Source organism: Micromonospora sp. CNZ295, assembly GCF_004217535.1.
Window position 1 is genome coordinate 925001 of the sequence record NZ_SHKZ01000001.1, and the last position, 110770, is coordinate 1035770.

Sequence of the window (110770 nt, forward strand, 5' to 3'; positions counted from 1 at the left end):
GTTATCCCAAAGCCTAGGGCAGGTTGCTCACGTGTTACTCACCCGTTCGCCGCTCGAGTACCCCGAAGGGCCTTTCCGCTCGACTTGCATGTGTTAAGCACGCCGCCAGCGTTCGTCCTGAGCCAGGATCAAACTCTCCAACAAAAAATTGAAGAAAATCCCGACAACAACAAAAGTTGCCAAAGGAATCCAAAACCAGCCAAGACCAAAAAGGCCCGACCAGTCCAGGGTATAAAACAATTGGCACTGGCTTATCAAGCACCCTGTTGAGTTCTCAAAGAACAACCACACACCATCAAGACACCCACAAACCGCAGGCACCCATCCGGGGCAACCGTCCCACCCGACACGCGGCCGGGCACTTTTACTACGTTACCTCACCGTCTCTGCCGTGTCAAACCGTGTGTCCCGGTCTGTCATGCTTCGTACGGCTCGGCTCCGGTGAGCGCGCGCAGCGATAATCCACCGCACGTGATCATCGGATTCGGCAGAACCGGCCGCCGCGGTCTCCCGCTGGCTCGCCCGGTGCCCTGCCGGTCGTTAACCATACCCGGTCGGTTTCGCCGCGCCAAATCGGCCTCGTGGCAGATCTGGCGGGGCCCCGCCCGGCCCGGCGGAACAGGGGTGGAACCCGCTGCCCGTCGGTGCCGATCCGTTCCCGGGCTCCTGGGCTTTCGCCCTGTTTGCCCCGTTCCCGACCGGCAGAGAGAAAGTTACGCGGCTGTGGGTTTGAACGTCAAATCGGGGGGTAGCGACGCCCGTCACACGCCCTCCGAAGGTTGCGTCAGCCGACGCCGGCGACGATTCCGGCCGGTACCGGAAGGCGACTCGCGGCGCAGCTGACGCCTTCCGCTCGATAGCCCGTGGCCCCGGAGGCCGCCCCGGTGGCCCCTGACTCGGGACGGCGCCGCCGACGGCTACAACGTGCCGCGCGCCGGCTCGGGAGCCCGCCCGCCTCAGCCGGCCGAGGAACGCCGGGCGGCGAGGACGCCGCGGACGCCGAGCACTCCGACGGTGGTGCCGATGGCCAGGGAGGCTCCGATCAGGAGGGCGTGGACCCACAGGAAGCCGGTCGCCGGGAAGTCCCCGACCACCCCGCTCGTCCAGGACCGGGGGTCCTGCCAGATGGCGACGGCGAAGCGGGGCCAGATCACCCAGGTCCAGACGCCCACGGCGACGAGGAAGAGCGCCCAGCCACGCGACAACACCATGGCGCCCGAGTATGCCACCGGGTCGCGGCCCGGCCGACGCCTGCAACCGCGACGGTGCGCGCGAAGCTCTTCCGGCCCGGCCCGGCCCGGCCCGGCCCGGCCCAGGCCCCGGCGGACCGGCCCGCGCCGAGTGGCACGGGCCGGGCCTCGGGCGTCAGAAGCAGGTGCCGATGCCGCCGATCGCCGGGTTCGCGCGGTCGTGGTAGTGGATCGTGCCGGCGGCATCGGCCATGAAGCCGCCCCAGATCGCGCAGCCACCCAGGACGTACGCCCGGGCCGGGCCGGCGGCGTAGAGCCGGTTCCCGTCGTCGGAGTGGGTGGGCAGGTACTGGGCGGCCAGGTAGACCTGGGTGCGGGTCAGCGCGCCGACGTACGCGGACTTGACGGTGACCGTGCAGGCGTAGCCGACGAGCGGGTTGTACATCAGGTAGACGGTGCCAAGGCGCTCGCCGGTCTGCGTGTGGTGGATCGGGTCCTGGTCGCGCAGGACGTAGCCCAGGCCGCACAGCGACTGGGGAGTGGCGGGGTTGACGGCGGCCTGTGCGGCGGCACCCGTCCCGGCGAGCAGCCCCACCGTGAGCGCGAGCACCATTGCGGCTCGACGAATGGCACGGAACATTTTTCACCCTTCTCCGGTCCGGCTGATTCGCGACCAGAATGGTGTTCGGGCGGGGTCGGCCGAATGTGCCGTGGAGCCACTACCGATTACCGCTCGATGTGCCGATCGCCAATCCGCCCCCCGTTGACCTGGGACGACGGCCGCAGACGCATGAGGCAGCTCGAATATGACGAAATTCGCAGCCGTATGTTCCGGAGCGCCATAAACAGCGGCCCACCTCCGCCGCTATTTGAGCGGGCCGGCGTGCTGGGACACGCCGGGCCGGCCGAGGAGTGCGGTGCGGCCCCGGCGCCGGTCCGACCGACCTGCCGGCGTACCCCTGGGCCCGGGCCGTCAGCCGCGGGCCGCGAGGGCCGCCGAGAGCCGGCCCAGGAACTCGCGGATGGTCTCCTCGCTGTGCGGGGCCTCGACCTGGTCGTTGAGCGGCCCCGGGTAGCGCAGTGCCTGGGTGAGCGCGTCCAGGGTCTCGGCGCGGTCGCCCGGGTAGTTCCCGCCGACCACCCCGTCGGCGACCCGCGCGACGACGGCGTCGTCGAGTGCCCGGTCGAACTGGATGCCGTAGAGGATCCCGTTGACGTGGCCCTTCCAGCTGTCGCTGCTCATGCTCCGCTGTCTCCCTAGAAGATCCGGCTGCCGTCCCAGCTGTGGATCGGGACGTTGCCGAGGCCGTTGCGCTTGAACTCGGCGTCGAGGTTCGCCATGTGGCCCGGGTCGGGCTGGTAGTGGCCGCTCCGGGCGGTCGCGAGCTGCACCCTACCGTCCTTGACCACCAGCTCACCGGCGGCGGCGACCGGCTGTCCGTTGCCCAGAGTGGAGTGGTGGAAGTCGCCGACCTTCTGGTACGTGGACGCGTAGATGTTGCCGTTGCGGTCCATCACGAAGATGGCCTGACCGTCGCCGCTGAACACGGTGCTGGAGGCGGACGTGTCGTAGGGCCGACCGTCCTTGGCGCTGCGCAGGATGCCGTCGCCGTCGAAGAAGACCCGGTGCTCCTCCAGTTGTTCAGGGGTGAGCCGGCGCACCGGTGTCGGGAAGAAGCCGCCGGGTAGGTGCTCGTTCCGGTACTTGTCGAGCATCGGCTTCGTGTTGTGGTAGCGCGGCGTGGTGTGCGGGCCCGGGATGCCGGGCCGTGGGCCACGGCCGGGACCCCGGCCGCCCCGGCGGCTGAACCGGCGGAGCAGCGTCTTGGCCCGTTTCAGCAGCCGGGGGATGATCTCCTTGACGACCCGCTCGACTACCTCCTTGACGATCCGCTGGATGGCCATCCGGGCGACGCCGATCGAGACCGGGATCTGGGCGAGCGAGGCGCCGAGGCTGGGTGCGGCGGCGGCCAGCGCCATCGCCACCTGAACGACGAGGATCACCAGCTGGATGATCACGAGGATCTTCTGCGTGAGGGTGATGATCGCCATCACGAGCAGGGCCATGCCGATCAGCTCGGCGGCCTGCGCGCCGTCCTCCATCCGGCGCGGCGGACCCTCCTCACCGCGCCACACCTGCTCGAACGCCCGGACGTCGTCGCCGCGGTTGGTTCCCCAGACCTGGGCGGCGCCCTTCTCCGCGTCCCCGACGGCGGCACGCAGCCGACCGGCGAACGCGAACCACATCTGCGACGCCTGGAACAGCAGTTCCTCGTCCGCGGTCGGCCAGGTGAAACCGACCCAGCCCAGGGCCTCCGCGAGCTCAGGAGGCAGCTGCATACCCACCGGGCAGCTCCATCCGGTTGAAGAGTTCGGCGTTGCTGGTCTCGATCGCCTCGTAGGCGTCGGCGCTGCCGGTGAGGTTCTCGGTGACCTCCAGCAACTGGTCGGCCATCGACCGGTAGACGTCCAGGGCGTGCGTCAGCACCTCGACGTAGACGGCGCCGAAGAGCGAGCCCGCCTCGTCGGAGCCCCACGGGCTGCCCGAGCCGGTCACCGTGCCCTCGAGGCCGGTGACCTCCCCGCCGAGCTGCTGGCCCGTCGTGCCGAGCGAACCCGCGGCGGCACGCAACGCCGCGACGTCGACCTCGATCCCGTCGGACACGCCGTCACCGCCGTTCGATCCGGCGGGTGGCGGCGTCGAGGTCGCTGATCATGCGGTCGAAGCCCCGGAAGGCGTCCTCCGAGACGCGTTCGAGCTGCCGGGTCAGGGCTCCGGTGTCGGGCACCGCACCGCCGAGCGTCTCCGCGCGCCGGGCACGCTCGTCGTCCTGCGCGGCCCGGACGGCCGCCAGGACGTACTCGGCGATGGCCGACGTGCCGGCCCGCAGCAGGCCCGGGTCGATCACCAGCGACTCGAGGCGACCGAAGGCGGACACCTCCGCCTCGACCAGCCCGTCACCCCCGCTGCCGCGCCCGACCAGCCCGTCGACGTCCGGTGTGTCCGGTCGGTCGTCCGGTTGGGCCGTGCCCTCGCCGGTGGCCTGGCGCAACAGCCGCATCGCTTCCTCCAGCGATCGGCTGAGGCCAGACGGATCGATGCCCCCCATTGCCACCACCTCACGGTCCGGTTCTTCGTCCTCCCCCGGGACGGGCGAGACTACCAATGGCAGGTGGCGCCCGGATACCGGCGGTCGCCTGTGGACCCGCGTTCGCCCCTGCAGGGAGGAAACCGTCCGTGACGCACATCGAGAAGATCGCCACCGAGCTGCGTACCCTCGGTGCCGGCGTCGAGCGGGCGCGGGCCCTCGCCGCGACCGCCGACCACCAGGCCCAGGAGGTCGCGCTCCGCGCCGCCGGCGCCGGCTTCGCGGCGGTCGCGGCGGGCCTGACCCGGGTACGCGGTGCGGTCGCCGCGGTGCAGGGCCGGCTGGGGGGTCTCGCCACCTCGGTCGGTGAGACGACGACGGCGACGGCAGCGGTCCCCCGGGAGGCGACGCCGGAGGAGACCGTCGCCGGGCTGGGCCCGGTACGGGCGGGCATCGCGGGCCTCCGCACCGCGTCCGCCGCCACCATCGTCCAGGTCAGCGAGGCACAGCAGCTCGTCACGGTCGTCCTGCAGGGCGGCCAGCCGGGGGCGCTGCTGCAGACTCTGGAGAGCGTCAAGCAGGTGCTCCTGCAGGTGGTGCAGCGCACCAGCACGGCGGAGCGGCGGGTCGACGAGGCGACCGCCGAGGCACGGCGACTGGGATCGTCCGGCGCCTGACCGGCTCGCCCGCGGGATGGTCCGGCTAGCCGGGTGGCCCGGGCGGGCTCGGCCGTGCGCCGAGCCCGCCCGCTCCGGCTCCATCCGAGCCGGAGGTGCGGCACGCCACTAGCGTTGCAGCGTCAGCAGACCCGGCCGGTAGGGCAGGAGCCCGTAGTCGCCGCCGGAGTTGGGGGAACGTCCCTGGTAGAGCAACCGCAGGTTGCAGGGGTCAACGGTCATGGTCTGATCGGCGTTGGTGCGGATCAGCTCGCCGTGACTGATGTCGTTGGTCCAGGTGGCGCCACTGTTGGCCTTGCCGGCGAACGGATTGCTCTCGGTCGCGGCCTGCGGCGTCCACGAACCGCCCAGGCTGGTGGCGGTGAACGACCGGAAGTAGCGACCCTGCGACCCGATCGCCTCGACGAGCATGAGGTACCGGTTCTGGCCCTGGAGCTTGTAGACCTGGACCCCTTCGAACAGGTTGTTGGTCGTGTCGGTCATGATCGTCGTGTAGTTCGAGCCGAAGCTGCCCGGGAAGTTCCCGATCGGCATGCTGGCCCGGTAGATCCTGCCGTTGTCCCCGGCGAAGAACAGGTACATGTTCTGGTCGTCACCGATGAGCGCCTGGTCGATGGGCCCGGTGGAGGAGTTGGAGATGCTGCCGGTGAAGAGCGTCTGGTGGGCCGACCAGCTGTTCACGTTGGTCGGGTCGGTCGACGTCCGGTAGGAGAACGCCGGTCCACCCCACTGGTAGGCGAGCACCCAGATGTTCCGCGGCGCGAAGTAGAACAGCGAGGGTGCGACAGCCGCGAACGGCATCTGGTTCTGGCTGGCCGAGCCCATGTCCGACCAGTTCGTGAAGAGGCCGAAGTTCATCGAGCCCCAGGTCGTTCCGGTGTCGTGCGTGGTCGCGTAGACGAGCTGCCTGCCGTTGTAGGGGGCGTGGGTGAAGTCCTTGAGCGAAACCCACCCCGACCTCGGTTGCGCCAGCGCACCGGTCGACGACCAGCGGTACGTCGACGGGAGCGAGCAGGTGCCGGGCGGCGGCGTGGTCGGCGGCGGCGTCGTCGGGGTGCCCCCGCCGTCGACACGGACGAGCTGCCACTGCTGGTTGGCACCGTTCCAGTCGTCGTACTGCACGATGTTTCCACCGTCGGCGGTCGACGCGCCCTGCACCTCCACCACCTTGTTGCTGTGCCGGCTGATCAACCGGACGTAGCCGCCGTCGGAGTCGGCCAACCGGAACTGCTGGTTGTTCCCGTTGTGATCGGACCACTGCACGATGCTGGCACCGTTGGCGGTCGACCAGTTGTAGACGTCCAGGACCTTGCCGGACAGCCGCGACCGCAGCCGGTAGTAGCCACCGCCGGAGTCCACGAACTGCCACTGCTGCTGGTTGCCGTTGTTCCGCGTCCACTGCACGATGCGGGCGCCGTCGTTGGTGGCCAGGTTGTACACGTCCAGGGCCTTGCCGCTGTTGCGGTTGAGCAGCACGTACCACGCGCTCGTGTCGACCGTCGCCGCGGCGGCGGGCGTCGAGGCGACCACCGCGGCCGCGCCACCGACCACCAACGCCGTCACGCCGGCGGCGACGACCCGTAGCAGTCGCCCGCGCCGCCGCGACGGCGGCGCTGTCGATGGGGATCTACCAAAGGCGAACATGATCCTCCTCCACCAACCACGAGCCGGCCCGACCCTCTCAAGCTGGGCGCTGCACGACTCATGGCTGGATTCTCGGGTATGGATTGTTAGCGTTAACAGACTTCCGGTTGCTCTGGCGCACGCCTGATCCAGGGGCCGGCGCGGCAGGGCTTGCCCGGTAAGCCGACGGCCTTGCCGCCCCTGACCATCGACTGTGGGCGATAACAATCCGTTCGTCAAGTCGCAATCTTCGCCGAGTGGCGGAGTCAGCGGGCCGCGATCCGTGGCGCAACCACTCCCGACCCACTCCCGGCAGGCGTCATGTCACTCCGACCCAAACGAGTGCCTGCGCGATCATCATGTTGGCGATAACATCGATGCCCGTCGTGGGGGGTACGCGATCAGCGGCATCAGCAGGCCCGGCACCACCGCGGCCGCGACGGGCGCGTCACCAGTTGGCTGGCGGATCGCTGGCGGGGAACGACTGCCTCCCCCACTCATCGACGAGGTCACCGGTGTCGGCGGCGGCGGTGCCCGTACGCGACTCGAAGTCCGTGGCTGCCGTGCTCTGCTCCGCCGGCAGCGACGGCTTTGGCGCAACGGGCGAGTGCGCGGCACCTGAAGTTGGCTGGATCATCGCTGGAGCTCCGATCTGCTCGCCTTGGGCTGGTCAGGTAGCCGCGGCGCTGGCAGTCATCCGTGCCAGCGAGAACGTGGACTGAGGCAGGTCCCGAACCAGCGCGAGCCTGAACGTACGGGACCCCGACACGTTCCCGGCCATGCCGCGAGCCTACGACGCCCGGCACGCTTCCGCCCGGCGCGCACGGTGGTTTGATCGACTGCCGCGAATCACCTACTGAGTTGCCCTACGCAGCCGCCTGCGCTCAGCCCGATCCGCGCGGAACGTGGCCAGGACGCCGGCCGCCTCGTCCAGCTTCCGGCAGCCTTCGTCCGTGCAGTGCGGACAGGTGGCCTTCTCGTGCAGCGCGACGCAGTATGAGGCCTGCTCGACGTAGAAGGGGATGCGGCTCACGATCTCCGGCACGCCCAACGTTCGCTCCCCTCCGAGGTTTACCGACGCCCTCCAAAGGTAGTCCAACTCGTTCAACTCGTCTAGGACGTCTAGCCCGTACCCAACAGCCTAGTCCTCTTAGCCATCCATAAGGTCCCGGTCATGGTTGACGAGATGTCCCCGGTGGCGCTCTACATCCAGCTCGCAGACCTCCTCGCCAAACAGATCGAGGAGGGAAAGCTGAAGCCGCGTCAGCCGCTCCCGAGCGAAGCCACCCTTCAGCAGGAGTACGGCGTGGCACGGGGCACGGTCCGGGCGGCGGTTCGGCTGCTCCGGGAGCGGGGCTTGGTCGTGACACTGCCGGCCCGAGGGACGTACGTCGCGGAGAAGTCCTGACCCGCCGGAACCACCGCGCTTTCCCGGAGCGGGACCCGGCTCACCCGGCGATCGTGGCCCTCCGGGCGGCATGGAGCTGGTGCGCCCGAATCTCGCCCTGAGACGGCAGTGGGTCAGGAGGTTGTGGCTGGCTTCCGGGTGGGATCGGGTGAGCTGGCGTCCTGCGTGGGGCGGCGGGTCAGCACCTGGGGGCCGGCAGCCGTGACGGCGACCGTGTGCTCGGAGTGGGCGGTGCGGGAGCCGTCGGCGGAGCGGATCGTCCAGCCGTCGCTGTCGAACTTGATTTTGTCGGTGGACCGGCAGAACCAGGGCTCGATGGCGATGGTGAGGCCGGGCTCGAGCCGCAGGCCGCGGCGAGCGCGGCCCTTGTTGGCGACGTGCGGGGCCTCGTGCATGGTGCGGCCGATGCCGTGGCCGCCGAACTCGCCGTTGACGCCGTAACCGTAGGAGTGGGCGACCTCGCCGATGGCGGCGGAGACGTCTCCGAGGCGGCCGCCGGGCTGTGCGGCGGCGATACCGGCCTCGAGTGCGACCTCGGTGGCCTCGATCAGCCTCAGGTCGGCCGGGTCGGGGGTGCCGACGATGACGGAGAGCGCGGAGTCGGCGACCCAGCCGTCGATGCCGACCGCCATGTCGATGCTGAGCAGGTCGCCGTCCCGCAGGACGTAGTCGTGCGGCAAACCGTGCAGCACCGCGTCGTTGACCGACAGGCACAGGACGTTGCGGAACGGGCCCCGGCCGAACGAAGGTGCGTAGTCCCAGTAGCACGATTCGGCGCCGCGTTCCTTGATCCGGCGGCGGGCGTGGTGTTCGAGGTCCATCAGGTTGACGCCGGCCGCGGCGACAGCGCTCAGCTCGGCGAGCAGCTCGCCGACGAACTGGCCGGTCACCGCCATCCGGCCGATCTCCTCGGCGGACTTTAGCTCGATCACTAAGGTCTCCCTCCCCGGTTGCGGTATTTTTATACCACGGCGGATCGGAGATGCTCGGCGGGATATCCTGCTGGCATGGTTCGCCAACCGCTCACCGCCGAACAGATCGCAGCAGGTCAACGGCTCGGAGCCGCCCTCCGGGCCGCGCGGGCGGGCCGCAGCCTCGGCGAGGTGGCCCTGGCAGCCGGCATCTCCCCGGAGACGCTGCGCAAGATCGAGTCGGGTCGCCTCCCCGCGCCGGCGTTCGGCACCGTGGTCTGCCTCAGCCAGGCCCTCGGCGTACCGCTCAGCGACCTGGCCGACGTCTGGTCGGCCGACATGCCCGTCCGCCAGGCCTGCTAGACCGTTCGACTCCGGCCGCCAACCCTGGCCGGGAAGCGTGAGCCCTACCTTCGTCCAGGCTGGCTACCCCGGTCCCTCCGATCCGTAGGGCCGGCGACCGGGTCGCACCAGGCCGCTCTCGTAGGCGAGCACGACTGCCTGCGCCCGGCTGGTCAGACCGAGCTTCGTCATGGTCCGGTTCAGGTGGGTCTTCACGGTTGCCTCGGAGATGACGAGGCCTTCCGCGATCTCCAGGTTCGACATGCCGCGGCCGACCAGTTGCAGCACTTCCCGTTCCCGGGTGGTCAGGGCGTGCAGTTCCGTCGGCGTCGCCGGCACCGGCTCGGACCCGGAGCGCGGCCGTGCCACGTACGCCTCGACCAGACGTCTCAGGACGCTTGGCGCGAACAGCGTGGTTCCGGCCGCGACCGTGGTCACGGCGTGCAGCAACTGCTCCGGCGGAGTGTCCTTCAGCAGGAACCCGGAGGCGCCGGCCCGCAACGCGTCGTAGACGTATTCGTCCAGGTCGAAGGTGGTCAAGATGATGACCTTCGGAGCCGGGTCACCGGCTGTGGCGACGATCCGCTCCGTGGCGGCGATGCCGCCCATCCCGGGCATCCGTACGTCCATCAGGACGACGTCCGCCGCGGTGGCGGCGGCCAGCTCCACGGCCCGTTCGCCGCTGTCGGCCTCGCCCACCACGTCGATCCCGGGTGCCGCCCCCAACAGGGCCGCGAGCCCGCTGCGGATGAGGACCTGGTCGTCCACCACGAGCACCCGAGTCATCCCGTCATTGTGGACAACCGCTCCGGCCGGTGGAGCACCGGTGCGAGCGGCGGCGCGGCAGCGGCTGGTGGGCACGGGTAGCGCCATGTCACGAGGCTTGCGCCGGCCGCTCCGCTGACGGCGTCGGCAGGACGAGCGTGACGGTGAAGCCGTCGTCGCGTACCACCGTGACGGCGCCGTCGTACTGTCGGGCACGTTCGGCCATCCCGGTCAGGCCCCGCCCACCGCCGGTCGTCGGCCGGGGCAGCTGCCGGACCGGGTGCATGGGGCCCTCGTCGGCAACGGTGGCGACGAACCGCTCGGGCTGGTAGTCGAGGGTGACGGTGGTCGCGCTACCGGCATGGTTCAGCACATTGGTCAGGGCCTCCTGGAGGAACCGGAAGGCACACACGTCCGGCCCCGGCGGCAGCGGCCGGGGCACGCCGGTTGTCACGGTACGGACCGGCAGGCCGGTGGCCCGGATTCGGCACAGCAGGTCGTCGAGCCCGGCCAGCCCCGGCGCGGAACACTCGGGAGGCTCCAGATGGGTGGGCCCGGGCTGCCCCGGCCGGAGCACCCCGAGCATTCCGCGCATCTCGGTGAGCGCCTCGCCGACGGTGTCCAGGACGGTCCGTAGGGCCGAACGGGCGGCGGGCGGGTCGGAGGCCAGCACATACCAGGCGAGTCCCGCCTGAATCGAGACCACCGACAGGTGGTGGGCGACCACGTCATGCAGGTCCCGGGCGATGCGGAGGCGCTCGTCGCTGACCGCCCGCCGAGCCAGCTCCTGCCGATCCCGGCGCAACAGCTCGGTGAGCTCCGCGAGCTGCTCACCACGCTCGTGGAGCCGGCGGGCGGCGCTACCGAGGTAACACACGACCGCCGGCCACACCAGACTCTGGGTCGATGCGGCGACGAGTGAGCCGTGCCGGTCGACCGCGCCCCCGTAGAGCCACACCACCGCGGGCACCGACGCCGCAGCCACGGTCGGGCCGATCGGACGGGTCGCGGCGACCGTGTAGAGGGCCAGCAACGAGCCCGAGCTGTTCACCACCGGGTGGTAGCCCAGGGCTATGGACACCGCCCAGATCGCGCAGAAGAGCAACAGCACGATCACCGGGGCTCGGCGTCGAGCCACCAACATCAGGGCCGCCAGGCAGGTCAACCCCCACCCGACCGCGTCGAATTCCCGATAGAGGCCGGTGGAGTCGCCGGTACCGATAGCGAGGCTCACGGCGGCGGTCGCCGCCGCTAGCGTGCCGTCCAGCAACCATCGATACCGGCTGCTCAGCCGTCGGTAGCTCGACGCGGCCGGCTTCACCGGGTCAGCTGACCTGCACGGCGGCGGCGCGTAGCGCCCAGAAGTTCGACCGGTACTGATCGTGGATGGTCGCCGACTCGATCCGCAGGAGCGCCTCGTCGTTCTCGCGCAGGGCGGCGTTGGAGTAGTTGTGGCTACCGGTCACCACCCACTTGGTGTCCTTTCTCCCGGCGTAGGTGCCCTCGATCAGCATGTACTTCGAGTGCACGATGTAGGTGCCGCTGATCCGGTAGAGCCTGATCCGGCTGTGCCCGGAGAGGATGTTGGGCACGTCGGCGTCGGAGTCGGTGTAGACGACCTCCACCCAGCACTTGCGGTCGGCCAACTCGCGCAGCTTGTTGGCGATCGGGTTACGGCTGAAGTACCACATTCCGATCCGGATGATCGTCCGCCCGGTCTCGGTGCCCGTCGAGCTGTTGCCCTCGCAGGAGACGTTCTCGTTCAGCATGTTGTAGATCGTGTCGGTGGCCTGGGTGGTGCCGGCCCGGGGGAAGAAGTACGACTTGGCGTTGCCGCTGGACTCGGTCCGGTAGTAGTCGTTGTTCTTCACCTGTGCCGCCAGGTCGCGGTGATAGGCGACATAGGAGTTGTAGACGGCAGTGTTGCCCACCAGCGTCACCGCGTTGTTCCAGTAGCGCTCGGCATTGGCGTTGGTCAGGTTGGCCGAGGACTGCACCAGCACATTCGTCGACCCGAGCGTGTTGGAGAACAGGAAGAACTTGTTGTGCATGATCGGTGTGCCGAGGTTGCCGATGCAGGCGCGCCCGGTGGTGCAGACCGTCACCCAGGACCCGCTGGCCCGATTCGTCCCCAACTTGTCGATCAGGCCGGTCACGGCCGGGTAGGCGCGGGACTCTCCGTCGACCACGACCTGCACGTTCACGCCGCGGTCGTACGCCGCCGCCAGGTCGTTCGCCACCCGAGTCAGCGAGAAGTGATAGATCGCCACCCGGATCGTGGAGTCCTGGGCTGCTCCCTGGATCAGTCGCTGTAGGTGTTCGACGATGGCGTACTGCTGACTCGACACGGTCGGATTGTTGAACACCGCGCCGGACGTGACCGCCGCAGCTGCCGGGGCGGTCGGGGTCAGGATCGCGGTGGCGGCCAGGCTGCTGGTGACGACCAGGCCGGCGATGCGACGCAGAAACATGGGCTTTCCTTCGGGGTTGGTTCGGTCGGAAGGCCCGACCTGCCATCCTGGCGTACGCAGGGCCGGCCGACGACCTCGAAGATGAGCATCGATCCCGCGCACGCGCTGGTGAGCGTGAATTTATGCCCGCGGTCGGCGGAGCGCATCAAACCGGCGATTGATGTTCATCTACCACGCTGGTAGCAGCGGGCGCACCGATCTGAACCTGGTGGAGACGCGGACGTTCCCGGCGGCGTGATCCTGACCAGGTACGAGACGAAGCGCTGAGCGCGCCGCCGTGGACAACACGGCGAGCAGCGCCTTTGGAACTGAACCGTTTGGGACATCAACGCGGTCCCCGTTCGCGCCCGCAGCTTGGTCCTCGCGCTCATCGGGCTGCAACGGACGGAGCGGGACGCGGCCGGTAACCGCTGGCAGGAACACGGTTTGCTGTCCACGACGAAGATCGGCACACCGGGCGAGAGAGACGATCCGGGGCCGGTGGTCATCGGGTTTCGAGGCCCTGAGGACGGGCAAGGACATGGCGGGATGTACGAGCCAGGAGCCGGCCTTGAACCGCCGGTAATTGGCACCGGCCAGGAGAGGAAAGCGGCGATGAACCAGCCGGTGGACGACACGACGGCATATGGGCACGATCAGGACCGTCAACCGCCGAAGCGTCGCAGCGCCGCGCAGCAGGCGGCGGATCGTATCCCCGACGACTACGGCCCGGGTGCCGAGGACGGGGCCGCCGTCAACCCGACCTCCGGGATCGAGTACGGCGAGGTCGACAACGGCCCTGATCCCCGGCCTCGTTGACCGTCGGCTCGAAGCCCGCGTCCCCTGGCCTTCTGATGCGTAGGGTGACTTGAACCTTCAGCGGACGTCGGGCGCGGCGGATGCGGGCGCGAGTTCGAATCGGGTCCGTTGGTCGGTGGGCACGAGGTCGAGGTATTCCGGGTGACGTTGGATGTAGCCGCGGATGAATGGGCAGAACGGCAGGACCGCAGATCCCTCTTCGCGGACGGCGTCCAGCGCACCGCGGGCCAGCCTAGAGCCCAGGCCGCGGCCCTCGAAGTTCGACTCGATCACGGTATGGGTGAAGGAGACGGTGTCGTTCCTGCGCCGGTACTCCGCGAAACCGGCTACCTGTGCGTCTACCATGATCTCGAACCGGCCGGCCGATGGGTTGTCCACAACTGTTGGCTCCATGTGGTCCATCCTCACTCGGCGGCGGGGCCGGTGCAGCGGACGTCAGCGTCCATTTGCCCAGACCTCGACGGGCGATACTCCAACGCACGTCGATCGCGATCGATTCAGTCGTCGCGGTCGCGGTCACCACGAGCGCGTGCGTCCTGGCGTAGGTCCAGGCCGTCCTCACCCGCCGGGCTCATGATCAACAGGTCCCGACCCGCTCGGGACCTGTTGACCGTTACCCGATCTGCCCGGCTTCGAACGACATACAGGAGGCCGATCGAGGGGTGGGCGCTTAGCGGCTTTACCGCCGAACTTCGAGTGCCAGCCGTCGGATCAGGCGAAGATGACGAGCATGGGTGCGGGCGCGACGACCAGGCACGAAGCGCAACCGACCCGGGGCGTGGCCCCGGCTGCGATTGGCGGACTGGACCGATACGCGGGAAACACTGCACCAGTGGCTGCAGATCGTGGGCAAGATCCGTATGGCGCACGCACCAATGGTCAACCACTTCCAGGCCCCATACTTCGCGCCCGCCGTCGGCGTTGACCCCGACCGCGATCAGCGCGTGGACGTTGACCGTCCGCCCGTGCTCACGGACCTTCATCGTCAGCGCGTCGGTCCACACAAACGTGTAATGCCCGCTGTCGAGGGGCCGGTTGCGGAACGCCTCGACCTGCGCGTCCAAGTGCGCGGCCATCTCCGAGACCTGCGACTTCGACAACTGCCGGATCCCGAGCTGCTCAACCAGCTTCTCCACCCGCCGCGTCGACACCCCGAGCAGATACGACGTCGCCACCACCGACACCAACGCCTGTTCGGCCCGCCGCCGGTGAGTCAGCAACCAGTCCGGAAAGTACGAACCCTGGCGCAGCTTCGGCACCGCCAGATCGATCGTCCCAGCACGGGTGTCCCACTCCCGATGCCGGTAGCCATTGCGGGAATTCACCCGCTCCGCACTGCGCTGCCCGTAACCCGCGCCGCAGATCGCGTCCGCCTCGGCGGACATCAACGCCTGCGCGAACGTCTTGACCATCGCCTGCAACACATCCGGCGACGCGCCCTCGATCTGCTCGCACAGCAGCTCAACGGGGTTCACACTCTCTGATGCGGCCATCGCGTACCTCTTCCTTCTCTGACTTGGTCGTCTTGAAGGATCGACGCGATGGCCGTCTCTCATCTACGCAACACGCCCATCACAAGTCGTACACCACTTCCGTGGACGCAACCTCGAGAAACCCCGGTCGGGATCCACAAATGCGGCGACGGCGGACGGAGCCCGGCCGAACGCAAGGCGATAACCCATCACACCGAAGGGTCGGCGCTGCCCCGCTCCGCCGTGCCGGTCGCAAGGGTGGAATCAGATGCGTGACCTTCCGACCGTCACCGCCGATACTCGCCCTGACCCGACGTCCCGCCCCGCGCTCCTCACCGTGCGCCAGCCCAGGTCAACGGCGGCCGACCGTCCGGGCAGCCACCCAGCAGAGAAGATCCACGACACCGACCGGTCGCCGCCCACGCGCCGGCATTCCGACCATGATCCAGACCAGGCGACATACAGACGCACTGGTCAGCACCCACCGGCACGAACCCCCGCCACTACAGCACGTGACAACGGAGCACCATCGGAGCACCAGATTCCAGATCTTGGGAAGATCCGTCCCAATCCCTAGAAGCAGTCAAGGCCGTGACCGACGTTTCCGCTGGTCACAGCCTCGATCGTTTGCGCGCCCGAAGGGACTCGAACCCCTAACCTTCTGATCCGTAGTCAGATGCTCTATCCGTTGAGCTACGGGCGCTGGTGCTCAGCCAGCCTACACGACCGGCTTTCGCGCGGAGACTCCGGGATTCGAACCCGGGAGGGGCTTTAAGACCCCAACCGCATTAGCAGTGCGGCGCCATAGACCAGACTAGGCGAAGTCTCCCCGGCGGCCCTCGCAGGCCACCGGGCCCGAGGATACAGGGCCCCACCCACCGGGAGCAAAGCGACTTCCTCCCGTACGCCGGACCGGCTCCGCAGCCCATCGGGATTCCCCCGCTGTGCCGGAACGTGATCAAGGCTACGCTCCATCGATATGCACGAGCAGTCGCCGAGCGAGTCACCCCGTCGAGAGCCCGCGGAGAAGCAGCGACGCTCGCCGCGGGCGATGTTCACCCCGCCGCCGACCCCGGTGGAGCCCAAGCCGGTCGACGGCGAGGGCGAACAGCGGCGGCCGGGGCGGGCGAAGCCGGCACCCGACGTGCTCTTCCAGCCACCGGCGGTCGAGCCACCGGCACCCCGGCAGCCGGCACCGCGGACCGCCGCGGAGTCGCCGGCGGCGGAGACCTCAGCGGGCGGCGGTCCGGGGAAGGGCCGGATTTCTCCGAGATCCACGGATACGCCGACAGCGACGGCGGCCGAGGGCGGCAACGAGGCGGCAGCGGGCGGCGACGGCGCCGGGGCCGGTGTGACCGATCGCACGGGGCGTACGCCGCCGTCCGGGCCGGCAGCGGCAGCGACCTCGGCCGCGGCGGAGCCCGCCGCCGCGCCGGCGGCACGGGTCCGGCGGGCGGCGGTGAAGAAGGCCCCGGCCGGCCGTACCCCGTCAACCGTCGGTGCCGGCTCTGCCGACGGTGCCGCTGCCTCGGCCAGCGCCGAGCCGACACCGGTCCCCAGCGAGGCGCCCACGCCCACGAAGCAGACCCGGGCCACCAAGCAGGCCGAGGCCCCCAAGCAGACCGCAGCCACCAAGCAGGCCAAGGTGCCCACGCAGACCGCAGCCACCAAGCGGACCGCAGCCAAGCGGACCACGGCGGCAATCGAACCGACCGCGACGGCCGCCGAGGGGGCGGCGCCGGCCACGACGCCGGCTGCTGACCAGGCGAAGTCGGCTCCAGCCCGGCCAGCCGCCAAGCGGGCCACCGCCGCGAAGGCCACGAAGGCCGCCGCGCGGAAGACCGCCACAGCCCGCACGGCCGCCCCGGAGAAGACCCTGACGACGGCGGAGACCCGAACCGCAGCTGAGAGCCCTATCGCGGCCAAGAGCACCACCGAGAAGGGTCCCGTCACGAACACCGCCGGCGCCGCCCCCGAGGTCGAGGAGCCTCCCGCCACCACGGGCGTTGGGGCGCCCGCCGCGCCGCGTACCCCCGAGCTGGTGGCCCGGAGGATGTTCGACCATCCGGGCTTCGCGCCGGAGCTGCTCGCTCTGGCCGCCGTCGAGGGCATCGGGCCGCGCGCTCAGGAGTGGGCCGCGGGCCTGCGGTCGGCGTACCCGGGGGTGCGGGGCGACGGGTTGGCCCGGCTGGCGACCCGGCGCTACGTCCGGCAGGCCGGGGCGGGCGGCGCGGCTGCCGCGCTCGCCGGCCTGTTCGCGCCGGTCGCCGAGCTGGCGGCGGTGCTCTGGACCCAGGCGAGCCTGGTGCTGCACCTGGCGGCGGCGTACGACCGCGATCCAGCGCACCCGGACCGGGCGGTGGAGTTGCTGGTCCTGACCCAGGTCCACCCGGACGCGGACAGCGCCCGGGCGGCGCTCGCGGCGGCGCGGGCGCTGGACGGGCCCGGCGCGGGGCCCTGGCCGCGGGCGGCGGAGGCGGCGTGGCGGTTGGCCGCACCACTCGCCGCGCAGGCGGGCGGGTGGCTGGCGCTGCGGCTGGCGTCCCGGCTGTTGCCCGGCGCGGCGGCGCTCGCGGCCGCGGCCGGCGACGCGGCGGCGACCGAGCGCCTGGCGGCCCGTGCCGTCGCCGCCTACCGGCCGTCGCGCGCCGCCCGTCTCGGCTGAGGCGATCCGCTCGTCAGAGCCAGTCGAACCATTCCTTGGGCAGCAGGCTGTAGCCGACGAAGGCCACGATGTCGAGCAGCGTGTGCGCCACCACCAGCGCCAGCACCCGCCGGGTCCGCAGGTAGAACAGGCTGAACACCACGCCCATGATCGCGTTGCCGAGGAACGCGCCGAAGCCCTGGTACAGGTGGTACGAGCCGCGCAGCAGCGCACTCGTCGCGACGACCGCGACGAGCCGCCACTGGAGCTGCCGGAGCCGGGTGACCAGGTAACCGACCACGATCACCTCTTCCAGCACGGCGTTCTGCACGGCGGCGAGGATCAGCACGGGGACCGCCCACCACAGGTCGGGCAGCGCGGCCGGCACGAGCGTGGCGTTGAGGCCGAGCTGGGCCGCCGCCCAGAACAGGGCGAGGCCGGGCAGCCCGATCAGCGCGGCCAGGCCGGCGCCGCGAGCGAGGTCCTGACCGGGTCGCCGGGCGTCCAGGCCGAGGGTCCGGGCCGGGTCGCCGGGGTCCCGCGCCAGCAGGTGTACGGCGAGCAGCACCGGCAGCAGCGCGAACGCGATGCCGAGCAGCTGGTACGTGAGGTCGAGGTACGGCCGCGCGGATCGGGAGGTGTTCAGCGCGGCCGTCTGCGCGGACAGCGGGCCGTCGGCGGTGAGCTTGGCGACGATCGACACGAGGGCGTAGACGGCCGACTGGCCGAGGGACAGGCCGAGCACCAGCAGCGTCTCGGTGCCCAGGGTCCGGCGGGCGACCGGGCGGTCCAGCTCGAGGGTCACCGCACCACTGTGCCTGACCGAACGCCCGACCGTGGCGGCGAGGAGGCCTCACGAGCCGGTCGCACATTCTGTGCGACCGGTCGACACTCTCCGTGGACATTCTATGGGTGCCCGATCCCCGTACGGAGAAGGAGCACGCCCCCGTGGATGACGTCGCGCGGCTGCTGAAGGAGAGCTGGACCCTGGTCGAGGAGCACCGGGACCGGTTGAGCGGTCACTTCTACGCCCGGCTCTTCCTCCTGGACCCGGAGCTGCGGTCGCTCTTCCCGGTGCAGATGACCGGCCAGGGTGACCGCCTGCTGGAGGCGATCATCACCGCCATCCACACGGTCGACGACCCGGAGAGCTTCGACGAGTTCCTCCGGGCTCTCGGCCGGGACCACCGGAAGTACCGGGTCGAGGCGGGGAACTACGAGACCATGGGCGTCGCGCTGCTGGACGCGCTGCGCAGCACCGCCGGCGACGGCTGGAACCTGGAGTACGACCAGGCCTGGCGGGACGCGTACGCGGCGATCTCGGAGAAGATGCTCGCCGGGGCGGCGGCGGACGAGAACCCGCCGTTCTGGCACGCCGAGGTGCTGACCCACGAGCGGTACGGATCGGACACCGCGGTGCTGACCGTCCGCGCCCTGCAGCACCCGCTGCCCTGGCGGGCGGGCCAGTACGTGAGCGTCGAGGTGCCCCGCTACCACCCGCGGGTGTGGCGCACGTACTCGGTGGCGAACGCGCCGAACGACGACAACGTGCTGGAGTTCCACGTCCGGACGCCGCCGGGCGCGGGTTGGGTGTCGGGCGCGCTGGTGCGCCGGGTGCGGCCGGGTGACCTGCTGCGGGTGGCCGCCCCGATGGGCTCGATGACGCTGGACCGCACGTCGGAGCGGGATCTCCTCTGCGTCGCCGGCGGGGTCGGGCTGGCCCCGATCAAGGCCCTCGTCGAGGAGCTGGCGAGCTACAACCGGACGCGCTGGGTGCACGTCTTCTACGGGGCGCGGACGCGCGACGACCTGTACGGCCTCCCCGGGCTCCGGGAACTGGTCGCCCGGCATCCGTGGCTGTCGGTGACGCCGGCGTGCAGTGCGGACGAGGGCTTCGACGGCGAGCTGGGCGACATCTCGGACGTGCTCGCGCGGTACGGCCCGTGGACGAGTCACGACTGCTACGTCTCCGGTTCGGCACCGATGGTCCGGGCGACGCTGCGCGTACTGGCCGGGGACGACGTTCCGCCGGAGCGAACCCGGTACGACACCTTCGGCGGGCTCTGAGAAGCGTTTCTCCCCCCAGGACCGGGGCGCGTGCCTCCGCCCGCTCGGGCACGCGTCCCGGTCCCCCCGAACGGGCGGTCCGGCACCGCCCCGCACGACCACGTCCGCCCCGCCGTCCTTCCCACCTGGGCGGACGTGGTCGTGCCGCCCGGCACCAGCAGCGCCTGGCCGGGCCGCCCGGCACAGCGGCGACTGGCCGGCAAAGCCGGGTTCGGCGTCAGTACCGCCAGGGCTGGCCGGAGTAGCCGTACTCCTCGATGGGCACCAGCGGTACGCCGGGAGCCATCCGGTCGGTGTAGAGGTGCCCCTCCAGGTGGTCGATCTCGTGGGCGACGAGGCGGGCCATCCCGTACTCGAACGAGGTGATGATCCGGCCGCCGTCGAGGTGGGCGTGCTCGACGTCGATCCGGAGCGGGCGGGGCACCAGGCCGCGGTGGTCGAAGAAGGAGAGACACCCCTCGTACTGCTCGTCGGCGTCCGGTGACGCGTCGACGACCCGCGGGTTGAGCAGGACGACCGGCTCGGCGGCCCGGTCCGGGGGCCGGACGAGCGCGGCGGCCCGGCCGATGCCGAGTTGCGGGGCGGCGATCCCGACGCCCTTGCTGAACGGGTGCAGCTCGTCGAGGCGGAGCAGCGCCGCGGCGAGCCGGTCGACGAGGTCCCGGGCCGCCTGCTCCTCGCTCGGCAGGTCGAACGGCTGGGCGGGCTGCCGCAGCAGGTCGGCGCCGCGCTGGAGGATGCCGAGGCCGCGCATCCGGTCGCTGGGCCGGACCCGACCCGGTTCCTCCGGCTCGACGTCGGGCCGGGCCCGGAACCGCCACTGCAGCCGGTAGCGGGCGTTCAGCGGCGGCTCGTCGGTCGCCCAGTCGAACAGCACCCGGTCGTCCTCCGTCCGGCGGGCGACCGGGGTGCGCAGCGGGCCCTCCTCCGCCGAGAGCGAGGTCTCCGCGCCCCAGACCTGCGGGTCGAGGGCCGCCGGCAGGTCGAGGCGTACGGCGAGGTGCCGGGTGGGCACGCGGACCGCCCGCTGGAACCACGGCCCCCACTTGTCCGCGCCGACGTGGTACGCGTATTCGATGGTGGCGCGGTCGCCGGGGTAGAGCGGAAAGCGACGGTCTCCGTTCTCGAAGAGCAGCCAGATCTCCTTGAACGCGTCCCGGTCGTGTTTGGCCCGCCAGTGCATGGCCTCGCGTTCGTCCCCGTCCAGCCGGTGCGCGCGCAGTTGCAGCTCGGCGAAGGTGAGCGGATGTTCGCGGTGGTGGCGGTTGGAGCGGCCCGGGTCGCTGGGGTAGCGGTCGACGGCCACGCGCACGAGGTAGCGGGTGACCGGTTCGGTGCCCGCGTTGTAGAGCTCCCGGCGGATGACGCACCGGTACGCCTCGTCGAGGTAGGTGAGGGTGGCCTGTTCGCGTTCGACGATGAGGCCGGTGCCGGGCGGGAGCCACTGCCCGGGGCCCGGCGGTTCCCGGTGGTGGGCCTTGTCGCCGCGGGCGTGGCGCAGCTCGTCGTACTCCCGGAAGCGCTGCCAGATCGCTCCGCTGGCCTCCAGGACGGCCTCCGCCCGGCGGGCGAAGTCCTCGGTGGGGCGGTGTCGGCGCCCCTCGACGTGGCTGACGTACGAGGGGTCGAACCCCATCAGCGTCGCCAGCTGTTTCTTGGACAGCCCCCGCCCGGTCCGGTGCCGGGCGAGTTCGGCGGCGAAGGAGTCGGCAGCCCGATCGAGCGGTGAGGTCGTCATCAGCTTCCTCGTGGCCGGGAGTATTCAGTTTCACGTTCTGTCGCCAATCGTGCACAGAACTGCCACCTTGTCGACAGGACCCTTGACTCGGCAACGATGTGCGTCGATACTCCAGCGGTCGTTTCCCGGGCCCGGCGGCGGGTAGTACGCCGAGGCGAGTGGGCGAGGCCCCAAAATCAGGTGAGGCTTCCCTTAGACCGACGGCGCTGGTTAGGCTAGCCTTAGCTCAGACAGTCGGCGCTTCGGACGGGGGACGAGCAGGTGACAGCGGTCATGCCGGGGCGGGAAGCCGCCACCACGCTGGCCCCGGTCACCACCGCCCTCCGCCAGATGTTCGGCACCGACGACATCCCCGGGCTGGCCCGCGGCCTGGTGGTGGGCGACGAGTTCGGCTGGTCGCCGGCCACCGGCCTGGTGGACGGCAGCCGGCTCCCCGAGTTCCTGCGCGCGGCCGGCACCCGATGGGGTGGCACGCCGCACGCCTGCGCGGCGCTCGCATGGAAGTCGTACAGCTACTGGACGGCACTGCCGGCGGTACTGGGCTGGGCGTCGGCCCGACGGGTCCCCCTGCTGCACCCGTCGGACGTGCTGGTCCACTTCGAGGACCACCGGCCGCTGCTCACCCTGGGCCTGCGCCGGTCGACCACCGTCGCCGTCCTGCCCGGCGACCCACTGGCGCTGGCCGGCCTGCCCGAGGTGCGGGTGGTCGCCGGCGAGGCGGAACTCCTCGCGGCCCTGCGTGCCTCGCTGCTCGACGCCCACCTCGCCCCGATGATCTCGGCGATCCAGGCCGAGGTGCGGATCGGCACCCGCACGCTGCTGGGTTCGGTGGCCTCCGGGATCGCGCACGGCATCCTGCGCGCCGCCGACGGCCTGCCGGGCTCCTCGGTCGCCGCGATCGACGCGCTGCTCGGCGCGCTCGACCTGGCCGACCTGGTGGAGCTGGTCCCCGGCCCGGGCGGCGAGCCGACCGTCCAGCGCCGCACGTGCTGCCTCGCCTTCACCCTCCCGAAGCCCAAGATCTGCCAGGGCTGCTGCGTCCGACCGGCCTGACCGGTCCGCCCACGGCGGGCTGCCCCGGGCGTCCGACACCACCGTCAGTCGGTGATCTCCCGCACGTCCCAGAGCCAGGCCCCACCGGTGTACGTCGGCCGCACACCGGTCAGCTCGGTCATGCCCCGGCGTAGCGCGTCGGCGTGCCGGTGCGGGCCCAGCACGACGGCGCCGGCGCGCCAGTACCGCAGGTCGTCGATGGCCGCCACCCGGGACTGCGGGGTGATCGGCGGCACGGCGCCGGTACGGCGGATCTCGCCGAAGAAGTCGCTGGTCGGCCGGGGTGGCGCGGTGAACAGGGCCACCCGGTGCCGGCCGGGGCGGGTGTCCGGGCCGAGGAAGTAGCCCCGGGCGATCGGCATCTCCAGCCGGGTCTCCGCCGACCAGCGCAGCGGGTCGGCGTAGTGGGTGTCGGGCAGCGGCAGGGTGACGATGCTGCGCCCGCCCGTCACGTAGGGGCGCCACGCGCCGGAGGTGACGAACGTGGGGGTGGGTTCGAGCCGTACCGCCGGCAACGGGGTGGGCAGGAGCGGCACCAGGGCCATCGCCAGGACGGTGACCGTGGCGAACCGGATCTGCGGGCGGGCCGACGGGTGTCGGGCGGCGAGCGACCGGGCCCGCTCCGCACCGTACGCGAGCAGCAGCCCGAGGACCGGGGTGATGGCCAACGCCCAGCGGGTCGGCACCACCGAGTGCAGGACCGGCAGGTGCTCCAGCACGGCCCAGGGTGCGGGCACGCCGGTGTCCCGGCCGTTGAACCGGATCTCCCGGCCGAGCGACAGCACCGCGAAGAGCGCCGCGAGCACCGCCAGGCCCTTGACGACGACATCGCGGCGCAGCCACCAGACGAGCGCGCCGACGAGCAACAGCAGCGGCCACCCGAAGAACGAGTTCTCCTCGGTCGGGTTCCTCGCCAGCCCTCTCGCGCCGCGCTCGTCGCCGGCCAGCGACTCCCGTGAGTACGCCACGAAGGAGGCCAGGTCGGTGGAGTAGCCCCGGATGAGCGGGGACAGACCCCGGTACGCGCCAGGCCCGAAGAACTGCACGTAGAGGGGGTAGGCCAGCGCGGCGAACGCGACCACGGCGGCGACCCCCAGCCCGGCGAGGAAGGGGCGTGCCCGCTGACGCAGGTCGGGCCGGCTGAGGGCGAGCGCGGCCACGATGACGCCGAGGCCGATCGCGGTCATCAGCAGGATCTCGAGGTTGAGGAAGGCCTGCCAGACGATCACCAGGGCGAGCAGGAGTCCGTTTCGCAGCCAGCGGCCCGGTTCGGCGAGGCGCAGGGTGCGCCAGATGATCAGCGGCACCACGAACTGGGAGACGATGTTGGGATGAGCGTTGGCGTGCGAGATCATCGCCGGGGCGTACGCGCAGAACACCGCTCCGAGCCAGGCCGGACCGCGGGACCGGACCAGCACCCGGGAGAGGAGGAAATACCAGGACGTCGCGGTCGCGGCCATACCCAGGGTGAGAAAGAGCAGAACGGAGGTCCGGGGTCCGGACAGGAGAGTGACCGGCGTCATTGGTATAGATACGGATAATACGGACGTGTTGGCCATCAAATTGACCGACTCCGGCACGTTCATCCGGTCGGACGTGAACGGATAAACAAAATCGGTCACCACCCGAGCACCGTGCGCCATCATCCATTCGAACTGGGACTGGTCGGTGCGGTTGTCCCGGATCCCCTGGCGCGGATCGAGCCAGAGCCGCACGGTCACCCAGAACGCCAGCGCGACGAAGCTCAGCACGGCAAGCAGGTCGAGCGACCACCCACGCGGCGGCTGCCGCTCCTGGTCGGGCACCTCCCTCGCCGCCCCGCCCCCCGGGACGCCGACCGATGAGCCCGATTCAGGAGTAGTCATAACAATTCAGAGAGTAGTCATGCAATCGCGCCGCCGTGACAGCTTTCGGCGGACTGGGTAGCATGTGCCGGGTTCGCCGACCCCCGATCCCGCGCCCGCCTCCGACCACATTTCGGCCACCCCGACGCCCCGATTTGTTCAACCTTCTGCGCGGATGATTCACTCTGTCGGTCCAGGCGCGGGTCGAGTCACACCGTGAGGAATCGACGCATGGCAGAGATCACCGGAAATCAGCGCGTGCAGTCGGAGGTGCTGGAGGGCCTCGCGACCGCGGTGAACCACCGTCGCTGGTTCGTCGAGCTGGCCCTGCCCTACCTCGGTGACAACCCGATCGAGATCGGCAGCGGGCTCGGCGACTACGCGCTGGAGTGGGCCGAGCGGGTGCCGCGCTTCACCGCCACCGAGGCCGATCCGGACCGGCTGGTCGCGCTGAAGGAGCGGCTCGCCGCCGAGCCGTCCGTCGAGGTCCGCCAGATGCTGCTGCCGCACTCGGAACGCGGCGACTACAGCGCCGCGGTGTCGTACAACGTGCTGGAGCACATCGAGGACCACGTGGGCGCACTGCGCAGCATGCGCGACCTGGTCCGGCCCGGCGGGGCGGTCGTCATCATCGTGCCCGCCTTCGAGTTCGCGATGAGCCCGGCCGACGTCGCTACCGGCCACGTCCGGCGGTACACGAAGAAGACCCTGGCCGGCGCGATGACCGAGGCCGGCCTCACGGTGGAGAAGATCCACTACGCGAACGCGCTCGGCCTGATCGGCTACTTCATGGCGACCAAGGTCTTCCGGCTGATGCCGAAGGAGGGCCCGATGGTCAAGGTCTACGACACCCTGGTCCTCCCGGTCACCAAGGCGGCGGAACAGCGGATCCGCCCCCCGTTCGGCCAGTCCGTCTTCGCCGTAGCCCGTACCCCGCACTGACCCTCGGGGCACACCCCTCCCGCCCGCGATCTTGCACTTGTGGCCCTCGTTCCGCGGCTTTTGTCGTGAAACGTCGGGGCGGAAAATGCAAGATCGCGGGGAAGGAGGTCGGCTATTTCGCCTGGTGGGTGGGGCGGATCACGGCCCGGGCCAGGGTGTGGAAGGCCAGGTTGAAGCCGACCTGGGCCGGGGTGGAGTCCGGGGTGACGTCCAACTTCTCGACGTCCACGGCGTGCACCGCGAAGATGTACCGGTGCGGGCGGTCACCGCCGGGCGGGGCGGCACCACCGTAGCCGTGCTCGCCGTAGTCGTTACGGACCGTGAAGGCGCCGGCCAGGTCATCGCCGCTCGCGCCGGCCGGCAGCTCGGTGACCGTCGCCGGCAGGTTGACCAGCACCCAGTGCCAGAAGCCGCTGCCGGTGGGCGCGTCCGGGTCGAAGCAGGTCACCGTGAAGCTCTTGGTCTCGGCGGGGAAGCCGGACCAGGCCAGGTGCGGGGAGACGTTGTCGCCGCCGACGCCCGGGTGGACGTGCATGAGCTCCATGGGCTCGCCGTCCCGCACGTCTTCGCTGGTGAGGGTGAACGACGGAACCGGCGGCAGCAACTCGTACGGGTCCGGGGCGATCGGTCGTTCCAGGGTCATCGGGACAGATCCTTCCGGTGAGCGGGATTTCTCCTGCGCACCTTCATACCCTGTCGAGGCGGGACGGCGAACCGGAAGCGGGGCGGATCGGGTTGGCCGCTCCCGATAGAGTGCCGCGCCATGGGCGCACTCAAGCCGTGGCACCTCACCCTGGTCTGCTGTCTGGTCACCACGGCGGCGCTGGCCGCCGGCCTCGCCTGGTACGCGCTGCGCCGCCGGAACGGCCGCTAGCGGCGGGCTGCGGTCGCGTAGCCCGGCCGACTGCACGAAGATCGACCGGCGGGCCACCGCGTCGCCCTTCTCGTCCAGCTGGTACACGTCGAGCCAGCACCAGCCGTCGTAGGTGACCCAATCGAGCACGCGGATCACCCGGCACCGGACCGGCTTGACGAACTGCACACTGGCCGCCCGGGTCACGTGGACCAGGTCGCCGGCCGTCAGCGCCGCCTCGCCAGTCCTCACCGTCGCCACGTCGTCCAGCCGAGGAACCGCGCGTGCAACCCGCGGACGTTCGGCAGGGCATCCACAGAGCCGACCACCGTCTACGTCGAGAACATCACCGGCGCGCTCTACCTCGACAAGCCGGCGGAGGTCGCAGCGTACGAACACGTCTGGTCCGACCTGGAGACGCTCGCGGCAAGTGAGGCAGAATCAGAGAAGCTGATCCAGATGATCATCGAGGAGCGCTCATGAGTGACCTGGCCGGTGCCGTCTGGCGCAAGAGCACCCGCAGCGGGGGGAGCGGCGGCAACTGCGTCGAGGTTGCCGACAACCTGCCCGGCGTCGTCGGCGTACGGGACAGCAAGGACCAGGCCGGTCCGGCGCTGCGGTTCGCTCCGGAGGCGTGGTCGACCTTCGTGAGCGCCGTCAAGCAGCACAAGGGCTGAGCGGCACAACACGCTGAAGGATTCATCCGCCGCCAGCTGCCGCCAGGGCAGCCCGCTCAAGCTTCGCCCGGTAGGCCTCGCGGGCGACCGTGTCGATCTGCTCCTCGTACTCAGCCCTCATCCCGGTCCGGCCATCGAGCTGCTCGCGCAGGATGTCGGCGTGCCCAGCATGCCGGCTGGTCTCCTGAAGGACGTGGACCATGACGTTGAACAGCTTGACGTCGGGGCGCGGCCACCACGGCACGTGACCGGGCGCGTCCACGGGAAGTTCCTTGATCGTCGCGTCCGCATGTTCCCCGGCGTGCCGATAGAAACCGATGATCTGTTCGCGGCTCTCGTCCGGGGTCACCCACAGGTCGCTGCCGTCCGCGTCCTGCCATCGCCCCAGCGGCTCCGGGAACGGGCGGTCGAAGACCTCACCGAAGTACCAGGCCTCGCAGGTCGCCATGTGCTTGACCAAGCCGAGAAGATTGGTCCCGGTTGCTGTCAGAGGACGCCGGACGTCGTACTCGGACAGGCCGTCGAGCTTCCAGACCAGCACCTCACGTATCCGCCTCAGCTGGCCGTGCAGGTGGTCCTTCGCGAAATCATCGATCATGGAGCATGAGCTTGCCATGCGGAGCGGAGGGTGTGGGATTCGAACCCACGAGGACGTTGCCGCCCTACCGGTTTTCAAGACCAGCGCCATCGGCCACTAGGCGAACCCTCCCGGGCCACGCCCCGCGAGGGGTACGCGACCGTGCCTAGTCTGCCACGGCTGCCCACCACGTGAGCAGGCACGCCCGGCGGGTCCACAGTGGCTCCGGGCCGGGATGGCCTGCCGGGGTGCGAGGCCATCGGGTAGACAGGGTCCATGCGTGCGATCACGATCCCGGAGCCCGGTGGACCCGACGCGCTCGTCTGGGCTGAGGTGCCCGATCCCGAGCCCGGTCCGGGCGAGGTGGTGGTCGACGTACGGGCCGCCGGAGTGAACCGTGCCGACCTGCTGCAACGGCAGGGGCACTACCCGCCGCCGCCGGGCGCGCCCGCGTACCCCGGTCTGGAGGTCTCCGGGGTGGTCGGCGCGACCGGTCCGGACGTGACCGGGTGGGCGGTCGGCCAGGAGGTGTGCGCGCTGCTGGCCGGCGGCGGGTACGCGGAACGCGTAGCCGTGCCGGCCGGCCAACTGCTGCCGGTGCCGGCGGGGGTGGACCTGGTCGACGCGGCGGCCCTGCCCGAGGTGACCTGCACGGTCTGGTCGAACGTCGTGCAGCTGGCCGGGCTGAGCGAGGGGGAGACGCTGCTGCTGCACGGCGGCGGCAGCGGGATCGGCACCCTCGGCATCCAGCTCGGGTCGGCGCTCGGGGCGACGGTCGTGGTGACGGCCCGGTCGGCGAAGCACGACCGGCTGCGCGAGCTGGGGGCCGCGCACACGATCGACTACCAGGAGCAGGACTTCGTCGAGGAGGTCCGGCGGATCACCGACGGCCGGGGCGCGGACGTCATCCTCGACATCATGGGCGGCTCCTACCTCGGGCGGAACGTGGCAGCGCTGGCCACCGGCGGCCGGCTCGTGGTGATCGGTCTGCAGGGCGGTCGGAAGGGCGAGCTGGACCTGGGCGCGCTGCTGGCGAAGCGGGGGACGGTGGCCGCCACCACACTCCGCTCACGGCCGACCGCGGAGAAGGCGGCGATCGTCCGGGGCGTGGGCGAGCAGGTGTGGCCGCTGGTCGCGGCGGGGCGGATCCGGCCGGTCGTGGACCGGCGACTGCCCATGGCCGACGCCGCCGAGGCACACCGCCTGGTCGAGTCGAACGGGCACGTCGGGAAGGTGCTGCTGCTCCCGTCCTGACGGGCCGGACCGGAACGTCGACGCTAGACCCGGCGGGGGCCGGCACCCTCGGCGGCCAGCGTGTCGCCCGGGTTGTAGAGCGTGCAGCGCCGCAACGACAGGCACCCGCAGCCGATGCAGCCGTCGAGGTCGTCGCGCAACCGGCTCAGCAGCTTGATCTTCCCGTCCAGCCGGTCCCGCCAGGTGCGGGACAGTCGGGACCAGTCCTCCGGGGTCGGGGTCCGCGCGGCGGGCAGCGAGTCGAGCGCATCGCGGATCTCGTCCAGCGAGATGCCGACCTGCTGGGAGATCCGGATGAACGCCACGCGGCGCAGCTCGCTGCGCGCGTACCGGCGCTGGTTGCCGCCGGTGCGCTCGGCCCGGATCAGGCCGAGCCGCTCGTAGTAGCGCAGCGCGGAGGGTGCCACCCCGCTGCGCGCGGAGAGCTGGCCGATGGTCAGTGACTCCTGCATCACGTCGCCTTGAGTTGAAGTTAAGTTCAACTTGCAGGCTATCCGCATGAACCCACTCGCCACCAACGCCGCACTCGCCGAGGCCGCCGCGCCGCTCGACGGCCGGCACCCGGTCGCGCCGCTGCTGGAACGCGTCCGGGCCGGCCGGGAGTTCGGCGCGAACGTCTACTCCACCCTCGACGTGCTCTGGGTGCTCTACGACCGGATCCTGCGGATCAGCCCCGCGACGGTCGACGACCCGGAGCGGGACCGCTTCCTGCTCTCCAAGGGGCACGCGGTCGCCGGCTACTACGCGGTCCTCGCCGCGAAGGGGTTCATACCCCTCGCCTGGCTCGACGACCAGGGCGGCCCGACGAGCCGGCTCGGCGACCACCCCGACCGGCTGCTCGTGCCCGGGGTGGAGATCGGCTCCGGGTCGCTCGGCCACGGCCTCGGGCTCGGCGTCGGGACCGCACTCGGGCTGCGTGCGCAGGGCCTGGTGGATCCCCGCGTGTACGTGCTGCTCGGCGACGCCGAGCTGGACGAGGGCGCCAACCACGAGGCGATCGCGTACGCGGGGGCGACCGGCCTGGCCAACCTCACCGCGATCGTGGTCGACAACTCCTCCGCCACCCACGGCTGGCCGGGTGGCGCGGCGGCCCGGTTCAGCGTGAACGGCTGGACCGCGGCGACCGTCGACGGGCGCGACCACGAAGCCCTGTACCGGGCCCTGACCGGCCACGACAACCACCGGCCGCACGTCGTCGTCGCGGTCGTCGACTCCGGGGAGTGACCGTGCGCGACACCTTCGTGGACACCACCACCGCACTGCTGGCCGAGGATCCGCGTACGGCGCTGGTGCTGGCCGACATCTCCGCCGCCGCGTTCGCGCCGGCCGCGGTCCGCCACCCCGACCGCGTGGTCAACGTCGGGATCCGCGAACAACTGATGGTCGGGGTGGCCGGCGGGCTGGCCCTGACCGGGCTGCGGCCGATCGTGCACAGCTACGCGCCGTTCCTCGTCGAGCGCGCGTACGAGCAGCTCAAGCTCGACCTCGACCACCAGGGCGGGAGCGCGGTGCTGGTGAGCGTCGGCGCGTCGTACGACCGGGCGGCCGCCGGCCGCACGCACCTGTCGCCGGCCGACGTCGCGCTGATCGACACCCTGCGGGACTGGACCGTGCACGTTCCCGGGCACCCCGGCGAGGTGGCGGCGCTGCTGCGCACCGCGGTGGCCGCGGACACCCCCGCGTACCTGCGGCTCTCGACGCTGACCAACGACCGGCCGCACGGCGCCGACGGCGCGCTGCGGGTGGTGCGGGACGCCGGTCCGGGCGCACCGCTGCTGGTGGCGGTCGGGCCGACCCTGGACGCGGCCCTGGCCGGGGTCGCGGACCTGCCGGTGACGGTGGCGTACACGAACCGGCCGCGGCCGTTCGACGTCGCCGGACTGCGGGCGCTCGCCGGCACGGACGTGATCCTGGTCGAGCCCTATCTGGCCGGCACGTCCAGTCGGCTGGTCACGACGGCGTTGGCGGACCGCCCGCACCGGCTGTTGGCCCTCGGCGTCGGGCGGGCGGAGCTGCGGCGGTACGGGTCGGCCGACGACCACACCCGGTGGCACGGGTTGGACGCGGCCGGGCTGCGGCGCTCGGTGGCGGGCTTCCTCGCACCGGCACTGGTCTGAGAGGTCCCGCGGAGGGCCGGGCGGCGGATCAGCGGGCGGGGGCACCCGCCCGGCGCCGCCGGGTCCGCTCGCGGCCGAGAATCCAGAGCGCCTCGACGCCGTCCTTCCAGGTGATCTTCTTGCCCTCCTCGCGCCCCCGGGCGCGATAGCTGATCGGGACCTCGTACGGGCGGATCCGGCGGCGCAGCAGCTTGCCGGTCACCTCGGCCTCCATCCCGAAGCCGCGCGAGCGGATCTCCAGGGAGCGGTACAGCTCGACCGGCATCAGCTTGAAGCAGGTCTCCAGGTCACCGATGTAGGAGTTGAACAGGACGTTCGCGACCATCGTGACGCCCTTGTTGCCCATCACGTACCAGAAGCTGTACGCGCTGTGGCTGCCGAACGTGCGGTTGCCGTAGACCACCGTCGCGCGCCCGTCGAGGACCGGCGCGAGCAGCTTGGGGATGTCCTGCGGGTCGTACTCGAGGTCGGCGTCGAGGATGACCATGTACTCGCCGTCGGCGTTGTCCACCGCGGTCCGGATGGCGGCGCCCTTGCCGGCGTTGCGGGGGTGGGTGATGACGCGGACGCGGGAGTCGTCGGCCCGGCCGAGGATCTCCCCGGTGCCGTCCCGGCTGCCGTCGTCCACCACGACGAGCTCGATCTCGCAGGGATAGTCGACCGCGAGAGCCTGCTTCAGGGCGTCCGCGATGCGTTCTTCCTCGTTGTAGACCGGCATGAGGATCGACAGCTTCACGGAATTCCCCCGGCGAACGGCAAGTACGACGACATAGCGTACCGCGCCGACCTGCTGCTCCGGCCGTCCGGACGGAGAAGGCGCGGCTCGTGCCGGCTGACCGCGCGGACGGTGCGGGCCGGGAGCCGACGGGTCCCGGACCGGAGATCCGTCCGGATCGTCCGGTTCGGCGCTCCGCGCGCAACTGTTCCGAGATCTATTCACATCCTTGTACCCCGCACGTTACCTTCCGGTAACTCGATCGACGTCCGGCGATCGAGCCGAAAGGAGTGCGTCGATGCTTGGCACCCCCAGGCGCGCACGGACGACCAGGCGGCGGACCCTCGTCGCCATGATCGCCACCGCGCTCATCCTCCCGATGCTCGGCGCGCCGGCCACCCCCGCCGCCGCCGCCGACCGTCCGCCCGTCCAGCCGCTCCCCAGCAACCTGGAGGCCATCCGAGCCGCCGAAGCCACCGCCCTCTACGGCTCCCCCGGCATCCGGCCCATCGAGCAGCGCCGCACCGCGCTGATCACCATGGGCGACAGCGAGATCTCCGGAGAGGGCGTCGGGAACTACGTCCCCGGCACGCACCAGCCCGGCAACTGGTGCGACCGCTCGTACGACCAGGCGGTGTTCCGCACCGGCATCGCCGCCGACGAGCGGTACAACATCGCCTGCTCCGGGGCGACCCCGTGGAACCTCATCGTGGGTGGCCCGACCCAGCACAACGAGCTGAACCAGGGCGACCACCTGGCGATCAAGGCGCGAAACACCCACATCAAGCTGATCTGGGTGGTGGTCGGCGCCAACGGCGACGGGACCATCCAGTTCGGCCCGGTCGCCACCGACTGCGCCGTCCGCCGGGTCTTCTTCCAGGGGCCGTGCTGGCCCACCTACACCGACCAGTGGACGGTCCGCACCGACGGCAGCCGGCGCGCCGTCGAGGACGCGCTACGCGACATCCGGCAGACCATGACCAGGGCCGGGTACCTCGCGTCCGACTACGAGCTGGTGCTCATGTCGTACCCGAGCCCCGGCAGCCCCGACGTCGAGGACAACCCGAACTTCCCCGGCTGGTACTCCGGCGGATGCCTGCTCTACCTCGCCGACGTGGCGTTCGCCCGGAACAAGGCGGTGCCGCTGTTCGAGCGGGCGCTGCGGGCGGCGGCGGCCAACACCGGCACCCGCTACCTGGACGCGAGCCGCCTCTTCCACGGCCATGAGGTGTGCATGGACGTGACGGCGGTGCGGGGCCTCTACATCGAACTCGGCATCTGGGACGAGAACGCGGCCCGGCAGTCGTTCCACCCGAACTACCGGGGCCACGGCATGTTCGCCCAGTGCATCACCCAGTTCTGGAACTCCGGCCAGGCCCAGGCGACCTGCGTCGACCCCGCCAGCACCGGCAACGGGGTCCTCTACCCGGGCCTGTTCGAGTTCCGGCAACTGCGTAACGCGGCCACCGGCACCTGTGTGGACGGCAAGGGGTACGACTCGCGCAACGGCACCGTGCAACAGTCGTACGGCTGCCACGGTGGTCGTAACCAGGGCTTCTGGTACGACGCGACGCGCCAGTCGCTGCACTCGGAGCTGTCCCACGACCGGTGCCTGGACGTGTCCGGCGGTTCGCTGACCTCCGGCACCGCGGTGAACATCTACGACTGCCACGGCGGCGCCAACCAGAAGTTCGTCTTCAGCGGCCAGCAGATCAAGCCCGCCGGCAACAGCAACCTCTGCCTGGCGTTCGACAACCCGCTGCTCGGCACCCCACGGCTGCGCTTGGCGACCTGCTCGACCAGCAGCCGCCAGCAGTGGTCGTTCCAGTCCCGTTCGTTCGCCAACCCGGTCGGCTACGGCCACGACGACTGGATCGGCTCGCGCGTCTACTGAGCGCGAGCCGAGGCGGGCCGCTGCCGAGGCCCGCTGTTGATCGGGGCCCCTTGTCCAGCCGAACCGTTTGACAAGGGGCCCCTCCTTTCAATTCAGCAGGATGAGGCGGGCCGTGCCCGTGTCGCCGTCCCCGGTGCCGGCCACACCGATCGCGCGCCCCACCTCGACCGCCTCCGGCTGGACCGTGGCACGCCGCTCCAGCACCCGCAGCTCGGGCCCGAAGGTCCAGGTCATCGTGAAGCCGTCGGTCGACTTCACGGTCATCTTCCCGCCGTCGATCACGGTGACCTCGCCGCGCTGGACGGCCACCGTCTTCGTACCGCCGTCCCTCGTCCGCACCACCGCCTCGCCGTGCAGCGTGTTCCGCCGCAGCAGCACCCGCGCCTTGCGGCGCTCGCGGCGCTCCTCCGCGCGTTCCCGCCGCGGCCCCTCCCCGCCGGGCGACGCCCCCGGGGAGGCCGGTGCGGCCGGGGCGGTCACGTCCAGCTCTGCGGGGTCGAAGCCCAGCGCGGCGAGCGCCAGGCCCTCGGCGCCCATCGCCGCGGTGACGTCGACGGCCGCCGGCTCGCGCTGGCCATCGGTCACCGCGGCGGGTCCGCAGGCGGTGACCCCGAGCGCGACCGCCGCGAGCAGGGCGGTGGTGCCGATTCCCCAACGTGCCATGGTGGCTCCCTTCGTTCCGTCCGGTGCCGTCAGCCTGCCGCTGGCCGGCGAGCGGAGCGTCAGGCCGATGTTCGGGTCCGGTAAGGATCCGGCGGGAGGCGAACGGTGAAGGCCGCCCCGCCCTCCACCGCGTGCCCGGCGGTGATCTCCCCGCCGAGTCGCCGGACCAGGCCCGCGGCGAGGGCCAGACCCAGGCCGCTGCCGACCGTGCGCACCCCCCGGTACCGCTGGTGCAGGGCGCCGCGCTCGAACGCCACCGCCAGGTCGTCGTCGGTCAGCCCCGGTCCGCCGTCCCGGACCTCGACGACACCCCCGGCCGCCGGGTCCGCGCCGGCCGGCCGCGCCGCGAGCACCACCGGCGCCCCCGGGGGTACGACCCGCAGCGCGTTCTCCAGCAGCCCGTCCAGCACCTGCCGGATGCGTCCCGGATCCGTGTACGCGGGCACCGGCCGGTCCGGCACCTCGACCCGGAACTCCAGCCCCGCCGCGGCGCACCGGGCCGCCCAGGTCCGTTCCGCGTCCCCGACCAGGCGGGCCAGGTCGACCGGTGCCGGATCCAGCGGGAAGTCGGCGGCCTCCAGGCGGGCCATGGCCAGCAGGTCGCTGACCAGCCGGTCCAGGTGCTCCGCCTCCGCCAGCACGGTGCGCCCGGCGCCGGTCACCTCGTCCGGTCCGATCACGCCGTCTGCCAGGGCCTCCGCGTAGCCCCGGATCGCGGTCAACGGCGTCCGCAACTCGTGCGAGACCGAGAGCAGGAACTCCCGCTGCCGCCCCTCGCTGGTGGCGAGCGCGGCCGCCAGCCCGTTGAGGGCCGCCGCGAGGTCCGCCACCTCGTCGGGCGGCTCCACCGGCACCCGCACCGCGCGTTCGCCGGCCCGCAGCCGGGCAGCGGCGTCCGCCGCTCGGCGGATCGGCCGGGCCAGGCGGCGGGCCAGCAGCAGGCCGGCGGCCACGCCGGCCGCCAACCCGGCCAGCAGCGGCAGCCAGAGGCCCCGGACCACCTGGCCCCACCCGCCGCCCCGCGAGACGGCCCGGGCGAGCACCACTCCGTCGCCGCCGGGTAGCGCGCGCCCCTCGACCAGGGCCGGCCGCCCGGCGACCAGCCGGCGACCGGAGATGTCGTGTCCCTCCGCGATCCGCCGCACCACCCCGGCCGGCAGGCCCCGGCGGTCGGCCGCACCGTTGCGGATCAGGTACGCCTCGACGCCCTGCGCCCGCAGTTGCCGGATGAGCCGCTGCTCGTCGACGACCCGCGGGGTGTCCAGCCGACTGCGCAGCGCCTCGGCGGCGAGGCGGGCCTGGGCGGCCAGCGCCTGCTGATCCCGACGCTCGACCCCACGTACCGCCAGTGGCACCGCGACGATCGCGGTGACCAGCACCGAGACCAGCGCCACCGCGCAGGTCACCAGGACCGCGCGGGTGGTCAGCGTCCGCCCGGACCGGGTACGCGCGAGCGGCTGTGCGCCGACCACCGGCAGTGCCACGGTCGGCTGCCCGGTCGGGTCGTCACGCATCGGCGGCGTACCCCACGCCCCGGTGGGTGCGGATCACGCTCGCCTCGCCGAGCTTCCCGCGTACCTGGGCCACGTGCACGTCCACCGTGCGCGTGCCGGCGTGGGCGGCGTACCCCCAGACGCCGGCGAGCAGTTCCTCCCGGGTGAACACCCGGCCGGGTCGGGCCATGAGGTGGGCCAGCAGGTCGAACTCGGTGGAGGTCAGGTGGACCGGTACGCCGGCCGCGGTCACCGTACGGCGGTCCGGGTCCAGCGTGACCGCGCCCACCGTCCGCGGCCGGCCACCGGGCGGCCCGGCGGCTCGGCGCAGGACCGCCCGTACGCGGGCAACCAGTTCGCGCGGGCTGAAGGGCTTCGTGACGTAGTCGTCGGCGCCGAGTTCGAGCCCCACGATCCGGTCCACCTCGTCGTCCCTGGCGGTGAGGAAGATGACCGGTGTCCAGTCGCCCGCCGCACGCAGCCGGCGGCAGATCTCGGTGCCCGCCAGGCCGGGCAGGGCGATGTCGAGGACGCAGGCGACCGGGCGGATCCGCCGCGCGGCGGCGAGACCGGCTTCGCCCTCGCGCTCCACATGGACGCCGAAGCCGTCCCGGGCCAGGTAGCGCCGGATCAGATCGGCGATGGCCGGCTCGTCCTCGACGACGAGGACGAGCCCGTGCGGCGGCGCGGCGGCGGCGGCGGTCACCGGCCCATGATGGCCGACCGGAACGGCGCCGGAGTGCTCGGAACGTGTTCGGGTTCGGTAAGGAAGCCGTCAGCGCACGACGGCGGGCCGGAAGGGCGCCGGCCGGGTGACGGCCGCGGCGGCGTCGCCGATCGTGGCCACCAGCCGCTCGCGCGAGGCGCGTACGCGGGTGCGGAAGGCGTGGTTGAGCAGCGCGTCGAGCTGCCACACCTGCTTCGGATGCCGGGCGCGGATGAGGAACCGCTCCCGGACGCCGTCGATGGCGGTGGCGGCCAGCTCGATCGAGTGCAGCCGGGGATCCGGACTCCAGGTGACGTTGCTGAGTTCCCGAAGTTCGGTGTTGAGGTGCAGGCGCAGCCGGTGCAGCACCCGCGTCTGCTGGGTGACGACCAGCCGCCGGTGGGTCAGCAGCAGCAGGTACTCCCCGGTCGTCGACCGGTCCGGTCGGCTGCACCGGGTGACCAGGATGGTGGCGTCGCCGGATCCGACGCAGCGACGGAAGACCGGCATGTGCCGGCTGGCGGTCTGGGTGGCGAGACCGGCCTCGGCGGCGGCCGGGAGGAACGTTCGGGAGAAGACGTCCATGCTCTGCCCAACGACGCCTGCCGGCGGGTGACGCGGCCTGCAGAGCGCAATTTGCAAGTTCCACGCCCGCCGTCGCACCAGCAGTGCGACGGCGGGTGGGCGCCGTTGTGGGTTCCCTCGTCCCCTGCGGGAGCTCGAACCGGCGCTACAGAAGTGGCCGTTGCAGGCTGGTCCACCGGTTGCCGACCCGGACCGGCCCCGACCACCCGCCCGCCGACCAGCTGTAGCGCTCGAGGGTGCCGGTCCGCGCGTCCAGCGCCAACAGGTCGGCACGGCCGTCCCGGTCGAAGTCACCGACGCGGACCAGGTCCCGCTTGCCGGCGAAGCCACTGGCGACCCTGACCGGCGAGCCGAGCTTCCCCGCCGTGCTCAGCGGGTACCGGAAGAGCTCGCCGGTGCTCTTCTTACGCGCGATCAGGTCGACCTGGCCGTCACCGTCGAGGTCCGGTCCACCGGTCAGCTCGTCCAACCCGCTCCACCCGCTGGCGGCCAACTGGATCCGGCTGCCGAAGGACGTCCCCCGACCCGGGTACAGGTAGAGGGCACCGGTCGAGCTCACCGCCACCAGGTCCGGGTAGCCGTCCCGGTTGTGGTCACCGATCGGCGTGATCTCCCGCAGGCCGGTCCAGCCCGTGCCGATCCGGATCCGGGACGCGAGGCCGCCGGTGCCGGTGCCGGGGTAGAGCCAGAGGTCGCCGGTGGCGGACTCGCGGGCGATGACGTCCTCGCCACCGGCCCGGTCGAAGTTCCCCGGCCGGACGACCGCGTCCATGACCTTCCAGCCGCTGCCGAGGGAGACCGGGACCTCCAGGCTGGTGCCGTTGCCCGCGCGGAGGAGCAGTCGGCCGGTGAGGCCGTCCACGTACAGCAGGTCGGACCAGCCGTTGCCGGTGAAGTCGCCGGTCGAGGTGGTGGGCAGCGTCGCGAAGTCGACGTAGTTCGAGTCGATGTTGATGGTGACGCCGCCCCACGTCTCGTCGTGGTCCCCCCGGTACTGCTTCATCCGGCGCTTCGGCGTCCAGTAGCCGGCCGGGATGGCCGCGTCGTCGACCGTCGCCACCCCGTCCCACTTGGCGAAGTCCAGGTAGTCGGGGCGGACGTGGTCCGTCCGGGGGTACGCCGCCACCTGGTCGGCCACCCCCGAGGAGAGGCTGCTGTAGTAGCCGGAGAGGTAGCCGTTGTCGTGCACCCGCGCGGACCAGGCGCTCACGTACCGGTTCACGGCGTCCGTGCAGGCCGGGTCCGGCGTCGGATACGCCTCGATGTCGACGATCAGCACGCTGTCCCGGGCGAGACCGAGGTTGCGGGCCTGGTTGGCGGCGTCGTCCGCCTCGGCCCGGCCCTGCGCCTCCGCGAGCGACGGGTCGATGCGCCGGCTGAAGTTCGGCGCGCACGGCGCCTGCAGCCCGACGTACAGCGGGATGATCCGCCACCCCGCCGCCATCTGGGCGGCCACCCAGTCGCGGGTCAGGTTCGGCTGCGCGCAGGCGCGGTTGATCCCGCCGATGTAGACGCCGACCGCCCGGTACGGCGACTGCAGCCAGGCCTGCATCTGGGCGCTCGAAGGAGCCGTGCACGCGTCGAAGGCGTACCCGGTGAAGGTGCCCGGCTGCGGCCCGGTGACCGCGGCGACCGACCGGAACGCGGGAGCGGCGGCGGTGTCGGCCGGGACGCTGGACGCGGTGGTCCCGATCAGCGTGCTGGCCAGCGCGGCGGTGAGCCAGGTGGCGAGGCGACGCGACCGGCACCCGCCGTTGCGTGAAGTCATGGATCCCCGTTTTCGTCGGAACGACAGGCCGGCGGGCGTCCACAGTCGTCGCTCGGCGCCGGCCGGCTGATTCTGCCCGGCCAGCGCCGTCGGTGTCCACAACCGGCGCTACACCGGATTCGGCGCGAACAGCTCCGCCAGCCAGCCGGGCACGGCCTCGGCGTACTCCCGGCGGCCCGGATCGGGGGTGTCGAGAGCCCGCCGCCAGGACAGCGCCCGGCTGACCACGGTGATCCGCATCGCGGTCCCGACCAGCTCACGCAGGCTCGCCCGGTCGTGCCGGCCGGTCCACGCCTCCAGGTACGCGTCGCGCAGCCGCACCAGCGCCGGGTCACCCGGTGGCAGCTCGAACGAGTGCGCGACCGACCGGAGGGTCACCAGCAGCGTCCCGAACGGGTGGGCGAGCGACGCGTCCCCCCAGTCGAAGAAGCGGTGGCCGGCGTCGCCGACGAAGACGTTGCCGTCGTGCAGGTCGTCGTGCTGCACGGTGGCGGCGATGCCGGCGGCGGCGAGCAGCCGGCAGTCCTCCGCGTACCGGTCGCGATGATCACGCAGCCGCGCGTACGTCTCGGGGCTCGGCCCGCCCTCCTCGCCCAGCAGCAGCGCCGCCCGGTCGTCGAGAAGCGCCTCGAACAGCTCCGGCAACAGCTCCGGCCGGTGGTCGGGCAGGCCCAGGGCGAGCAGTTCGTCGGTGTGCGGGGCGACCGCGAGCTGGAGGTCGGCGTACCCGGGGAGGACCCGCTCCCAGCGGGACAGGTCCCGGTCCCGCGCGAGGACCTCGCGAAGCGACTCGCCCCCGTCGGGCAGCAGCGACCAGCCGCGCCCCGCGTCCACGCCGATCGGTTCGAGCACCCGGCCGGGGGTCAGCCGGGCCAGCGCGGCGAGCAGTCCCGCCTCGTGGGCCGTCCCCGGATTGTTGGCCTTGAACCAGACGTCGCCGCCGTCGGTCGGCACCCGCCAGACCAGCGACCAGGGTCGGACCCGGGCCTCGACCGGGCCGGTCACCCGCCGGCCCAGCGGACGGAGCTGACCGGCGACCCAGTCGAGGGCGCTCTCGCCCCACCGCGGGTCGACCCACTCGGTCCGGTGTTCTCCAGTGGTGGTCACGCCGGGCAATCTAGGTCGCCGGCCCGCCGGCCGGCGACCTGGATAACGGCTCAGAGCAGCTCGACGATTGTCGCGTTGGCCATGCCGCCGCCCTCGCACATGGTCTGCAGGCCGTAGCGGATGTTGTTGTCGCGCATGTGGGCGAGCATGGTGGTCATGATCCGGGCACCGGACCCGCCGAGCGGGTGGCCGAGGGCGATCGCGCCGCCGCGCGGGTTCAGCCGCTCCGGGTCGGCCTCGGTCTCCGCGAGCCAGGCCAGCGGGACCGGGGCGAACGCCTCGTTCACCTCGTACACCCCGATCTCCTCGATGCCCAGCCCCGCGCGGCGCAGTGCCTTCGCGGTCGCCGGGATCGGGGCGGTCAGCATGGTGACCGGGTCGTCGGCGGCGACCACGGCGGTGTGGATGCGGGCCAGCGGGCGCAGGCCGTGCCGGCTGGCCCACTCGGCGGTGGTGACCGCGAGCGCCGCCGCGCCGTCGGAGATCTGCGACGCGGACCCGGCGGTGACCACGCCGTCCGGCCGGAACGGGGTGGGCAACTCGGCCAGCTTCTCCAACGAGGTGTCCCGACGGATGCCCTCGTCGGCGCTGAACTTGCCCCCGTCGGCGAGCGCCACCGGCGCCACCTCGGCCTCGAACGCCCCGGCGTCCTGCGCGGCGGCGGCCTTCTCGTGGCTGGCCAGCGCGAACTCGTCGAGCTGGGTGCGGGAGAAGCGCCACCGCTCGGCGATCAGCTCGGCGCCGACACCCTGGTTGAACGGGAGCGGGCTGTCCTCCGCGACGCCCTCGACGCCCCGGTAGCGCTCGAGGATGGCCGCGCTGAACGGCATTCCGCCGGCCACGCTCGAGCCCATCGGCACCCGGGTCATCGACTCGACACCGCCCGCCACCACCAGGTCGGCCTGCCCGGACAGCACGGTCGCGGCGGCGAAGTGCACCGCCTGCTGGCTGGACCCGCACTGCCGGTCGAGCGTGGTGCCGGGAACGGACTCGGGCCAGCCGGCGGCCAGGACGGCGTTGCGGGCGACGTTCCACGACTGCTCGCCGACCTGCGAGACGCAGCCCCAGACGACGTCGTCCACCTGCCCCGGGTCGATGCCGGTGCGCTCGGCGAGGGCGCGCAGGACGTGCGCCGAGAGGTCGACCGGATGCACGCCGGCGAGGCTTCCCTTGCGCCGCCCCACGGGGGTGCGTACGGCGCCGACGATGACTGCGTCACTCATATCTACTCCCCGGTAACCTGGCTGGCCTCGATGGTACGCCGCCGTCCGGTCCGTCGTCGCACCCCCACTGGCATGCTGGTCGCATGGATGGGACGTCCCGGTGCCGGCAGTGGCGGGTGCCGGCCCGCCTGCCGGCGGTCAAGGCCGGTGGGGCGCTGGCGCTGGTCGCGCTCGGCCTGCTGCTCGCCGACGGCGACCCGGTCCGGCTCGTGCTGGCCGGGCTGGCCGCCGCCGCCCTGCTCGGCTGGGCGGCGCGGGACGTGCTGGCCCCGGTCCGCCTCGCGGCCGACGCGGAGGGGTTGACGGTGGTCAGCGGCTTCGCCGGCCACCGTCGGCTGCCGTGGTCGCAGGTGGAGGCGATCGGCGTGGACCGGCTCACCCGGCTCGGCCTGTCCAGCGCGGTGCTCGAAGTCGACGCCGGGGAGACGCTGCACCTGTTCGGTCGGTACGACCTGGACGCCGACCCGGTGGAGGTCGCCGAGGAGCTGCGGGCGGTCCGCCCGGCGCGCTGACCGGGCGGTGCCGCCCGGGCGCTCAGGCGAGCAGGTAGGCGGTCCGGATCAGCGCCATGCCGACGAGCGCCAGGACGATCACCGCGCCGCCCGCCACCTGGACCAGCGTGCGCCGCGAGCGCGGGGCGTACGCGAGCACCAGGGCCATCAGGCCACCGATCACGAGCCCGCCCAGGTGACCCGGGATCGAGATGCCCGGCACGGTGACCGTGAGCACCAGGTTGATCACCAGGATCGGCAGGATCTGCGAGACGTCCCGGCCCAACCGGCGCCCGATGATGATCAGCGCGGCGAAGAGACCGAACACCGCGGTCGACGCACCGGCGGTGGGCCGGTTCTGCTCGGTGAAGAGGTAGGCGGCGACGTTACCGCCGAGCCCCGCGATCAGGTAGAGCGCGGCGAACCGCAGCCGGCCGAGCTGCGCCTCCAACGACCGGCCGAGCACCCAGAGCACCCACATGTTCAGCAGCAGGTGGATCACGCCGAAGTGCAGGAACATCGCGGTGATCAGGCGGTACCACTGGCCCTCCGCGATGCCGCCCACCGTCCCGTCGGGCAGGATCGCCGCGCCGAGCACCGAACCCCAGTTGGTCAGCGGCGTGCTCTCGCCGAGCAGCCCCCCGAAGCCACCGCCGCCGATCAGCGCGCCACCACTGCCGGAGGAGGCGATGGACAGCAACATCACCACTACGTTGATCGCGATCAACGCCTTGGTCACGTGGCCGTGGCGGCCGGCGGCACCGCCGCCGAAGGCGGTGCGCGCCGGCCGTACGCTGCGGCGCCCCTCGTTCACGCACTCCGGGCACTGGAAGCCGACCGACGCCTCGCGCATGCAGTCCGGGCAGATGACCCGGTCGCAGCGGTTACACCGGATGTACGCCTCCCGGCCAGGATGCCGGTAGCAGACCGGGGTGGTCGGCGGGGACTCGCTCATGTCCCGGTACCCGAGCGCTCAGTCATGCGAGCAAAGGTACCTCGCTGCCGCTTCAGGACCCGCTGCGCTCGATCTCGACCCGCTCGATGACCACATCCTGGAGCGGGCGGTCGGCGGGACTGGTCGGCGTGTTGGCGATCGAGTCGACGACCTTCGCCGACTGCTCGTCCGCGACCTGACCGAAGATCGTGTGCCGGTTGGTCAGGTGCGGCGTCGGCGCGACGGTGATGAAGAACTGCGAGCCGTTGGTGCCCGGGCCGGCGTTCGCCATCGCCAGCAGGTACGGCCGGTCGAAGCGCAGCTCGGGGTGGAACTCGTCGGCGAACGTGTAGCCCGGCCCGCCCCGGCCGGTGCCGGTCGGGTCGCCCATCTGGATCATGAAACCGCTGATCACGCGGTGCGAGATGGTGCCGTCGTAGTAGGGACCGCTGCCCGGCTGGCCGGTCCGCGGGTCGATGTACTGCTTCGCGCCCTCGGCCAGCTCCACGAAGTTGCGGACGGTCTTCGGCGCGTGGTTCGGAAACAGCTGCAGCCGGATTGGACCGGCGTTGGTGTGCAAGGTGGCGTAGACGTCGTCAGCCACGGGTACTCCTCACTCGTTGGTCAGTTCCATGCGGATCCTCCCATGTGCCCGATCTGGCCATGCGGAGGCATCCGAAGGTGGAGGATGACGGAGGACAACTCCCAGGAGGTGGGACCGTGTTTGGAATCGGGCGGCGCAAGACCCAGGGACAGCTCGCCAAGGCGGAGCTGAACCAGGGCTTCGGTCACCTGAGGCAGGCGGCGACGTACGCGGCGAAGGGCGCCGGCGGCACGGTCGGCCCGCGGGTCCGGGCGGCCCGGGGCGCGATCGCGCCGACCGCCCTCGTGGTGCGTGACCGGGCGTCCAGCGGTTACGCGTCGACCGTGGCGGCGCTGGCACCGCTGGCCCTCGCCCTCCGCGGCGTCCAGGCCGACGCGGCCGGCAAGGCCGTCACCGGGCGGAAGGCCGCCGCCGCCAAGCAGGCCGCCGTCAGCAGGAAGGTGAAGGCGAAGAACATGAAGGCAGCGCGCAAGAAGAAGTCCGGCCGGGGCGGAATGATGACCGGCCTCCTCGCCGCCGGCGCGGTGGCCGGCCTGGCCGGCGCGATGGCGATGCGGCGGCGCCGCGAGCAGCAGGAGTGGGCCGAGTACGACCCGACCCGCAACCTCGAACCGATGCGCGACGAGGTGGACACCATCGAGGTCAGCACCCGCACCCCCGCGGAGAAGGCGACCGGAGCGTCCACCATGTCCGGTGGGCCGACGGGCGCCGGCAGCTCGGCGGTGGCCGCCGGCAGCAGCGCCTCCACGACGAAGCCGGCCAAGCAGCCGGCGGTCCACGCCACGGACCAGGTCCCCTCGGTGGCCGAGGGTGCGACGGAGAAGTCCGGCCGCCCCGCCGACGACCTGACCAAGGCCATGAAGAACGGTCGCCGCTGACCCCAACGCCCCCGCGATCCCGCACTTGTGGCCCCACGTCCACGGCTGGTGCCGTACCCGTCGGGGCAGCAACTGCGAGATCGCGGGGGTGGCTTGGCTCAGAGCCAGCCGTTGCGGCGGAACCAGCGGTACAGGGCGAGCGAGATGGCGAGCATCACGGCCAGGACGGTCGGGTAGCCGTAGGTCCACGTCCGCTCCGGCATGAACTCGAAGTTCATGCCGTAGATGCCGGCAATGGCGGTCCAGACCGCCGCGATGGCCGCCCAGGCGGCAATCTTGCGCATGTCGTTGTTCTGGTCGACCGTGACCTGCGCCAACCGCGCCTGGAGAATCGAGTTGAGCAGGTCGTCGTACGAGTTGACCTGCTCGACCGTGCGGCTGAGGTGGTCCTGCACGTCCCGGAAGTAGCGGCGGATCTCCTTCGGCACGTCCCGGTTCATCTGCGCGGTGATCGTCATGAGCGGGCGCTGGAGCGGCATCACCGCCCGCTTGAACTCGACCAGTTCCCGCTTCATCTGGTAGATGCGCTGGATGCGGCCGCTCGACTGCCGGTCGAAGACCTCGGCCTCCAGCGTGTCGAGGTCGTCCTCCAGCTGGTCGGCCACCTCCAGGTAGAGGTCCACCACCCGGTCGGTGACCGCGTACGCGACCGCCCAGGGGCCGTGCAGCAGCAGCTCCCGCTTGGTCTCCAGGTCGGCCCGCACCGGCGCCAGCCGGCAGGCGTCCCCGTGCCGGACGCTGACCAGGAAGTTCGGCCCGATGAAGAGCAGCACCTGGCCGGTCTCGACGACCTCGGAGGTCTCGGTCAACTCGGTGTGCTCGCAGTAGCGGGCGGTCCGCAGCACCAGGAAGCTGACCTCGCCGAAGTGCTCCAGCTTGGGCCGCTGCTGGGCCTTGACGGCGTCCTCGACGGCCAGTTCGTGCAGGCCGTACGTGGCGGCGATCTCGGTCATCTCCGCCAGGTCGGGCTCGTGCAGGCCCAGCCAGACGAAACCGTCCGCCCGCCGCGCGGCGGCCAGCGCCTCCGCGTAGTGCCAGTCGCCCGGTTGGCGCTCACCGTCGACGTAGAGGGCGCAGTCGACGACCGCCGGACGGGGGGAGGCCGATTCGGCAGCCCGCGCGGACCCGTCGGGGTTGAGTCGGCGGGTCATGGCGCGCACCGGCGCAGCCCAGTCACGGGACCGGATCACCCGGCCGCCGCCCGGTGTCACCGTCCGTCCCCGCTCCGCCCGGTTCGCCATCACGCCCCCTTCCGCTCGTCGCCGCGTTGCAGGGTACGCCGCCGATGGCGGCACGGCCGGTGACGGAGAGCCACCAAGGCGGCACCGGGCGGGCCGAGCCGTGTCGGGGGGTGAGGGGAACGACACGGCCCACCCGGCACCTGTGGGGGCGGGGTGTTCTGCTGGTCGCGCCGCTCCACGTGCCGTGCGGGCCGGACGCCCGGGGCGTGCGACCGCCCGGTCCGGGGACCGGATCTCCACTACACGTGGTGAGTGACGCTCGCAGCATTGTGGGCCCGCGGCCGCCCCGGGGCGATACCCCGGGCGGCCGATACCGCCGTTCTGTCGGAAACCCGACAGAAATCAGCCGCGAACGGCCGCCATCGCCTCCGCGAGCCGGCGCACGCCCTCGTCGATCCGGTCCGCCGTCACCGCCGAGTACGCCAGCCGCAGCGCGTGCCGGCCCCCGTCGAGCACGAAGTCGCTCCCCTTCACGACGGCGACCCCACGTTCGGCCGCCGCCGGGGCGAGCCGGTCCACGTCGACGTCCTCGGGCAACTCCACCCAGAGGAAGTAGCCGCCGTCCGGCTCGACGAAGCGCGCCTCCGGGATGTGCCGGCGCAGCGACTCGCCGAGCACGCGGGCCCGCTCACCGAGGGCCCGGCACACCGTCTCGATCGAACGGTCGATGTCCCCGGAGACGCAGAACTGGTGCACGATCGCCTCGGACACCATGCCCGGGGAGATGTAGAGGCTGGTCGCCTTCTTCGCGATGTCGGCGATCAGGTCGGCCGGGCCGACCAGGTACCCGACCCGGACGCCCGGGCAGACCGTCTTGGTGAAGCTGGAGGCGTGCACCACCAGGTCGCGGGTGTCCAGCGAGAGCATCGACGGCAGCGCCTCGCCCCGGAACCTGATGTCGGCGTACGGGTCGTCCTCGAAGATCGTGAACCCGTACTCGGCGGCGAGGTCGAGCAGCTCCCGCCGCTTGTCCAGGCTGAGCGTCACACCCGCCGGGTTCTGGTAGTTCGGGATGACGTGCGCCAGCCGGGGACGCACCCCGGACTCCAGCAGCTTGCGCAGCTCGGCGGTGTCCAGCCCGTCCGGCTGGATGGTGATCCCGTGCAGGTCGCCGCCCATCCGCTTGAGGTTGAGCAGGGTCCGGTCGTACGTCGGGCGCTCCACCACCACCGCGTCACCGGGGCGGACCAGGTGGTCGAAGAGGAAGGCGTCGGCCTGCAGCGAGCCGTTGGTGACCAGGACCTGGTCGGCCCGCACCCCGTGCTTCTCCGCGATCCACTCGCGCAGCGGGAGGTAACCGACGGAGGTGCCGTACGCCGTCACCCCGGCGGGGTCGGCGTCGAACGCGCGGACGGCGGCGGCCTTGAGCCCCTCGACATCCACGATGTCCAACGAGGGAGCGCCACGGGCGAAGGAGATCAGCTGCTCGGCGGTCATGGCTGTTCAGCGTACGGAAGGCGCCGGGGTGTGCGCGGTCGGCACGGCGATGTCCGCATCCTGAGCCACCGGGTCGGGTGACCGGCGCCGACCGCCGGCCGACAGATCGGACCGGACGGCCGAGCGCATCGTGCCGCGCCGAGGCGGAGCCTCCGCTCAGCCGGTGCCGACCATCCGGCTGGCCGCCCAGACCCGCATGATGTCCCGGACCGAGATCACGCCGGCGACCTCGCGCCCGTCGAGCACCACCAGGTGCCGGAAGCCCCCGTTGGCCATCGCGGCGGCCGCCTCCTCGACCGTCCACTCCGGCCCCGCGTACACCACGTCCCAGGTCAGGTGGTCGCCGGTGCGCTCGACGTCGCAGTCCAACCCGGCGCCGATCGCGTTGAGCACGTCCCGTTCGGTCATGATCCCGATCCCCTCGGAATCCGGGTCGATCACGACCGCCGACCCGATCCCCCGGGCCGACATCATCTGGGCCGCCTGGCGGAGCGTGTGCTCCGGGCCGACCACGAGCACCTGGCTGGACATCGCTTCCCGAACCTGCATCACGCATCACCCCTGTGGGACGGCGGCACCCGGTAGGGAACATGGTGCGCCTGAGGCCTTTCCGGGACAAGACCGCTCAGGACCGCGATCCCACCCGGCTCGCTACTGTCGAGGCGTGTCCACCGAGCCCCTGCGCTGCGCGGGCGCGCTGATCGTCGACGACGACGGCCGCCTGTTCATTCAACGACGGTCCCCGGACCGGAGCATTTTTCCCAATTGCTGGGATGTCGTAGGTGGTCACCTCGAACCGGGCGAGGAGGTCGAGGACGCGCTGCGCCGGGAGGTGACCGAGGAGACCGGCTGGACGGTCGCCCAGGTGCTCGCCCAGGTCGGCGAGTACCGGTACGTCGCCGACGACGGGTTGGAGCGGATCGAGAGCGACTGGCTCGTCCGCGTCGACGGCGACCTGCGGCGGCCGACCCTGGAGGCCGGCAAGCACACCGAGTTCCGCTGGCTCACCGAACAGGACCTCGATCTGCTCGACGAACACCGGGACGTCAACGACGGCCTGATCCGCCGGATCGCGGAGGACGCCTTCGCCCTCCTGCGGGCGATCGGTTCGTGACCGACATCGTCGACCTCGCGCCGCACCGGTTCGCCGGGCTGGTGGCGCCGGCGGTCGACCGGGCCTTCGTCGCCGTCATGCGGGCCACCCGGGAGGCTGGCGGCGCCGACCTGAGCCAGCGGTACGGCGGCCCGGACGCCACGGGTTTCCTGGTGGAGTTCCGCACCCGGCTGGCCGCGCCCGGCGGCACGGTGGACGGAGCCGGCTTCGCGGCGGCCACCCGGTACCGGGACCCGGCCGGCTGCCGGCGGGCGCTGGACCGGCACGTCGCGCACGGGATGGTCCACCGGCACGGGGACGGGGCGATCACCGCCACCGAGCGCGGGCTGGCGTTCCTCGACGACCTGTGGCAGCTGCACGCCGAGGTGACCGGGCAGCTCTGGGCGGGGCACCCGGATCGGGTGCGGTGCCTGGTCGAGGCGCTCGGCCGGGTGCTCGCGTACGGCCTGGTGCTCGCCGAGGAGGAGGGTTCCCCGGGTGCCTTCACCGCGCTGGCGCCACCCCACGAGCCGGGCGGCACCCCGCCCGGCGTGCTGCTGCTCAACCGGCTCGGGACGCTGCGCTACCACCGGGCCGACGCGCACGCGGCGGCGTGGGCGTCCGCCGGGCACACCGCGGCGAGCATCGTGGCGCTGGCCGACGGGCCGGAGCGCCGCGCCATCGAGCTGGAGACCGACCGGCGGGCGGCCGGCCCGTTCGTCGTGCTGACAGCGGAAGAGCGCCTGGCGATGCTCGCCGACCTCGCGGCCCTGCCCGGCTGACCCCCGAGGTCCGGCCGCCCGGTCCGGTTGCCGGTGGCGGGCCGGACCGGCGGCGCTATCCTCCTCCGGTGAGCGCCAGACGAACGGGACACGAGGCCGGCATGGTCGGGATGGTGCTGGCCGCCGGCGCCGGGCGCCGCCTGCGCCCGTACACCGACACCCTGCCCAAGGCCCTGGTGCCGGTCGACGGCGAGACCACCATCCTCGACATCGCGCTGCGCAACCTCGCCGAGGTCGGCCTGACCGAGATCGTCATCGTGGTGGGCTACGCCGCCGACGCGGTCCGGGAGCGCCAGGCCGACCTGGAGAAGCGGTACGACGTCACGATCACCCTCGTGCACAACGACAAGGCCGAGGAGTGGAACAACGCGTACTCGCTCTGGCTGGCCCGGGAGTGGTTCGCCCGGGGTGTCCTGCTGGTCAACGGCGACACCGTGCACCCGGTCAGCGTGGAGAAGACGCTGCTGGCCGAACGCGGGCCGGGCGTCCTCCTGGCGATCGACACGATCAAGCCGCTGGCCGAGGAGGAGATGAAGACGACCTTCGACGCCGCCGGCCAGCTGACCCGGATCACGAAGCTGATGGACCCGGGCGAGGCGTACGGGGAGTACATCGGCGCGACGCTGATCGAGCCGCACGTCGCCGGGCCGCTCGCCGACGCGCTGGAGGCGACCTGGCGGCGGGACCCGGACCTCTACTACGAGGACGGCTACCAGGAGTTCGCCGACCGGGGCGGTGAGGTCCGGGCGGCGCCGATCGGCGACGTCTCCTGGGTCGAGGTCGACAACCACGACGACCTGGCCCGGGCATGGGAGATCGCGTGCCGCTACTAGCCCGTAGTGTGCTGACGCCGCTGCACATCGAGGTGCGGCGGGGCGCCGTGGCGGACCTCGGTGCGATCCTCGCCGACGGCCGGATCTCCGCCGGCGGTGACGTCGCGGTGGTGGTCGGGCCGGGGCAGGGGGAGAAGGTCGCCGACCTGGTCCGGCCGACCCTGCGACCGGCCGACGTGTTCACCGTCACCGGCGGGACGCTGGACGCCGCCGACGACCTCGGCGGCAAGCTCCGGGCACGGTCGTACGACGCGGTGGTCGGCATCGGCGGCGGCAAGACCATCGACGTGGCGAAGTACGCGGCCACCCGCCGCGGCCTGCCCATGGTCTCGGTGGCGACGAGCCTCGCCAACGACGGGATCGCCTCGCCGGTGGCCAGCCTGATCACGGACGGGATCAAGGGCTCCTACGGGGTGCACATCCCGATCGCGGTGATCGTGGACCTGGACTTCGTGGAGGCCGGCCCGGAGCGGCACAACCGGGCCGGCGTCGGTGACGTGGTCAGCAACATCAGCGCGTTGGCCGACTGGGAGCTGGCCCGACAGGTACGCGGTGAGCCGTTCGACGGGCTGGCCGCCTCGCTCTCCCGCGCGGGCGCCGAAGCGCTGATCAACCACCCGGGCGACATGAGCGACGACGCCTTCGTCACGGTGCTGGCCGAAGCGCTGATCTCCAGCGGGCTGGCGATGGCGATCGACGGCACCAGCCGGCCGTGCAGCGGCGGCTGCCACGAGATCATGCACGCCATCGACGCGCTGCACCCGGGCACCGCCTCGCACGGCGAGCTGGCGGGGCTCGGCGCGCTCTTCTGCACCTTTCTGCGGGGTGACGAGCGGCGCTTCGTCGAGATGTCGGCCTGCCTGGCCCGACACGGCCTGCCCCGGCTCCCCGCCGACGTCGACCTGACCGACGAGCAGTTCGTCGAGGCGGTGCAGTTCGCCCCACGCACCCGGCCGGACCGGTACACGATCCTCGAACACCTGGCGCTGTCGCCTACCGAGACGCGGGATCGGCTGGCAGACTACGCCGGTGCAATCCGCGACCACCTTGGCTGAGGCTCGTCCCACCGTCGCCGACTTCTACCGGGTCAACCGGGGCGGCGGGCTGTTCAGCGAGTCGGTCAGTCAGTGGCTGGGCGCGGTCTTCGCGCTGATCGCCCAGCGCCTCGGGCTGCGACCCACCGCGCTGACGATCGCCAACCTGGTGCTCGGGCTGGCCACCTCGGTGGCCGTGGTGGCGCTGGCCGAGCCGGTCGCCGAGGGTCGGCTACCGGCCTGGCTCGTCGGCCTGGTGGCGCTGGTCGGCTGGCAGGTCGCGTACGCGCTGGACTGCGCGGACGGGCAGCTCGCCCGGGTGACCGGCCAGGGCAGCGCGGCCGGCGCCCGGGTGGACGTGCTCTGCGACGTCGCGGCCCAGATCGCCCTGGTCGCGGCGCTCGCCGCGACCGCCGTGGCGCAGTCCCCGTCGACGCCGGCCTGGTTGATCGCGGCGTTCGCCGGCACCTGGATGGTCAACCTGGTCACCTCGGTGATGCAGGCCGGCCCGAACGCGGCCAGCATGGTCCAGTCGACCTCGCTGCCCGTACGCCTGGTGAAGCTGGTCCGCGACTACGGTGCGGTGATCCTGGTGGCCGCGCTGGTGCTGCTCTTCGCGCCGGCCCTGACCTGGTGGGTGGTCGTCGCGTTCGCCGTGGTCAACGGTGGCTTCCTGCTGGCGAGCATCGCCTTCTCCGCCCGCGCGTCGCTCCGCTGACCGCGGCTCCCGCCGGTCACGGGCGGGCGGCGACGGCGGCGTAGATGTCGATGAGGCGCTTCGTGACCACGTCGGGGTGGAACGTGCGCTCGTAGCGGGAGCGGGCGGTCGGCGCCAGGGCGGCGGCGTTGGCGGCGGCCACCGGCAGCGCGCCGGCCAGCGCGGCCGGCTCCGGCGGCACCACCCAGCCCGCCTCCCCGGTGACGATCCCGGCCGGCAGCGGCGGCACGCCGTCGCCCGGGACGGCGGAGTGGTCGGCCGCCGGGCCGGTGCCGGCCGGCTCGCGCGGGGCGTCGGCGCCGACCAGGTACGGGATGCCACCCAGGGCGGTGCCGAGCACCGGCCGGCCGGCGGCCAGCGCCTCGATGATCACGGTCGGCAGCACGTCGTGCCAGGTCGAGGTGGCCAGCACCACGGCGCTGGCCACCAGCGCGCCGCGCACCCCGGCCCGGTCCAGCGGACCGAGGAAGGTGACGTCCGCCCGCTCCGCCGCGGCCGCCTCGACCAGCGGCCGCAGTTCGCCGTCACCGGCGATGCGCAGCGGCCCCAGGGCGCCGTCCGGGTGCCGGCGCCAGGCGTCCAGCAGCAGTCCCAGCCCCTTCTCCGGGCTGAGCCGGCCCAGGAAGAGGAAGCCGGCGCCGAGCGGCGCCGGAGCGCCCGGGTCGGGGATCCCGTTCGGCTTCACCACGATCCGCTCGTCCGGAATGCCGTAGTCCCGCAGGTGGTCGGCGACCGCCGTGGTGAGCGCGATGAACCGGTCCACCGACCGCCAGGTGCCCCGGTGCACGGCGAGGGTCGTCGCCATCAGCGCGCTCTGCGCCCGGGAGCCCCGGTAGCAGCGGTGCACGACGGCCGGGACGCCCAGCGCCCGACCCCGGCAGTCCTGGCAGATCATGCCGTCCCGGAAGTAGAGCCCCGAGGAGCAGACCTGCCGGTAGTTGTGCACCGTCTGCACCACCGGCACGCCGTGCCGGTGCGCGGTCCGCACCACCCAGGGCGAGAGCAGCGGGTACGGGTTGTGCAGGTGCAGCACGTCCGGACGGTGCTCGGTGAGCAGCCGGGCCAGTTCCTGCTGGGCGCGGGGCGCGTAGATCGGGGAGATCGGCAGCAGCGCCTTCGCCGACCGGGACATCGACGGGATCTCGTCCGAGCTGCGCAGGAAGGGCAGCACCTCGACCCCGGCGGCGGTCAGCTGGGCGATCTCGGCGTCGACGATCGTGTTCTCGCCGGACGGCTGGGCCTCCCGGTACCGGTTGTGCGCCACCACGATTTTCATGAGATTGGAGGCTACCGTTGGCTGGTGCCCGAACTACCGGAGGTTGAGGCGCTCGCGGAGTACCTGCGCCAGCGCGCGGTGGGCCGGCGTGTCGACCGCCTGGAGGTCGCCGCGATCAGCGCCCTGAAGACGTACGACCCGGCCCCCACGGTCGCCGCCGGCCGGGAGGTCACCGACGCCCGCCGGCACGGCAAGTTCCTCGACGTGGTGCTCGGTGACGACCTGCACGTGGTGGTCCACCTCGCCCGCGCCGGGTGGCTGCACTTCCGGGAGGCGTTCCCGTCGAGCGCACCGCTGCGCCCCGGCAAGGGTCCGGTGGCGCTGCGCGTACGCCTCGACGACGGCTCCGGGTTCGACCTGACCGAGGCCGGCACGCAGAAGAGCCTGGCCGTGTACCTGGTGGCCGAGCCCGGGGAGGTGCCCGGGGTGGCCCGGCTCGGCCCGGACGCGCTCGCCGTCGACCCGGCCGCCTTCGCCGAGCGGATCCGCAGCCGCAAGGGTCAGGTCAAGGGCGTGCTGACCGATCAGACGGTGCTCGCCGGGGTGGGGAACGCGTACTCCGACGAGATCCTGCACGCGGCGAAGCTGTCGCCGTTCGCGCTGACCAACCGGCTGACCGACGAGCAGCTCGCGGCCCTCCACGCCGCGACCCGGGACGTGCTCTCCGACGCGGTGTCCCGATCGGTGGGGCAGCGGGCGGCGGAGCTGAAGGGCGAGAAGCGGTCGGGGCTGAAGGTGCACGCGCGGACCGGGCTGCCCTGCCCGGTGTGCGGCGACACCGTCCGCGAGGTCTCGTTCGCCGACTCCAGCCTCCAGTACTGCCCGACCTGTCAGACGGGCGGGAAGCCGCTCGCGGACCGACGGTTGTCCCGGTTGGTACGGTGAGTGACGATGCTCACCCGTTACGGAGAGGAATCGGCCTGCGCGCGACGAAGGTCGGACTCGTGGCTCCACTACGGCCCCCATCCATCGGTATAGTGGCCCGGTCCCCGGCTCCTGAAAGGTCCGGAGCCGGCCAGATGCCACGTGCCACCTCCCGGACGCCAGGTCCTTCCGGACCGCGTCCGAGCGGGGTGGCCGCGTGGGAGACTGGGACGGTGGGCGACGTGGATCCTCACGCGGAGTGAGCGATCGCGTCATGCGGGAGGACATGGGTGAGGTGACGACAAGCCTCCAGCGCCCGGTAACCAACGAAGGCCGGAGCAAAACCGTGCGGCACGTCGACAGCTTCGAGATCCAGCCGCCGACACCGCCGTCCCACAACGGCGTACCCCGGTCGGCCTGGGCGCGCGCCCGGCGTCGGGTTTCCCGCTGGCACCGCCCGTACACGTCGGCGCTCCTGCTGCTGGACTTCGCCGCGGCGGCGTTCGCCAGCTACACCGCGATCCGGACCTTCGACCAGGCCACCGCCGGCTTCCACGCGGCCGACGACGACCCGACCTGGTTCTTCACGGTGGCGTTCGTGCTGCTGCCGCTCGGCTGGGTGGTCAGCCTCTGGTTCAACCGCGCCTACGACCGGCGCTACCTCGGGCTCGGGCCGGACGAGTTCAAGCGGGTGGTCCGCGGCGGCGTGGCGGTCTGCGCGACGGTCTCCTTCCTCGCGTTCGCCACCAAGACCGACCTGTCCCGGTTCACCGTCGGCACCGCGCTGCTCCTGGCGTTGCTGCTGATCCTGCTGGGGCGCACCCTGGCCCGGTTCGTGCTGCACGTGATCCGCCGCAACGTCGGCCAGGCCGGGCACCGGATGGTGCTGGTGGGCAACCTGCCGGAGTGCCTGGAGGTCTACCGCTCGGTCACCCGCAGCCCGACCGCCGGCCTGGTGCCGGTCGCCATCCACCTCACCGACGGGTACGCGGCCGCGCGGGGCATGGAGACGCCGGTCCCGATCTACGCGGGACGGGACATCCTCGCCCTGGTCCGTGAGGTCGGCGGCGACACCATCGCGGTCTGCGGGTCGGCCAGCTCGGAGCCCGGCGAGCTGCGCCGGCTGGCCTGGCAGTTGGAGGGCTCCGGCGTCGACCTGGTGGTGGCTCCGCAGCTGACCGACATCGCCGGCCCCCGGGTGCACATCCGGCCGATCGAGGGCCTGCCGCTGCTGCACGTGGAGGAGCCGACCCTGTCCGGGCCGGCGCTGCTGGCGAAGAACCTCCTCGACCGGGTGGCCGCCGGTCTCGGGCTGCTGGCGCTCCTGCCGCTGTTCATCGCGATCGCGATCGCGATCCGGATCTCCGACCCGGGCCCGGTCTTCTTCCGGCAGCCCCGGGTCGGCCACGAGGGGCGGACCTTCCGGGTCTGGAAGTTCCGCACGATGTACGTCGATGCCGAGGACCGGCTGGCCGGCCTGGTCGACCAGAACGAGACCGACGGCATGCTCTTCAAGATCAAGCAGGATCCGCGGGTGTTCCCGGTCGGCCGTTTCCTGCGGGCCTCGTCCCTGGACGAGCTGCCCCAGCTGATCAACGTGCTGAAGGGCGAGATGTCGCTGGTCGGGCCCCGCCCGCTGCCCGCCGACGACGGCGACTTCCTCGGCGACGTGCGGCGGCGGCTGCTGGTCAAGCCCGGCATGACCGGCCTCTGGCAGGTCTCCGGCCGCTCCGACCTCTCCTGGGACGAGGCCGTCCGCCTCGACCTCTACTACGTCGACAACTGGTCGCTGGCGTACGACCTCAGCATCCTGTGGCGCACGGTAGGGGTGGTGCTCGCCCGCAAGGGCGCGTACTGACCCCTTGGCGGAGCGGCCCGGACCCGTCAGGATCGCCCCGTGGGTGGCAATCTCTCGACCGTCGTCGGCGTCGTCTCGCTGGTCACCGCACTGGCAGCGGCCGTGTACGCCGTGGTGCGGCTGCGCGGTCGCCGGGGCATCGCCACCGCCACCCAGCGGGCCACGTACGAGGTGCTGCACACCGCCGGGCTGGCCGCCGAGCCGCTGCGCACCGGGCTCACCGCCGCGAACGCGGCGAAGGCCGTACGCCACCTGCGGGCCCTGGTCGGTGCGGTCGGGTTGGCGCTGACCGACCCGACCGGACTGCTCGCCCTCGACGGACGCGGCAGCCACCACGAGGTCCAGCTGGTCGCCGCGGCCCGGCGGGTGGTGGCGGCCGGCCGGTCGACCGTCCTCGGGGAGGCGGAGCTGCGCTGCGACCGGGTGGACTGCCCGGTCCGGGGCGCGGTGGTCGCGCCGCTGGCCGGCGTGGACGGGCGGGTGATGGGCGCGCTGCTCGCCGTGGCGGACGGGGCGCCCGCGCCGGGCCTGGTCCAGGCGACGCTGGAGACCGCGCACTGGGCCGGCAACCAGCTCGCCCTCGCCGAGCTGGACTCCTCCCGGGAGCGGCTGGCCCGCGCCGAGATCCGCGCGCTGCGGGCGCAGATCAGTCCGCACTTCATCTACAACGCGCTCACCGCGATCGGCTCCTTCGTCCGCACCGACCCGGACCGGGCGCGGGAGCTGATCCTCGAGTTCGCCGAGTTCACCCGCTACTCGTTCCGGGCGCACGGCGAGTTCACCACGCTCGCCGAGGAACTGCGCTCGATCGACCGCTACCTGATGATCGAGCGCGCCCGCTTCGGCGACCGCCTCCAGGTCCGGTTGCAGATCGCGCCCGAGGTGCTGCCGGTGACCCTGCCGTTCCTCTGCCTCCAACCACTGGTCGAGAACGCCGTCCGACACGGGTTGTCCCGCAAGCCCGGCACGGGCATGGTGAGCATCGAGGCCCGCGACGCGGGCACCGAGTGCCACATCACGGTGGAGGACGACGGAGTGGGGATGGATCCGGCCGCGCTGACCGCCGGCATCGCCGACCTGGCCGCCGCGACGAGCGATCCGGGGGACGACCCGGGCGGCCACGTCGGCCTCTCCAACGTCGACGAGCGGCTCCGCTCGGTCTTCGGGGACGGTTTCGGCCTGGTCGTGGAGACGGGCCTCGGTTCCGGTACGAAGGTGAGCATGCGGGTGCCGAAGTTCCACCCGGGCGTACGGGCGGGGTCGTGAGCGGTTTCCTGCGGGTGCTGGCCGTCGACGACGAGCCGCCGGCGCTGGACGAACTGGCGTACCACCTGCGGGCCGATCCGCGGGTGGCCCGGCTGCACACCGCCGGCGACGCCACCGAGGCGCTGCGGGTGCTCCGCGACGACGACGTGGACGTGGTGTTCCTCGACATCCGGATGCCCGGTCTGGACGGCATGGAGCTGGCCCGGGTGCTGCGGCGCTTCGCCCGGCCCCCGGCGATCGTCTTCGTCACCGCGTACGACGACGGCGCGGTGGACGCGTTCGACCTGGGCGCGACGGACTACGTCCGCAAGCCGGTGCGGGCCGACCGGCTGGCCGAGTCGCTGCGCCGGGTGATGGGCTCGCGGGTGGTGCCCACGCACCCGGCGGCGCTGGGCCGGGCCGAGGAGGACCCGACGATCCCGGTGGAGCTGGCCGGGACCACCCGGATGCTGCCCCGCTCGGCGGTGCGCTGGGTGGAGGCGCAGGGCGACTACGCACGGCTGCACACCGCCGACGGCTCCCACCTGGTCCGGGTGTCGCTGGCGACGCTGGCCGAGCGGTGGGCTGACGCCGGTTTCGTCCGGATCCACCGCTCCTACCTGGTGCAGTTGAAGCTGATCGCCGAGCTGCGGCTGGTCAACTCGGGCTATGTGGTGGTGGTGGACTCGACCGAGCTGCCGGTCAGCCGGCGGCACACCCGGGAGTTGAAGGACAAGCTGGTCCGGGCCGCCAAGCAGAACTGGAGCCGCTGAGTCCGGTTGCCGGCCGGGCCGGCTGGGCACTACGGCGCGCCGACGAGCATCGCGAGGAGCGCGGCGCCGAGCATCGCCGGCCCGTACGGGACGGGCGTGCGCCAGCCGGCGCGGCGGGTGAGCAGGAGGCCGCCGACGAACGGCAGGTTCACCAGCGGGGCCAGCAGGACGCCGAGCGCCACGGTGGGCCACCCCAGCCAGCCGAGGTGCAGGCCGAGGACGGCGCCGAGCTTCACGTCACCGAAGCCCAGCGGGGAGCGGGGCAGCAGCGCGAGGGTGCCGTACCCGACGGCGCAGAGCACGGTGGCGAGCAGGGCGCGGACCAGCGCGGGGACGGCCTGCCCGGCGAGCGGCAGGAACGCCGCCCCGCCCAGGAACGCTGCCCCCACGAGCGGGTCGGGCAGCCGCAGCACCCGCAGGTCGACCAGGGCGAGCGGCACGGCGAGCGCGGCCAGCAGCAGGAACGCCGGCAGCGCCGTGCCCGGGCCCACGGAGACCGCGGCGATCCCGCACGTGCCGGCCGAGAGCGGAACGGTGACCGCGCGTCCCGGACGGGGTCGCCGCCCGCACCCCGCGCATCGGCCGGACGACCGCCACCAGGGCGGCCTCGTGGCTCCGCACCGGGGGCACGCGGTGCGCCAGGGCGGCTTGGGCCGGCCGTCCGGCCAGGCCACCGCGTACCGGTCGACCAGCCCGGGGACCAACATCCCCCAGGCGGCCCCGGCGACGGTGGCGGCGGCCACGAGGGGGAGCAGCACGGCGCGGATGCTATCCACGCCGGTCGACTTGCACCGGCCCGCTGCGGGATTCCGGGCGGAACGGCCCGAGGCCGCCCGGATCTTGTTTGGCGAAGCTGGTCGTACGGCGTACGGTAGGGCGTACGACTGCTGGGAGGGGACGCCGTGACCGAGACCCGATTCGACGCGGGGACCGAGTTCGACCGCCAGGTGGACCGGCTCGTGGAGCTGGGCTACCCGGCCCTCGCCGGACGGAGCCCGGAGGACTTCCGCGAGCTGGTCGCCCCGCTGCGGGCGGCAGCGGTGGCCGGCGCCGCCGGCCTGCCCGGCCCGGCCGAGGGCCGCGTGCCGTTCCTGCTGGTCGTGACGCGCGACCTGGTGCCGGTCGAGGCCCGCGTCCCGCTGACCACGCTGGCCGGCAAGAGCAAGCCGGGAAGCATCGTCGAGAAGCACTTCCCCGACGGCGACCTGGCCCGCTTCGACCCGATCAAGGAGTTGGCGGTGCCGGCCGGGCCGGCGTACCTCCTCTTCGACGTCGACCGCGGCGAGGAGACCCGCAACCTGGCCCCCGCGAAAGCCATGGAGGTGATCACCGGCCAGGGCCGGCTGCCGCTCACCATCGACGAGGGGCTGGCCTTCGTCACGCTGCACCCGCCGGCGCTGGCGAAGAACAAGTGCTTCTCGCTGGTCGGCTCCCGCTGCGGAGACAAGCGGGTACCCGCGATCTGGATCAGCCAGGGCGCGCCGAAGCTGGGCTGGTGCTGGTGGGGCAACCCGCACACCTGGCTCGGCTCCGCCTCCGCCCACCCGGTCCGGGTCGGCCTGGAGTAACCCGCACCGGTGGGCGCGGCCGGTTCCGGCCGTCGCCCACCACGAAGCCACCCCGTCGCCGCAGGTCACCGAGCAAACGACAGAAGTTATCCACAGGGGTGACGCGTTCTCCACAGGTTCTCCACAGCGCGCCCTCGCAGCCCTTGACATTCCCGGTGATCGGGTGAGACTTCCGGGGTGACCGCTGCCGACGATCCCGTCCCGGCGCCCGGCGCGGGAACATGGTCCGGAGCGCCCCGGCCCGACGACACCGGCCGGGTGCCGGCGCAGGCCGGCCCGCCAGGGCACGGCAACTCGCCGGGACCGACCGGACCGCCGCCGCGGACCCGGATCGTGCTGGCCGACGTGGTGCGCCGCGAGTCCCGCAGCGAACGCACCCGCACCGAGCTGGCCCAGCAGACCCGGGTCGGCGAGGCGCTGGTGCGCGGGCTGGTCCGGGCGCAGCTCGCCCTCGCGTTGCGGCTATCGCTGGTGGTGGCGGTCGGGCTGGGCGGTCTGCCCTGTCTGTTCGCGATCGCACCCTCGGTCGGCCGGGTCACCGTGCTCGGGGTGAACCTGCCCTGGCTGCTGCTCGGGGTGGCCTCCTTCCCGTTCCTGGTCGCCGTCGGCTGGGCGTACGTGCGGCTCGCCGAGCGCAACGAGCAGGACTTCACCGACCTGGTCCAGCGGCCGGAGCGCTGAGGTGGGCAACGAGTACGTGATCCCCGCGATCGTCGCGGTCACCCTGGTCACCGTGGCGATCGGCTTCTACGGCCTGCGCCTCGCCCGCACCACGTCGGACTTCCTGGTCGCCTCCCGGGTCGTCAGCCCGACGTGGAACGCCGCCGCGATCGGCGGCGAGTACCTGTCGGCGGCGAGCTTCCTCGGCATCGCGGGCCTGATCCTCAAGTACGGCGTCGAGGTCCTCTGGTACCCGGTCGGCTTCGCCGCCGGCTACCTCGCGCTGCTGCTGTTCGTCGCCGCGCCGCTGCGCCGCTCCGGCGCGTTCACCCTGCCCGACTTCTGCGAACTGCGGCTCGGCTCGCGGTGGCTGCGCACCCTCGCCACGGTCTTCGTGATCTTCATCGGGTGGCTCTACCTCGTCCCCCAGTTGCAGGGCGCCGGGCTGACGCTGGCGACGCTCGTCGGTTCCCCGTACCCGGTGGGCGCGCTGCTGGTGGCCGTGGTGGTCACCGCGAACGTGGCGCTCGGCGGCATGCGCGCGATCACCTTCGTCCAGGCGTTCCAGTACTGGCTGAAGCTGACCGCGCTCGCCGTACCCGCGATCTTCCTCGCGCTCCAGTGGCAGGCCGACGCCCGCCCGGCGGTGACCCCGCCCGACGGGCCGGCGTTCCGCACCGCGACCACCGTCGTGGTCGAGCACCCCGCGACGCTCACCCTGCCCGGCGGCGAGAAACGGGAGGTACGCCCCGGCGACGAACTGACCTTCGCGGCGGGCGACCCGGTGCCGGAGGTGTCCGGGGTGGACACCGACGCGGCCGACTGGCTGCTGCCCAGCACCGCCGGTGACGACGACCAGGGGCTGTTCGCCACGTACTCGCTGATCCTCGCCACGTTTCTCGGCACCATGGGCCTGCCGCACGTGCTGGTCCGCTTCTACACGAACCCCGACGGCGCGGCCGCCCGGCGAACCACCCTCGTCGTGCTGGCCCTGGTCGGCGCCTTCTACCTGCTCCCCACGATCTACGGGGTGCTCGGCCGGATCTACACGCCGCACCTGCTGGTAACCGGGCAGACGGACGCCGTCGTGGTCCTGCTGCCGGGCGCGGCGCTGGGGGACGGCACCACCGGCCGGCTGCTCGCCGCGCTGGTCGCCGCCGGGGCGTTCGCGGCGTTCCTCTCCACCTCGTCCGGTCTGCTCACCAGCGTCGCCGGCGTGATCTCCACCGACGTGCTGGGCCGCGGGTCGGTGCACGGCTTCCGGGTGGCCACGCTGATCGCCGGCACGGTTCCGGCGGTGCTCGCCGTCAACATCCCTGGCCTGGCCGTGTCGCAGGTCGTGGGCCTGGCGTTCGCGGTGGCCGCATCGAGCTTCTGCCCGCTGCTGGTCCTCGGCATCTGGTGGCGGGGGCTGACCGACCTCGGGGCCGCCGCCGGGGTGCTGGTCGGCGGCGGTGCCGCGATCGGGGCGGTGCTGGTGACCGTGCTCGGCCCTCCGCTGTCGGGCTGGCCGGCCACGCTCATCGCGCAGCCGGCCGCCTGGACGGTGCCGCTCGCCTTCACCGTGATGGTGGCGGTGTCGATGGCCACCCGCCGCCGCGTCCCGGCCGGCGTCGGCACCACCATGCTCCGCCTGCACACCCCCGAGGCGCTGCGGCTGTAGCCGGGCCGCAGCAGCCGCGCGGACGGGACGGCGACGCACGGCCCCGGTTGCGCCGCGGCCGGGTACGCCTCGGGTAGGACGCCGGATCATCCTGGAGCGGGAGCGGCCCGCTGGCCGGTGCCGGATACGGTCGTAACCATGACTGCTGAGCACCCCGCCCTAGCGCTGCGCGGTCTGGCCAAGCGCTTCGACAGCAAGGTGGCCGTGGCCGGCGTCGACCTCGACGTTCCGGCCGGGTCGTTCTACGGGCTGCTCGGCCCGAACGGCGCCGGGAAGACCACCACGCTGTCGATGGCGGTGGGTCTGCTCCGGCCGGACGCCGGGGGCGCGTGGGTGCTCGGGCACGACGTCTGGGCCGACCCCGTCCGGGCGAAGCAGCTGCTCGGGGTCATGCCCGACGGCGTACGCCTCTTCGACCGGCTGAGCGGGGCGGAGCTGCTCGCGTACCACGGTCTGCTGCGCGGCATGGACCCGGCGGTGGTCGACCAGCGCGCGGCCGAGTTGCTGGACGTCCTAGCGCTCGGCGACGCCGGGCGCACCCTGGTGGTCGACTACTCGGCCGGCATGAAGAAGAAGATCGGCCTGGCCTGCGCGCTGCTGCACGGGCCCCGGCTGCTCGTGCTGGACGAGCCGTTCGAGGCGGTCGACCCGGTGTCGGCGGCGTTGATCCGGGACATCCTCCAGCGGTACGTGGCCGGTGGCGGCACGGTCGTCTTCTCCAGTCACGTGATGGAGGTCGTGGAGCGGCTCTGCTCGCACGTCGCGATCCTCGCCGCGGGCACCATCAAGCGGGTCGGCACGCTCGACGAGGTCCGCGGGGGCCGCTCCCTGGAGCAGGTCTTCGTCGAGGTCGTCGGCGGGCGCACGGCGACCGGCGAGGAGCTGGCGTGGCTGTCGCGGTGACCGAGCCGGTGGGGTCGGCCCGGCGGGTCTCCGCCCGCCACTTCGTGCGGCTCAAGCTGCGCGTGATGGGCAACAACTTCCGGGGCCAGGGCTGGCGGATCGCGCTGTTCGTGGTGGGCGTGCTGGTCGGCCTCTGGTTCGCCGTGGGCGGGTTCTTCCTCTTCGCCGCCCCCGGCCTCGCCGACGGCGACCGGTACGCGCTGCTGGTCGCGGCGCTCGGCGGCGGCCTGCTGGTGCTGGGCTGGCTGCTGCTGCCGCTGGTCTTCTTCGGCGTCGACGAGACGCTCGACCCGGCCCGGTTCGCGCTGCTTCCGCTGTCCCGCCGGACGCTGGTGACCGGTCTGTTCGCGGCGGCGCTGGTCAGCGTGCCGGCGGTCGCGGTGCTGCTGGCGCTCGCCGGGCTGGTCGTCACGGCGGGTGCGCTCGGCGGGTGGTCCGCCGCCCTGGTCCAGGCGGTCGGGGTGGCCGGCGGCCTGCTGCTGTGTGTCGCCGCCGCCCGCGCGGTGACCAGCGCCTTCGCCACCATGCTGCGCTCCCGCCGGGTCCGCGACCTGGCCGCGGTGCTGCTGGCCGTGGCCGCCGCGCTGCTCGGTCCGCTGCAGATCGCCGCGACCACCGCGCTGCGCGACGCGGACTGGGACCGGTTCACCTCGGTGGCGACCGTGGTCGGCTGGACGCCGTTCGGCGCACCGTGGACCGCCGGCATCGACGTGGCCCAGGGGCGGGTGTGGGCCGCGCCGGTCAAGCTGCTGATCACCGCGCTCGCGGTGGTGGCGCTGCTGGCGTGGTGGTCCCGCTCGCTGGAGTCGGCGATGGTCGGCGCGGCGAGCAGCGGCCGGGCACCGGCCCGCGCGGCGACGGCCGGCACCGCCGTCGCCCAGTTCTTCCCCCGGCCGCTCGGCTGGCTGCCCCGGACCCGGTTCGGCGCGCTGGTGGGGCGGGAGGCGCGGTACTGGTGGCGGGACGCCCGGCGCCGGGCGAACCTGATCACGCTGGCGGTGGTCGGGCTGTTCGTGCCGGCCATGGTCAACCTGGGTGGCGCCAACGTGATCGAGGGCAACGGTGGCTTCGGCGCTCCGGACACCTCGTCCCCGGTGCTGGTCAGCCTGTCCATGCTGTTCGTCGGCGTCCTCGCCGCGGTCACCCTGGCCAACCAGTTCGGCTTCGACGGCAGCGCGTACGCGGCGAACGTCGTCGCCGGTGTGCCGGGCAAGGTGGAGCTGCGCGCCCGGATGGCGGCCTTCTCGCTCTACGTGCTGCCGCTGGTCGTGGTCGTCTCCGTGGTGCTCGCGCTGATCCTGGGCCGGCCGGGCTGGATCGGGATGACGGCCGGAAGCCTGCTCGCCACGTACGGCGTGGGGCTGGCCGTCAACACCTTCCTGTCGGTGCTCGGGGCGTACTCGCTGCCGGAGACGAGCAACCCGTTCGCGTTGAACAGCGGCGCCGGCGTGGCCCGCAGTTTCCTGGCCCTGCTGTCGATGGTCGCCTCGGCGGCCCTGGCGGTCCCGATGGTGGTGGCCGCCGCGCTGCTCGGCGACGTGTGGCTCTGGCTGGCCCTGCCGGTCGGCGCGGCGTACGGGCTGGGGGCGGCACTGCTCGGCGCGTACCTGGCCGGCGACGTGCTGGACCGCCGCCAGCCGGAGCTCCTGGCAACGGTCACCCCCCGCCGCTGACGCATCGGCGGCACCGACCCGGCCGGCGGCCGCACGTGGCTTGCCGGGTGGCGGCACAATGCCGGGATGCCTGTCGTCGAGGCGGTCACCACCGTGCCGGTCCCATCCGAGTTGGCCTTCGCGGTGTCCCAGACCACCGCACCAGTGCGCTACCGCTGGGACCCGTTCGTCCGCGAGCAGCACTTCCTCGACGGCGCGACCCGACCGGGCAAGGGTGTGCGGACCTTCACCCGCTCCCGGCACGGTCTCGTGATGGTCAGCGAGTACGTCTCCTTCGCGCCGCCGACCAACGTCGGCATGAAGATGGTGCGCGGGCCGTGGTTCTTCGAGATGTTCGCCGGTGGGTGGCGGTTCGCCCCGGCGGCGGAGCCGGGCAACACCGTCGCCACCTGGCGGTACAGCTTCCGTTGCCGGCCGGGCTTCCTGCGTCCGGTCGCCGACCGGGTCGGGGTCTGGCTGCTCGGGCGGGACATCCGCCGCCGGATCGCCGGGTACGCAGCCGGCTGCGCCGACCCGGAGGTGCTCGACGCGGCCCGCCGATCACTGACGCCCGACTGAACCGCCCGCCTCGCACCGGCAGCCACGCATGATCGGATGATGCTCTGCTGGAGCGAATGCCGGGGTTCAGCCCAGCAGGACGTCATCTGATCACCGTGACGCCCGCTCAGCGTGCCTTCGCGCGGGAGATGAACGCGCGCCAGGCATCGGGGCGGAACGTGAGCGTGGGGCCGGACCGGTCCTTGCTGTCCCGCACCAGCACGACCCCCGGCAGATTGTCCGCCACCTCGACACAGTTGCCGCCCGAGTCGGTGGATCGGGTTGACGTGCGCCAGCGGGGTGCGGCAGCGGTCATGGCGTCACCTTCAGCTTCCGGATCAGTTCCAGCGAAGCGCTCGTGGACAACGCTTCGCCCAGCAGGCTATCCCACTTGCGGTCGATCAGACGGACCGTCTCGGGGTCGTTCATGACGTGTCCACGGGCGGCGTTCTCCAGGTAGACCGCCCGCTCGCCGTCCGACAGCTCGACCAGCACGAAGCCCCCACCGAGACCCACGTGCTGGCCGACGGCGAGCGGCAGGATGTGCAGCCGGACGTGCGGCAACTCGGCCGCCTCCAGCAGGCGGCCGAGCTGCGCGTCGAGCACGGCCGGGCCGCCGACCGGCCGGCGCACCGCCGTCTCGTCGAGCAAGAAGGCGGCCTGCGGTGGGGCTTCCCGGTCAAGCAGTCGTTGCCGTTCCAGGCGCAGCGCGACCAGCTCGTCCACCGTGGCCGGCGGGTGCAGTCCGCCGGCCGAGATTACCGCCCGCGCGTACTCCTCCGTCTGAAGCAGGCCGGGCACCAGGCAGGGCTCGAAGGCGCGCAGCCGGCTCGCCTCCTGCTCGTAACCCCGCCACGGCACGAACCAGGAGGGGCCGCGCTCCCGGTCGGCCGCCTTGAGCAGCTCGGCGAGGAGGCCGCCGGTGCCCAGAGCCTCGTCGGCGGCGACCGCCAACTCCATGGTCGGCCGACGCCGGCCGGTCTCGATGGCTGCGACGGTGGACGGGCTCCACTTGATCAGGGCGGCGAGGCCCTCCTGGGAGACGTTGGCAGCGGCGCGGGCGGCCTTCAGGGCCCGGATCCACATCTCGACGTTCATCCTTACCTCTCCGGTAAGTAAGTGACCGCGGTCCGTAGTAAGCCCTGGCATCCTCCCCTGTTCCGGCGGCCCCGTCCAGGGTGGAGGGTGCGCGGCCCGGCCGGTGGAGGCGACGACCCGGCGGCCGGTCCTGCGTCGGGCCGCCCCGGTCAATCCCCCGGTCGGGGTGGCCCCCGACCCCAAGGGAGGCCACCCGTGTTCAGACCGTTCCGGAGGAGTGCCGCGCTGTGGTCGTACCGGAGGAGGAGCCGGCCGGTGCCGGCCGCCGCGCCGGGCGCGATCGTGCCGGACCGGGTCCCCGCCCGGCCCGAGGTGCCGCCGACCTGGGCGACCTGGCCGACGGTGGCCCTGCCGCGACCGGGCCGGGCCGGCTGGCTGACCCCGGCGCAGACCTGGCGGGCCAACGGCGGTCGCTGGTGAAGAACGGGCCCAGCCGGCATGTGGCGATGCGCCCGCTCTGGCGGTGCCGGTCGTGCGGCGCGCACTGGCCCTGCCAGCCCGCCCGGCTCGCGCTGCTGACCGAGTACCGGCACGACCGGGCCGCGCTGCTGGTCTACCTGGGGACGCTGCTGGCCGAGGCATCGGCCCAACTGGCGCAGCTCGGTGTGCCGCCGGCCGGGCTGCACGAGCGCTTCGTGGGTTGGGCGCGGGCACGGGACGGCAGAATGTTCCACGTGAATCATGAGCCGGGTGCCCGGATCCACCACACCGACCCGTTCGCCGTCCCCGCCGAACAACGGTCTCCCGTACGTCGGTTGCGGGGTCGGCTGGCGGCGCCGGTGACGCTGTGGACGGCGCCCGGACCGGCGGGCCTCACGGTCTCCTCGACGCTGGTCGCGGAGGGTGAGCCGGACCGGCTGCTCGGCCTGATCGACCCGGAGGCCGACCTGTGGGCGGCTGCCGAGTCGGCGGGCCGCTTCGCGGTGGCGGCGCTGGGCCCGCCGCACCGGCAGCTCGCCGACCGGTTCGCGGGGCTCTTTCCGGCGCCGGGGGGCCTCTTCGCCACCGGCGCGTGGACGGAGACGGCGTACGGTCCGGTGCCCGCGGACTCCGGGGGCTGGGCGGGGTGCCGACTCGACGCCGCCCGGGAGTACGGCTGGGGCCTGCTGGTGGAGGCCACCATCGAGACCGTCGAGCTGGCCGAGGAGACCGAGCCGCTGCTGCACTACCGGGGCCGGTACCGCGAGCTGACCTGAGCGACCCCCGGGGCGAGCCACGGCTACGACGGCCGACCGGTCAGCGCAGTGATCGACGTCACTCGGCGCACCCATGGTGCCGTTCGGCGCAGCCGACGACCGATGCCGATCTCACGCTTCCCGGGTCGGGAGTGCGCTTCCTACCGTGCGCGAAACTCCCCGAGCCTGTGAAGGTGGTGATCCACAGATGTCCACGGACACACCCGCGTCCGCCCCGGCCGAATCGGCGGCGGAACGCTATCTGGCCGTTCAGCGGTCGGACGAGTTCGCCGGGTTGCGGCGCGCGCTGCGCGGCTTCGTCTTCCCGATGACCGTCGCGTTCTTCCTGTGGTACGCGCTCTACGTGATCCTCTCCGCGTACGCGCGGGACTTCATGGGCACGAAGGTCATCGGCAACATCAACATCGCCCTGCTCTTCGGTCTGCTCCAGTTCGTCTCCACCTTCCTCATCGCCTGGTTCTACTCCCGGTACGCCGACCGCAAGATCGACCCGGTGGCCGACCGGATCCGCGCCGAGATCGGGGAGGTGACCCATGAGCATGGTCCTCGCGGCTGAAGCGGGCGACACCACCGCCCGGAACCTGACCATCACGCTCTTCCTCGTCTTCGTGGCGGTGACGCTCGCCATCACCGTCTGGGCCAGCCGGCAGACCAAGACCGCCACCGACTTCTACGCGGGCGGTCGGTCCTTCTCCGGTTTCCAGAACGGCATGGCGATCGGTGGCGACTACATGTCGGCGGCGTCGTTCCTCGGCATCGCCGGCCTCATCGCCCTGTACGGCTACGACGGCTTCCTCTACTCGATCGGCTTCCTGGTCGCCTGGCTGGTGGCGCTGCTGCTGGTCGCGGAGTTGCTCCGGAACTCCGGCCGCTACACGATGGCGGACGTCCTGGCCTTCCGGATGCGGCAGCGTCCGGTGCGTACGGCCGCGGCGGTCTCCACCATCACGGTGTCGATCTTCTACCTGCTCGCCCAGATGGTCGGCGCCGGCGCTCTGGTCGCCCTGCTGCTGGGCATCAAGCCGGGCACCACCTTCCTCGGCATGGACGCGGACGCCGCCAAGATCGCCACCATCATCATGGTCGGCGCCCTCATGATCATCTACGTGACGGTGGGTGGCATGAAGGGCACCACCTACGTGCAGATCGTCAAGGCGTTCCTGCTGATGGGCGGCGCCATCCTGATGACGCTGCTGGTGCTGGCGAAGTACAAGTTCAACCTCTCCGGGCTGCTCGGTGACGCGGCGGAGGCGTCCGGCAAGGGTGCCGCCTTCCTCGAACCCGGACTCCGCTACGGCGTCGAGACACCCGGCGACGCCCTCAAGACCTTCTACAGCAAGATGGATCTGCTGTCGCTCGGCATCGCGCTGGTGCTCGGCACGGCCGGCCTGCCGCACATCCTCATCCGCTTCTACACCGTGCCGACGGCGAAGGCCGCCCGGAAGAGCGTCCTCTGGGCGATCGGCATCATCGGCACCTTCTACCTGCTCACCCTCGCCCTCGGCTTCGGTGCCGCGGCGCTGGTGGGCGGCGAGGCGATCACCGCGCAGGACCGGGCGGGCAACACCGCGGCGCCGCAACTCGCCGAGGCGCTGGGGCTGGACTTCTTCGGCGGCGACCTGGGCGGGGCCGCCCTGTTGGCGATCATCGCGGCGGTCGCCTTCGCGACCATCCTGGCGGTCGTCGCCGGTCTGACCCTCGCCTCCTCGTCCAGCCTGGCGCACGACTTCTACGCCAACGTGATCAAGGACGGAACGGCGTCGGAGCGGCAGGAGGTGGCGGTGGCACGGATCGCCGCCCTGGTGATCGGCGCGATCTCGATCGTCCTCTCCATCTACGCCCAGAACCTGAACGTCGCCTTCCTGGTGGCGCTCGCGTTCGCGGTGGCCGCCTCCGGCAACCTGCCGGCGATCCTCTACAGCCTGTTCTGGAAGCGGTTCAACACCTCCGGTGCGGTCTGGGCCATCTACGGCGGCCTGTTCGCCGCGGTGTTCCTGGTGTTCTTCTCGCCGGTGGTCTCCGGGGCGCCGACCGCGATGTTCCCCGACCACGACTGGCAGTGGTTCCCGCTGTCGAACCCGGGCATCCTCTCCATCCCGTTCGGCTTCCTGTGCGGGTGGATCGGCACCGTCATCTCGAAGGAGCGCGACGAGGACAAGTACGCCGAGCTCGAGGTGCGTTCGCTCACCGGCGCGGGCGCGCACTGAGCACCACCGGGCGGGCCGTGCACACACGCCGGCCCGCCCGGCGGGTCGTCGGGCGGTTCCCCGGTGCGGCGCGAGCGTTGCCAAGGGGAGCCGTCCCCGTCGGTGGGGCCTCGGTAGGCTGACCGCCATGAAGGTTGTGCAGCGCTTCGGCCCCGGTCACCGCATCCTCGTCACGGGCGGTGCCGGGTTCGTTCCGTCGCATCTGGTGGACGCCCTGATCGCCCGGGGTTGCACCGTCGTGGCGGTGGACAACTTCGTCACCGGCTCGAAGGAGAACGTCGCCCACCTCGCGGACACCCCGGCCTTCACGCTGGTCGAGGCGGACGTCTCCGACGGGCTGCCGCCGCACCCGGCGCTCGCCGAGCGGTTCGACGCCATCCTGCACATGGCGTCGCCGGCCAGCCCGACCGACTTCGAGAAGCTGCCGGTGGAGATCCTCCGGATCGGCTCGGTCGGCACCCTGCACCTGCTCGACCGGGCGGTCGCCGACGGCGCCCGGTTCCTCATGGCCTCCACGTCCGAGGCGTACGGGGACCCGAAGGAGCACCCGCAGCGGGAGACGTACTGGGGCAACGTCAACCCGATCGGCGTCCGCAGCGTGTACGACGAGGCGAAGCGGTTCGCCGAGGCCGCCACCATGGCGTACCACCGCAGCCGGGGGTTGGACGTCGGGATCGTCCGCATCTTCAACACCTACGGGCCGCGGATGCGGCCGGACGACGGGCGGGCCATCCCGACCTTCATCTCGCAGGCGCTGCGCGGCGCGCCGATCACCGTGCACGGCACCGGCAACCAGACGCGCTCGATCTGCTACGTCGACGACCTGGTACGCGGCATCCTGCTGTTGCTCGACTCGACCGAGACCGGCCCGATCAACTGCGGGACCGAGCACGAGATGAGCATGCGGCAACTGGCCGAGACGATCGTCTCGCTGTGCGGCAGCCGCTCCGAGGTGACCTACATCACCCGGTCCGCCGACGACCCGGAGATGCGCCGGCCGGATCTCACCCGCGCCCGGGAACTCCTCGGATACGAGCCCCGGGTCACGCCCGAGGAGGGCCTGCGACGCACGATCGAGTACTTCCGCGACCGCTTAGGGTAGCCCCTCCGCGACGAGCGGTGGCGACGCCCGCGTCGGTTCAGGGCGGCAGTGGCCCGACGTACGTACCCTGAGTTACATGTCAGCGACCACGCCCGCCGGTTTCCCGCTTCCGCACGTGCACCGCAGCGCCGGGCGCGCGTCGGTGCCGGGCTCCGGCTCCGGCGGCGCCGGGCGCGCGTCGGTGCCCGGCGCCGGCGGCCGTGCCCGGGCCCCCGAGACGCGCTGGTACCCCGCGTCCGACGAGCCGGTCCCGGGCGGCCCTGGCGGGCCCACCGGGCCGGGTGGCCCCGGCGACTTCGGCGGCGGCGGCCCCGGCCGGCCGGAGCGGCGTGGTCCCCGTCCCCGCTGGGGCCGGATCGGTCTGGTGGCGGGTCTGGCCGTGCTGGTGCTGGCGCTGCTCGGCGCCACCGGCGCCTGGTTCTACGCCCGCGGCCTCGACGACGACCTGGCCCGGACCGACCCGTTCGCACAGATCACCGGCGGCCGGCCGGCCAAGTCGGTCGACGGCGCGCTGAACATCCTGCTGGTGGGTAGCGACTCGCGCGACCCGGACGCTCCGGTGAACGAGGCCGGCAAGTGGCGCGCGGACACGATCATCGTGATGCACATTCCGAGCAACCACCAGGAGGCCTACCTGGTGTCGATCCCGCGCGACCTGTACGTGCCGATCCCGGAGAGCGCCGGCGCGGACTGCGGCTCGGGCCAGCGAGCGAAGATCAACGCGGCGTTCGCGTTCGGCGGGCTGCCGCTGGCGGTCCGCACCGTGGAGTGCTTCACCGACGTCCACGTGGATCACGTCATGGCGATCGACTTCGCCGGGTTCAAGGAGGTCACCGATGCGCTCGGCGGCGTCGAACTCAAGGTGGACAAGACGATCACCTCGATCCACAAGCCGTACCGCACCTTCACCAAGGGCGTCAACCACATGAACGGCGCCGAGGCGCTGGACTGGATCCGGCAGCGCAAGCAGTTCCCGAACGGCGACTTCGACCGGATGCGGCACCAGCAGGAGTTCCTGCGCGCGCTGCTGGACAAGGCGGCCAGCACCGGTACGCTCACGAACCCGGTCAAGCTGAACAACTTCCTCCGGGCGGTGACCGCCGCGGTCACCGTCGACGAGGGCTTCTCCCTGCTCGACATGGCCGTGCAGTTCCGCAACCTGCGCGGGGAGAACCTGACCTTCGTGACCAGCCCGCACAACGGCAGCCAGACCATCAACGGCGAATCGGTCGTGGTCTCCGACCGGGAGAAGGCCCTCGCCATGTACCAGGCGATGTCCAGGGACACCATGGCGGACTGGGTCAAGGCGAACGAGAAGACCGCCGGCGGCAACTGACGGCCGGGGTGCCGCCGGCAAGGAGCCGAGCAGCGCCCCGGGACACCACCGGTCGACCGGTGATATTCGGCCCCTCCGTTCGGATGATTTTCTGACCGGACGGCCGGGATGGCGGCATTTTTCCCTCCGGATGACCTCGCCAGGGCGGGAAAGCGTCCGTACAGTGATCCCGCCCCCCGACCATCCAGCTGGAGCATGCATGCCGGTTCAGACCAGCGGCCGCCCACCGGCACTGGAGACGCCCCGCACCTCGGCCCGGATTTCCGCCACCATCCCCGCGCAGCCCGGTGGTCGCCCGCCCGCCGCACCGCCGGCCCGGAAGCGCCGCCGCAAGGACCCGCTCTGGGCGCGGATCACGCTGATCTTCGGCGCGGTCCTGATGCTGACCAGCGGTGTCTCGCTCGTGGGCGGCAAGGTGCTGATCGACCAGGCGACCGGCAACATCGACCAGCGAAACCTGCTCGGCGACGCCGGCAAGTCGAGCGCGGAGGGCGGCGCCGACCTCAAGGGCCCGATCGACATGCTGCTGCTCGGGGTGGACGCGCGCGCGTCGTGGGCCCCGGACGACGTGCGTGCGGACAGCATCATCGTGCTGCACATTCCGGCGACCCACGACCAGGCGTACCTGATCTCGATCCCCCGGGACACCGAGGCCCGCATTCCGGCCTTCAAGAAGAGCGGCTACCACGGTGGCGTCGACAAGATCAACGCGGCGTTCCAGGCGGGTGCCCGCAACGGTGGCGGCTGGGAGGGCGGTGCCCAGCTCACCGCGCAGACCATCAAACAGATGACCGGGATCAGCTTCGACGGTGCCGCGATCATCAACTTCGGCGGCTTCAAGCGCATCATCGACACCCTCGGCACGGTCCGGATCTGCGTGAACCAGGAGGTCGAGTCGATCCACATGTCGTACGTCGACGGCGAGCCGATGTGGAACGCGGACGCGAAGAAGACCGGCAAGCCGCGTAAGCCCGTGGTGCACAAGAAGGGCTGCCGGGAGATGGAGGGCTGGGCGGCGCTGGACTACTCGCGGCAGCGCAAGACCCTCAAGAACGGCGACTACGACCGCCAGCAGAACCAGCAGCAGCTGATCAAGGCGATGGCGAAGAAGGCGACGCAGAACGGCACGCTGAAGAACCCGTCCAAGATCAATGCCCTGATCAAGGCCGCGGGGGACGCGTTCGTCCTGGACACCGGCGGCGTGCCGGTCGCCGACTTCATCTTCACCATGCGCGGGGTCGGCGGCAACGACCTGACGATGCTGCGCACGAACGGCGGCACCTTCAACGGCAACGGCAACAACCGTGAGGCGCTCAGCGCGCAGACCATGGAGATGTTCCGGGCCGTCAAGGAGGACCGGCTGGCCGATTTCGTGGTCGCCAACCCGGAGGTGCTCTCCACCCGGAAGTGACCGGGATCGGGCGAACCGGCCCGCCGGGAGGAACGCCGACCGTAGCCTGACGTGAAGAAGACTCACGTACGGGTGGCGGGGAGGAACCACGTCCAGGTCGGGGGACGGACGGGAGCGGGCCGGCGCGGGCGTCCGGTCCGGACGGCCCCGCTGGTCCCGCCTCCTGGTCGGCCTCGGCCTCGCCCTGGTGCTGCTGGCCGGGCTCGCCGTGGTCGGCCTCCGGGCGCTCACCGAGCGGTACGACCGGGCGGTGGTCAAGGAGCAACTGCTCGACCCCAGCGCCCGCCGCGACCGCACCGACCTGGACGGACCCCTCGACTACCTGCTGGTCGGGACCGACCGCTGGCGCAGCGGCGACGCCGCCGACCGGCGGTCGGACACGATCCTCATCGTGCACGTTCCCGCCGGCGGACGGGAGGCGTTCCTGGTCTCCATACCCCGGGACCTGCTGGTCGCCATCCCGGCGGCACCCGGGTACGGCGGCGGGCAGGACAAGATCAACGCGGCGTACGAGTACGGCGGCGGCGGGCTGGCCGGCACCCGCCTGCTCTCGGCCACGTTGGCCCGCCTGACCGGGATCCGCTTCGACGGCGCCGCCCTGATCGACTTCTCCGGCTTCCGCGAGGTCATCGACCTGCTCGGCGGCGTACGCATGTGCGTCGACACCGAGTTCCGCTCGATCCACACCGGCCGGGTCTTCACCCCCGGATGCCAGCGGATGGACGGCGGGACCGCCCTGGACTTCGTCCGGCAGCGCTACGACCTCCCCAACGGCGATTACGACCGGCAGACCCACCAGCAGCAGCTGCTTCGGGCGGTGCTGGAACGCACCTCGGAGACCTCGTTGCGGACCAACCCGGTGAAGCTGGACCAGCTGATCCGCGCCGTGGGCGGGTCGCTGACCGTGGACACCAACGGCGTACCCCTGGAGGACCTGGTGCTGGCGCTGCGCAACCTGCCGACGGACGCCCTGCGCGGGGTGCAGGTGCCGTCCCGGCCGCAGACCATCGGGCAGGTCTCGTACGTGGTGCTGGAGAACGGCGGCGCCGAGCTCTTCGAGGCGGTCCGGGGCCGGCGGGTCCCGGATTGGGCGCGGGCCCACCCGCGCTGGGTCACCCGACTGTGACCCGTCGCCCACCGGGGCCGGTGTCGGGAGTCCCGATGCGAGCCACGGCGGCGCCCAGGCCCTAGGCTAGGTAATCGTGTTCGGACCCCGCGTACCCACCGTGACCGTCCCCGAGATCACCGACGAGACGTACCTGCTCGACGTCCGCGAGGACGACGAATGGGCCGCCGGGCACGCCCCCGGCGCCCACCACCTGCCGATGATGGAGCTGCCGTCCCGGCTGGCCGAGGTGCCCATCGACCGCGACGTGGCGGTCATCTGCCGGTCCGGCGGGCGCTCCGCCCAGGTCGTCACGTACCTCATGCGCAACGGCTGGGAGCAGGTGCGCAACGTCGAGGGCGGGATGGGCGAGTGGGCCGCCACCGGCCGCCCGGTGGTCGGCGAGGACGGGCAGCCCGGCCGGGTCCTCTGACCGGGTACGCGCCATGCGCCGCCCCCTCGTCTTCGCGCACCGCGGCGCGTCCCACGACCTGCCCGAGCACACGCTCGCCGCGTACCTGCGCGCGCTCGACGAGGGTGCCGACGGGCTGGAGTGCGACGTCCGGCTGACCCGCGACGGGCACCTCGTCTGCGTCCACGACCGCCGCCTCGACCGCACCAGCAACGGAAGCGGCCTGGTCAGCGCGCGGACCCTCGCCGAGCTGGAGGCGCTCGACTTCGGGTCCTGGCATCCGGGTTGCGTGCCGGCCGACGGCGACGAGGTGCTGGACGAGTCGCACACCCGGCTGCTCACCCTGGAACGGCTGCTGGACGCGGTGCGCACCGCCGGCCGGCCGGTCCGGCTGCTCATCGAGACGAAGCACCCGTCCCGGTACGGCCGGGACGTCGAGCGACGGCTCGTCGCGTTGCTCGACCGGTACGGGCTGACCGAGCCCCGGCCCGAGCACCCGGTCCAGGTCACCGTGATGTCGTTCTCGCTGCTGGCGGTCCGCCGCGTCCGCGAGCTGGCCCCCGCGCTGCCCACCGTCCTGCTGCTGGAGGTGCTGCCCCGCCGGCCGCGGCTGGGCCGCCTGCCGTTCGGCGCCCGGATCGCCGGCCCCGGCATCGCGCTGGTGCGGGCCCGCCCGGATCTGGTGCCCGCGCTGCGGGCGGCCGGCAACCAGGTCTACGTCTGGACCGTGAACGACCCCGCCGACCTCGACCTGGTGCTGGCCACCGGGGTGGACGGCATCATCACCGACCGACCGGCCCAGGCCCTCTCCCGCGTCCGGGGGTGAGGAAGGACGCCCGGTTGACGCCTGCGGCAGGGGGAGGGGTCCCTCGTCGACGCCCTCCCCGACGCCGGCCGGAACGGGGATGTCCGGCGAACCGGTCGGCGGGGCACACTCGGGGGCATGCCGGAGCGCACCGACTTCTCCGCTCTCATCGCCGGCCACACCGCGGTCATCGAGATGATCAACTCTGGGGACGCCGGCTTGCCGGTCCTCAGCCAGCTGCTGCGGGTCGCGCAGACCGCGCTGGGCGCGTCCGGTATGGCGTTCGTCGAGTTCGCGCCCACCGGCGGCCGGGTGATCGCCGCCACCGGCGCGGCCGAATGGACCATCGGCCGCCCGCTCCCGGCCGACGACCCGGACACCGCCTGCCTGCTCTCCGGGCCGCGGGTACGGCAGGTGCGTACGGAACTCCTCACCGGCAAGCTCAGCGGTGAACTCGCCGACCGCGGACTGTCCCGGATGGTGGTGTCCCGGGCCGAGATCGGCGGGCTCACCGTCGGCAGTCTGCACGCCCTCTACCCCGCCGACGGCGACGAACCGGGCCCGGACCAGCACGGCGTCGTCGGCTACATCGCCTCCTGCATCGCCCACATGTACGGCGACCAGAGCGGCCTTCCGGTGCACGGCGACGGGCCGGTCGTGGCCGCGATGGCCGACGGCCTCGCCGTGGTGGACCGCGACGGCCACGTCCGGCTCTGGAACCCGGCCGCTGCCCAGGTCACCGGACGTCCCGCCGGCGAGGCGCTCAACCGGCCGCTGCCGTTCCCACTGCCCCCGCCCGGCCAGGTGCTCGACCACCGGCTGCCGGACGGCCGCTGGCTGCGGATCACCTCGGGAGAGCTGCCGGGCCCGGGAACGCTCCGGGTCGTCACCTTCCGCGACATCACCGACCAGCAGCGCCGCGACAACGACCGGGACCTGTTCGTCGCGGTGACCAGCCACGAGCTGCGCACCCCGGTGACCGTCATCAAGGGGTACGCGGACACCCTCACCGATCACTGGGAGTCGCTGACCGACGCCGACCGGCGGATGGCCGCCCGGGTGATCGGCCAGCGCGCCAACGAGCTGGCCCGCCTCGTCGACCGCCTGCTCTCGTCCGCGACCGACGCGGGACCGGGCGAGGAGCCGCCCGCCCCGTACGACCTGGCCGACGCCCTGCGGACGGCGGTGGCCGACCTCCCCGCCGAGCTGCGGCACCGAATCGCGCTCGACCTGCCGGCCGGGCTGCCGAAGGCGCTCGGCCACCGGGCCAGCCTGGCGACGGTGCTGACCGAGCTGTGCACCAACGCCGGCAAGTACTCACCGCCCGGCACCCCGATCACGATCACCGCCGGGGGCGACGGGCAGACCGTCTCCTTCCGGGTGGCCGACCAGGGCATCGGTATCCGGCCGGAGCACGTGGAGCGCGCGTTCGACCGGTTCTGGCAGGGCGAGTCCGGCGACCGCCGCCGCTTCCCCGGCGCCGGGCTCGGGCTCTATCTCGTCCGCCGGATCGTTGAACAGCAGAATGGATGGGTATCCCTCCGTCCGAAGACCGGTGGCGGTACGGTCGCAGAGGTGCGGCTGCCCCGCGGGTGACCGGCGGTGGCTGGAGGTGTGTGGAGGGGCGACGGTGTCGACGGAAGATCCCGGACGGGCGTGGTGCGTGGTGGTGCCCCACCACGCGACGGGGGCGCGGCAGGCGCGGCACCGGCTCGCCGACGAGCTGGCCGACATCGTGCCGCCGACCCTGCTCGCGGATCTGGTGGCGGTCCTCGCCGAGCTGGTGGGCAACGCCGTACGGCACGCCGACCCGCTCCCCGGCGGGGTGATCCGGGTGGCCTGGCGGCTCCGCGGCACGCCGGCCGGTCTCCGCGTCCAGCTCCGGGTGACCGACGGCGGTGCTCCCGCCGGCCCGCGGATGCGGACGGCCGACCCGGACGCGATGGACGGCCGTGGCCTGCACATCGTCTCCGGGCTGTCCACCCGGTGGGGCGTCGACCGGGACGGCCTCGGCCAGAGCGTCTGGGCCGAGTTCGAGCCCGCCGGCGCCGCCCGACCCGACCTGGTGGTCGCCTGAGATGCGGGTCCTCCCCACGTCGGCCCGCGCCGGCCTCTAGGCTGTCCGACCGTGAGCAAGCGTCGAAAGAGCCAGCGGGCCGCGGACACCACCGGGAAGCGCGAGAAGGTACGGGACGTCTTCGTGCCCCGTCCCTTCGAGGGGCTGACCGACGAGCCGGAGTGGATCGCCCTGCGCGAGCTGGTACCGGCCGCCTCCGCACCACTGCGCCTCGCTCCCGAGCTGGTGGCGGAGTTCGGCGACCGGGAGGTCCTGCTGGCCACCGTGCTGCCGATGGCGGCGCCCGCCATGACCAAGCCGGACGGGCGGGTCTTCATCGGCCTCCAGCGGCACCAGCAGTCCGGCGACGTCTCCCGGGACCTGGCGGAGGCGCTGCTCTGCGCGCTGCGTACCGAGCCGGGCGGTCAGGTGACCGTGCCGCCGCTGCCCGGGCCCGGTCCCCGACTGCAGGACGTCCTGGTCGACGGGCCGCTGGAGATCACGATGCACGACGGCTTCGAGTTCTGGCTCGACCCGGGCGCGGCGGACGATCCGACCGTGCAGGCGTCGCTGGAGCGGGCCAACGCCGCCATCTACCCGACCGTGCGGTTGTCCGCGGCGCGCGCCGCGTACTGGTGTCAGGTTCCGGAGAAGGCTCACGTGCGCTGGGTGCTCCCGGACGACGAGGACGCCGCGCTGGACGCGCTGGCGCGACTCAGCGCGGCCGGCACGTTGACGCTGGGGGAGCAGACGAAGTTCGCCGGCATGTTCCGTGCGCACGGCCGCCTCGTGCCCGTCTGGGACCTTCCCGAGGACACTCCGGCCGCCGAGTGGGAGCAGCCGGTCGCGGACTTCGCCAAGCGCTACGCCGAGGCCCTCGCCGACCCGGCTCCCCTGGACGCGGCCGCCCGCCGGGCCCGCCACGGCCTCCTCGGCCGCCAGCTCACCCTGCGCTGAGGGCACGCCGTCAGGCGGGGTCGCCTTCCGCTGCCGGCGGTGCCGTGCCGGTCAGCGGCTCGCGGACCATCGGGCAGGACATGCACCGGGGCCCGCCACGGCCCGAGCCCAGCTCGGAGCCGGCGATCGGGATCACCTCGATGCCGGCCCGCTCGAGCTGAGCGTTGGTCTCCGTGTTGCGCTCGTAGCCGACGCAGAGCCGGGGGGCGAGCGCGAGCGTGTTGTTGCCGTCGTCCCACTGCTCACGCTCGGCCGTGACCGGGTCCAGGCCGGTGTCGATCACCCGGAGCTGGTCCAGGTCCATCGCGTCGGCGGCGGCCCGCAGGAACGGCGCCGGCCCGTCCACCCGCGGGTCCGCGCCGTCGGCGCCGGCGATGACGGTGTACGCCGACAGCGTGCTGGCGATGTTCGGGTACATCAGCACGGCGTCGACGTCGACCATCGTGCAGACGGTGTCGAGGTGCATCGTGGCCCGCTCCTGGGCGATCGGCACGACCAGGATGGTGTGCGCCAGCCCCGGGGCGAAGACCTGCCGGGCGAGGCGCTCGGCACCCGCCGGAGTGGTCCGCTCGCCCACCCCGACCGCCAGGACGCCGGGAGCGAGCAGCAGCACGTCGCCGCCCTCCAGGTGCTCCAGCCACGGGTGGTAGACGAACCCCGTGCCGGCGAACCGCGGATGGTAACGGTAGATCGCGTCGGTCAGCGTCGTTTCGCGGCGCCGCGCCGGCATCGCCAGGCTGGTGACGGCGACCCGGTCGCCGATCCAGACCGACGAGTCCCGGGTGAAGAGCAGGTTGGGCAGCGGGTCGATGACGAAGTCGTGCCGGTCCATCAGTGTGTAGACCAGACCGCCCGGCCGGTCCCGGCTCATCCGCAGTTCCTCATGGGCCAGGCCGGCGACGAGCACGTCGGCGAGCGCGGCCGGGTCGAGGTACGCGAGGTGCGCGGCGACCCGGGCGCGCAGTTGGTCGCCGAGCCGGGGTGAGCGCAGCACCTGCTCGGTGAGCTCCGCCCGGGCGTCGGCGACGGCGAGCGTCTCGGCCAGCAGCTCCGCCAGGTAGAGCACCTCGATGCCGCGTTCGCGCAGGGCGGCGGCGAACGCGTCGTGCTCCTCCTGGGCCCGGCCCACCCAGGGGATGGCGTCGAAGAGCAGCGAGTCGTTGTTCCGGGGGGTGAGCCGGGCCAGCTCGGGCCCGGGGCGGTGCAGCATCACGGTGCCGAGCCGACCGACCTCACTGTCCACGTAGTGCGTCACTCTGGCAGCGTAGGGCCTGTCCGGATGGCCCGCCGTAGCGACGTCGACACCGACCGTAAGGCAGGGTTTCTCGGCATCCGGCAAAACGACCGTGGATGAATACGGCATTCATCCACAGTCACTCCGGCGCTCCAACTTGCCGAGCCCCGGGACTAGCAACGTAGGGTAGTGAGGACATAACTTCGAGGGACCTTTTGCCGGAGGTCGCGATGACTGTCTTTCCCGCTCGTCGAGCCGTACCGTCCGCCCGGGCACTGCCGCCCGTGGCGGTACCGCATCCCCGGGCGGAGGCCCCGGGGGTTCTCGGGCCGGCCCGCCCGTCCCCGTTGGAGTGGGCCCGCCGCCGGCGGGCGGAGCGGGAAGCGCGGCGGCTGGAGGCGGCCGGCGCCCGCGCGCTCGGCCGGCTCGACCATCTCGGTCCGGCGTGGCACGTCATCGAGTGGCCGCGCACCGACGCCATCGACCTGCTGCGCGAGCATGGCGGCGACGATCGCGCCGGCTTCCTCGCCATCGGCCCGAGCGGGCTCTACGCGGTGACGATCGCCGATCACGGCCGGGCCCGGGTCCTGGTGGCCGGCGACGTCGTGCAGATCAACGGCAAGCGCCCACCGTACGTGGCGGAGGCCCGCCGCGACGCCAAGCGGGCGAGCAAGGCCCTGAGCGACGCGGTGGGGCTGCCGGTTCCGGTGACGCCGGTGCTGACCTTCGTCGGCTCGGGTGTCATCAGCGTCTACGGCCTCCCGAAGGACTGCCTCATGGCCACCCACCGCGAGCTGGACCGGCTGCTCGTCGCGGCCGGCAACCGGATCAGCCCGGCCACCGCGGACAAGCTCTCCCGGGTCGCGCAGCACCCGGCCACCTGGCTGAACGGCAGCTACCGCCCGGCGGCCGACTACCGGTGGTACGAGGACGGCCGAACGGCCGCTGACAAGCCGGTCAGCCGGCGGTAACGTCAGCCGCGACGCCACGCGGCCCGGGTCCGATCGGCATCCGTCGGTCGCGCCGTCACCGGCCGCCCGGTCAGGGCCTGGATCACCACCGGCGGCCCGGTGACCCCGCGCGGTCAGCGGCCGGCCACGGGACCAGCTAGCGTGGACATACCGTCGGTGTAAATAGGAGGCTCGGTGGCCCACGTCGAACTCTCGCTCTCGGAAGTCTTCGTGCCGCCGGCGGGGACACCGACAGAGCAGGGGTCCGACAACGTCGGTTGGTGGTCCGCGACCGTCTCCCGGGCCGACGAGCCCTGCCTGTTGATCGACGCTGACACCCGGGTGGTCGCGGTCTCCGCGTCCGGGTGCGAGCTGCTCTGTCTGGGCACCCCGCAGGACGTCATCGGCCGGCCGCTGCTCGACGGCGGCCTGCGCTTGCTCGACTTCACCGCCAACCGGGGCGAGCTGGCCGAGCCGGAGATCGACAAGATTCCGCCGCTGCTCGCTCTCTCCTCCGGTCGGCTGGCCCGTGGGCTGCTCCGCATCGAGGGGGTCGCACCCGAGGTGCCGGACGCCACCGTCGACGCCATCTCCACTCCCGTCCTCTGCGACGGGGCGGTCGCGGGCTCGCTCACCTTCTTCTCCGAGGTCTGACCTGGGGCGGCGTGTGGTGTTCGCCGCACGCGCGGAGGTGGGGCGGTTGCCGGCCGAGGCCGTAAGGTGCCTTCATGCTGGATATCGCTCTGCTGCCGGGTGAGTACGCCGTCTGCCGCCTGGCGGCCGGCTCCGCCCTGCCGCCCGACCTGTCGGGCGGGCTGAGCGACGGTGACGTCGTGACGGTGAGCTGGACGGCCGACGGCGTGTCGGTGATCTGCCCCGCCACCCGGGCACCGGAGCAGGCCGAGACCGCCTGGCGTTGCCTGCGGGTGGCCGGCCCGCTCGGCCTCGCCGTCTCCGGCACCCTGGCCGCGCTCGTCGACCCGCTGGCCGCCGCCCGGGTCACGGTGGTCGCCTTCTCCACCTACGACACCGACTACGTGCTGGTTCCCGCCGTACGCCTCGACGAGGCAGTCACGGCGCTGGACCGGGCCGGGCACCGACTGATCACCTAGCGTGCCTTCACCCGGCCGCCGGATGCTCCTACGATGGGCTCGGCCCGCCCCGGCCGAAACGACTTGCGTCGATGTCCTGAGGATCCTCCGTGCCGCCCATCCCGTCCCGCCGTCGCGCCGACCGTCCGTCCACCCGCCGACACCGGCTGACCGCCGTCGCGGTGCTGGTGGCGGTATCCGCGACGGGCTGCGGCACCCCACCGGAGCTGCGGAACCCCACGCCGACCCGGGCCGCCCGGACCGCCGCACCCACCCCGACCGGCACGCCGACCGCCGTGCCGACCGCCACGCCGACCGGGCTGCCCGGCCTGCCACTCCCGACTCCCACCGGTGGCCTGGTCGCCGTGGCGTGCCCGGCCGGCCCATCCGGTCAGCGGGTGACCGACCTGGTGCGCGGGCGTGCCGTGCTGCCGCGCGACGCCCGCGTGCGGGTACGAACCGGGCCGCTCTGCGCGGACGACTGGCACTACACGGTCCTCGACGTCACCGGGTACGAGCCGCTCCAGGTGGTCACTCGGGGCTCCGGTGCGGCACCGCGCCTGGTCACCGCCGGGACCGACGTCTGCACCGCGGAGGTGCGGGTCACCGCCCCGGTCGGCATCCGGACCCTGGCCTGCGACGCCGGCCCGCTCACCGCGCCGGGTGCGTAGGCTGGGCGCCATGCCGGGAACACCGCCCACCCGCTTCGTCTACCTCGGGCCCGAGGGCACCTTCGCCGAGCAGGCGCTGCGCACCATCCCCGCCGCCGAGCGGGCCAGCCGCACGCCCGCCCGCAGTGTCGGTGAGGCGCTGGAGGGCGTACGGGCCGGGGAGGCGGACGCGGCGCTGGTGCCGCTGGAGAACTCGATCGGCGGCGCGGTCGGGGTGACGCTGGACGAGCTGGCCGAGGGCGACCCGCTGGTGATCACGCGGGAGGTGATCCTGCCGGTGGAGTTCGTGCTGGGTGCCCGCCCGGGCACCCGGCTCGACGCGGTCCGCAGCGTCGCCGCCCACCCGCAGGCGTCCACCCAGTGCCGGGGCTGGCTGCGTGCGCACCTGCCGGACGCCGTGGTGATCGACGTGCTCTCCAACGGTGCCGCGGCGGCCGGTGCCGCGGCCGGCGAGTACGACGCGGCGATCTGCGCACCGATCGGCGCGGCCCGGCACCGGCTCGAGGTGCTGGCCGACAAGATCGCCGACCACCCGGACGCGGTGACCCGGTTCGCGCTGGTCTCGCGGCCGGGGCCGCCCCCGCCGCCGACCGGGGACGACGTGACCTCGCTGGCCGTCTACATCGCCCACGACCGGGTGGGCGCGCTGCTGTCGGTGCTGATGGAGCTGGCCGTGCGCGGGGTCAACATGACCCGCATCGAGTCCCGCCCGACGGGCGAGGCGCTGGGCAGGTACGTGTTCTTCCTCGACTGCACGGGGCACGTGGCGGACGTCCGCCTGGGCGAGGCGCTGCAGGGGCTGCGCCGGGTCTGTGCGGACGTGCGATTCCTCGGGTCGTACCCCCGGCACCGCTGGACCGCCGCGGCGGGTGACCGGCCGGTGCCCGCGCCGGCGGGGCTCTCCGACGCCGACTACGCCGACGCCGCCGCCTGGTTGGCCCGGCTGCGCCGCGGCGAGTTGAGCTGAGCGGGCGCTCCGCGGGTCGGCGGAGCGCCCGCGGCTCAACTGAGCAGGCCGCCGAGGAGGCCGCCCTGCTGCTGCTGCTCCTGGGCGCCGCTGCCCATGACGGGCGGCTCCTCGGAGGGCTGGACGACCACGAAACCCTGACCGGCGAAGCTCATCGTGAAGGCCTCGCCAGTGCGCCGGCCGAGCAGCGTGCCCAGGCCGAGCTGCTCCGCCCGGTGGTAGCCGGTCTGCAGGTTGGCCGACCAGCAGACCGCCGCCTGCGGGTCGACGTAGGTCGGTGCGTCCACGTTGAGGACGACCGGCGCGCCCTTGGTCGTCACGGCGATCCGGCCGTGGCCGGTGAAGACGCAGTTGAACAGCCCGGACGACGAGGCCATGCCGGCCCCGCCGACCATCCGGATGTCGTACTGGAGGGTGGAGTCGAAGGCGAGCACGCTCGAGCCGTTGATGGAGAGGGCGTCACCCGGCTCCAGCTCGATGATGTGCACGTCCTTGGCGAAGTCGGCCAGGAAGACGTCGCCCTGGCCGGTGACCTTCATCAGCGGGACGCCCTCGCCGGTCAGCTTCTGCTTGAGAAACTTGCCGAGCCCGCCGGAGCCGAGTGCCTGGAACTGCACGTGCCCCTGGTAGGCCACCATCGAGCCGACCCGGGCCATCGCCTCGCCGTTGAGTTCGATCTTGAGCATCTTGGAGTTCTGCAGCCGCATACCGGGCTGGGCGGACTCCTTCTCCAGGTTCTCCGAGGAGAAGAGCTCGCTGCGCATGGACGTGCCTCCTACAGTTCGCGGTGCCTTGCGGCCGACGGTAGGTGAGGAGCGCAACGGGCGGCATCGGCCGACCCGGGCGACGGCCGCTCAGCCCCAGCCCAGCTCGTGCAGGCGGTCGTCGTCGATGCCGAAGTGGTGGGCGATCTCGTGCACCACCGTGATGGCGACCTCGTCCACCACGTCGTCCTCGGTGTCACAGATGCGCAGGATCGGGTTGCGGTAGATCAGGATGCGGTCCGGCAGCACGCCCGCGTAGTCCCAGCCACGGTCGGTCAGGGCGTGCCCCTCGTAGAGGCCGAGCAGATCCTCGCCGGGGGGCGGATCGTCCTCGACCAGGATGACGACGTTGCTCATCAGGGCGAGCAGTTCCTCCGGGACCTCGTCGAGCGCGTCCCCGACCAGTTCCTCGAACCGCTCCCGACTCATCTCCACCGCCACGGCCCCCATTCTGCCCACCCGTGCAGCCGGACAGGGCCCCGCACGGAACGCGCGCACTTTCACGGAACGGGGCCGCATCCGGTGCCGGAACGACCACTCGTTCCGTTCCGTGAAAGCGCGACGCGGTACGTGGGCGCGCGGTCAGGCGGCGAGGCGGGCCGACAGGGTGATCTCGGCGCCCGGGGAGAGCAGGCGGGAGATCGGGCAGTTCTCCTTGGCCGCCTCGGCGAGCTTGGTGAACTGCGCCTCGTCCAGGCCGGGCGCCTGGCCCACCGTCTCCAGGTCGATCCGGGTGACGCTCATGCCCGCGTCGGTCTTGTCGAAGTGCACCTTGGCCGTGGTCTCCACCGAGGCGCCGGACGCGCCGGCGTCGGCGAGCTGCTTGGAAAGGGCCATCGAGAAGCAGCCGGCGTGCGCGGCGCCGATCAGCTCCTCCGGGTTGGTGCCCTCACCCTCCTCGAAGCGCGACTTGAAGGAGTAGTTCCCCTGCAGGCCACCCTTGCCGGTGCGGACCGTGCCGGACCCCTCGGTGAGATTGCCCTGCCAACGTGCGGAAGCGGTACGGATAGGCATGCACCCGACGCTAGTCGAAAGCCGACGCCGGGGCGACCGACCGGCGCAGCCCGGCGCTCGCGGTTCGGCCCGCCGGCCGCCGCCTGTGTCATGATTCCGCTCAGGCGCGCCGATCCGGAAGGGTGCCCACATGTCCCAGGACCTCCCGATTCCCCGGCAGGAAGACCGGTCCGACGATGCCGCCGTCGTGGAGTGGGGCGGCGCCGATCCCCGGCCGCCCGGCCGCAGCCGGCGCTTCCTCGCCGATCTCGCCCAGGACCGACGCCTGCCGGTCGCCCTCGCCGGCCTCGGGGCCGCGGCCGGGCTGGCCTCGCTGATCGGCGAGTGGGTGGTGCTGACCCTGCCCGGCGCCGGCCCGGACGGGGACCAGCTCCGCCTGCCGGAGGGCGTCTCCAGCGTGGGCGGCTTCGGTGCGGCGTACCTCGTCGGCCTGCTCGGTCTGGCCGTGGCCGTGGCCCTCGCGCTGCGCGGTGCCGGGGCTGCCCGGGCGAACGCCCGCGTCGCCGGCCTGGCCCTGGCGGCCGGCCTGCTCGCGGTGCTCGTCGCCGCCGCCGCCACGATCGGCGACAGCGACGCGCGTGCCCTCTACTACGGCGACCAGAACGGCTTCGACATCGAGTACGGGCGGGGCATGGTCACCGCCTTCCTGGCCGGCGCGTTCCTCGGGGCGGCCCTCCTGCTGTCCCGGGCCGGCGCCGCACCCGTGCCGGTGGAGGCCGGCGGGCCGGTGCCGCCCCCGGGGCGACGCCCCTCCCGCGGGGACGATCCGGACGACGAGCTGCCTCCGCCGGCCGACCTCACCGTCGGCCCCGCCATCCCGTTCGCCCGCCCGGAACCGCCGGTCTGACCGCCGTTCGCCCCTCCCGGGCACCGCCGCCGGGTCACCCGGCGGGCGCCTCCGGTTGGCACCGGATTCGCCTGAACGCCATGGTCGGGGCCGGTTCCGCGAGGTACGGTTGCGGCCCGCCGTCACGCCGGGTCACACGACCGGAACGGCTGGCCGCGACGGCGGCGGGCGAAGGAGGAACGATGACCCGCCCGGGCCTGCCCAAGCTGATCGCCACCGATCTGGACGGGACGCTCGTCCGTAGCGACGAGACGGTCTCCGCGTACACCCACGAGGTGCTCGACCGGGTCCGGGCCGCCGGCATCCCGGTGGTCGGCGCGACCGGTCGCGGCCCCCGGCTGACCGAACTGACCCGCAACGACATCCGCGCCGCCGACTTCCTGGTGATGGCCGGCGGCGGCCGGGTGGTCGACCAGAGCGACCCGGCCGGACCGCTGGTGCTGCGTGACGAGCGGCTGTCCGGGGCCGTCCTCGCCGAACTCCTCGCCGAACTGGAGGCGGAGGTCGGTCCGCTGACCGTGATGGTGGAGGCGTCCGACGACCACGACGCGCCCCTGTGGGGGGACTACCACCCGAGCTGGCCGTACCAGGACCGGTTCGAGCCGCGCAGCCGTGCGGAGTGCCTCTCCGGCGACGTGATCAAGGCGTTCGCGCGCACCGCCGACCACCACGTGGACGAGTTGCTCGAGGTGGCCCGCCGGATCGTCCCGTCGCACGTCGCCACGCTCACCCAGGCCGGCCTGGGCTTCGTCGAGATCTGCCCGCCGGGGGTCGACAAGGCGACCGGGCTCAGCGTGGTCGCCGAACGGCTCGGCGTGGACCCGGCCGAGGTGCTGGTCTTCGGCGACCAGCCGAACGACCTGCCGATGTTCGCCTGGGCCGGCTGGGCCCGGGTGGCCGTCGCCAACGCCCACCCGGCGGTTCACGCGGCCGCCGACGAGACCACCCTGCGCAACGACGACGACGGGGTGGCGGTGTATCTCGATCGGCTACTCTCCCGCTGATGGGAGAGCCACCCCGCCTGATCGCCACCGACATCGACGGCACGCTGCTCCGGGACGACCGGACGCTGAGCCCGCGGACGGCCGGGGTCCTGGCCCGGATCTCCGCGCAGGGCACGCCGGTCGTGCTCGTCACCGGCCGCCCCATCCGTTGGCTCAAGCTGGTGTACGACCAGCTCACCGAGCCGCTGCCGGCGATCTGCGCCAACGGCGCCGTCGTCTACGACCCGGAGACGGACGAGGTGCTGCGGGCCGACCCGCTCGCACCCGAACTGCTCGCCGAGGTGGCCCGGCGGCTCCGTGCCGAGGTGCCCGGGGTGAGCTTCGCGGTGGAGATCGTCGACAGCCGGGAGATGCGGCACGAGCCGCACTACCCGCTGCGGTGGGACGCCGACCACGACGCGATCCGGGCGGTGGAGAGCCTCGAGGAGCTGCACGCGGCCCCGGCGGTGAAGCTGCTGGCCCGCGCCGGCGAACAGGACCCGGACGCCTTCGTCGCGCTGGTCGCCGGGGCCCTGGCCGGACTGGCCGAGGCGACCCACTCGTCGTACTCCGGGCTGGTCGAGATCTCCGCGGCGGGTGTCACCAAGGCGGCCGGCCTGGCCTGGTACTGCTCGCGCCACGGCATCGACGCCGCCGACGTGGTCGCCTTCGGTGACATGCCCAACGACGTGCCGATGCTGACCTGGGCGGGTCGGGGCGTCGCGGTCGCCAACGCGCACCGTGCCGTCCTGGAGATCGCCGACGAGGTCACCGAGGCGAACACCGCCGACGGGGTGGCCGCGTACCTGGAGCGGGTCTTCGGGACGGGCTGAGCGGCCGGCCCGACAGCCGGCCGCTCAGCCGCTCACAGATACTGCCCGGTGCTGTGCCCCTCGCCGCCGGAGGGCTGGCCCATGCCGGGCATTCCCGGCACCATGCCGCCGGGCCCGCTGGGCAGCGCCTGCCGGCCGGAGCGCATCTGCTCCAGCTGGACCCGGGCGGCCATCTGCTGCGCGACCAGGGCCGCCTGGATGCCGTGGAAGAGCCCCTCCAGCCAGCCCACGAGCTGCGCGTGCGCGATCCGCAGCTCGGCCTCACTGGGTGCCTTCTCGTCGGTGAAGGGCAGCGAGATGCGCTCCAGCTCGTCCCGCAGCTCGGGGGCGAGCCCCTCCTTGAGCTCGACGATCGACCGCTCGTGGATCTCGCGCATGCGGTACCGGCTGGCGTCGTCCAGCGGCGCGGCCTTGACCTCCTCCAGCAGCTGCTTGATCATGCTGCCGATCCGCATCACCTTGGCCGGCTGCTCGACCAGGCGCGCCGGGTCCTCGCCCTGGCCCTCGTCGGTCTGCACCGTGCCGACCGGCCGGCCGTCGGGCCCGACCACCACCACGGTGCCGGTGCGGGCGGTGCCATCCCGGTCCGGCTCGTCGTTCTGTCCAGCTGACTGCGCTTCGGTCATGGGATCCATCTTTACCCAGCCGGACCCCCTGATGCGCCCCGGGCCGGCGGCCGGCGGCGATCGGGTACGGACGGCGCGCTACCGTCGCGGGCATGCCCAGCGATCCGCGTGCCGTGCTCACCCGCCCCGCGCCGGCTCCGGACATCACCGTCGCGTACGGCGACCACCCGGACCAGATCGCGGACCTGCGCCGGCCGGCCGGGACCGGACCGGCCCGCCGGCTGGTGATCGTGGTGCACGGCGGCTTCTGGCGTGCCGAGTACGACCGCCGGCACACCGGACCGCTGGCGGCCGCGCTGGCCGAGCTGGGCCACCCGGTGGCGCAGTTGGAGTACCGCCGGACCGGGCAGGCCGGCGGCGGCTGGCCCGGGACGCTGACCGACGTCCTGGCCGGGGTGTCCGAGCTGCCCCGGCTCGCGGCCGAGGCGCTCCCCGGCACGGTGACGCCCGACGCCCCGCTCCTCGTCGGTCACTCCGCCGGCGGGCACCTGGCCCTGTACGTCGCCGCGGCCGCGCCGGGCGTGGTCGGTGGCGTCCTCGCCCTGGCGCCGGTGGCGGACCTGGCCGAGGCGTACCGGCTGGACCTGGATTCCGGCGCGGTGTCGGCGCTGCTCGGCGGCGGCCCAGCCGACGTGCCGGAGCGGTACGAGGCCTGCGACCCGCGCTTCTTGGTGCCGATCCCGACACGGACGGTAGTCATCCACGGCGCGCTCGACCAGCAGGTGCCGGTAACCATGAGCCGGGATTTCGTGACCGCCGGACGAGCCGCCGGGGGTGACATACGCCTCGTTGAGCTGCCCGCTTGCGAGCACTTCGCGCTCATCGACCCGGGGTCAGCGGCCTGGCCGAAGGTTTCCAGTGCGTTGCGGTCTCTCGGTTGAAGATCATTAGGCATTGACGGAGCGTCGCGGAGCAGGTAGAACGCCGGAGGGGCGCAACCCGCCCGGCAACACATTCGGAAGGAACTCGGTGTCGCAGATGAACCGCAGGCGGGCCCTACAACTGCTGGCCGCGCTCGGTACGACCGGACTCGTGGCCGGATGCGGCGACGACAGCGGAGCCGAGTCCCCGGCGCTGAACCCGATCAAGATCGGCCTGATCGCGCCGCAGGTCGGCAGCCTCAAAGAGATCGGCGCCGAGATCGTCAACGGCTTCCAGCTCTTCCTCGAACTGAACCAGGGGCAGCTCGGCGGGCATCCGACCGAGCTGATCACGGCCGAGGAGGGCGACTCCGAGAAGACCGGCCGGGCCGCCGTCGAGGGGCTGCTCAAGCAGGGCGTCCTGGCGCTCACCGGCGTGGTCAGCTCGGCCGTCATGCTCGGCATCAAGGACACGGTGGAGCAGGCGCAGGTGCCGCTGGTCGGGTCGAACGCCTCGCCCACCAGCCTCCAGAGCGTCGTCTACATCTGGCGCACCTCGTACGTGCTCGACGAGGCCGGCCGGGCCCTCGGCCGCTACCTGCGGGGCCTCAGCCGGGCGGCGAACCCGGCCGACCGCGGGCCGACCCGGCTGGCGATCATCATGCCGGAGACCCCGGCCGCCCAGGACGTGCTGCGCGGCTTCCGGCAGGAGATCGGCGAATCCGACCCGCGGATCAAGGACCCGGTCGTCTGGACGCAGAACTTCACCGGCACCCCGGGCAAGACCGCCTTCCGGGGCGACATCCAGGACGCGCTCAGCCGCCGGCCGGACGGGGTCTTCTGTTTCTTCACCGGCGCGGCGGCGGTCGAGTTCATCAAGCAGCTGCGGGAGGCGGACTACACGGGGCCGATCTACGCCCCGGGCTTCCTCACCGAGGGCAACGTGCTGGAGAGCTTCAAGGACGAGAAGGACGTCCTGGGCATCCAGACCGCCCTGAACTACTCCCCCGACATCAACAACGCGGCCAACCGGCTCTTCGCCTCGGCCTACCGCAAGACGCACGGCAGCTCGCCGACCACCTACGCCATGGCGTCGTACGACGCGGCGCAGGTGCTCAACCAGGCGATCCGGATCGCCGGCGCGTCGCCCACGTCGCAGGACGTGAACCTCGCCCTCGGCAAGGTCGGCCAGATCGACAGCCCGCGCGGGGTGTGGCAGTTCAACCAGCCGCGCACGCCGCAGCAGAAGTGGTACCTCCGCGAGGTCCAGCTGGACGGTCAGGTGCTGGCCAACGTGCTCATCACCGAGCTGGCCACGCTCGGCTGAGCCGAGTCCAGCTCAGCCGGCCGGGGACCGCGCGCAGCCGCGGTTGCGCGCAACCGGCCGGGCTGAGCGGAGCCGGCCGGGAGCGGAGCCGGCCGGGCTGAGCGGAGCCGGCCGCCGGTGCGGCAAAGGGCCGGCCTCCCCTCCGGGAGACCGGCCCAGGCCGCGGGCGCGTCCTAGTGGCGCAGCTCGGCGATGCAGCACTTCACGCTGCCGCCGCCCTTCTTCAGCTCGGCCAGCTCGACCGGCACCGGCTGGTAGCCGGCCGCCGTCAGCGTGCCGGCGAGGCCGGTCGCCTCGCTGTTGAGGACGACGTTCAGCCCGTCGCTGACCAGGTTCAGGCCGAACGCGAGCGCGTCGGCGTCATCGGCCACGACCGCGTCCGGGAAGAGCTGGGCCAGGACCTTCTGGCTGGCGGTCGAGAACGCGCCGGGGTAGTAGACGATGTTGCCGTCGTCGATCGAGGCGAGCGCCACGTCGAGGTGGTAGAAGCGCGGGTCGACCAGTCGCAGCGAGACCACCGGCCGGCCCAGCGCCTCCTGAGCCTCGGCGTGGGCGGCGGGATCGGTCCGGAACCCGTACCCGGCCAGGATGAGACCGCCGTGCGCCTCCGGCAGGTACGCGAAGTCGCCCTCACCCTCGTTGGTGACGGTCGGGGGGATGAAGCGCCAGCCCTGCGACTCGTAGAAGGCACGGTGGACCGCCGCCTCGGCGGTCCGCTGCTCGTGCTTGAACTGCGCGCCGTAGACCGTGCCGTCGACGACGAACGCGCCGTTGGCGGCGTACACCATGTCGGGCAGGCCCGGCTCCGGGTCGAGCAGGTACACCTCATGGCCGAGACCCACCAGGGTCTCGCGCAGTCGGTCCCACTGCTTGACCGCCAGCTCCGCGTCGACCGCGGCGGTGACGTCCATCCACGGGTTGATCGCGTACTCGACCGCGAAGTGCTCGGGCGAGCACATGAGATATGTCCGCTTTCGCGGCACTCGCTGCTGCTCCACGGTGACCAAGGGTAGGTATCGTGGAACGTCGGTAACAGCCACAACCATTGCTTCCCGGAGGCGAAACGTTGCAGATAGATGCGGTTGACCAGCGAATCATTGCGCTGCTCGTCGCCGACGCCCGAGCCTCGTACGCCGACATCGGCCAGCGGGTGTCACTCTCCGCTCCGGCGGTCAAGCGGCGGGTCGACCGGCTCCGGGCGACCGGCGTCATCCGGGGATTCACGGCCGTCGTGGACCCGGCCGCCGTCGGGTGGACCACCGAGGCCTTCGTGGAGTTGTTCTGCGCCGGCCGGACCACGCCCGCGCAGATCGGCGTGGCCGCCCGCCGGCACCCCGAGGTGGTCGGCGCGTACACCGTGTCCGGCGAGGCGGACGCCCTCGTCCACCTGCGCGCCGCCGACATCGCCCACCTGGAGGCGGCGCTGGAGCGGCTGCGGGCCGAGTCCTTCGTGACGTCCACCCGCAGCACCATCGTGCTCTCCCGGCTCGTGGAGTCGCCGGGCGTCGGACCGTCGTCCGGCTGAGCCGGGTCGGCGACTCCGGTCCGGCCTGCGCGGGTTGTTGCGAAGGAGCCTTTCCAGTCGCGGAACCGGAGGGCGACGGGGCGCGTCGGAGTGGGCATGACACCGGCACGCCGGACCGTGTTCACGGGCACGCTGCTCGCCCTCACGCTGCTCGCGGGCAGCGCCGCGCTGCCGGCCGCACCACCGGTGCCGGCGCCGGCACCGGCCGCTCCGCTCCGGTTGGTCTCCTTCGACTCCTGCGCCGACGCGCTGGCCGAGCTACGGACCGCGGCCGCGGCACAGGTCGGCCCGTGGGGCTTCGCCGACGACCCGCTCCGCTGGCCGGCCCGCTTCGCAGCGGAGGCGGCGGCGCGCCCCGCCGCCGCGGCGCGTGCGGACGTCGCGGCGCGTGCGGACGTCGCGGCGCCGGAGCACTCCACCACCAACGTCCAGGAACGCGGCGTCGACGAGCCCGACCTGGTCAAGACCGACGGGCGCCGCATCGTCACGGTCACCGGTGGCACGCTCCGGGTCGTCGACCCCGCCAACCGGCGGGTGACCGGCCAGCTCGACCTCACCGGCGACCGACCCGAGTTCGGCTGGGCCCGGCACGATCTCCTCCTGCACGGCGACCGTGCCCTGGTACTCACCGAGGACGTGGTGATCGGCCGGCCCGCGCCCACCCCGAAACGGCCCGGGATCGTCCCCGACTGGCCGACCCCCGACCGCACCGGCAGCCGGCTCGTGCTGGTCGACCTCGCCGGCCCGCCCCGGATCCTCGGGACCTACCGCATCCGGGGCACCACCGTCGACGCCCGGCAGACCGGCGGCACCGCCCGGGTGGTGGTGCGGTCCGCGGCCCGGGTGCCGTTCCCGGACCTGCCGGGTGCGGACGAGGCGACGCGGACCACCGCCAACCGGGCCGCCGTCGCCGCCGCGGGCGTCGACGCGTGGTTGCCGGAGTACGAGTGGACGGCCGGTACGGAGCGGGGAACCGGACGGGTCGGCTGCGACCGGCTGAGCCGGCCGGCCACCGTCACCGGCTCGTCCGTGCTGACCGTGCTCAGCTTCGACCTCACGGCCGACCGGCTCGCCGACGGCGACCCGGTCAGCGTGGCCGCCGACGCGAACACCGTCTACGGCACCGGCAGTGCCCTCTACCTGGCCGGCGAACGCCACCTGGGTGCCCCGCCAGCCCCCGGCCGGTGGCTGCCCCCGACCGGAGCGTCGGTCACCGACATCTACCAGTTCGACACCGGCGGCGCCGGCCGCCCGCGGTACGTGGCCGCCGGTTCGGTGCCCGGCTGGCTGGTCAACCAGTACGCGCTGTCGGAGTGGGAGGGGCACCTGCGGGTGGCCACCACGACCGGCCGCGACGAGCGCACCGCGGAGTCGGGCGTGCACGTGTTGCGCCGGCAGGGCGACGCGCTGGTCCGGGTGGGTGCGGTCACCGGCCTGGGACGGGGCGAGCGGATCTGGTCGGTGCGCTACCTCGGCGGCACGGCGTACGTGGTGACGTTCCGCCGGACCGATCCGCTCTACGCCCTCGACCTGACCGACCACACCGCCCCCCGGGTCACCGGCGAGCTGAAGATCACCGGCTACTCGGCGTACCTGCACCCGCTCGCCGACGGCCGGCTGCTCGGCGTCGGGCAGGAGGCCGACCGGAACGGACGGGTGCAGGGCGTCCAGGTCTCGCTCTTCGACGTCCGGGACCCGGGCCGGCCGGCCCGCCTCGATCGCTGGCACCGGCGGCACGGCTGGTCGGCCGCCGAGCACGATCCGCACGCCTTCCTGTACGACCCGCGCACCGGCCTGCTCGCCATTCCGGTCGACGACGGCGTACGCCTGCTGCGGGTCGCCGGTGACGCGATCACGGAGCAGGGTCGGGTGTCCCATCCCGCGTCGCACATCACCCGGTCGCTGCTGGTCGGCGGCACGCTGTGGACGGTGTCGGACGCGGGCCTGGGGGCCAGCGACCCGACCACCGCGCGGAGCCTCGCCTGGCTCCCCTCGACCTGATTCTCCCTCCCCCGGTGGGTGGGGCCCGGTCATTCGGGGTTCCGGGCCTCACCCACCGTCAGGTCGTCAGAGGTACATGCCGGTGAGGTGCTCACCGTCGTCCCGCTTGACCGGCTTGTCGCCCTCACCGAAGAAGCGCTTCCCGCCGAACTCCCCGTGCAGCCGGTCGTCCAGCTCGTCGGCGAGGCCGGTCATCACCTGCACCGCCAGCATGAGATGGGTCGGCTGGAAGTTGCGGCCGAACACCGGGATGGACGCCCAGACGGTGTCGTCGGCGCAGTAGAGGCGGCCGATCGGCATCCGGTTGGTCAGTTCGGACAGCTTCACGTACAACCGCTCCGTCGGCTCGACCTCGGTCAGCACCGGAGAGAAGACGTCGACCAGCGGCGGGTTGTCGCGTACCCGGACGAAGACCATCGCGGAGCCGGCGCGGATGTTGATGTCCCCGTCCGAGTCGACCTGGAGCCGGTCGGAATCCGACTTGAGCATGGTGGAGACGACGGTGCGGACCCGCTCCGCCAGGTCGAGCGCGTCCTGGGTGCCCGGCGCGGCGGTGAGCGCCTCGTCCAGGTCGGCCTCGACGTCCCGGTCGACCCCGAACTCGCTGCGGGCCGTACCGAGCGGGCCGCCCTCCAGCGGCTCCTCCTCGGCGTCGTGGATCAGGTAGACGAGGAAGGCGGGGTGCGGGGCGCCGTAGACGTCGCGCAGTGTACGCGAGAACAGGGCCGCAAGCTTCGTCGCGTCGGCCGCGTCGCCGTGCAGGCCGAACTGTTCGCCCGAACCCTCGACCACGCCCGGCGGTGACCAGCCGAGCGCCACCATGTCCGCGACGGCCGCCCGGTCCAGCCGGTAGCCCGGTGGCAGTCCCGCGTTGCCGACGGCCCGTGCGGCGAGCTTCCCGTCGGGCCGCACCTCGATGCTGATCGAGTAGACGGCATCGCCGGTACCGGAAGCCGTCGGGTCGAGGGTCAACTCGACGTGCGCCCCGACCGGCAGCGTTCCCAGCCGATCGGCCAACGCCCGGGCGAACTCCCGCCACGCCTGCGTCACCTTGGCCCGCAGGTCAGCCGTCGTCGGCTCGTCCAGCAGGATCGATTCGTGGTGCTCCGGCAGGCCGCCGGCCGGCGTCGAGGGGTGGTCCGCCGTCATGATCGCCTCCGTCCGTCAAGGTCACCCTACCCAGGGGGCCCGGGACGCGAATCGGGCCGACCGGGATCGGACAGCGCTCTTGTCACATCGCCCGCGCGGGGGGTGTCGGCAGGTTAGGAACCCGAAACTGTCACCGAGGAGCGCACGATGTCCGTCCCGCAGATCGTCGTCACCGTTCTCGCCGCCATCCTGGTGGCCTTCTCCGCCGTCTGTGTCTTCCTCCGGGCCCGGTGGGTCGTGCAGCCCCTGGCCGAGTACGGCGTGCCGCGCTCGTGGTGGCCGTGGCTCGGCGTGGCCAAGGCCGCCGGGGCGGTGGGACTGGTGGTCGGCCTGGTCGTACCGGTGATCGGGCTGCTGGCCGGGGCGGGCCTGGTGGCGTACTTCACCGGCGCGGTCGTCACGGTGCTGCGGGCCCGCGCCTACTCGCACGTGCCCTACCCGCTGATCTACGTGGCGCCGGTGGTCGTCACCCTCGGTCTCGGCACCTTCAGCTGATGATGCAACACTCCGGGAATGGGGGAGGGCCGATGCCGCCGCAGGAGTGGCTGACCGAGCGCTTCGAGCAGGAGCGGGGCCGGCTGCGCGGGGTGGCCTACCGCATGCTCGGCTCGCTGAGCGAGGCCGACGACGCGGTGCAGGAGGCCTGGCTGCGGGTCAGCCGCGCCGACACCGACGCGGTCGAGAACCTGGACGCGTGGCTGACCACGGTGGTCGCGCGGGTCTGCCTCAACCTGCTGCGGTCCCGCCGGTCCCGCCCCGAGGACCCGGTCGACGTGCACGTTCCCGATCCGATCGTCAGCAGCGAGGACGACTCGGCCCACCCGGAACGGGCGGCCGTGCTCGCCGACTCGGTCGGGCTGGCGCTGCTGGTGGTGCTGGACACCCTCACCCCCGCCGAGCGGCTCGCCTTCGTCCTGCACGACATGTTCGCCGTGCCCTTCGACGAGATCGGTCCGATGATCGAGCGGTCGCCGACCGCCGCCCGGCAGTTGGCCAGCCGGGCGCGGCGGCGGGTCCGCGGTCAGGCGCCGGCCCCCGATCCCGACCTCGGTAGGCAGCGTGCCGTCGTCGACGCCTTCTTCGCCGCGGCGCGCGACGGTGACTTCGACGCGCTGGTGGCCGTGCTCCACCCGGAGGTGGTCCTGCGCTCCGACGGCGGCGCGGCCCGGGCCCGCCACACGACGGTGTTCACCGGCGCCCGGACGGTGGCCGCTCAGGCGATCACGTTCGGCCGGCTCTCCCCGTTCGCGCGGCCGGCGCTGGTCAACGGCACCGCCGGCGCCGTCGTCGTGGCGGACGGCCGGCCGCTGTCGGTGATGGGCTTCACCGTCACCGGGGGCCGGATCGTCGCCATCGACGTGGTCGCGGACCCGGACCGGCTCCGCCGGTTGAACCTGGGCTGGTGACGGCCGCTGCCGGCCGGGGCCGTCGCGCGGGCCACCGGCCCGGTCGGCTCGGCCGTCGCGGCGGTCAGGCCGGGTTGTCGCCGGGCCCCTCGGCGCCCAGTTCGACCGGCCAGTTCGCGGCCAGGTCACGCAACCGTGCCGCCGCCGCGGCCGGGTCCGCACCACCGCCGACCGCGACCCCGAGGAGGTACGCGGTCACCGGTGCGCCCGGGCGCAGCACCTGGTGGGCGACGTCCTTCGCCAGGTCGAGCACGGCCGGCACCGGCACCTGGGCGGGGTCGAGGCCGAGCTCCGCACACGCCGCCGTCACCCAGTCGTCCAGCACCGTCATCCCGTCCACTCCTCCGCCCGGCGTACGTCCTCGTCAGTGTCGCAGTCGAACCACGGCGGCGGGCCGTCCCCGTGCCACGGAACCTCCAGCACGGCGAGCCCGCGCAGCAGCTCCCGCAGCGGCGCGCCGGCGAGGGACCGCTCGGCGGCGAGCCGGTCGAGCGCGGCCCGCAGCACGGGTACCCGCCACACCCCGCACAGCGTCTGCCGCCTCCCCTCGTCGTCGAGGAAGCAGACCCCGTCGACGACCCGCTGTGCCGGCCCGGCGGGTGGCCGGAGCGCCGCGCCGCCGGCCGCGGGGGGCCGGGGGACGGCCGGTCGCGGGTCGGTGAGGTGACGCAGCAGGGCGCCGACCGCGGCGCGGGTGATCAGGGGCAGGTCGCCGGCGAGCAGGGCGACCACTGACGCGTCGGCCGGCAGCAGCGCCAGGCCCGCGGCCGCGGCGGCGACCGGCCCGCCACCCGGCGGCTCCTCCCGGGTCACCAGCACCCCGGCCGGCACCGTGGTCGCCGGCCCGACCAGGATCCGCGGGGCGGCGTCGGCGACCGCGGCGAGCACCCGGTCCCGCATCGGCCGGCCGCCGACCGGCCGGGCGGGCTTGTCCACACCGCCCATCCGCCGGGCGGCCCCGCCGGCCAGCACCACCGCCGCGTATGCGCTCACCGGCCCACGGTAGCCGCCCGGCCGGCCCGCCTCCGCGGCCCTCGGCCCTGACCGACGCCGTGCCGCCGGCATCGCGGCAACCCGCCGCCCCGGACGCTGGCCGGCCGCCGGCCGGGAGTCGATCGAGGATCAGGTGGATCACCCCGGCTGCGCGGTGCAGGATGGCGGGATGGGACGGGCGACTGACCGACGCGGCGTGCTGCGGATCGACCTCGACGCGGCCGGCGAGCGCCCGACCCCGGTCCGCCGCCGGGACGCGCTGGCCGTGGAGGAGCCACTGGAGATCCGGGTCGGCCCGGCCGGCCCCGCCCGTCGGCGCCCCCTGACCGTCACCATGCGAACCCCGGGCGACGACCTGGACCTGGCGCTCGGTTTCCTGCTCACCGAGGGGCTGATCCGGTCGGCCGACGACGTGCACACCGCGCAGCTCTGCGCCGGGGCGGAGACGCCCAACACGTACAACGTGGTGGACGTGGTGCTCGCGCCCGGCGTGCCGGCGCCGGTCGCCGACGCGACGCGGAACTTCCACATCACCAGCGCCTGCGGGGTGTGCGGCAAGGCGAGCATCGACGCGGTGCGCACCCGGTCGGTCTTCACCGTGACCGGTGACCCGCTGCGGGTGTCGGCGGCGGTCCTCGCCGACCTGCCCGGGCGGCTGCGGGCCGCGCAGCCGGCGTTCGACCGCACCGGCGGTCTGCACGCGGCCGGGTTGTTCACCGCGGCCGGCGAGCTGGTGGTGCTGCGCGAGGACGTGGGCCGGCACAACGCGGTGGACAAGGTGGTCGGCTGGGCGGTCCGGGAGCGCCGGTTGCCGCTGGCCGGGCACGTGCTGCTGGTCAGCGGTCGGGCCAGCTTCGAGCTGACGCAGAAGGCGTGGATGGCCGGCGTGCCGCTGCTCGCCGCGGTCTCCGCGCCGAGCACCCTCGCCGCCGACCTGGCCGCCGAGGCGGGGATCACGCTGGTCGGCTTCCTGCGCGGGCGCACCATGAACGTGTACGCCCACCCGGAGCGGGTCACCGTCTGACCAGGCCGGGGCCGGGCCGCGCCGGCGGCCTCACGGGCCGACGTACGACCCGAACAGCTCCAGGCGCAGGACGGCGTCACGGGCCAGCAGGAAGCCGGCGATGGCGAGGATCCAGCCCAACGTGCCGCTCGACGACTTGGTGATCCAGGCGCTGAGCCGGGCCAGCAGCGGCTCGACCAGCGTCGGCCGGGCGACCCGCGCGGCGAGCAGGAGCAGCGCCGGCAGCACCATCACCAGGCAGTACGCGGCGAGCACGGCCACCACGGCGGGTGCGCCGAGCCCGGCGGTCGCCAGCAGGCCGAGCGCACCCAGATACGGCAGCATGGTGGCCACCTCGGCGAGCGCGGCGAGCAGGGCCAGCCCGACCAGCCAGCGCGCCGACGCGTCACCGCCGGTCGCCCGGTCCCGCCAGCGCAGGATCGCACCGCCGCCGGACCGGCGCTTGCCGCCGTACCGGAAGCTGAGCAGGAAGAGGCCGACTCCGAGGACGAGCTGGCCCCAGAGCACCGGCCGGGCGTCCAGGGTGCCGTCGAGCACGTCGGCGAGCCGGCTGCCGCCCCAGAACAGCAGCAGCCCCACACCGAGGTAGAAGCCGGCGATCGTACCGAGGTAGATCAGGATCCGCCGCACGCTGACCCGGCCGGGCGTCAGCAGCAGCCAGACCGGAATGAACAGCGTGCCGATGCTCGTGCTGTCCACCAGCGCCAGACCGGCCAGCGCCAGCAGCAGGCCGGCGCTCACGCTTCACCGCTTCCGGATGCGACCATCCGCCAATCCTCCTGGACGTGCCCGCGAACTCGCCCGCGAGCACGAACCCGGACCAGATCCTTCGACGGGCGCGGTGCGGGGACCGGCCCAGTCGTCAACGGTCGCGGCCCATCGTCCGCCACGGGCCGCCGAGCAGCGGCGCCAGGACGACCAGCAGGTACGCGGCACCCGCCACGACGAGCGTGGGCGTCGTGCCGACGTGCTCGCTGGCGAAGCCGGCGCTGAGCGCGCCGAGTGGGATGGCGGCCCACGCCCCGGCGCCGATGACGCCGTACACCCGGGCCCGCATCCGGGGCGGCACCCGTTCGAGCTTGACGGCGCCGATCAGCGGGTTGATCGCCCCGGCGGCGAACCCGGCGACGGCGAAGACGGCGACCTGCGTCGGCAGCGGCAGGCCCGCGGCGAGGCTCCAGAACGGGGGTGCCCCGGCCACCGCGAACGCGATGACGAAGGTGGCCCGCCGGGGCAGCCGGTGCCCGACGGCGCTGAACGCGAGCGAGCCGGCGAGCGCGCCGCCGCCCATCGCCCCGACCAGCAGCCCGAAGGCGGTGCCGCCGCCAAGTTCCCGGTTGGCGACGACCGGCAGCAGGACGTTGCCCTTCATCGCGTCGAGGAAGTTGGTGACCAGAACCAGCAGGACCAGGGCGCGCAGGAGCGGTTCGGTGAGCAGGAATCGCACCCCCGCCGCGAACTGCCGCCAGTAGCCGCCGTCGGTGGCCTCGCGGGGGTCGGCGGCGGCCTGCAGGCCGGCCGGCACCAGGCCGGCGACGAGTAGCGCCGACACGGCGAACGTGACGGCGTCGATCGCCAGGACGGGCAGCGCCCCGAGCACGGTGACCAGGAGCCCGGCGACCGGTGCGCCCAGCAGCCGGGCGCCGCGCTCGGCCGCCTCGAACCAGCCGATCGCCCGCTCCACCGGCAGCCCGGCGGCCGTGGCGGCCTCGGGCAGCAGCGCCGTCCGCGCGGTCTGGCCGGGAGTGTCGAGCAGGCCGCTGAGGAAGACCAACGCCAACAGACCCCAGAACGGAAGGCCCACCGTGGCCGCGAGGAGCGGGACCGCACCGATCGTCACCCCGGAGACGACGTCCGCCAGCACCGCCGCCCGCCGGTAACCGATCCGGTCGACGACGACACCGCCCAGGGCACCGCCGAGCACGACCGGGGCGGTGGCGACCGCCCCGGCGAGGCCGGTGGCGGCCGGCGAGCCGGTCTCGGCGAGCACGTACAGCGGCAGGGCGATGAGCGTGAGCATGTTGCCGGTCAGCGAGACGACGTGGCTGACCAGCAGGCCGACCAGCGGCACCCGGGTGCACGCCGCCATCGGCGGCGAGGTTGAGCCGGTGGCCGGTCCGTCGGCGAGACCGGCGCCGGGCGCGCGGCCCGCCGGGCTCACTGCGGCCACCGGAAGGCGTGGTAGATCAGCGCGACCGGTCGCGTGTCCGCCCGGCCCGGGTCGCTGCGCGCCGCCCATCGCGCGGCCAACGCCTCCAGGTCGGCGCGGAGCTGCACCAGGTCGTCACTGGTCAGGTGGAACAGGCTGTCGCTGCTGGCGGTGCCGCGCACCCACTCGGGCTCGAACCCGGCCTCCGCGTCGAGGTACGCCTGCAACCGCTCGACGTAGCGCTGCAGGACCGCCCGCCGGAGCAGGTCGGAGGCGGCCTTGCGCTCCGGATCGTCGAGCACCTCCAGCGGCTCCCACGAGGTACGCAGGTGCGCCGCCCGCCACCAGCGCTCGCGGCGGCTGCGGGCACACTCCGGCGCCTCCTGCACGAAACCGTGCTCGGCGAGCTTGCCCAGGTGGTAGCTGACCGAGCCGACCGCCTCGTCCACCACGTCGCTGAGCATGCCGACGCTCTGCGGGCCGCGCGTCCGCAGCTCGCCGAGGAGCCGCAGCCGGGTCGGGTGGGCGAGCGCGCGCATGGCCCGTGGATCGGTCAGGTGCAGGGTGTCGTCGGCCTCCGGCATGCCCCCAGGCTAGACCTACAAGATGTGACGTACAAGAAGTCTTGTTAGTATGCCGCGACGACCGGCTGCGCGGTCGGCCCCGCGAAAGCCCGCTGTCCGAGCTCCCAGCCCGGCGTCGGCTGGCGGTCAGCGATTGCCACGGCGACTCCTCCCCGGACGGCCCGGGACGCCGGGCAGCCGTACCGCCGGCCAGCCGTCCAGGCCTGCCGGCGGTACGCCACGCCGGAGCAGATCGTCCAGGAGCAGGGCGAGCGAGTACCCGGGGTGCACGGTGAGCACCCGCTCCAGTGCCACCGCGGCCAGTGCGCCGTGCCCCGCCCGCCAGGCCGTGAAGGCGAGCAGTGAGCCCGGGGCGGCGATGAACTCCGGCTCGGCTCGGCGCAGGACGTCGGTCCAGAGGGCGATGTCGGCCTCCCGCCCGTCGGTGCGTTCCCACGCGTGGTCCCGCACGGTCAGGTCGGTGAGCAGCAGGCTCAGCCACGCCACCTCGTCGTCGTCCAGCCGCTCCCCCGTCCGGTGCCGGCGCAGGGCGAGACGTACCGCCGCCCGGCCGGCCGCCCGTACCGCGCGCCCCCCGAGCAGATCCGCCGCCGGGGCGGCCTCGACGAGCTCGCCGCGCCGGCGCAGCGCCCGCTCGGTGGCCAGCCGCAACCCGGCCCGCTCGGCGCCCTGCACCGGCGCCACCTGCGCGACCAGGGCATCCCGGTCGGGCAGGGCGACCTGCCCGGCGAAGACGGCGGCGGCCGTCACCTCGCTCGACCGGGCGTCGTACGGCGTGCCGTCGGGCGGGCAGCACTCCGGCTCGTCGCAGAGGTACGACCAGTAGCGCCCGTCGGTGACCCGCAGGGCGTCGAGCACCGGGATCCCCGCCTCGGCGAGGGCCGCGCGGACCGCGTCGACGGCCGGGGTGACCCGGGTCGCCGGCCCGTAGCCGAGCACGGTCGCGCGGTCGGCGAACTGTCGTGCCACCACCGCCGCGACGTGCCGCGCCGCCTCGGCGGGCTCGGCCACCCGGGCGGCGCCGGCCGGCCGGCCCGGATCGGCGGTGCCGGCGGCGGCGCCGGAGGAGTCGGAGGAGTCGGCGGTGGCGGCGGAGCCGGCGGTGGCGGCGGAGCCGGCGGTGGCGGCCGGACGGCCCGGACCCGCCAGGTCCGGAAGGTCGGTACGGGCGGCGAAGGTGACCCGCTTGCCGTGCATGGCCACCACGACGACGCTGTCGGCGGGGTGGAACCCGAGCAGGTACGGCACGGCGGCGATCAGGTCGCCGGGAGACCGGACGGAGAGTCGAGGGATGTCGGTCGAGGTCATGCCGGCAGCCTGCGCCGCGCCGGCACCCGCTGTCCGCCCCTGTGGACGACACGCGGTCCATCCACAGATGCGCAGAGTAACTGTGCAGCTCGGAGCGATTCAGCGGGGTCCAGGTCTCGGCACGGCCCCATCTCGTCGCAGCCACGCGCTACCGTCCCGACATGGATCTGGCGTACCTGCGGGCCCACCCGGAGCACCTGCCGACCTTCCTGACCCATCAGCGGATCCGGGAGACCCCGGTCTCCGGCGGCGACATCTGCGCCGCGTCGCGCCTCACGCTCGACGACGGGCATTCGATCTTCGCCAAGACCTGGCCCGAGCACGCCGCCCGGCGACGACCGGAGCACTTCTTCGCCACCGAGGCGGCCGGGCTGCGCTGGCTGCGGGAGGCGGGCGCGGTCGCCGTGCCGGAGGTGATCGTGGCGCTGCCCGACCTGCTGGCGCTGGAGTGGATCGACCCGGGCGAGCCCGGCCCGGCGGCGGCCGAACGGTTCGGTCGGGAGCTGGCCGCCCTGCACCGGGCCGGCGCGCCCGCCTTCGGTGCCGACTGGCCGGGGTTCATCGGCGCGCTACCGGCGGACAACACGCCCGACGAGGGCCCCTGGTCCCGCTGGTTCGCCGAGCGCCGGATCCTTCCATACCTGCGGATGTCGGTCGACAGCGGCGCGCTCGGTCCGCCGGAGCGCGACCTGGTCGAGCAGGTGCTCGCCCGGATCACCGAGCTGGGGGGCGACGAGCCCCCGGCCCGGGTCCACGGCGACCTGTGGCCGGGCAACCTGCTGTGGGGTGCCGACGACCGGGTCTGGCTGGTCGACCCGGCCGCGCACGGCGGCCACCGGGAGACCGACCTCGCGCAGCTCGCGCTCTTCGGTGGCGCACCGCACCTGGACCGGATCCTGGGCGCCTACGCGGAGACCTGGCCGCTGGCGGACGGCTGGCGGGACCGGTTCCCCCTGCACCAGCTCCACCTGATGCTGGTGCACACCGCACTGTTCGGCGCGGCTTACCGGGATGCGGTCGCTCACACCGCCCGGGCCGCGCTGACCGGGCCCGATCGCGCTACGGTCGACTCGTGAACGCCGCCCGACCGACCGACGGCGTCCTCGTCGACCGGTACGGCCGTGTCGCCCGGGACCTGCGAGTCTCCCTGACCGACAAGTGCAACCTGCGCTGCACGTACTGCATGCCGGCCGAAGGGCTGCCGTGGCTCGCCGGGCCGCAGTTGCTCGACGACGACGAGGTGATCCGGCTGATCCGGGTCGCGGTGACCCGGCTCGGGGTGACCGAGGTGCGGTTCACCGGCGGCGAGCCGTTGATCCGGCCGGGCCTGGTCGGCATCGTCGCGGCGGTGGCGGCGATGGAGCCACGGCCGCGCATCTCGCTGACCACCAACGGCATCGGCCTGGACCGGCTGGCACCGACCCTGCGCGCCGCCGGCCTGGACCGGGTGAACGTCTCGCTCGACACGCTGGACCGGGAGCGGTTCAGCCGGCTGGCCCGGCGGGACCGGCTGGACGCCGTGCTCGCCGGGCTGGCCGGTGCGGCGGCGGCCGGGCTCACCCCGGTCAAGGTCAACGCCGTGCTGATGCGGGGCGTCAACGACGACGAGGCCCCGGCGCTGCTCCGCTTCGCCCTCGACCACGGCTACGAGCTGCGGTTCATCGAGCAGATGCCGCTGGACGCCCAGCACGGCTGGGACCGGGCGACCATGGTCACCGCCGACGAGATCCTCGCTTCGCTGCGGTCCGCCTACGATCTGACCTCCGACCCGGCCGAGCGCGGGGCGGCACCGGCCGAGACCTGGCTGGTCGACGGCGGCCCGGCCCGGGTCGGCGTGATCGCCACCGTGACCCGTCCCTTCTGCGGCGACTGCGACCGCACCCGGCTCACCGCCGACGGCCAGGTCCGCAATTGCCTGTTCGCCACGGAGGAGTCCGACCTGCGCGGCGCCCTGCGCGCCGGAGCGGACGACGACGAGCTGGCCCGACGCTGGCGTGCCGCGACCTGGAGCAAACGGGCCGGTCATGGCATCGACGACCCGACCTTCCTGCAACCCACCCGGCCGATGTCCGCGATCGGAGGTTGATCGTGCCGACCGTCACCGTCCGCTACTTCGCCGGGGCGCGGGCCGCCGCCGGCCGCACCGAGGAGATCGCCTCCGCCGGCCGGTCGCTCGACGAACTGCTGGCGGAACTCGCGGACCGGCACGGCGAGCGGCTCGCCACCGTGCTCCGCGCGGCGAGTTTCCTGATCGACGGCGTGACCTGTCATGATCGGCGGGCACCCCTGCCGGCGGGGGCCACGATCGACGTCCTGCCGCCCTTCGCTGGCGGCTGAGGGAGGCTCCACCTTGTTGGCGGTTCTGGGGTTCGTCGCCACCCTGGCCCTGATCACCGGTCTGATCCACCTCTACCTCTGGAAGCGGCTCGTGCGCGACACGACCACGCCGGGGCGCTGGCGGCGGGTCGGCAGCCTCACCGCACTGGCGCTCGCGCTGCTCGTCCCGGCGACCATGGTCGGCACCCGGGCCGGGGCATACTGGCTCGCCTGGCCGGGTTACCTCTGGCTCGCGATCATGTTCTACCTGCTGGTGCTGCTGGCGGCGATGGAGATCCCGATGCTGGTGGCCAGGCTGGTGCTGCGCCGCCGGGTGTCCGCCGCCGAACCCACCGCCGCCGCCCCCGAGCCGGCCCTGGTGGGTGCCGCCGGGCCCGCCGACCCGCCGGCCGCCGCCGCGGTCGGGCAACCGGACCACGACCCGTCGCGCCGGTTGCTGTTGGCGCGCGGGGCCGCGATCTTCGCCGGGCTCACCGCCACCGGCATCACCGGGTACGGCGTGCGTACCGCCCTCGGCCCGCCCCAGTTGGACCGGGTGCAGATCCCGATCGCCAAGCTGCCCCGCAGCATGGACGGCCTGCGGATCGCCACGGTCTCCGACATCCACCTCGGTCCGCTGCGCGGCCGCGCGCACACCGAGCAGATCGTCGCCGCCATCAACCGGCTGGACGCCGACATCGTCGCGATCGTCGGTGACATGGTCGACGGCTCGGTCGCTGAGCTGGGCGAGGCGGCCGCACCGCTGCGCGGCCTGCGCTCCCGGCACGGCAGCTACTTCGTCACCGGCAACCACGAGTACTACTCCGGGGTTGACGAGTGGGTCCGGGAGGTGGACCGCCTCGGCCTGCGGGTGCTCCAGAACCAGCGGGTGGAGATCGCCGCCCGGGGCGGCGTGCTCGACCTGGCCGGGGTCAACGACGCCGGCGCCGACGGCACCGGGGTGGCCGCACCGGACTACGCCGCCGCGCTCGGTGACCGGGACCTGAGCCGACCGGTGGTGCTCCTCGCCCACCAGCCGGTCGCCGCCTTCGAGGCCGCGAAGTTCGGCGTGGACCTGCAGCTGTCCGGTCACACCCACGGCGGCCAGATCGTGCCCTTCAACTACCTGGTGCGGCTTGAGCAGCCGGTGGTGTCCGGGCTGGGCGAGGTGAACGGCACCAAGGTGTACGTGACCAACGGCGCCGGGTTCTGGGGCCCCCCGGTGCGGGTCGGCGCCGAGCCGCAGATCACCCTCGTCGAGCTGCGTTCGACATAGCGCAGCTCACCTGAGCGCGTGGCGGCGGGCGTACGACGCGGGCGGCGTGGCAGGATGCGGCGTGCCTCCGATCAGTGCCGCACCCCCCGGTGGCCGTCCGCCCTTCGTCGCGGACCTGCACATCCACTCCAAGTACTCGCGCGCGTGCAGCCGCGATCTCACCCTGCCGAACCTGGGCTGGTGGGCCCGGCGCAAGGGCGTCGCCCTGCTCGGCACCGGCGACTTCACCCACCCGGCCTGGTACGACCACCTCCGGGAGACCCTGCACCCGGCCGAGCCGGGCCTGTACCGGCTGAGCCCGGAGACCGAGCGGGACATCGCCCGGCGGTTGCCACCGCGACTCGCCGACGAGGCGGAGACCGCCCCGGTGCGCTTCATGCTCAGCGTCGAGATCTCCACGATCTACAAGCGCGACGACCGTACCCGCAAGGTGCACCACCTGATCTACCTGCCGGACCTGGACGCGGTGGCCCGGTTCAACGCCGCCCTCGGGCGGATCGGCAACCTGGGCTCGGACGGCCGGCCGATCCTCGGCCTCGACTCCCGCGACCTGCTGGAGATCACCCTGGAGGCGAGCCCGGACGGGTACCTGGTGCCGGCACACATCTGGACGCCATGGTTCTCCGCGCTCGGCTCCAAGTCCGGCTTCGACGCGATCGCCGACTGCTACGCCGACCTGGCCGACCACGTCTTCGCCGTGGAGACCGGCCTCTCCTCCGACCCGGAGATGAACTGGCGGGTCGGCAGCCTCGACCGCTACCGGCTCGTGTCGAACTCCGACGCCCACTCCCCGCCGGCCCTGGCCCGCGAGGCGACCGTCTTCACCTCGGCACGGGACTACTTCGCCGTACGCGAGGCGCTGCGCACCGGCGACGGCCTGGCCGGGACCATCGAGTTCTTCCCGGAGGAGGGGAAGTACCACGCGGACGGCCACCGGCTGTGCGGCGTCAACTGGGCGCCGGAGCAGACCCGGGCGGCCGGCGGGCGCTGTCCGGAGTGCGGCAAACCACTGACCGTCGGCGTCCTCAGCCGGGTGGCGGAGCTGGCCGACCGTCCCGTGGGGCACCGGCCGCCGCACGCCCGCGCGGTCACCCACCTGGTGCCCCTGGCCGAGATCCTCGGTGAGATCAACAAGGTGGGCGCGCGGTCGAAGCGGGTCGAGGGCAGACTCAACGACCTGATCTCCGCGCTCGGCCCCGAGCTGGAGATCCTCACCCGTACGCCGCTGGACGAGATCGGGCGGGTCGGCGGCGAGCTGCTGGCCGAGGGCATCGGGCGGCTGCGCCGCGGCGAGGTCCGCCGGGTGCCGGGCTACGACGGCGAGTACGGCGTCATCACCCTCTTCGACCCGTCCGAACTGGGCGGCGGCGGCGCATCGGCGGCCCAGGAGACGCTGTTCGACGTACCGGTGCCGGCGCAGCGCCGGCCCGCGGAGCCGGCGGCGAAGCCGAAGGCCCGCCGCCCGGTGGCGAAGCCGGAGCCGAAGCGGACCGCTCCGCCCCCGCCCCCGATCGCGCCCCGACCCTCGCCGCACGAGCCGTTCGAGCCGATGCTGTCCGGGATGGAGGAGGTCGGCACCGGCCTGCTCGACCGGTTGGACGCGATGCAGCGGGTGGCCGCCTCCGCACCGGGCGGGCCGCTGCTGATCGTGGCCGGACCGGGCACCGGCAAGACGCGGACGTTGACCCACCGGATCGCGTACCTCTGCGCGGAGCTGAACGTCTTCCCGGAGCAGTGTCTGGCGATCACCTTCACCCGGCGGGCCGCCGAGGAGCTGCGGCACCGTCTCGACGGGCTGCTCGGGCCGGTCGCCGAGGACGTCACCGTCGGCACGTTCCACTCGGTGGGTCTGCAGATCCTGCGGGAGAACGCCGAGGCAGCCGGCCTACCGGCGGATTTCCGGATCGCCGACGACGCGGACCGGGCGGCCGCCCGGGTGGAGGCCGCCGACGACCACGACACCTACCTCGCGCTGCTGCGCAAGCAGGACCTGGTCGACCTGGACGAGCTGCTCACCCTTCCGCTGGCGCTGCTGCGCGCGGACCGGAAGCTGGCCCAGGCCTACCGGGACCGGTGGCGGTGGATCTTCGTGGACGAGTACCAGGACGTCGACGAGGTGCAGTACGAGCTGCTGCGGCTGCTCAGCCCCGCGGACGGGAACCTGTGCGCGATCGGCGACCCGGATCAGGCGATCTACTCGTTCCGGGGGGCCGACGTCGGATACTTCCTGCGCTTCTCGCGGGACTTCACCGACGCCCGGCTGGTGCGGCTCAACCGCAACTACCGCTCGTCCGCGCCGATCCTGGCCGCCGCCGTACAGGCGATCGCACCGTCGTCGCTGGTCCGGGGCCGGCGGCTGGACCCGGCCCGGTTGGACCCGGAGGCACCCCTGGTCGGCCGGTACGCCGCCACGTCCGTCACCGACGAGGCCGACTTCGTCGTCCGTACCGTCGACGAGCTGGTCGGTGGCCTGTCCCACCGCTCGCTGGACTCGGGCCGGATCGACGGTCGCTCGACCACGCTCTCGTTCTCCGACATCGCGGTGCTCTACCGCACCGACTCCCAGGCGGCACCGATCGTCGACGCGCTCACCCGGGCGAACATCCCGGTGCAGAAACGGTCGCACGACCGGCTGCGGGACCGGCCCGGGGTGGCCGCCATCGCCCGCGAGTTGCGGCACGCCAGCGGCCTCGGCGGGGGCCTGGCGGCCCGGGTCCGGCTCGCCGGGCAGGTGGTCGCGGAGCGGTTCGCCACGCCGACCCTGGACGGGTCGGGCGCGGTCCGGCCGGCGGACGTACGGGTGGCGGTGGACCTGCTCACCCCGCTCGCCCGGCGGTGCGGCGACGACCTGGAGCTGTTCCTGTCCCAGCTCGCCACCGGCGCCGAGGTCGACGCGCTCGATCCGCGCGCCGAGGCCGTCACGCTGCTCACCCTGCACGCCGCCAAGGGACTGGAGTTCCCGGTGGTCTTCCTGGTCGGCGCGGAGGACGGGCTGCTGCCGCTGCGCTGGCCCGGGACGGAGCCCGACGACGAAGCGGTCGCCGAGGAGCGGCGGCTCTTCTTCGTCGGCCTCACCCGGGCCCAGGACCGCCTGTATGTCAGCCACGCCGCCCGGCGGGTCCGCCAGGGCACCGAACGCGACTGCCGCCCGTCGCCGTTCCTCGACACGATCGACCCCGGCCTCTTCGAACGCCTCGGCGAGGCCGAACCCCGCCGCCCCAGGGACCGCCAGCTCCGCCTGATCTGAACGGAAGCGCCCCTCGTTGCCGCCGGGCGTCGCCCCCAGGACGCCTCCGACCGGTCAGCGTCGGGCTGGGCGTTCCGTGGTCACCACCAGGGCGACGCCGGCGACGATCACCGCGCCGCCCAGGACGACCTGGGCGGTGACGGGCTCGGCGACGAGCAGCGCGCCGAGCGCCACGGCCACCACCGGGTTGACGTACGCGTAGGTGGCGACCAGCGAGATCGGCGCGTGGTGCAGCAGCCACACGTACGCGGTGAAGGCGACGAGCGAGCCGAACACCATCAGGTACGCCAGCGCCCACCACGACCGGGCCGTGACCGCTCCCGGGTCGAAGCCGCTCAGCTCACCGCGCCCCACGGCGAGCACGGCGAGCACGGCCGCGCCGGCGAACATCTCGTACACGGTCGCTACGAACGGGTCGGCGGGCATCGGCAGCCGGCCGGCCAGGAACGAGCCGATCGACCAGCTGGTCGCCCCCACGACGACGGTCAGCGCGCCGACCAGCGGCACCGCGCCCACCTCACCGGTGGGCAGCACCAGCAGGACCAGACCGACGAAGCCCAGCGTCACCCCGCCGAACGTCAGGATCCGCGGCCGGTCACCGGTGGCGGAGCGGAGCAGCACCACGAGCAGGGGCACGGTCGCCACCAGCAACGCGGCGATCCCGGACGGCACGGCCACCCCGGGCGGGCCGGACTCGGCGAGCACGACGAGACCGTTGCCACCGGCCAGCAGGAGCGCACCGACCAGCGCGGCGGATCGCAGCTGACGCCGGTCCACCCGCAGGGCGCCGGGCCCCCGGCGTACCCGCAGCACGGCCGCGAGGACCAGCCCGGCGACGGCGAACCGGCCGGCCGCCGAGGCCAGCGGCGGCAGCGACTCGACGGCGATCCGGATGCCCAGGTAGGTCGAGCCCCACAGGACGTACACCAGGAGCAGCGCCGTCCAGACGAGAGCCGGCGTGGCGGCGCGGGCGGCGGCGCCGGTGACGGGTGTCGCACTTGGCGTGGGTGAGCTCATCGCAGCGTCACGCTACGGTGGCGTGGGCGTCGGCGTCCCCCGAAGGTGGCCGGCCTCTCACCCCCGCCGCAGGAGGGCGCGCATGGCGAACTACGGACCACCGGACGGCACCACCGGCGAGCCGTGGCGGAGCCGCCGACCGGAGGACACCTACGGCCGGCCCGACCGCGGGTGGCGGGACGCGGCGCGGGGCCCGGGCTCCGGCGAGCAGCCCGGCTACGGCGACCGGCCGCGCTACGACGCCCCGCACGCCGGGGGGTACGACCGGACCGGGTACGGCGACTCCCCGCGTTACGACTCCCCGGGGTACGCCCCGGAGTCGTACCACCCGGCGTACCAGCCGTGGAGCGGCCCGGGCGGTCCCGGGGATCCCGGCGGCGACCCGGCCCCGCCCCGCCGGCCGTCCCGCGGCCGGGGCCGGGGCCCGCTGATCGCGGTGCTCGCCGCTGTCGTGGTGCTGGCGCTCGGCGGCGGGGCGGCGGCCGTCTGGCTGCTCGGGCGGCCCGGAGACGCGCCGGCCGCGGCGCCGACGGCCGCGGCCGGCGGGCCGACCGCCCCGGCCGACGAGGGCAGCCCGGTACCGAGCGTCGCCGCGCCCGAGTCCTCGGCCGACCCGCGTTTCGTCAAGGTCGGCCAGTGCGTCCGGAACAACGGTCCGGCCGGCGGGAAGCCGGCGCTGCTGATCAGCGAGTGCGCCCCGAAGTCGTACCAGGTGCTGCACCGCGTGGACGGCCCGACCACCGGCGAGAAGGATGCCGCGGCGAAGTGCGCCGAGGTCGACGGCTACACCAACTGGTACTTCTTCGACAGCGAGCTGGACACCCTCGACTTCGTGCTCTGCTTGAAGCAGCGCTGAGCCACCGCACCCCTGGGAAGAGAGATGACGACCTACGGACCAGCCGGCCCGCCGGACGACCCTACGCCGCCACCGTCCGGTGCTCCGGGCGTGCCACCGCCCGAGGACCGCCCGGAGCCGCCGACCGTCCCGCACTGGAACGCGGCCCGGCCCGAGGACGAGGCGACCGTCCAGCAGCCCGCCCAGCCGGCGAGCGAGCCGACCGTCCAGCAGCCCACTCCGCCCGCCGGTGAGCACACCGTCCCGCACCCGGTCCAGCCGGGCGAGCAGCCCACCGTGCGGCAGCCCGTCCAGGCCGACACCGAGCCGACCATGCGGCAGGCTGCGCAGGCCGGG

114 protein-coding genes, 3 tRNA genes, 1 rRNA gene and 4 pseudogenes (1 of these 122 only partly in view) are annotated in these 110770 nt (G+C 72.9%); 66 read left to right on the forward strand and 56 right to left on the reverse strand.

Annotation, left to right across the window (positions count from 1 at the left end; genetic code table 11):
• From EV376_RS04310 to EV376_RS04340, 7 genes are all read right to left on the reverse strand, one after another.
• A 16S ribosomal RNA gene (locus tag EV376_RS04310) occupies window positions 1-144 on the reverse strand; it reaches 1373 nt to the left of the window's first position.
• An 812-nt stretch (window positions 145-956) separates the two neighbouring features.
• Entirely contained in the window at window positions 957-1211 is a 255-nt protein-coding gene (locus tag EV376_RS04315) for an SCO4848 family membrane protein (RefSeq protein WP_130320857.1), read from the reverse strand.
• Window positions 1212-1365: 154 nt separating this feature from the next.
• Window positions 1366-1830 (reverse strand): hypothetical protein, encoded by a 465-nt coding sequence (locus EV376_RS04320; RefSeq protein ID WP_130320858.1) that lies wholly within the window; start codon window positions 1828-1830, stop codon window positions 1366-1368.
• A 333-nt stretch (window positions 1831-2163) separates the two neighbouring features.
• A complete protein-coding gene (locus tag EV376_RS04325) occupies window positions 2164-2433 on the reverse strand; it encodes a hypothetical protein (RefSeq protein WP_130320859.1) in 270 nt (89 codons plus the stop codon).
• 14 nt (window positions 2434-2447) lie between these two features.
• Entirely contained in the window at window positions 2448-3530 is a 1083-nt protein-coding gene (locus EV376_RS04330) for a WXG100-like domain-containing protein (protein ID WP_486482860.1), read from the reverse strand.
• Window positions 3514-3855 carry a WXG100 family type VII secretion target gene (locus EV376_RS04335; RefSeq protein ID WP_130320861.1) on the reverse strand — a complete coding sequence of 114 codons (342 nt, stop codon included), beginning with the start codon at window positions 3853-3855 and terminating at the stop codon, window positions 3514-3516. Before EV376_RS04335 ends, EV376_RS04330 begins: the two co-directional genes overlap by 17 nt.
• A gap of 4 nt (window positions 3856-3859) precedes the next feature.
• Complete coding sequence (locus EV376_RS04340) at window positions 3860-4252, reverse strand: YbaB/EbfC family nucleoid-associated protein (RefSeq protein WP_165437953.1); 393 nt, start codon at window positions 4250-4252, stop codon at window positions 3860-3862.
• Between the two features lie 176 nt (window positions 4253-4428).
• On the opposite strand from EV376_RS04340, the gene EV376_RS04345 reads away from it, so the two are divergent.
• Window positions 4429-4956 carry a DUF6244 family protein gene (locus tag EV376_RS04345; RefSeq protein ID WP_130320863.1) on the forward strand — a complete coding sequence of 176 codons (528 nt, stop codon included), beginning with the start codon at window positions 4429-4431 and terminating at the stop codon, window positions 4954-4956.
• A gap of 108 nt (window positions 4957-5064) precedes the next feature.
• Here EV376_RS04345 and EV376_RS04350 read toward each other — a convergent pair whose 3' ends face one another.
• Window positions 5065-6600 carry a non-reducing end alpha-L-arabinofuranosidase family hydrolase gene (locus EV376_RS04350; protein ID WP_130320864.1) on the reverse strand — a complete coding sequence of 512 codons (1536 nt, stop codon included), beginning with the start codon at window positions 6598-6600 and terminating at the stop codon, window positions 5065-5067.
• A gap of 832 nt (window positions 6601-7432) precedes the next feature.
• Entirely contained in the window at window positions 7433-7612 is a 180-nt protein-coding gene (locus tag EV376_RS04355; protein ID WP_130320865.1) for a hypothetical protein, read from the reverse strand.
• Between the two features lie 141 nt (window positions 7613-7753).
• Between EV376_RS04355 and EV376_RS04360 the strand changes: the two genes are divergently transcribed.
• On the forward strand, window positions 7754-7987 hold the full coding sequence (locus EV376_RS04360; RefSeq protein ID WP_130320866.1) for a GntR family transcriptional regulator: 234 nt from the start codon (window positions 7754-7756) through the stop codon (window positions 7985-7987).
• 113 nt (window positions 7988-8100) lie between these two features.
• On the opposite strand, the gene map is transcribed toward EV376_RS04360, so the two are convergent.
• The gene (gene map / locus EV376_RS04365; protein WP_130320867.1) at window positions 8101-8919 is read right to left on the reverse strand and encodes a type I methionyl aminopeptidase; all 819 of its coding nucleotides are present in this window, start codon (window positions 8917-8919) and stop codon (window positions 8101-8103) included.
• 75 nt (window positions 8920-8994) lie between these two features.
• Here map and EV376_RS04370 point away from each other — a divergent pair, with 75 nt between their 5' ends.
• Window positions 8995-9261: a helix-turn-helix domain-containing protein gene (locus EV376_RS04370; protein WP_130320868.1), complete on the forward strand. Its 267-nt coding sequence runs from the start codon at window positions 8995-8997 to the stop codon at window positions 9259-9261.
• 63 nt (window positions 9262-9324) lie between these two features.
• Here EV376_RS04370 and EV376_RS04375 read toward each other — a convergent pair whose 3' ends face one another.
• The 3 genes from EV376_RS04375 to EV376_RS04385 all read right to left on the reverse strand — a co-directional run bounded on the left by EV376_RS04375 (window position 9325) and on the right by EV376_RS04385 (window position 12476).
• Window positions 9325-10026 carry a response regulator transcription factor gene (locus EV376_RS04375; RefSeq protein WP_130320869.1) on the reverse strand — a complete coding sequence of 234 codons (702 nt, stop codon included), beginning with the start codon at window positions 10024-10026 and terminating at the stop codon, window positions 9325-9327.
• A gap of 88 nt (window positions 10027-10114) precedes the next feature.
• Window positions 10115-11326 (reverse strand): histidine kinase, encoded by a 1212-nt coding sequence (locus EV376_RS04380; protein WP_130320870.1) that lies wholly within the window; start codon window positions 11324-11326, stop codon window positions 10115-10117.
• 4 nt (window positions 11327-11330) lie between these two features.
• Entirely contained in the window at window positions 11331-12476 is a 1146-nt protein-coding gene (locus EV376_RS04385; RefSeq protein ID WP_130320871.1) for a phospholipase D-like domain-containing protein, read from the reverse strand.
• 354 nt (window positions 12477-12830) lie between these two features.
• Between EV376_RS04385 and EV376_RS04390 the strand changes: the two genes are divergently transcribed.
• Window positions 12831-13274, forward strand: a complete 444-nt coding sequence (locus EV376_RS04390; protein ID WP_130320872.1) for a hypothetical protein — start codon at window positions 12831-12833, stop codon at window positions 13272-13274.
• Between the two features lie 57 nt (window positions 13275-13331).
• On the opposite strand, the gene EV376_RS04395 is transcribed toward EV376_RS04390, so the two are convergent.
• Entirely contained in the window at window positions 13332-13667 is a 336-nt protein-coding gene (locus tag EV376_RS04395; protein WP_130328514.1) for a GNAT family N-acetyltransferase, read from the reverse strand.
• A 341-nt stretch (window positions 13668-14008) separates the two neighbouring features.
• On the opposite strand from EV376_RS04395, the pseudogene EV376_RS30705 reads away from it, so the two are divergent.
• Window positions 14009-14113 (forward strand): annotated as a pseudogene (locus EV376_RS30705) (hypothetical protein); the annotation flags it as partial.
• Window positions 14114-14158: 45 nt separating this feature from the next.
• Here the strand turns inward: EV376_RS30705 and EV376_RS04400 are convergent.
• The 3 genes and pseudogenes from EV376_RS04400 to EV376_RS04410 all read right to left on the reverse strand — a co-directional run.
• Window positions 14159-14767, reverse strand: a pseudogene (locus tag EV376_RS04400) (IS256 family transposase); the annotation flags it as partial.
• 609 nt (window positions 14768-15376) lie between these two features.
• A tRNA-Arg gene (locus EV376_RS04405) sits at window positions 15377-15449 on the reverse strand.
• Window positions 15450-15484: 35 nt separating this feature from the next.
• Window positions 15485-15575, reverse strand: a tRNA-Ser gene (locus EV376_RS04410).
• 150 nt (window positions 15576-15725) lie between these two features.
• On the opposite strand from EV376_RS04410, the gene EV376_RS30710 reads away from it, so the two are divergent.
• Window positions 15726-17411: a hypothetical protein gene (locus tag EV376_RS30710; protein WP_486482512.1), complete on the forward strand. Its 1686-nt coding sequence runs from the start codon at window positions 15726-15728 to the stop codon at window positions 17409-17411.
• A gap of 13 nt (window positions 17412-17424) precedes the next feature.
• Here the strand turns inward: EV376_RS30710 and EV376_RS04420 are convergent, their stop codons facing one another.
• Window positions 17425-18195, reverse strand: a complete 771-nt coding sequence (locus EV376_RS04420) for a CPBP family intramembrane glutamic endopeptidase (RefSeq protein WP_130320873.1) — start codon at window positions 18193-18195, stop codon at window positions 17425-17427.
• A gap of 143 nt (window positions 18196-18338) precedes the next feature.
• On the opposite strand from EV376_RS04420, the gene EV376_RS04425 reads away from it, so the two are divergent.
• Window positions 18339-19457 carry a globin domain-containing protein gene (locus EV376_RS04425; protein ID WP_130320874.1) on the forward strand — a complete coding sequence of 373 codons (1119 nt, stop codon included), beginning with the start codon at window positions 18339-18341 and terminating at the stop codon, window positions 19455-19457.
• A gap of 217 nt (window positions 19458-19674) precedes the next feature.
• Here EV376_RS04425 and EV376_RS04430 read toward each other — a convergent pair whose 3' ends face one another.
• On the reverse strand, window positions 19675-21195 hold the full coding sequence (locus EV376_RS04430; protein WP_130320875.1) for a peptide deformylase: 1521 nt from the start codon (window positions 21193-21195) through the stop codon (window positions 19675-19677).
• Window positions 21196-21468: 273 nt separating this feature from the next.
• Between EV376_RS04430 and EV376_RS04435 the strand changes: the two genes are divergently transcribed.
• The gene (locus EV376_RS04435; protein WP_130328515.1) at window positions 21469-22248 is read left to right on the forward strand and encodes an IucA/IucC family C-terminal-domain containing protein; all 780 of its coding nucleotides are present in this window, start codon (window positions 21469-21471) and stop codon (window positions 22246-22248) included.
• Window positions 22249-22292: 44 nt separating this feature from the next.
• On the opposite strand, the gene EV376_RS04440 is transcribed toward EV376_RS04435, so the two are convergent.
• A complete protein-coding gene (locus tag EV376_RS04440; RefSeq protein ID WP_130320876.1) occupies window positions 22293-24113 on the reverse strand; it encodes a DUF6311 domain-containing protein in 1821 nt (606 codons plus the stop codon).
• A gap of 210 nt (window positions 24114-24323) precedes the next feature.
• Here EV376_RS04440 and EV376_RS04445 point away from each other — a divergent pair, with 210 nt between their 5' ends.
• Window positions 24324-25034, forward strand: a complete 711-nt coding sequence (locus tag EV376_RS04445) for a methyltransferase domain-containing protein (RefSeq protein ID WP_130320877.1) — start codon at window positions 24324-24326, stop codon at window positions 25032-25034.
• A gap of 112 nt (window positions 25035-25146) precedes the next feature.
• On the opposite strand, the gene EV376_RS04450 is transcribed toward EV376_RS04445, so the two are convergent.
• On the reverse strand, window positions 25147-25677 hold the full coding sequence (locus EV376_RS04450; RefSeq protein WP_130320878.1) for a YbhB/YbcL family Raf kinase inhibitor-like protein: 531 nt from the start codon (window positions 25675-25677) through the stop codon (window positions 25147-25149).
• A 174-nt stretch (window positions 25678-25851) separates the two neighbouring features.
• Window positions 25852-26118: pseudogene (locus EV376_RS30435) on the reverse strand (hypothetical protein); the annotation flags it as partial.
• On the opposite strand from EV376_RS30435, the gene EV376_RS04455 reads away from it, so the two are divergent.
• Entirely contained in the window at window positions 26095-26370 is a 276-nt protein-coding gene (locus EV376_RS04455; RefSeq protein WP_486482513.1) for a Scr1 family TA system antitoxin-like transcriptional regulator, read from the forward strand. The pseudogene EV376_RS30435 and the gene EV376_RS04455 sit on opposite strands and share 24 nt — an antisense overlap.
• The gene (locus tag EV376_RS04460) at window positions 26367-26564 is read left to right on the forward strand and encodes a DUF397 domain-containing protein (RefSeq protein WP_130320879.1); all 198 of its coding nucleotides are present in this window, start codon (window positions 26367-26369) and stop codon (window positions 26562-26564) included. The genes EV376_RS04455 and EV376_RS04460 overlap by 4 nt, the downstream gene beginning before the upstream one ends.
• Window positions 26565-26586: 22 nt before the next feature.
• Here the strand turns inward: EV376_RS04460 and EV376_RS04465 are convergent, their stop codons facing one another.
• A complete protein-coding gene (locus tag EV376_RS04465) occupies window positions 26587-27162 on the reverse strand; it encodes a DinB family protein (RefSeq protein WP_130320880.1) in 576 nt (191 codons plus the stop codon).
• A 24-nt stretch (window positions 27163-27186) separates the two neighbouring features.
• A tRNA-Ser gene (locus EV376_RS04470) sits at window positions 27187-27273 on the reverse strand.
• 144 nt (window positions 27274-27417) lie between these two features.
• On the opposite strand from EV376_RS04470, the gene EV376_RS04475 reads away from it, so the two are divergent.
• Window positions 27418-28395 (forward strand): NAD(P)H-quinone oxidoreductase, encoded by a 978-nt coding sequence (locus EV376_RS04475; RefSeq protein WP_130320881.1) that lies wholly within the window; start codon window positions 27418-27420, stop codon window positions 28393-28395.
• A gap of 23 nt (window positions 28396-28418) precedes the next feature.
• On the opposite strand, the gene soxR is transcribed toward EV376_RS04475, so the two are convergent.
• Window positions 28419-28847, reverse strand: a complete 429-nt coding sequence (soxR, locus tag EV376_RS04480) for a redox-sensitive transcriptional activator SoxR (RefSeq protein ID WP_130320882.1) — start codon at window positions 28845-28847, stop codon at window positions 28419-28421.
• Between the two features lie 46 nt (window positions 28848-28893).
• On the opposite strand from soxR, the gene EV376_RS04485 reads away from it, so the two are divergent.
• Both EV376_RS04485 and EV376_RS04490 read left to right on the forward strand, forming a co-directional pair.
• Window positions 28894-29619: a thiamine pyrophosphate-dependent enzyme gene (locus EV376_RS04485; protein ID WP_130320883.1), complete on the forward strand. Its 726-nt coding sequence runs from the start codon at window positions 28894-28896 to the stop codon at window positions 29617-29619.
• Window positions 29620-29621: 2 nt separating this feature from the next.
• The gene (locus tag EV376_RS04490; RefSeq protein WP_130320884.1) at window positions 29622-30512 is read left to right on the forward strand and encodes a transketolase; all 891 of its coding nucleotides are present in this window, start codon (window positions 29622-29624) and stop codon (window positions 30510-30512) included.
• A 28-nt stretch (window positions 30513-30540) separates the two neighbouring features.
• Here the strand turns inward: EV376_RS04490 and EV376_RS04495 are convergent, their stop codons facing one another.
• Window positions 30541-31248, reverse strand: coding sequence for a glycosyltransferase family 2 protein (locus EV376_RS04495; RefSeq protein WP_130320885.1), 708 nt, complete (start codon window positions 31246-31248; stop codon window positions 30541-30543).
• Window positions 31249-31579: 331 nt separating this feature from the next.
• Here EV376_RS04495 and EV376_RS04500 point away from each other — a divergent pair, with 331 nt between their 5' ends.
• A complete protein-coding gene (locus EV376_RS04500) occupies window positions 31580-33121 on the forward strand; it encodes a ricin-type beta-trefoil lectin domain protein (RefSeq protein ID WP_486482514.1) in 1542 nt (513 codons plus the stop codon).
• Window positions 33122-33208: 87 nt separating this feature from the next.
• On the opposite strand, the gene EV376_RS04505 is transcribed toward EV376_RS04500, so the two are convergent.
• The 7 genes from EV376_RS04505 to EV376_RS04535 form a co-directional block, all read right to left on the reverse strand.
• Window positions 33209-33784 carry a hypothetical protein gene (locus EV376_RS04505; protein WP_130320887.1) on the reverse strand — a complete coding sequence of 192 codons (576 nt, stop codon included), beginning with the start codon at window positions 33782-33784 and terminating at the stop codon, window positions 33209-33211.
• Window positions 33785-33843: 59 nt separating this feature from the next.
• Window positions 33844-35298, reverse strand: a complete 1455-nt coding sequence (locus EV376_RS04510) for a sensor histidine kinase (RefSeq protein ID WP_130320888.1) — start codon at window positions 35296-35298, stop codon at window positions 33844-33846.
• Complete coding sequence (locus tag EV376_RS04515; RefSeq protein WP_130320889.1) at window positions 35291-35983, reverse strand: response regulator transcription factor; 693 nt, start codon at window positions 35981-35983, stop codon at window positions 35291-35293. The genes EV376_RS04510 and EV376_RS04515 overlap by 8 nt, the downstream gene beginning before the upstream one ends.
• A gap of 69 nt (window positions 35984-36052) precedes the next feature.
• Window positions 36053-36568 carry a hypothetical protein gene (locus tag EV376_RS04520; protein WP_130320890.1) on the reverse strand — a complete coding sequence of 172 codons (516 nt, stop codon included), beginning with the start codon at window positions 36566-36568 and terminating at the stop codon, window positions 36053-36055.
• Between the two features lie 145 nt (window positions 36569-36713).
• Window positions 36714-38336 carry a glycoside hydrolase domain-containing protein gene (locus tag EV376_RS04525; protein ID WP_130320891.1) on the reverse strand — a complete coding sequence of 541 codons (1623 nt, stop codon included), beginning with the start codon at window positions 38334-38336 and terminating at the stop codon, window positions 36714-36716.
• Window positions 38337-38444: 108 nt separating this feature from the next.
• Window positions 38445-39443, reverse strand: coding sequence for an aminoglycoside phosphotransferase family protein (locus EV376_RS04530; protein ID WP_486482515.1), 999 nt, complete (start codon window positions 39441-39443; stop codon window positions 38445-38447).
• A 50-nt stretch (window positions 39444-39493) separates the two neighbouring features.
• The gene (locus EV376_RS04535) at window positions 39494-40666 is read right to left on the reverse strand and encodes an acetyl-CoA C-acyltransferase (protein ID WP_130320893.1); all 1173 of its coding nucleotides are present in this window, start codon (window positions 40664-40666) and stop codon (window positions 39494-39496) included.
• Window positions 40667-40749: 83 nt separating this feature from the next.
• Here EV376_RS04535 and EV376_RS04540 point away from each other — a divergent pair, with 83 nt between their 5' ends.
• Complete coding sequence (locus EV376_RS04540; RefSeq protein WP_130320894.1) at window positions 40750-41178, forward strand: PH domain-containing protein; 429 nt, start codon at window positions 40750-40752, stop codon at window positions 41176-41178.
• A gap of 22 nt (window positions 41179-41200) precedes the next feature.
• On the opposite strand, the gene EV376_RS04545 is transcribed toward EV376_RS04540, so the two are convergent.
• Window positions 41201-42112 carry a rhomboid family intramembrane serine protease gene (locus tag EV376_RS04545; RefSeq protein ID WP_130320895.1) on the reverse strand — a complete coding sequence of 304 codons (912 nt, stop codon included), beginning with the start codon at window positions 42110-42112 and terminating at the stop codon, window positions 41201-41203.
• Between the two features lie 52 nt (window positions 42113-42164).
• Entirely contained in the window at window positions 42165-42695 is a 531-nt protein-coding gene (locus EV376_RS04550) for a peptidylprolyl isomerase (protein ID WP_130320896.1), read from the reverse strand.
• A gap of 59 nt (window positions 42696-42754) precedes the next feature.
• Between EV376_RS04550 and EV376_RS04555 the strand changes: the two genes are divergently transcribed.
• Window positions 42755-43573, forward strand: a complete 819-nt coding sequence (locus tag EV376_RS04555; protein WP_130320897.1) for a hypothetical protein — start codon at window positions 42755-42757, stop codon at window positions 43571-43573.
• Window positions 43574-43671: 98 nt separating this feature from the next.
• Here the strand turns inward: EV376_RS04555 and corA are convergent, their stop codons facing one another.
• From corA to EV376_RS04570, 3 genes are all read right to left on the reverse strand, one after another.
• A complete protein-coding gene (corA, locus tag EV376_RS04560; RefSeq protein ID WP_130320898.1) occupies window positions 43672-44814 on the reverse strand; it encodes a magnesium/cobalt transporter CorA in 1143 nt (380 codons plus the stop codon).
• 342 nt (window positions 44815-45156) lie between these two features.
• Window positions 45157-46251 (reverse strand): aminotransferase-like domain-containing protein, encoded by a 1095-nt coding sequence (locus EV376_RS04565; RefSeq protein WP_130320899.1) that lies wholly within the window; start codon window positions 46249-46251, stop codon window positions 45157-45159.
• Between the two features lie 156 nt (window positions 46252-46407).
• Window positions 46408-46800: a CBS domain-containing protein gene (locus EV376_RS04570; RefSeq protein ID WP_130320900.1), complete on the reverse strand. Its 393-nt coding sequence runs from the start codon at window positions 46798-46800 to the stop codon at window positions 46408-46410.
• A gap of 115 nt (window positions 46801-46915) precedes the next feature.
• On the opposite strand from EV376_RS04570, the gene EV376_RS04575 reads away from it, so the two are divergent.
• The 5 genes from EV376_RS04575 (at window position 46916) to EV376_RS04595 (ending at window position 50711) form a co-directional block, all read left to right on the forward strand.
• Entirely contained in the window at window positions 46916-47365 is a 450-nt protein-coding gene (locus EV376_RS04575; protein WP_130320901.1) for an NUDIX domain-containing protein, read from the forward strand.
• Entirely contained in the window at window positions 47362-48126 is a 765-nt protein-coding gene (locus EV376_RS04580) for a hypothetical protein (protein WP_130320902.1), read from the forward strand. Before EV376_RS04575 ends, EV376_RS04580 begins: the two co-directional genes overlap by 4 nt.
• Window positions 48127-48227: 101 nt before the next feature.
• Window positions 48228-48959, forward strand: coding sequence for a phosphocholine cytidylyltransferase family protein (locus EV376_RS04585; RefSeq protein ID WP_130328516.1), 732 nt, complete (start codon window positions 48228-48230; stop codon window positions 48957-48959).
• Window positions 48947-50014, forward strand: a complete 1068-nt coding sequence (locus EV376_RS04590) for an iron-containing alcohol dehydrogenase family protein (protein ID WP_130320903.1) — start codon at window positions 48947-48949, stop codon at window positions 50012-50014. Before EV376_RS04585 ends, EV376_RS04590 begins: the two co-directional genes overlap by 13 nt.
• Complete coding sequence (locus tag EV376_RS04595; RefSeq protein ID WP_130320904.1) at window positions 49989-50711, forward strand: CDP-alcohol phosphatidyltransferase family protein; 723 nt, start codon at window positions 49989-49991, stop codon at window positions 50709-50711. The genes EV376_RS04590 and EV376_RS04595 overlap by 26 nt, the downstream gene beginning before the upstream one ends.
• 16 nt (window positions 50712-50727) lie before the next feature.
• Here EV376_RS04595 and EV376_RS04600 read toward each other — a convergent pair whose 3' ends face one another.
• Window positions 50728-51987 (reverse strand): glycosyltransferase family 4 protein, encoded by a 1260-nt coding sequence (locus tag EV376_RS04600; RefSeq protein WP_130320905.1) that lies wholly within the window; start codon window positions 51985-51987, stop codon window positions 50728-50730.
• Window positions 51988-52011: 24 nt separating this feature from the next.
• On the opposite strand from EV376_RS04600, the gene EV376_RS04605 reads away from it, so the two are divergent.
• The 4 genes from EV376_RS04605 (at window position 52012) to EV376_RS04620 (ending at window position 56727) form a co-directional block, all read left to right on the forward strand.
• Complete coding sequence (locus EV376_RS04605; RefSeq protein ID WP_130320906.1) at window positions 52012-52872, forward strand: DNA-formamidopyrimidine glycosylase family protein; 861 nt, start codon at window positions 52012-52014, stop codon at window positions 52870-52872.
• Window positions 52873-53137: 265 nt separating this feature from the next.
• Window positions 53138-54709, forward strand: coding sequence for a sugar transferase (locus EV376_RS04610; RefSeq protein ID WP_130328517.1), 1572 nt, complete (start codon window positions 53138-53140; stop codon window positions 54707-54709).
• Between the two features lie 39 nt (window positions 54710-54748).
• The gene (locus EV376_RS04615; RefSeq protein ID WP_130320907.1) at window positions 54749-55975 is read left to right on the forward strand and encodes a histidine kinase; all 1227 of its coding nucleotides are present in this window, start codon (window positions 54749-54751) and stop codon (window positions 55973-55975) included.
• Window positions 55972-56727, forward strand: coding sequence for a LytR/AlgR family response regulator transcription factor (locus EV376_RS04620; protein WP_130320908.1), 756 nt, complete (start codon window positions 55972-55974; stop codon window positions 56725-56727). The genes EV376_RS04615 and EV376_RS04620 overlap by 4 nt, the downstream gene beginning before the upstream one ends.
• 29 nt (window positions 56728-56756) lie before the next feature.
• Here the strand turns inward: EV376_RS04620 and EV376_RS04625 are convergent, their stop codons facing one another.
• The gene (locus EV376_RS04625; RefSeq protein WP_486482516.1) at window positions 56757-57485 is read right to left on the reverse strand and encodes a prepilin peptidase; all 729 of its coding nucleotides are present in this window, start codon (window positions 57483-57485) and stop codon (window positions 56757-56759) included.
• 144 nt (window positions 57486-57629) lie between these two features.
• On the opposite strand from EV376_RS04625, the gene EV376_RS04630 reads away from it, so the two are divergent.
• From EV376_RS04630 to EV376_RS04655, 6 genes are all read left to right on the forward strand, one after another.
• Window positions 57630-58295: a DUF5701 family protein gene (locus tag EV376_RS04630; protein ID WP_130320909.1), complete on the forward strand. Its 666-nt coding sequence runs from the start codon at window positions 57630-57632 to the stop codon at window positions 58293-58295.
• A gap of 258 nt (window positions 58296-58553) precedes the next feature.
• Window positions 58554-58976, forward strand: coding sequence for a DUF485 domain-containing protein (locus tag EV376_RS04635; RefSeq protein WP_486482861.1), 423 nt, complete (start codon window positions 58554-58556; stop codon window positions 58974-58976).
• Window position 58977: 1 nt separating this feature from the next.
• Window positions 58978-60618: a sodium/solute symporter gene (locus EV376_RS04640; protein ID WP_130320910.1), complete on the forward strand. Its 1641-nt coding sequence runs from the start codon at window positions 58978-58980 to the stop codon at window positions 60616-60618.
• Between the two features lie 138 nt (window positions 60619-60756).
• Window positions 60757-61521: an ABC transporter ATP-binding protein gene (locus tag EV376_RS04645; protein ID WP_130320911.1), complete on the forward strand. Its 765-nt coding sequence runs from the start codon at window positions 60757-60759 to the stop codon at window positions 61519-61521.
• Window positions 61506-63194, forward strand: coding sequence for an ABC transporter permease (locus EV376_RS04650; RefSeq protein WP_130320912.1), 1689 nt, complete (start codon window positions 61506-61508; stop codon window positions 63192-63194). Before EV376_RS04645 ends, EV376_RS04650 begins: the two co-directional genes overlap by 16 nt.
• A 66-nt stretch (window positions 63195-63260) precedes the next feature.
• The gene (locus EV376_RS04655) at window positions 63261-63752 is read left to right on the forward strand and encodes an SRPBCC family protein (RefSeq protein WP_130320913.1); all 492 of its coding nucleotides are present in this window, start codon (window positions 63261-63263) and stop codon (window positions 63750-63752) included.
• A gap of 106 nt (window positions 63753-63858) precedes the next feature.
• Here the strand turns inward: EV376_RS04655 and EV376_RS04660 are convergent, their stop codons facing one another.
• Together EV376_RS04660 and EV376_RS04665 are read right to left on the reverse strand one after the other, a co-directional pair.
• Window positions 63859-64047, reverse strand: a complete 189-nt coding sequence (locus tag EV376_RS04660) for a DUF397 domain-containing protein (protein WP_130320914.1) — start codon at window positions 64045-64047, stop codon at window positions 63859-63861.
• Window positions 64044-64829: a Scr1 family TA system antitoxin-like transcriptional regulator gene (locus EV376_RS04665; RefSeq protein ID WP_130320915.1), complete on the reverse strand. Its 786-nt coding sequence runs from the start codon at window positions 64827-64829 to the stop codon at window positions 64044-64046. Before EV376_RS04665 ends, EV376_RS04660 begins: the two co-directional genes overlap by 4 nt.
• Window positions 64830-65024: 195 nt before the next feature.
• On the opposite strand from EV376_RS04665, the gene EV376_RS04670 reads away from it, so the two are divergent.
• The 13 genes from EV376_RS04670 to EV376_RS04730 all read left to right on the forward strand — a co-directional run bounded on the left by EV376_RS04670 (window position 65025) and on the right by EV376_RS04730 (window position 77416).
• Complete coding sequence (locus tag EV376_RS04670; RefSeq protein ID WP_130320916.1) at window positions 65025-65249, forward strand: hypothetical protein; 225 nt, start codon at window positions 65025-65027, stop codon at window positions 65247-65249.
• A gap of 26 nt (window positions 65250-65275) precedes the next feature.
• Window positions 65276-66025, forward strand: a complete 750-nt coding sequence (locus EV376_RS04675) for a flavin reductase family protein (RefSeq protein WP_130320917.1) — start codon at window positions 65276-65278, stop codon at window positions 66023-66025.
• A 187-nt stretch (window positions 66026-66212) separates the two neighbouring features.
• The gene (locus EV376_RS04680) at window positions 66213-66581 is read left to right on the forward strand and encodes a DUF485 domain-containing protein (RefSeq protein WP_130320918.1); all 369 of its coding nucleotides are present in this window, start codon (window positions 66213-66215) and stop codon (window positions 66579-66581) included.
• The gene (locus EV376_RS04685) at window positions 66559-68232 is read left to right on the forward strand and encodes a sodium/solute symporter (RefSeq protein ID WP_130320919.1); all 1674 of its coding nucleotides are present in this window, start codon (window positions 66559-66561) and stop codon (window positions 68230-68232) included. The genes EV376_RS04680 and EV376_RS04685 overlap by 23 nt, the downstream gene beginning before the upstream one ends.
• A gap of 127 nt (window positions 68233-68359) precedes the next feature.
• Window positions 68360-69334: an NAD-dependent epimerase/dehydratase family protein gene (locus EV376_RS04690; protein WP_130320920.1), complete on the forward strand. Its 975-nt coding sequence runs from the start codon at window positions 68360-68362 to the stop codon at window positions 69332-69334.
• 76 nt (window positions 69335-69410) lie between these two features.
• Window positions 69411-70670, forward strand: coding sequence for an LCP family protein (locus tag EV376_RS04695; RefSeq protein WP_130320921.1), 1260 nt, complete (start codon window positions 69411-69413; stop codon window positions 70668-70670).
• A 199-nt stretch (window positions 70671-70869) separates the two neighbouring features.
• Window positions 70870-72081 (forward strand): LCP family glycopolymer transferase, encoded by a 1212-nt coding sequence (locus tag EV376_RS04700; protein ID WP_130320922.1) that lies wholly within the window; start codon window positions 70870-70872, stop codon window positions 72079-72081.
• Between the two features lie 187 nt (window positions 72082-72268).
• Window positions 72269-73207, forward strand: a complete 939-nt coding sequence (locus EV376_RS04705; RefSeq protein WP_130320923.1) for an LCP family protein — start codon at window positions 72269-72271, stop codon at window positions 73205-73207.
• A gap of 76 nt (window positions 73208-73283) precedes the next feature.
• Window positions 73284-73619, forward strand: coding sequence for a rhodanese-like domain-containing protein (locus EV376_RS04710; protein WP_130320924.1), 336 nt, complete (start codon window positions 73284-73286; stop codon window positions 73617-73619).
• A gap of 13 nt (window positions 73620-73632) precedes the next feature.
• Complete coding sequence (locus EV376_RS04715; protein WP_130320925.1) at window positions 73633-74424, forward strand: glycerophosphodiester phosphodiesterase family protein; 792 nt, start codon at window positions 73633-73635, stop codon at window positions 74422-74424.
• Window positions 74425-74541: 117 nt separating this feature from the next.
• Complete coding sequence (locus EV376_RS04720; RefSeq protein WP_130320926.1) at window positions 74542-75999, forward strand: sensor histidine kinase; 1458 nt, start codon at window positions 74542-74544, stop codon at window positions 75997-75999.
• Window positions 76000-76066: 67 nt separating this feature from the next.
• Entirely contained in the window at window positions 76067-76480 is a 414-nt protein-coding gene (locus EV376_RS04725) for an ATP-binding protein (protein ID WP_486482862.1), read from the forward strand.
• Between the two features lie 51 nt (window positions 76481-76531).
• Entirely contained in the window at window positions 76532-77416 is an 885-nt protein-coding gene (locus tag EV376_RS04730) for a DUF5926 family protein (protein ID WP_130320928.1), read from the forward strand.
• Between the two features lie 10 nt (window positions 77417-77426).
• On the opposite strand, the gene EV376_RS04735 is transcribed toward EV376_RS04730, so the two are convergent.
• Window positions 77427-78626 carry an arginine deiminase gene (locus EV376_RS04735; protein ID WP_486482863.1) on the reverse strand — a complete coding sequence of 400 codons (1200 nt, stop codon included), beginning with the start codon at window positions 78624-78626 and terminating at the stop codon, window positions 77427-77429.
• A gap of 254 nt (window positions 78627-78880) precedes the next feature.
• On the opposite strand from EV376_RS04735, the gene EV376_RS04740 reads away from it, so the two are divergent.
• From EV376_RS04740 to pheA, 5 genes are all read left to right on the forward strand, one after another.
• A complete protein-coding gene (locus tag EV376_RS04740) occupies window positions 78881-79621 on the forward strand; it encodes a hypothetical protein (protein WP_130320930.1) in 741 nt (246 codons plus the stop codon).
• 174 nt (window positions 79622-79795) lie between these two features.
• A complete protein-coding gene (locus tag EV376_RS04745) occupies window positions 79796-80254 on the forward strand; it encodes a hypothetical protein (protein WP_130320931.1) in 459 nt (152 codons plus the stop codon).
• Window positions 80255-80328: 74 nt separating this feature from the next.
• Complete coding sequence (locus EV376_RS04750; RefSeq protein WP_130320932.1) at window positions 80329-80712, forward strand: ACT domain-containing protein; 384 nt, start codon at window positions 80329-80331, stop codon at window positions 80710-80712.
• 98 nt (window positions 80713-80810) lie between these two features.
• On the forward strand, window positions 80811-81362 hold the full coding sequence (locus tag EV376_RS04755) for a hypothetical protein (protein WP_486482864.1): 552 nt from the start codon (window positions 80811-80813) through the stop codon (window positions 81360-81362).
• A gap of 10 nt (window positions 81363-81372) precedes the next feature.
• Entirely contained in the window at window positions 81373-82329 is a 957-nt protein-coding gene (gene pheA, locus EV376_RS04760) for a prephenate dehydratase (RefSeq protein ID WP_130320933.1), read from the forward strand.
• Between the two features lie 35 nt (window positions 82330-82364).
• Here the strand turns inward: pheA and EV376_RS04765 are convergent, their stop codons facing one another.
• The 3 genes from EV376_RS04765 to EV376_RS04775 all read right to left on the reverse strand — a co-directional run bounded on the left by EV376_RS04765 (window position 82365) and on the right by EV376_RS04775 (window position 84107).
• Window positions 82365-83093: an AIM24 family protein gene (locus EV376_RS04765; RefSeq protein ID WP_130320934.1), complete on the reverse strand. Its 729-nt coding sequence runs from the start codon at window positions 83091-83093 to the stop codon at window positions 82365-82367.
• Window positions 83094-83183: 90 nt separating this feature from the next.
• Complete coding sequence (locus EV376_RS04770; protein WP_207228505.1) at window positions 83184-83528, reverse strand: metallopeptidase family protein; 345 nt, start codon at window positions 83526-83528, stop codon at window positions 83184-83186.
• A 147-nt stretch (window positions 83529-83675) separates the two neighbouring features.
• Window positions 83676-84107: an OsmC family protein gene (locus EV376_RS04775; RefSeq protein WP_130320935.1), complete on the reverse strand. Its 432-nt coding sequence runs from the start codon at window positions 84105-84107 to the stop codon at window positions 83676-83678.
• 130 nt (window positions 84108-84237) lie between these two features.
• On the opposite strand from EV376_RS04775, the gene EV376_RS04780 reads away from it, so the two are divergent.
• The 3 genes from EV376_RS04780 to EV376_RS04790 all read left to right on the forward strand — a co-directional run bounded on the left by EV376_RS04780 (window position 84238) and on the right by EV376_RS04790 (window position 86770).
• Window positions 84238-84954 (forward strand): hypothetical protein, encoded by a 717-nt coding sequence (locus tag EV376_RS04780; RefSeq protein WP_130320936.1) that lies wholly within the window; start codon window positions 84238-84240, stop codon window positions 84952-84954.
• A 182-nt stretch (window positions 84955-85136) separates the two neighbouring features.
• Complete coding sequence (locus EV376_RS04785; protein ID WP_130320937.1) at window positions 85137-85958, forward strand: HAD family hydrolase; 822 nt, start codon at window positions 85137-85139, stop codon at window positions 85956-85958.
• Window positions 85958-86770 (forward strand): HAD family hydrolase, encoded by an 813-nt coding sequence (locus tag EV376_RS04790; protein WP_130320938.1) that lies wholly within the window; start codon window positions 85958-85960, stop codon window positions 86768-86770. Before EV376_RS04785 ends, EV376_RS04790 begins: the two co-directional genes overlap by 1 nt.
• 32 nt (window positions 86771-86802) lie before the next feature.
• Here the strand turns inward: EV376_RS04790 and EV376_RS04795 are convergent, their stop codons facing one another.
• Window positions 86803-87405, reverse strand: a complete 603-nt coding sequence (locus EV376_RS04795; RefSeq protein ID WP_130320939.1) for a bacterial proteasome activator family protein — start codon at window positions 87403-87405, stop codon at window positions 86803-86805.
• Between the two features lie 83 nt (window positions 87406-87488).
• Between EV376_RS04795 and EV376_RS04800 the strand changes: the two genes are divergently transcribed.
• Complete coding sequence (locus EV376_RS04800; protein WP_130320940.1) at window positions 87489-88277, forward strand: prolyl oligopeptidase family serine peptidase; 789 nt, start codon at window positions 87489-87491, stop codon at window positions 88275-88277.
• A gap of 88 nt (window positions 88278-88365) precedes the next feature.
• Entirely contained in the window at window positions 88366-89583 is a 1218-nt protein-coding gene (locus tag EV376_RS04805) for an ABC transporter substrate-binding protein (protein ID WP_130320941.1), read from the forward strand.
• Between the two features lie 173 nt (window positions 89584-89756).
• Here EV376_RS04805 and ddaH read toward each other — a convergent pair whose 3' ends face one another.
• Window positions 89757-90590 (reverse strand): dimethylargininase, encoded by an 834-nt coding sequence (gene ddaH, locus EV376_RS04810; protein WP_207228043.1) that lies wholly within the window; start codon window positions 90588-90590, stop codon window positions 89757-89759.
• Between the two features lie 59 nt (window positions 90591-90649).
• Between ddaH and EV376_RS04815 the strand changes: the two genes are divergently transcribed.
• Complete coding sequence (locus tag EV376_RS04815; protein WP_130320942.1) at window positions 90650-91108, forward strand: Lrp/AsnC family transcriptional regulator; 459 nt, start codon at window positions 90650-90652, stop codon at window positions 91106-91108.
• A gap of 96 nt (window positions 91109-91204) precedes the next feature.
• Window positions 91205-93109, forward strand: coding sequence for a beta-propeller domain-containing protein (locus tag EV376_RS04820; RefSeq protein ID WP_130320943.1), 1905 nt, complete (start codon window positions 91205-91207; stop codon window positions 93107-93109).
• A gap of 66 nt (window positions 93110-93175) precedes the next feature.
• On the opposite strand, the gene EV376_RS04825 is transcribed toward EV376_RS04820, so the two are convergent.
• Window positions 93176-94258 carry a T3SS (YopN, CesT) and YbjN peptide-binding chaperone 1 gene (locus tag EV376_RS04825; RefSeq protein ID WP_130320944.1) on the reverse strand — a complete coding sequence of 361 codons (1083 nt, stop codon included), beginning with the start codon at window positions 94256-94258 and terminating at the stop codon, window positions 93176-93178.
• A 147-nt stretch (window positions 94259-94405) separates the two neighbouring features.
• Between EV376_RS04825 and EV376_RS04830 the strand changes: the two genes are divergently transcribed.
• Window positions 94406-94753 (forward strand): DoxX family protein, encoded by a 348-nt coding sequence (locus EV376_RS04830; protein WP_130320945.1) that lies wholly within the window; start codon window positions 94406-94408, stop codon window positions 94751-94753.
• A 32-nt stretch (window positions 94754-94785) separates the two neighbouring features.
• Window positions 94786-95664 (forward strand): RNA polymerase sigma factor SigJ, encoded by an 879-nt coding sequence (sigJ, locus tag EV376_RS04835; protein WP_130320946.1) that lies wholly within the window; start codon window positions 94786-94788, stop codon window positions 95662-95664.
• A gap of 64 nt (window positions 95665-95728) precedes the next feature.
• On the opposite strand, the gene EV376_RS04840 is transcribed toward sigJ, so the two are convergent.
• Together EV376_RS04840 and mobA are read right to left on the reverse strand one after the other, a co-directional pair.
• Window positions 95729-95995, reverse strand: a complete 267-nt coding sequence (locus EV376_RS04840; protein WP_130320947.1) for a DUF6457 domain-containing protein — start codon at window positions 95993-95995, stop codon at window positions 95729-95731.
• On the reverse strand, window positions 95992-96657 hold the full coding sequence (gene mobA, locus EV376_RS04845; protein ID WP_486482517.1) for a molybdenum cofactor guanylyltransferase: 666 nt from the start codon (window positions 96655-96657) through the stop codon (window positions 95992-95994). The genes EV376_RS04840 and mobA overlap by 4 nt, the downstream gene beginning before the upstream one ends.
• 169 nt (window positions 96658-96826) lie before the next feature.
• Between mobA and fdhD the strand changes: the two genes are divergently transcribed.
• Entirely contained in the window at window positions 96827-97681 is an 855-nt protein-coding gene (gene fdhD / locus EV376_RS04850) for a formate dehydrogenase accessory sulfurtransferase FdhD (RefSeq protein ID WP_130320949.1), read from the forward strand.
• 30 nt (window positions 97682-97711) lie between these two features.
• Here fdhD and EV376_RS04855 read toward each other — a convergent pair whose 3' ends face one another.
• The 4 genes from EV376_RS04855 to EV376_RS04870 all read right to left on the reverse strand — a co-directional run bounded on the left by EV376_RS04855 (window position 97712) and on the right by EV376_RS04870 (window position 101722).
• Entirely contained in the window at window positions 97712-98422 is a 711-nt protein-coding gene (locus EV376_RS04855) for a GAP family protein (protein ID WP_130320950.1), read from the reverse strand.
• Window positions 98423-98543: 121 nt separating this feature from the next.
• Complete coding sequence (locus tag EV376_RS04860) at window positions 98544-99851, reverse strand: MFS transporter (protein ID WP_486482518.1); 1308 nt, start codon at window positions 99849-99851, stop codon at window positions 98544-98546.
• A complete protein-coding gene (locus EV376_RS04865) occupies window positions 99839-100414 on the reverse strand; it encodes a winged helix-turn-helix domain-containing protein (protein ID WP_130320951.1) in 576 nt (191 codons plus the stop codon). The genes EV376_RS04860 and EV376_RS04865 overlap by 13 nt, the downstream gene beginning before the upstream one ends.
• Window positions 100415-100540: 126 nt before the next feature.
• Complete coding sequence (locus EV376_RS04870) at window positions 100541-101722, reverse strand: DUF4192 domain-containing protein (RefSeq protein WP_130320952.1); 1182 nt, start codon at window positions 101720-101722, stop codon at window positions 100541-100543.
• A gap of 161 nt (window positions 101723-101883) precedes the next feature.
• Between EV376_RS04870 and EV376_RS04875 the strand changes: the two genes are divergently transcribed.
• From EV376_RS04875 to EV376_RS04895, 5 genes are all read left to right on the forward strand, one after another.
• Entirely contained in the window at window positions 101884-102798 is a 915-nt protein-coding gene (locus EV376_RS04875; protein ID WP_130320953.1) for a fructosamine kinase family protein, read from the forward strand.
• Window positions 102795-103808: a GTP 3',8-cyclase MoaA gene (moaA, locus tag EV376_RS04880; RefSeq protein WP_130320954.1), complete on the forward strand. Its 1014-nt coding sequence runs from the start codon at window positions 102795-102797 to the stop codon at window positions 103806-103808. Before EV376_RS04875 ends, moaA begins: the two co-directional genes overlap by 4 nt.
• Before the next feature lie 2 nt (window positions 103809-103810).
• Window positions 103811-104059: a MoaD/ThiS family protein gene (locus EV376_RS04885; RefSeq protein WP_130320955.1), complete on the forward strand. Its 249-nt coding sequence runs from the start codon at window positions 103811-103813 to the stop codon at window positions 104057-104059.
• A gap of 13 nt (window positions 104060-104072) precedes the next feature.
• A complete protein-coding gene (locus EV376_RS04890) occupies window positions 104073-105314 on the forward strand; it encodes a metallophosphoesterase (protein WP_130320956.1) in 1242 nt (413 codons plus the stop codon).
• A 61-nt stretch (window positions 105315-105375) separates the two neighbouring features.
• Window positions 105376-108561 (forward strand): UvrD-helicase domain-containing protein, encoded by a 3186-nt coding sequence (locus EV376_RS04895; RefSeq protein ID WP_130320957.1) that lies wholly within the window; start codon window positions 105376-105378, stop codon window positions 108559-108561.
• 54 nt (window positions 108562-108615) lie between these two features.
• Here EV376_RS04895 and EV376_RS04900 read toward each other — a convergent pair whose 3' ends face one another.
• Entirely contained in the window at window positions 108616-109578 is a 963-nt protein-coding gene (locus tag EV376_RS04900) for an EamA family transporter (protein ID WP_130320958.1), read from the reverse strand.
• A gap of 361 nt (window positions 109579-109939) precedes the next feature.
• On the opposite strand from EV376_RS04900, the pseudogene EV376_RS30715 reads away from it, so the two are divergent.
• Window positions 109940-110434: pseudogene (locus EV376_RS30715) on the forward strand (LppU/SCO3897 family protein); the annotation flags it as partial.
• Window positions 110435-110770 lie beyond the last annotated feature (336 nt).

Excerpts from the sequence above, each read along its gene's own strand:
- EV376_RS04315 (WP_130320857.1), bottom strand. The coding sequence starts at position 1,211 with ATGGTGTTGTCGCGTGGCTGGGCGCTCTTCCTCGTCGCCGTGGGCGTC.
- EV376_RS04320 (WP_130320858.1), bottom strand. The coding sequence starts at position 1,830 with ATGTTCCGTGCCATTCGTCGAGCCGCAATGGTGCTCGCGCTCACGGTG.
- EV376_RS04325 (WP_130320859.1), bottom strand. The coding sequence starts at position 2,433 with ATGAGCAGCGACAGCTGGAAGGGCCACGTCAACGGGATCCTCTACGGC.
- EV376_RS04330 (WP_486482860.1), bottom strand. The coding sequence starts at position 3,530 with ATGCAGCTGCCTCCTGAGCTCGCGGAGGCCCTGGGCTGGGTCGGTTTC.
- EV376_RS04340 (WP_165437953.1), bottom strand. The coding sequence starts at position 4,252 with ATGCGGCTGTTGCGCCAGGCCACCGGCGAGGGCACGGCCCAACCGGAC.
- EV376_RS04350 (WP_130320864.1), bottom strand. The coding sequence starts at position 6,600 with ATGTTCGCCTTTGGTAGATCCCCATCGACAGCGCCGCCGTCGCGGCGG.
- EV376_RS04360 (WP_130320866.1), top strand. The coding sequence starts at position 7,754 with ATGGTTGACGAGATGTCCCCGGTGGCGCTCTACATCCAGCTCGCAGAC.
- EV376_RS04370 (WP_130320868.1), top strand. The coding sequence starts at position 8,995 with ATGGTTCGCCAACCGCTCACCGCCGAACAGATCGCAGCAGGTCAACGG.
- EV376_RS04375 (WP_130320869.1), bottom strand. The coding sequence starts at position 10,026 with ATGACTCGGGTGCTCGTGGTGGACGACCAGGTCCTCATCCGCAGCGGG.
- EV376_RS04385 (WP_130320871.1), bottom strand. The coding sequence starts at position 12,476 with ATGTTTCTGCGTCGCATCGCCGGCCTGGTCGTCACCAGCAGCCTGGCC.
- EV376_RS04395 (WP_130328514.1), bottom strand. The coding sequence starts at position 13,667 with ATGGAGCCAACAGTTGTGGACAACCCATCGGCCGGCCGGTTCGAGATC.
- EV376_RS30710 (WP_486482512.1), top strand. The coding sequence starts at position 15,726 with ATGCACGAGCAGTCGCCGAGCGAGTCACCCCGTCGAGAGCCCGCGGAG.
- EV376_RS04430 (WP_130320875.1), bottom strand. The coding sequence starts at position 21,195 with ATGACGACCTCACCGCTCGATCGGGCTGCCGACTCCTTCGCCGCCGAA.
- EV376_RS04435 (WP_130328515.1), top strand. The coding sequence starts at position 21,469 with ATGCCGGGGCGGGAAGCCGCCACCACGCTGGCCCCGGTCACCACCGCC.
- EV376_RS04440 (WP_130320876.1), bottom strand. The coding sequence starts at position 24,113 with ATGACTACTCCTGAATCGGGCTCATCGGTCGGCGTCCCGGGGGGCGGG.
- EV376_RS04445 (WP_130320877.1), top strand. The coding sequence starts at position 24,324 with ATGGCAGAGATCACCGGAAATCAGCGCGTGCAGTCGGAGGTGCTGGAG.
- EV376_RS04450 (WP_130320878.1), bottom strand. The coding sequence starts at position 25,677 with ATGACCCTGGAACGACCGATCGCCCCGGACCCGTACGAGTTGCTGCCG.
- EV376_RS04460 (WP_130320879.1), top strand. The coding sequence starts at position 26,367 with ATGAGTGACCTGGCCGGTGCCGTCTGGCGCAAGAGCACCCGCAGCGGG.
- EV376_RS04465 (WP_130320880.1), bottom strand. The coding sequence starts at position 27,162 with ATGATCGATGATTTCGCGAAGGACCACCTGCACGGCCAGCTGAGGCGG.
- EV376_RS04475 (WP_130320881.1), top strand. The coding sequence starts at position 27,418 with ATGCGTGCGATCACGATCCCGGAGCCCGGTGGACCCGACGCGCTCGTC.
- soxR (WP_130320882.1), bottom strand. The coding sequence starts at position 28,847 with ATGCAGGAGTCACTGACCATCGGCCAGCTCTCCGCGCGCAGCGGGGTG.
- EV376_RS04485 (WP_130320883.1), top strand. The coding sequence starts at position 28,894 with ATGAACCCACTCGCCACCAACGCCGCACTCGCCGAGGCCGCCGCGCCG.
- EV376_RS04500 (WP_486482514.1), top strand. The coding sequence starts at position 31,580 with ATGATCGCCACCGCGCTCATCCTCCCGATGCTCGGCGCGCCGGCCACC.
- EV376_RS04505 (WP_130320887.1), bottom strand. The coding sequence starts at position 33,784 with ATGGCACGTTGGGGAATCGGCACCACCGCCCTGCTCGCGGCGGTCGCG.
- EV376_RS04510 (WP_130320888.1), bottom strand. The coding sequence starts at position 35,298 with ATGCGTGACGACCCGACCGGGCAGCCGACCGTGGCACTGCCGGTGGTC.
- EV376_RS04520 (WP_130320890.1), bottom strand. The coding sequence starts at position 36,568 with ATGGACGTCTTCTCCCGAACGTTCCTCCCGGCCGCCGCCGAGGCCGGT.
- EV376_RS04525 (WP_130320891.1), bottom strand. The coding sequence starts at position 38,336 with ATGACTTCACGCAACGGCGGGTGCCGGTCGCGTCGCCTCGCCACCTGG.
- EV376_RS04535 (WP_130320893.1), bottom strand. The coding sequence starts at position 40,666 with ATGAGTGACGCAGTCATCGTCGGCGCCGTACGCACCCCCGTGGGGCGG.
- EV376_RS04540 (WP_130320894.1), top strand. The coding sequence starts at position 40,750 with ATGGATGGGACGTCCCGGTGCCGGCAGTGGCGGGTGCCGGCCCGCCTG.
- EV376_RS04545 (WP_130320895.1), bottom strand. The coding sequence starts at position 42,112 with ATGAGCGAGTCCCCGCCGACCACCCCGGTCTGCTACCGGCATCCTGGC.
- EV376_RS04555 (WP_130320897.1), top strand. The coding sequence starts at position 42,755 with ATGCGGAGGCATCCGAAGGTGGAGGATGACGGAGGACAACTCCCAGGA.
- corA (WP_130320898.1), bottom strand. The coding sequence starts at position 44,814 with ATGGCGAACCGGGCGGAGCGGGGACGGACGGTGACACCGGGCGGCGGC.
- EV376_RS04565 (WP_130320899.1), bottom strand. The coding sequence starts at position 46,251 with ATGACCGCCGAGCAGCTGATCTCCTTCGCCCGTGGCGCTCCCTCGTTG.
- EV376_RS04570 (WP_130320900.1), bottom strand. The coding sequence starts at position 46,800 with ATGCAGGTTCGGGAAGCGATGTCCAGCCAGGTGCTCGTGGTCGGCCCG.
- EV376_RS04585 (WP_130328516.1), top strand. The coding sequence starts at position 48,228 with ATGGTCGGGATGGTGCTGGCCGCCGGCGCCGGGCGCCGCCTGCGCCCG.
- EV376_RS04600 (WP_130320905.1), bottom strand. The coding sequence starts at position 51,987 with ATGAAAATCGTGGTGGCGCACAACCGGTACCGGGAGGCCCAGCCGTCC.
- EV376_RS04610 (WP_130328517.1), top strand. The coding sequence starts at position 53,138 with ATGGGTGAGGTGACGACAAGCCTCCAGCGCCCGGTAACCAACGAAGGC.
- EV376_RS04645 (WP_130320911.1), top strand. The coding sequence starts at position 60,757 with ATGACTGCTGAGCACCCCGCCCTAGCGCTGCGCGGTCTGGCCAAGCGC.
- EV376_RS04655 (WP_130320913.1), top strand. The coding sequence starts at position 63,261 with ATGCCTGTCGTCGAGGCGGTCACCACCGTGCCGGTCCCATCCGAGTTG.
- EV376_RS04660 (WP_130320914.1), bottom strand. The coding sequence starts at position 64,047 with ATGACCGCTGCCGCACCCCGCTGGCGCACGTCAACCCGATCCACCGAC.
- EV376_RS04665 (WP_130320915.1), bottom strand. The coding sequence starts at position 64,829 with ATGAACGTCGAGATGTGGATCCGGGCCCTGAAGGCCGCCCGCGCCGCT.
- EV376_RS04675 (WP_130320917.1), top strand. The coding sequence starts at position 65,276 with ATGCGCCCGCTCTGGCGGTGCCGGTCGTGCGGCGCGCACTGGCCCTGC.
- EV376_RS04680 (WP_130320918.1), top strand. The coding sequence starts at position 66,213 with ATGTCCACGGACACACCCGCGTCCGCCCCGGCCGAATCGGCGGCGGAA.
- EV376_RS04685 (WP_130320919.1), top strand. The coding sequence starts at position 66,559 with ATGAGCATGGTCCTCGCGGCTGAAGCGGGCGACACCACCGCCCGGAAC.
- EV376_RS04690 (WP_130320920.1), top strand. The coding sequence starts at position 68,360 with ATGAAGGTTGTGCAGCGCTTCGGCCCCGGTCACCGCATCCTCGTCACG.
- EV376_RS04695 (WP_130320921.1), top strand. The coding sequence starts at position 69,411 with ATGTCAGCGACCACGCCCGCCGGTTTCCCGCTTCCGCACGTGCACCGC.
- EV376_RS04700 (WP_130320922.1), top strand. The coding sequence starts at position 70,870 with ATGCCGGTTCAGACCAGCGGCCGCCCACCGGCACTGGAGACGCCCCGC.
- EV376_RS04715 (WP_130320925.1), top strand. The coding sequence starts at position 73,633 with ATGCGCCGCCCCCTCGTCTTCGCGCACCGCGGCGCGTCCCACGACCTG.
- EV376_RS04720 (WP_130320926.1), top strand. The coding sequence starts at position 74,542 with ATGCCGGAGCGCACCGACTTCTCCGCTCTCATCGCCGGCCACACCGCG.
- EV376_RS04735 (WP_486482863.1), bottom strand. The coding sequence starts at position 78,626 with ATGCTGCACCGCCCCGGGCCCGAGCTGGCCCGGCTCACCCCCCGGAAC.
- EV376_RS04740 (WP_130320930.1), top strand. The coding sequence starts at position 78,881 with ATGACTGTCTTTCCCGCTCGTCGAGCCGTACCGTCCGCCCGGGCACTG.
- EV376_RS04750 (WP_130320932.1), top strand. The coding sequence starts at position 80,329 with ATGCTGGATATCGCTCTGCTGCCGGGTGAGTACGCCGTCTGCCGCCTG.
- pheA (WP_130320933.1), top strand. The coding sequence starts at position 81,373 with ATGCCGGGAACACCGCCCACCCGCTTCGTCTACCTCGGGCCCGAGGGC.
- EV376_RS04765 (WP_130320934.1), bottom strand. The coding sequence starts at position 83,093 with ATGCGCAGCGAGCTCTTCTCCTCGGAGAACCTGGAGAAGGAGTCCGCC.
- EV376_RS04775 (WP_130320935.1), bottom strand. The coding sequence starts at position 84,107 with ATGCCTATCCGTACCGCTTCCGCACGTTGGCAGGGCAATCTCACCGAG.
- EV376_RS04780 (WP_130320936.1), top strand. The coding sequence starts at position 84,238 with ATGTCCCAGGACCTCCCGATTCCCCGGCAGGAAGACCGGTCCGACGAT.
- EV376_RS04785 (WP_130320937.1), top strand. The coding sequence starts at position 85,137 with ATGACCCGCCCGGGCCTGCCCAAGCTGATCGCCACCGATCTGGACGGG.
- EV376_RS04790 (WP_130320938.1), top strand. The coding sequence starts at position 85,958 with ATGGGAGAGCCACCCCGCCTGATCGCCACCGACATCGACGGCACGCTG.
- EV376_RS04795 (WP_130320939.1), bottom strand. The coding sequence starts at position 87,405 with ATGGATCCCATGACCGAAGCGCAGTCAGCTGGACAGAACGACGAGCCG.
- EV376_RS04800 (WP_130320940.1), top strand. The coding sequence starts at position 87,489 with ATGCCCAGCGATCCGCGTGCCGTGCTCACCCGCCCCGCGCCGGCTCCG.
- EV376_RS04820 (WP_130320943.1), top strand. The coding sequence starts at position 91,205 with ATGACACCGGCACGCCGGACCGTGTTCACGGGCACGCTGCTCGCCCTC.
- EV376_RS04825 (WP_130320944.1), bottom strand. The coding sequence starts at position 94,258 with ATGACGGCGGACCACCCCTCGACGCCGGCCGGCGGCCTGCCGGAGCAC.
- EV376_RS04830 (WP_130320945.1), top strand. The coding sequence starts at position 94,406 with ATGTCCGTCCCGCAGATCGTCGTCACCGTTCTCGCCGCCATCCTGGTG.
- sigJ (WP_130320946.1), top strand. The coding sequence starts at position 94,786 with ATGCCGCCGCAGGAGTGGCTGACCGAGCGCTTCGAGCAGGAGCGGGGC.
- EV376_RS04840 (WP_130320947.1), bottom strand. The coding sequence starts at position 95,995 with ATGACGGTGCTGGACGACTGGGTGACGGCGGCGTGTGCGGAGCTCGGC.
- fdhD (WP_130320949.1), top strand. The coding sequence starts at position 96,827 with ATGGGACGGGCGACTGACCGACGCGGCGTGCTGCGGATCGACCTCGAC.
- EV376_RS04865 (WP_130320951.1), bottom strand. The coding sequence starts at position 100,414 with ATGCCGGAGGCCGACGACACCCTGCACCTGACCGATCCACGGGCCATG.
- EV376_RS04870 (WP_130320952.1), bottom strand. The coding sequence starts at position 101,722 with ATGACCTCGACCGACATCCCTCGACTCTCCGTCCGGTCTCCCGGCGAC.
- EV376_RS04875 (WP_130320953.1), top strand. The coding sequence starts at position 101,884 with ATGGATCTGGCGTACCTGCGGGCCCACCCGGAGCACCTGCCGACCTTC.
- EV376_RS04900 (WP_130320958.1), bottom strand. The coding sequence starts at position 109,578 with ATGAGCTCACCCACGCCAAGTGCGACACCCGTCACCGGCGCCGCCGCC.